Annotated in this window: 80 protein-coding genes and 1 tRNA gene; 38 read left to right on the top strand and 43 right to left on the bottom strand. The window is 42.9% G+C overall.

The annotated features are described in order from the left end of the window. The 4 genes from FQV37_RS09315 to serS all read right to left on the bottom strand — a co-directional run. A partial coding sequence (locus tag FQV37_RS09315) for a hypothetical protein (RefSeq protein ID WP_205962077.1) occupies positions 1-833 on the bottom strand: 833 nt, incomplete at its 3' end. Between the two features lie 215 nt (positions 834-1,048). Further along, positions 1,049-3,046, bottom strand: a complete 1,998-nt coding sequence (gene tkt / locus FQV37_RS09310) for a transketolase (protein ID WP_160022567.1) — start codon at positions 3,044-3,046, stop codon at positions 1,049-1,051. 93 nt (positions 3,047-3,139) lie between these two features. Beyond that, positions 3,140-3,520 carry a hypothetical protein gene (locus FQV37_RS09305; protein ID WP_160022565.1) on the bottom strand — a complete coding sequence of 127 codons (381 nt, stop codon included), beginning with the start codon at positions 3,518-3,520 and terminating at the stop codon, positions 3,140-3,142. Positions 3,521-3,533: 13 nt separating this feature from the next. Further along, entirely contained in the window at positions 3,534-4,820 is a 1,287-nt protein-coding gene (gene serS / locus FQV37_RS09300) for a serine--tRNA ligase (RefSeq protein ID WP_160022563.1), read from the bottom strand. A 498-nt stretch (positions 4,821-5,318) separates the two neighbouring features. Between serS and FQV37_RS09295 the strand changes: the two genes are divergently transcribed. Both FQV37_RS09295 and FQV37_RS09290 read left to right on the top strand, forming a co-directional pair. Continuing rightward, positions 5,319-5,978: a YcxB family protein gene (locus tag FQV37_RS09295; RefSeq protein WP_101206317.1), complete on the top strand. Its 660-nt coding sequence runs from the start codon at positions 5,319-5,321 to the stop codon at positions 5,976-5,978. Between the two features lie 266 nt (positions 5,979-6,244). Then, positions 6,245-6,730: a Dps family protein gene (locus FQV37_RS09290; RefSeq protein WP_160022561.1), complete on the top strand. Its 486-nt coding sequence runs from the start codon at positions 6,245-6,247 to the stop codon at positions 6,728-6,730. A 118-nt stretch (positions 6,731-6,848) separates the two neighbouring features. On the opposite strand, the gene FQV37_RS09285 is transcribed toward FQV37_RS09290, so the two are convergent. From FQV37_RS09285 to FQV37_RS09275, 3 genes are all read right to left on the bottom strand, one after another. Beyond that, on the bottom strand, positions 6,849-7,553 hold the full coding sequence (locus FQV37_RS09285) for a DUF2057 family protein (RefSeq protein WP_160022559.1): 705 nt from the start codon (positions 7,551-7,553) through the stop codon (positions 6,849-6,851). A gap of 87 nt (positions 7,554-7,640) precedes the next feature. Then, a complete protein-coding gene (gene hda / locus FQV37_RS09280; RefSeq protein WP_160022557.1) occupies positions 7,641-8,444 on the bottom strand; it encodes a DnaA regulatory inactivator Hda in 804 nt (267 codons plus the stop codon). Positions 8,445-8,772: 328 nt separating this feature from the next. Continuing rightward, a complete protein-coding gene (locus FQV37_RS09275) occupies positions 8,773-9,879 on the bottom strand; it encodes an AI-2E family transporter (RefSeq protein ID WP_160022555.1) in 1,107 nt (368 codons plus the stop codon). 500 nt (positions 9,880-10,379) lie between these two features. Between FQV37_RS09275 and purM the strand changes: the two genes are divergently transcribed. After that, a complete protein-coding gene (purM, locus tag FQV37_RS09270) occupies positions 10,380-11,441 on the top strand; it encodes a phosphoribosylformylglycinamidine cyclo-ligase (RefSeq protein ID WP_160022553.1) in 1,062 nt (353 codons plus the stop codon). Then, the gene (gene purN, locus FQV37_RS09265) at positions 11,441-12,133 is read left to right on the top strand and encodes a phosphoribosylglycinamide formyltransferase (RefSeq protein ID WP_160022551.1); all 693 of its coding nucleotides are present in this window, start codon (positions 11,441-11,443) and stop codon (positions 12,131-12,133) included. Before purM ends, purN begins: the two co-directional genes overlap by 1 nt. Positions 12,134-12,311: 178 nt before the next feature. On the opposite strand, the gene FQV37_RS09260 is transcribed toward purN, so the two are convergent. Together FQV37_RS09260 and FQV37_RS09255 are read right to left on the bottom strand one after the other, a co-directional pair. Beyond that, entirely contained in the window at positions 12,312-13,685 is a 1,374-nt protein-coding gene (locus FQV37_RS09260; protein WP_102092262.1) for an NAD-dependent succinate-semialdehyde dehydrogenase, read from the bottom strand. A gap of 403 nt (positions 13,686-14,088) precedes the next feature. Then, a complete protein-coding gene (locus FQV37_RS09255) occupies positions 14,089-15,078 on the bottom strand; it encodes a LysR family transcriptional regulator (protein WP_102078583.1) in 990 nt (329 codons plus the stop codon). A gap of 698 nt (positions 15,079-15,776) precedes the next feature. Here FQV37_RS09255 and FQV37_RS09250 point away from each other — a divergent pair. Both FQV37_RS09250 and FQV37_RS09245 read left to right on the top strand, forming a co-directional pair. Further along, positions 15,777-17,363, top strand: a complete 1,587-nt coding sequence (locus FQV37_RS09250) for an isocitrate lyase (protein ID WP_160022549.1) — start codon at positions 15,777-15,779, stop codon at positions 17,361-17,363. A gap of 153 nt (positions 17,364-17,516) precedes the next feature. Next, the gene (locus FQV37_RS09245; protein WP_160022547.1) at positions 17,517-19,103 is read left to right on the top strand and encodes a CYTH and CHAD domain-containing protein; all 1,587 of its coding nucleotides are present in this window, start codon (positions 17,517-17,519) and stop codon (positions 19,101-19,103) included. A gap of 231 nt (positions 19,104-19,334) precedes the next feature. Here FQV37_RS09245 and FQV37_RS09240 read toward each other — a convergent pair whose 3' ends face one another. Beyond that, a complete protein-coding gene (locus tag FQV37_RS09240) occupies positions 19,335-19,850 on the bottom strand; it encodes a L,D-transpeptidase (protein ID WP_160022545.1) in 516 nt (171 codons plus the stop codon). Positions 19,851-19,990: 140 nt separating this feature from the next. Here FQV37_RS09240 and FQV37_RS09235 point away from each other — a divergent pair, with 140 nt between their 5' ends. Beyond that, positions 19,991-21,259, top strand: coding sequence for a hypothetical protein (locus FQV37_RS09235; protein ID WP_160022543.1), 1,269 nt, complete (start codon positions 19,991-19,993; stop codon positions 21,257-21,259). 145 nt (positions 21,260-21,404) lie between these two features. On the opposite strand, the gene FQV37_RS09230 is transcribed toward FQV37_RS09235, so the two are convergent. Next, complete coding sequence (locus FQV37_RS09230) at positions 21,405-22,643, bottom strand: argininosuccinate synthase (RefSeq protein WP_057761167.1); 1,239 nt, start codon at positions 22,641-22,643, stop codon at positions 21,405-21,407. 335 nt (positions 22,644-22,978) lie between these two features. Between FQV37_RS09230 and pyrC the strand changes: the two genes are divergently transcribed. The 4 genes from pyrC (at position 22,979) to FQV37_RS09210 (ending at position 25,605) form a co-directional block, all read left to right on the top strand. Then, a complete protein-coding gene (gene pyrC / locus FQV37_RS09225; RefSeq protein WP_160022541.1) occupies positions 22,979-24,049 on the top strand; it encodes a dihydroorotase in 1,071 nt (356 codons plus the stop codon). 290 nt (positions 24,050-24,339) lie between these two features. Further along, positions 24,340-24,999: a ribonuclease T gene (gene rnt / locus FQV37_RS09220; protein ID WP_102093081.1), complete on the top strand. Its 660-nt coding sequence runs from the start codon at positions 24,340-24,342 to the stop codon at positions 24,997-24,999. Between the two features lie 280 nt (positions 25,000-25,279). Then, complete coding sequence (locus FQV37_RS09215; protein ID WP_134292217.1) at positions 25,280-25,477, top strand: hypothetical protein; 198 nt, start codon at positions 25,280-25,282, stop codon at positions 25,475-25,477. A 52-nt stretch (positions 25,478-25,529) separates the two neighbouring features. Further along, a tRNA-Glu gene (locus FQV37_RS09210) sits at positions 25,530-25,605 on the top strand. 241 nt (positions 25,606-25,846) lie between these two features. Here FQV37_RS09210 and FQV37_RS09205 read toward each other — a convergent pair. From FQV37_RS09205 to FQV37_RS09150, 12 genes are all read right to left on the bottom strand, one after another. Then, positions 25,847-26,455, bottom strand: a complete 609-nt coding sequence (locus FQV37_RS09205) for a BLUF domain-containing protein (RefSeq protein WP_160022539.1) — start codon at positions 26,453-26,455, stop codon at positions 25,847-25,849. A gap of 431 nt (positions 26,456-26,886) precedes the next feature. After that, entirely contained in the window at positions 26,887-27,615 is a 729-nt protein-coding gene (gene ispD, locus FQV37_RS09200) for a 2-C-methyl-D-erythritol 4-phosphate cytidylyltransferase (protein ID WP_240990998.1), read from the bottom strand. A gap of 149 nt (positions 27,616-27,764) precedes the next feature. Then, entirely contained in the window at positions 27,765-28,073 is a 309-nt protein-coding gene (locus tag FQV37_RS09195) for an FtsB family cell division protein (protein WP_057761172.1), read from the bottom strand. Positions 28,074-28,239: 166 nt separating this feature from the next. After that, on the bottom strand, positions 28,240-29,556 hold the full coding sequence (gene eno, locus FQV37_RS09190; protein WP_057761174.1) for a phosphopyruvate hydratase: 1,317 nt from the start codon (positions 29,554-29,556) through the stop codon (positions 28,240-28,242). A gap of 325 nt (positions 29,557-29,881) precedes the next feature. After that, positions 29,882-32,239, bottom strand: a complete 2,358-nt coding sequence (locus tag FQV37_RS09185) for a heavy metal translocating P-type ATPase (RefSeq protein WP_160022535.1) — start codon at positions 32,237-32,239, stop codon at positions 29,882-29,884. A gap of 228 nt (positions 32,240-32,467) precedes the next feature. Continuing rightward, on the bottom strand, positions 32,468-32,692 hold the full coding sequence (locus FQV37_RS09180; RefSeq protein ID WP_160022533.1) for a heavy-metal-associated domain-containing protein: 225 nt from the start codon (positions 32,690-32,692) through the stop codon (positions 32,468-32,470). A 268-nt stretch (positions 32,693-32,960) separates the two neighbouring features. Continuing rightward, positions 32,961-33,218, bottom strand: coding sequence for a heavy-metal-associated domain-containing protein (locus tag FQV37_RS09175; protein ID WP_102092254.1), 258 nt, complete (start codon positions 33,216-33,218; stop codon positions 32,961-32,963). A gap of 27 nt (positions 33,219-33,245) precedes the next feature. After that, positions 33,246-34,121, bottom strand: coding sequence for a 3-deoxy-8-phosphooctulonate synthase (gene kdsA, locus FQV37_RS09170; RefSeq protein ID WP_160022531.1), 876 nt, complete (start codon positions 34,119-34,121; stop codon positions 33,246-33,248). Between the two features lie 215 nt (positions 34,122-34,336). Continuing rightward, positions 34,337-35,971 (bottom strand): CTP synthase, encoded by a 1,635-nt coding sequence (locus FQV37_RS09165; RefSeq protein WP_160022529.1) that lies wholly within the window; start codon positions 35,969-35,971, stop codon positions 34,337-34,339. Positions 35,972-36,201: 230 nt separating this feature from the next. Beyond that, complete coding sequence (locus tag FQV37_RS09160; protein ID WP_205962076.1) at positions 36,202-37,389, bottom strand: porin; 1,188 nt, start codon at positions 37,387-37,389, stop codon at positions 36,202-36,204. Positions 37,390-37,584: 195 nt separating this feature from the next. Continuing rightward, entirely contained in the window at positions 37,585-38,694 is a 1,110-nt protein-coding gene (locus tag FQV37_RS09155) for a porin (protein ID WP_160022525.1), read from the bottom strand. 526 nt (positions 38,695-39,220) lie between these two features. Next, positions 39,221-41,425: a malate synthase G gene (locus FQV37_RS09150; RefSeq protein ID WP_160022523.1), complete on the bottom strand. Its 2,205-nt coding sequence runs from the start codon at positions 41,423-41,425 to the stop codon at positions 39,221-39,223. 695 nt (positions 41,426-42,120) lie between these two features. Between FQV37_RS09150 and FQV37_RS09145 the strand changes: the two genes are divergently transcribed. Continuing rightward, the gene (locus tag FQV37_RS09145; protein WP_051395120.1) at positions 42,121-42,783 is read left to right on the top strand and encodes a MiaE family protein; all 663 of its coding nucleotides are present in this window, start codon (positions 42,121-42,123) and stop codon (positions 42,781-42,783) included. 126 nt (positions 42,784-42,909) lie between these two features. On the opposite strand, the gene FQV37_RS09140 is transcribed toward FQV37_RS09145, so the two are convergent. From FQV37_RS09140 to mtgA, 6 genes are all read right to left on the bottom strand, one after another. Next, positions 42,910-43,116 carry a hypothetical protein gene (locus FQV37_RS09140; protein ID WP_160022521.1) on the bottom strand — a complete coding sequence of 69 codons (207 nt, stop codon included), beginning with the start codon at positions 43,114-43,116 and terminating at the stop codon, positions 42,910-42,912. A gap of 111 nt (positions 43,117-43,227) precedes the next feature. Further along, positions 43,228-43,584, bottom strand: coding sequence for a hypothetical protein (locus tag FQV37_RS09135; protein ID WP_025651341.1), 357 nt, complete (start codon positions 43,582-43,584; stop codon positions 43,228-43,230). Positions 43,585-43,685: 101 nt separating this feature from the next. Next, on the bottom strand, positions 43,686-43,937 hold the full coding sequence (locus FQV37_RS09130) for a hypothetical protein (RefSeq protein ID WP_025651340.1): 252 nt from the start codon (positions 43,935-43,937) through the stop codon (positions 43,686-43,688). Positions 43,938-44,040: 103 nt separating this feature from the next. Further along, the gene (locus FQV37_RS14115; RefSeq protein ID WP_167514313.1) at positions 44,041-44,211 is read right to left on the bottom strand and encodes a hypothetical protein; all 171 of its coding nucleotides are present in this window, start codon (positions 44,209-44,211) and stop codon (positions 44,041-44,043) included. Between the two features lie 400 nt (positions 44,212-44,611). After that, complete coding sequence (gene ppk1 / locus FQV37_RS09125; protein ID WP_240990999.1) at positions 44,612-46,756, bottom strand: polyphosphate kinase 1; 2,145 nt, start codon at positions 46,754-46,756, stop codon at positions 44,612-44,614. Between the two features lie 212 nt (positions 46,757-46,968). Continuing rightward, the gene (mtgA, locus tag FQV37_RS09120) at positions 46,969-47,655 is read right to left on the bottom strand and encodes a monofunctional biosynthetic peptidoglycan transglycosylase (protein WP_160022517.1); all 687 of its coding nucleotides are present in this window, start codon (positions 47,653-47,655) and stop codon (positions 46,969-46,971) included. Between the two features lie 296 nt (positions 47,656-47,951). Here mtgA and FQV37_RS09115 point away from each other — a divergent pair, with 296 nt between their 5' ends. The 6 genes from FQV37_RS09115 to FQV37_RS09090 all read left to right on the top strand — a co-directional run bounded on the left by FQV37_RS09115 (position 47,952) and on the right by FQV37_RS09090 (position 56,274). Next, entirely contained in the window at positions 47,952-48,266 is a 315-nt protein-coding gene (locus FQV37_RS09115; protein WP_160022515.1) for a glutaredoxin family protein, read from the top strand. 500 nt (positions 48,267-48,766) lie between these two features. After that, positions 48,767-50,539, top strand: a complete 1,773-nt coding sequence (locus FQV37_RS09110; protein WP_093071257.1) for an L-lactate permease — start codon at positions 48,767-48,769, stop codon at positions 50,537-50,539. A 91-nt stretch (positions 50,540-50,630) separates the two neighbouring features. Then, positions 50,631-51,818, top strand: a complete 1,188-nt coding sequence (locus FQV37_RS09105; RefSeq protein ID WP_102093059.1) for an alpha-hydroxy acid oxidase — start codon at positions 50,631-50,633, stop codon at positions 51,816-51,818. Positions 51,819-51,924: 106 nt separating this feature from the next. Next, the gene (locus FQV37_RS09100; protein WP_102093058.1) at positions 51,925-52,998 is read left to right on the top strand and encodes a rhomboid family intramembrane serine protease; all 1,074 of its coding nucleotides are present in this window, start codon (positions 51,925-51,927) and stop codon (positions 52,996-52,998) included. A gap of 147 nt (positions 52,999-53,145) precedes the next feature. After that, complete coding sequence (locus FQV37_RS09095) at positions 53,146-53,958, top strand: MipA/OmpV family protein (RefSeq protein WP_160022513.1); 813 nt, start codon at positions 53,146-53,148, stop codon at positions 53,956-53,958. A gap of 186 nt (positions 53,959-54,144) precedes the next feature. Next, entirely contained in the window at positions 54,145-56,274 is a 2,130-nt protein-coding gene (locus tag FQV37_RS09090) for a helix-turn-helix domain-containing protein (RefSeq protein ID WP_160022511.1), read from the top strand. A gap of 94 nt (positions 56,275-56,368) precedes the next feature. Here the strand turns inward: FQV37_RS09090 and fumC are convergent, their stop codons facing one another. After that, the gene (gene fumC, locus FQV37_RS09085; RefSeq protein WP_160022509.1) at positions 56,369-57,772 is read right to left on the bottom strand and encodes a class II fumarate hydratase; all 1,404 of its coding nucleotides are present in this window, start codon (positions 57,770-57,772) and stop codon (positions 56,369-56,371) included. 210 nt (positions 57,773-57,982) lie between these two features. Here fumC and FQV37_RS09080 point away from each other — a divergent pair, with 210 nt between their 5' ends. The 3 genes from FQV37_RS09080 to FQV37_RS09070 all read left to right on the top strand — a co-directional run bounded on the left by FQV37_RS09080 (position 57,983) and on the right by FQV37_RS09070 (position 59,473). After that, positions 57,983-58,648, top strand: coding sequence for a 5-formyltetrahydrofolate cyclo-ligase (locus FQV37_RS09080; protein ID WP_240990997.1), 666 nt, complete (start codon positions 57,983-57,985; stop codon positions 58,646-58,648). After that, positions 58,648-58,899 (top strand): hypothetical protein, encoded by a 252-nt coding sequence (locus FQV37_RS09075; RefSeq protein ID WP_160022505.1) that lies wholly within the window; start codon positions 58,648-58,650, stop codon positions 58,897-58,899. Before FQV37_RS09080 ends, FQV37_RS09075 begins: the two co-directional genes overlap by 1 nt. 157 nt (positions 58,900-59,056) lie before the next feature. Continuing rightward, complete coding sequence (locus tag FQV37_RS09070; protein ID WP_160022503.1) at positions 59,057-59,473, top strand: hypothetical protein; 417 nt, start codon at positions 59,057-59,059, stop codon at positions 59,471-59,473. Positions 59,474-59,591: 118 nt separating this feature from the next. On the opposite strand, the gene FQV37_RS09065 is transcribed toward FQV37_RS09070, so the two are convergent. Beyond that, positions 59,592-60,953, bottom strand: coding sequence for a Na+/H+ antiporter family protein (locus tag FQV37_RS09065; RefSeq protein ID WP_101205176.1), 1,362 nt, complete (start codon positions 60,951-60,953; stop codon positions 59,592-59,594). Positions 60,954-61,387: 434 nt separating this feature from the next. Here FQV37_RS09065 and lon point away from each other — a divergent pair, with 434 nt between their 5' ends. Continuing rightward, on the top strand, positions 61,388-63,991 hold the full coding sequence (gene lon / locus FQV37_RS09060) for an endopeptidase La (protein ID WP_240990996.1): 2,604 nt from the start codon (positions 61,388-61,390) through the stop codon (positions 63,989-63,991). Positions 63,992-64,351: 360 nt separating this feature from the next. Next, positions 64,352-64,909, top strand: a complete 558-nt coding sequence (locus FQV37_RS09055) for a superoxide dismutase family protein (RefSeq protein ID WP_160022501.1) — start codon at positions 64,352-64,354, stop codon at positions 64,907-64,909. 225 nt (positions 64,910-65,134) lie between these two features. On the opposite strand, the gene topA is transcribed toward FQV37_RS09055, so the two are convergent. Together topA and FQV37_RS09045 are read right to left on the bottom strand one after the other, a co-directional pair. Next, positions 65,135-67,801 carry a type I DNA topoisomerase gene (gene topA, locus FQV37_RS09050; protein ID WP_160022499.1) on the bottom strand — a complete coding sequence of 889 codons (2,667 nt, stop codon included), beginning with the start codon at positions 67,799-67,801 and terminating at the stop codon, positions 65,135-65,137. Between the two features lie 283 nt (positions 67,802-68,084). After that, on the bottom strand, positions 68,085-68,681 hold the full coding sequence (locus FQV37_RS09045; protein ID WP_101205178.1) for a hypothetical protein: 597 nt from the start codon (positions 68,679-68,681) through the stop codon (positions 68,085-68,087). 357 nt (positions 68,682-69,038) lie between these two features. On the opposite strand from FQV37_RS09045, the gene FQV37_RS09040 reads away from it, so the two are divergent. Beyond that, positions 69,039-69,578 carry a DUF2799 domain-containing protein gene (locus FQV37_RS09040; protein ID WP_240990995.1) on the top strand — a complete coding sequence of 180 codons (540 nt, stop codon included), beginning with the start codon at positions 69,039-69,041 and terminating at the stop codon, positions 69,576-69,578. Between the two features lie 225 nt (positions 69,579-69,803). Here FQV37_RS09040 and FQV37_RS09035 read toward each other — a convergent pair whose 3' ends face one another. The 3 genes from FQV37_RS09035 to FQV37_RS09025 form a co-directional block, all read right to left on the bottom strand. Then, complete coding sequence (locus FQV37_RS09035) at positions 69,804-70,205, bottom strand: ExbD/TolR family protein (protein ID WP_160022497.1); 402 nt, start codon at positions 70,203-70,205, stop codon at positions 69,804-69,806. Positions 70,206-70,346: 141 nt separating this feature from the next. Further along, entirely contained in the window at positions 70,347-71,036 is a 690-nt protein-coding gene (locus FQV37_RS09030) for a MotA/TolQ/ExbB proton channel family protein (protein WP_160022495.1), read from the bottom strand. 108 nt (positions 71,037-71,144) lie between these two features. Next, positions 71,145-72,104, bottom strand: coding sequence for an energy transducer TonB (locus tag FQV37_RS09025; protein WP_160022493.1), 960 nt, complete (start codon positions 72,102-72,104; stop codon positions 71,145-71,147). Positions 72,105-72,869: 765 nt separating this feature from the next. Here FQV37_RS09025 and FQV37_RS09020 point away from each other — a divergent pair. From FQV37_RS09020 to FQV37_RS09005, 4 genes are all read left to right on the top strand, one after another. After that, entirely contained in the window at positions 72,870-73,922 is a 1,053-nt protein-coding gene (locus FQV37_RS09020) for a siderophore ABC transporter substrate-binding protein (protein WP_160022491.1), read from the top strand. Positions 73,923-74,004: 82 nt separating this feature from the next. Beyond that, the gene (locus FQV37_RS09015) at positions 74,005-75,090 is read left to right on the top strand and encodes an ABC transporter permease (protein WP_413772503.1); all 1,086 of its coding nucleotides are present in this window, start codon (positions 74,005-74,007) and stop codon (positions 75,088-75,090) included. Between the two features lie 96 nt (positions 75,091-75,186). After that, positions 75,187-76,272, top strand: a complete 1,086-nt coding sequence (locus FQV37_RS09010; RefSeq protein ID WP_101211979.1) for an iron chelate uptake ABC transporter family permease subunit — start codon at positions 75,187-75,189, stop codon at positions 76,270-76,272. Positions 76,273-76,349: 77 nt separating this feature from the next. After that, entirely contained in the window at positions 76,350-77,120 is a 771-nt protein-coding gene (locus FQV37_RS09005) for an iron ABC transporter ATP-binding protein (RefSeq protein WP_160022489.1), read from the top strand. Positions 77,121-77,549: 429 nt separating this feature from the next. On the opposite strand, the gene FQV37_RS09000 is transcribed toward FQV37_RS09005, so the two are convergent. The 3 genes from FQV37_RS09000 to FQV37_RS08990 all read right to left on the bottom strand — a co-directional run bounded on the left by FQV37_RS09000 (position 77,550) and on the right by FQV37_RS08990 (position 84,317). Beyond that, the gene (locus FQV37_RS09000; protein WP_240990994.1) at positions 77,550-78,824 is read right to left on the bottom strand and encodes a PepSY-associated TM helix domain-containing protein; all 1,275 of its coding nucleotides are present in this window, start codon (positions 78,822-78,824) and stop codon (positions 77,550-77,552) included. A gap of 220 nt (positions 78,825-79,044) precedes the next feature. Next, positions 79,045-81,342 carry a FepA family TonB-dependent siderophore receptor gene (locus FQV37_RS08995; protein WP_160022485.1) on the bottom strand — a complete coding sequence of 766 codons (2,298 nt, stop codon included), beginning with the start codon at positions 81,340-81,342 and terminating at the stop codon, positions 79,045-79,047. A gap of 887 nt (positions 81,343-82,229) precedes the next feature. Then, complete coding sequence (locus FQV37_RS08990; protein WP_160022483.1) at positions 82,230-84,317, bottom strand: TonB-dependent receptor domain-containing protein; 2,088 nt, start codon at positions 84,315-84,317, stop codon at positions 82,230-82,232. A 498-nt stretch (positions 84,318-84,815) separates the two neighbouring features. Here FQV37_RS08990 and FQV37_RS08985 point away from each other — a divergent pair, with 498 nt between their 5' ends. The 5 genes from FQV37_RS08985 to FQV37_RS08965 all read left to right on the top strand — a co-directional run bounded on the left by FQV37_RS08985 (position 84,816) and on the right by FQV37_RS08965 (position 89,321). Further along, positions 84,816-85,091 carry a Trp family transcriptional regulator gene (locus tag FQV37_RS08985; protein ID WP_114700514.1) on the top strand — a complete coding sequence of 92 codons (276 nt, stop codon included), beginning with the start codon at positions 84,816-84,818 and terminating at the stop codon, positions 85,089-85,091. An 85-nt stretch (positions 85,092-85,176) separates the two neighbouring features. Continuing rightward, positions 85,177-86,595, top strand: coding sequence for an anthranilate synthase component I family protein (locus FQV37_RS08980; RefSeq protein WP_160022481.1), 1,419 nt, complete (start codon positions 85,177-85,179; stop codon positions 86,593-86,595). Between the two features lie 72 nt (positions 86,596-86,667). Further along, on the top strand, positions 86,668-87,315 hold the full coding sequence (locus tag FQV37_RS08975) for an anthranilate synthase component II (protein WP_160022479.1): 648 nt from the start codon (positions 86,668-86,670) through the stop codon (positions 87,313-87,315). Between the two features lie 18 nt (positions 87,316-87,333). Continuing rightward, positions 87,334-88,068 (top strand): lysozyme inhibitor LprI family protein, encoded by a 735-nt coding sequence (locus FQV37_RS08970; RefSeq protein WP_160022477.1) that lies wholly within the window; start codon positions 87,334-87,336, stop codon positions 88,066-88,068. A 299-nt stretch (positions 88,069-88,367) separates the two neighbouring features. After that, positions 88,368-89,321, top strand: a complete 954-nt coding sequence (locus tag FQV37_RS08965; protein WP_160022475.1) for a DMT family transporter — start codon at positions 88,368-88,370, stop codon at positions 89,319-89,321. Between the two features lie 112 nt (positions 89,322-89,433). Here the strand turns inward: FQV37_RS08965 and FQV37_RS08960 are convergent, their stop codons facing one another. The 4 genes from FQV37_RS08960 to FQV37_RS08945 form a co-directional block, all read right to left on the bottom strand. Next, on the bottom strand, positions 89,434-90,177 hold the full coding sequence (locus tag FQV37_RS08960) for an amino acid ABC transporter ATP-binding protein (RefSeq protein WP_160022473.1): 744 nt from the start codon (positions 90,175-90,177) through the stop codon (positions 89,434-89,436). A gap of 241 nt (positions 90,178-90,418) precedes the next feature. Beyond that, positions 90,419-91,162 (bottom strand): amino acid ABC transporter permease, encoded by a 744-nt coding sequence (locus FQV37_RS08955; protein WP_057762590.1) that lies wholly within the window; start codon positions 91,160-91,162, stop codon positions 90,419-90,421. A 14-nt stretch (positions 91,163-91,176) separates the two neighbouring features. Next, on the bottom strand, positions 91,177-92,013 hold the full coding sequence (locus tag FQV37_RS08950) for an amino acid ABC transporter substrate-binding protein (protein WP_057761253.1): 837 nt from the start codon (positions 92,011-92,013) through the stop codon (positions 91,177-91,179). 448 nt (positions 92,014-92,461) lie between these two features. Next, on the bottom strand, positions 92,462-93,235 hold the full coding sequence (locus FQV37_RS08945; protein WP_057762592.1) for a UTRA domain-containing protein: 774 nt from the start codon (positions 93,233-93,235) through the stop codon (positions 92,462-92,464). Positions 93,236-93,576: 341 nt separating this feature from the next. Between FQV37_RS08945 and hutU the strand changes: the two genes are divergently transcribed. The 5 genes from hutU to hutI all read left to right on the top strand — a co-directional run bounded on the left by hutU (position 93,577) and on the right by hutI (position 101,148). Then, a complete protein-coding gene (gene hutU, locus FQV37_RS08940) occupies positions 93,577-95,286 on the top strand; it encodes a urocanate hydratase (RefSeq protein ID WP_160022471.1) in 1,710 nt (569 codons plus the stop codon). 70 nt (positions 95,287-95,356) lie between these two features. After that, the gene (locus tag FQV37_RS08935; RefSeq protein ID WP_205962075.1) at positions 95,357-96,721 is read left to right on the top strand and encodes a YjiH family protein; all 1,365 of its coding nucleotides are present in this window, start codon (positions 95,357-95,359) and stop codon (positions 96,719-96,721) included. 397 nt (positions 96,722-97,118) lie between these two features. Then, on the top strand, positions 97,119-98,681 hold the full coding sequence (hutH, locus tag FQV37_RS08930) for a histidine ammonia-lyase (protein WP_160022469.1): 1,563 nt from the start codon (positions 97,119-97,121) through the stop codon (positions 98,679-98,681). Positions 98,682-98,704: 23 nt separating this feature from the next. Further along, the gene (gene hutG, locus FQV37_RS08925) at positions 98,705-99,760 is read left to right on the top strand and encodes a formimidoylglutamase (protein ID WP_160022467.1); all 1,056 of its coding nucleotides are present in this window, start codon (positions 98,705-98,707) and stop codon (positions 99,758-99,760) included. A 47-nt stretch (positions 99,761-99,807) separates the two neighbouring features. Beyond that, the gene (gene hutI, locus FQV37_RS08920; protein ID WP_160022465.1) at positions 99,808-101,148 is read left to right on the top strand and encodes an imidazolonepropionase; all 1,341 of its coding nucleotides are present in this window, start codon (positions 99,808-99,810) and stop codon (positions 101,146-101,148) included. Positions 101,149-101,493 lie beyond the last annotated feature (345 nt).

The following is a 101,493-nucleotide window of genomic DNA, read 5'->3' as shown; positions in this document are numbered from 1 at the left end:
CTGTCAGGCATCGCTGCCTGACTCAAGTAAATCACTCTCCGATAAAGTCGGGGCGGTTCAGTTATATCTTCAACTCTGTCTATACTACCGTTGTTATATTCATCCGTCTCAATTTTTTCTAACTGATTAGAGCTATTATAAGTATATGTTCTTGTTGAATTATAGAAAAATCTCGAATCACTTGTATCCTTTTCTACTATCTGTTCGATATTACCGTTTGAGTTATATTGATAAGTTACTGTTCTCTCAAAAATACTATCTCCATCAGAATTAGTATTGAACTCAGTTAGCTGACCTTTTTGATCATATACCCATACTTCGATACCATCATTTCGCTTATCGAGACCACGGGTTTGTTCGCGGCGAATTAGGCGATCGTTATTGTCGTAAATAAACTGCGTTGAGGTATTAGCTCGATCAGGATTGCTAGATGACAGGTATTCTTGCTCAACCAGCTGATTTTTGCCATTGAAGTAAAAACTTTCAGTTGCATTTATATAGCCAAAACCGTCTCCTTTATAAGATCTAGTGCTGATGCCAGCAATAGTGGCATCCAAAGGTCTTGCGTCTTTTGCATTCACAACGCCGTCACCATCGATGTCATCGTCGCAGTCATCAGTGATCTCATCTTCGTCTAAGTCAGCCTGCCCTGAATTACTAGCAGTTTTATCTTTGCATGTATCGGTGGGCGTAGGAGTATTAGGCTTAACAATGTCATCATTACTTGCACTTCCAGAGCCACCCCCAGAACCCCCACACGCAACTAACGAGGTAGCAAAAAAAATAGTAAAAAGGGTTAAACCAAGGTTTTTATTTACGCGAGGATGTGGCATATAAGTACTCACTCAAAGGAGCTGTTTAAAGGTTCGTGCTAAGCATCAGACCATGAATATTTGTTACATATCAAAAACTTAAAATAACTTTTTGCTACAAACTGAATTATAGATTCTTATAGTAATTAGTCAACATATTTTCATCTTCCTTCCATAAAAAAAGCCACCAGATTTCTCCGGCAGCTCTTTTTTTAACAACAACTAAGTCAGGTCTATTACACCAAGCTATTTACCGCTTCAACCACAGCGTCAGTCGTGATACCAAACTCTTTATATAGATCGCTAGCTGGGGCAGATTCGCCATAAGTGGTCATACCGATGACTTTACCATCTAGACCAACGAACTTATACCAGTAATCCACATGCGCGGCTTCTACTGCGACGCGAGCACGGATATCGGCAGGCAATACCGCTTCGCGATAGCTATCATCTTGCTCGACGAAAATCTCAGCACATGGCATAGATACCACACGGACGCCAACACCATTTGCGCTCAACGCTTCATACGCTTCCATCGCTAGGCCAACTTCTGAACCAGTGGCGATGATGATGGCTTGTAGCTCACCTTGCTCTTTTGCCAGTACATAACCGCCTTTGGTAATGTTCGCTACTTGCTCGCTATCACGTGCTTGATGTGGCAAACTCTGACGGCTAAAGATCAATGCTGATGGGTTGTTTTCAGACTTGATTGCTTCTACCCAAGCGCTTGCAGATTCAGTCGCATCACACGGACGCCATGTACGTAGATTTGGCGTAGTACGTAAGCTAGTCAATTGCTCAACTGGCTGATGCGTCGGGCCATCTTCACCCAGACCGATAGAGTCATGCGTATAGACATGGATAACGCGCTGCTTCATCAATGCGCCCATGCGTACTGCGTTACGTGCGTATTCCATAAACATCAGGAACGTCGCAACGTAAGGGATAAAGCCGCCATGCAATGCAATACCGTTGGCAATCGCAGTCATACCGAATTCGCGTACACCGTAATAGATATAGTTACCGTCAGCATCTTTTTCGATGCCTTTAGCGCCTTTGAATAGAGTAAGGTTTGAACCAGCTAGGTCGGCTGAACCGCCCAATAGTTCTGGCAATAATGGCTGCAAGCTGTTGATAGCATTTTGACTGGCTTTACGACTAGCAACATCACCACCCGCTTCTTGCGTTTGCTGAATATAGGCCTGTGCTTGACTAGCAAAGTCAGCAGGCAACTCGCCATTTAGGCGGCGTGATAGTTCTGCAGCAAGCTCTGGATAGGCTTTTTTATATGCCTCAAAATCCGCATCCCAGTTCTTTTGCTGTACGTCGCCTTTGGCTTTGGCATCCCACGCTTCATAGATTTCATCATCTAATTCAAATGGCGCATGCTTCCAAGACAATGCATCACGAGTCAAGGCAATTTCATCATCACCAAGTGGAGCACCATGACTGGCGGCTAGACCTTGTTTGTTCGGGCTACCAGCACCGATCGTGGTTTTGCAAATAATTAGACTTGGCTTAGCAGTCTCTGCAATCGCTTGCTCCGTTGCTTGCGTGATTGCATCAGTATCATGGCCGTCGACTTTGATCACTTGCCAGCCGTATGACTCAAAACGAGCTTGCGTATCATCAGTGAACCAGCCTTCGACATTACCATCGATTGAAATACCATTGTCATCATAGAAGAATACCAGTTTGCCAAGCGCCAACGTGCCAGCTAGCGAGCACACTTCATGACTGATACCCTCCATCAAGCAACCATCGCCCAAGAACGCATAAGTATGATGATCGACGACGTTATGACCGTCGCGGTTGAACTGTGCGGCTAGGGTTTTTTCTGCGATCGCAAAACCAACGGCATTAGCAATACCTTGTCCTAGTGGACCAGTCGTCGTTTCTACACCAGGCGTATAACCAAGTTCAGGGTGACCTGGGGTTTTTGAATGCAGCTGACGGAAACCTTTTAGGTCATCAACGCTCACATCATAACCTGATAAATGTAGCAATGAATAAATAAGCATCGAGCCATGACCGTTTGACAGTACAAAGCGATCACGGTTGTGCCAATTAGGATCAGCTGGATTGTGCTTCAAAAATTTGCGCCACAAAACTTCGGCAATATCAGCCATACCCATTGGCGCACCCGGATGTCCAGAGTTGGCTTTTTGAACCGCGTCAAACGACAGTACACGGATGGCATTGGCTAGTTTACGTTCGTTAATTGGGGTGGGCATAGCGTGTCCTAAGATTGAAGGAAAGTTTATTGGATTAAAAAAGGTTGTTGAACTGAATTTGCTTAGATATCTAAATAGGTGGCTCATTATAAACTAAGTAGCAACAATTTTCCCTGTTACTCCTAGTCCACAACTTGATCGGGTCACATAATAAAAAATCAATTGATCATTAACGACTTCAATATAATGCTTCTCAAATTCTTGATAGCAAACATGCTCAAGCCATTTTTCCTCTAAATAATCTGCCATTTGCTGATAGCTTACGTTATTTGCAAATTTGCAGCGTAACGTAAGCATGCAATTCGTCTCATCATGGCGTTCTTGATAAAGAAAATCACAACCAACATTATTTTCCATACAACAGAAAGATACATTGGCATCTATTTCAAATCCTAACAAATCGTCGCCTATACTTTGGCCATAGATGAGAAATTGTGAGTAATTTAGCTCATCAATTATAGACAAAGTATTCATGATGTCATTACTCTCAGATTTCAATGCGCTCAACACCGCCCATGAACGGACGCAGTACTTCTGGAATCGTAATGCTGCCATCAGCGTTTTGATGATTTTCCATCACTGCTAGTAGCGTACGACCAACCGCTAGACCTGAACCATTTAAAGTATGAGCTAAGCTGGTTTGTTTGCCGTCCTTGACACGGGTACCCATACGGCGCGCTTGGAAATCACCACAGTTAGAGCAGCTAGAGATTTCACGATAAGTATCTTGGCTTGGTAACCATACTTCGATGTCATAGGTCTTTTGTGCAGCAAAACCCATATCGCCCGTACATAGTTGTACCGTGCGGTATGGCAACTCAAGCTGCTGCAAGATATATTCGGCCTGCCCTGTCATTGCCTCAAGCAACTCATCAGATTGCTCAGCGGTACCGACATTGACCATTTCAACTTTTTCAAACTGATGCTGACGAATCAAGCCGCGAGTATCACGCCCATGTGAGCCAGCTTCACTGCGGAAACATGGCGTATGCGCGGTGAACTTTAGCGGTAGCTCTTTGATATCCAAACGTTCGCCGCGTACCAAGTTGGTCATTGGCACTTCAGCGGTTGGAATAAGGTAAAAATCCATTTCATCGTTATTCGTGTGATTGCTCAATTTAAATAAATCATCTTCAAACTTAGGCAACTGACCCGTACCTTTCAAGCTATCGCTATTAACGATATAAGGTACATAGGTCTCAAGATAGCCGTACTTCATAGTATGCGTATTCAACATAAATTGAATCAACGCACGATGCAATTGCGCCAATTGTCCTTTAAGCACGTTAAAACGGCTACCAGTCAACTTAGTCGCTGCCTCAAAGTCCAACATACCAAGCGTCTCACCAATATGAGTATGATCTTGAATCTCAAAGTCAAACTCACGCGGCGTGCCCCATTTACGCACTTCTACGTTATCGTCTTCTGACGTACCGACTGGTACATCCGCCGCCGGAATATTCGGAATTTGCAAGGCTGCTTGAGTGATACGCTCTTGTAGCGTACGTAACTCGTCTTCCGCAGCTTTAATCTCACCGCTAACGCTTTGCATCTCAGCCAATAGCTCACTGGCATCTTCACCTGATTTTTTTAGGGCACCTACTTGCTTAGCACCAGCATTACGGCGCGATTGCAACTCTTCGGTTTTGACTTGTAGAGACTTACGCTCGTTTTCAATCGTCTGCCAGAACTCCATATCAAGCTCATAACCACGGGTGGCTAGCTGCTGTTGTAGGTCGCTTAAATCGCCGCGTAAGAGTTTCGGATCAATCATAGTAGTTGCCTGTAACACTAAAGGTGAGTAAAAGGTTTAAAAGTATTATTAATAGGGTAATTGCCTAGCACATCGCTATCACGGTCTTTGTGATAACTGGCTATGACGTTATGTTTTATATCAACATATCTTGTAGTCGCTATAATACCAAGACACGGCAGATTTGACCATGTTTTGGATATCTTTGGCTACTTTTCCCTGTTTTTGGCTGACTCTCACTAGCTTTTGTTCATTATGCTAATCGCTTATAGCAAGTTATTATGTTTTTAATTGCTCACTTTTGCTTTCGTCTAGTCTTAGTAAGCTGAGTATAGAGCGTGAACTACGTCATTAATATGACATCTATCCGTGAACAGTCTTGCTTATATGTTTCATTTAGGAGTACTTTTCGGTAAGATAAGCGCATACCTTTATTCACTTCTAGCCAAGTACAGCATCGCTGCTTCGCTTTGGCAGTTTTAATCCAACGCTTTTAATATAAGTATTTGAGAAACCTTTATGGCCCTGTACCCCTACACGCTCCAACCTGTCGCCTTAAACCTAACTGAGGCTGAATTCCACCAAGCACAGTATGAACTGTTTGCCAGTGCCAGCCCGTCTTTTGGTTTATCAAGCTTTAAGACCAAAGAGTGGATCATCATGGCAGTGGTTGTGGTACTTGCTATTGCAGGACTGATCTTTGTAACAGGCTATTCAACCATTATCTTTTGGTTAATGCTGGTTGGTGTGGTGATTTATTTATTGGCACGTACTTTAGGTTTTAAATGGTACGTAAAAAGAGAGTTTGACAAACAAGTGGCCGACCAAGAGATGCCAGATGAAATGCGCCAGATGAAGTTAGGTGTGCAAAAGCATGGTTTAGTCATGGCGATGCCAAGCAACCAGCCTGATATGATGAAAAACTCGCAAATGCGCGGTATGCAAATGCGTGCAGGCGCGACTCAGCAAGCAGTTATTCCTTGGACCTCTATCAAGAGCTGGGATGAGACTGATGACTATATCTTTATGATGTTTGAACTAAAAGGTCAGCAAGGTAGCCAAATCGTACCAAAACGCTTGCAAGCACAGAAGTTTCCTATCGATACGATACGTCAACATTTACAAGAAGTGGTTCCCGTTAAAGGTTTAAATCCTGAAAACTTGCAGCCACCAGCGTAAATGTAATTAGGTATCTCTATCGTTTAGAAAAACAGTAGAGAGACTTAGCTTTAGTTTTATAAAACCAATCGTAAAATTGTATTTATTAAATTTAACTTATTAATAATAGTTTGCTATTATTATAAGCATCAAAGGAAGAGATAGAGTCTATATTGATAGATACAGATGAAAACTAAAGTATTTTTCTCTGCATTTTAATTCATGAGACCCTTTATTCTTCTTTATTTATTATTGTATAACCACACTCACACTATAAGGACAATACTATGAGTAATTCTAATAATGCTACTAACCAGATCGGTCTAGAAAAAGCAGACATGAGCGAAGTCATCGCCAAGTTAAACAATCTACTATCAACATATCACGTGTTTTATTTAAACGTACGTGGCTATCACTGGAATGTAAAAGGCGAGCATTTCTTTACTTTGCATCCACAATTTGAAGAACTGTATACGTCACTACAATTACAAATTGATGAAATCGCTGAGCGTATCTTAACGTTGGGTGGTACACCACTTCACGCTTACAGCGACTTTACGCAGCATACTAGCATCAGTGAAGACAAAAACGTCAAAGATGGCACAAGCTGTGTCAAAGGTGTGGTCACTGGCTTGCAAGCGTTAATTGCAGAACAGCGTCAAGTATCAGCCCTAGCAGAAGAGAGCGAAGACCAAGGTTCAGCTGACCTAGTTGATGCTTACGTACAAGAGCAAGAAAAACTGGTATGGATGTATAACGCGTTTTTGGGTTAAGAGTCGTTAGTGTTTATTTTGCTTAACCTTACTAATTCTAATAATCATCAAGTTCTAAATAATGAAAAAGCACCTAATTAGGTGCTTTTTTATTGTCTATCTTTTATAGAATATTAATTTATTTTTCGATCCATTGACGCATTTTTTCGCGTTCAGCAGGCGTAGCTTGTAGCCATACTTGCATAAACGTATCTAACGTACTGGTAGAAGTATTTACGCTAGATGCTTGCTTAACAGTGGTCGTGCCAGTATTGACGTTGCTAGTAGTATTTACTACGGGTTGATCTAAAGAGGCAATAGCACGTTGATTCTGTAGCTCTGCATCACCTGCACCGCCGAACACGCCGCCCAATGCCTTACCAATACCTGAGAATATGCCGCCTTGGTTACCGACCATACTTTGCTGACTAGCAATGACCGTATTATTCTGTTGCACAGCGAGTGTTGGCTGCTTGGCATAGTCTTTAGCAGCTTCATATGCTTCTGGTTGATTAGGCATAGTCAAACGATATGTTTGATTGTCGGCCAATTGTGCCGTCACACTGACATTACCTGAACGCAAATAGTCGTGCTGATCACGAGGCAAGTTATATAGACGGTCATACTTAGCAGTAATAGCGTGTTGTCCAGGCTGTAACGTAAATGTTTTCTGCAGCGGCTGAAAAGCGCTCTGCTGAATTTCCTGCCCATTAATAGCAGTGACTTTGATATGGTCATCAACCTGTAGGGTTACTGCTGCCTGTGACAACATAGAGACCGAGGCAGCACCTACCAATAACGTACCTATCGTTAATTTTTTTAGCAAAGAAGCATTCGATTTCATAAGTTATTCCATTAATAGTAAAAGCGAGTTGGACAAAAGATTCGTATTCTAACGGTTATTCATTTTTTGCTGCTAAAAGTCTTACTGCTAGAAATCAAGTGGCATCGTATGTTGGTCTTGATCAGGTGTGTCGTTATCCACTTGTGTCTCTTGAGCGATATCTGCCAGTTCCGCGGCAAGCGTCTGCTCATCGATGGTACGCAAAGCATCACTTATGACTGCTTTTGAGATATTACTGCGACCAAGGTTAGAGAACATTGGTTGAATATAATTAAGTACTTCCATCATCGCACCGATACGATGCGGTCCATCAGTTAGTAAGTGATCAATAATTCGATCGTCAAACTGCCATCCACGCCGACGCAAAATAGACTGTAATAGTGCTTGTCTATCTGCAAAATCATGACCAGTAGGCACTTTAAAGGTTGGTGCTTGTGCCAAACGCGTCATTAAATCTCTTAACTGAAATGGTAAATCATCAGCGGGTTTATTAGCGGCAAACAACAACTGGCGTTGCCCTTCTCGACTACGATTGATCAGGTGAAATAAAGCTTCTTGCCACTGACTGCTTTGCTCAAGCACTTCCAAATCATCAATGGCGATAAGATCAAAGTTTTCTAAAGATGATAGTACGTGGACATCTGTATGAATCAGCTCATTAAGGGACAAACAGATAGCCGATTTGTCCATCTCGACAAATGACTCGCAAATAGCAGACAGCAAATGAGACTTACCTGTAGCAGGGCTACCAAACAGATATAGTTGACCGATCAGGCCGACATGTAACTGCCGTACTGCATCAATAATCGACATCCAACCGGGACCGGCAAAGTCGCTAAGACTTGCATCGTGCTTAATGTCCAGATTGAGACTTAGCTGTGCTTCTGCCATGAATCATCAACTCGTGTTACGTAGTGCAATGGAAAAATATAATAAAAAAGATAGATTGTTTTGAGCTGTATTCATTATTATCAATACTAGCCGATACAACTGTAGTTAATGGCCCTATATCCTTTGCAAAAATAGGTCAGTCACTTTGTCGAAAACAACGTTAGCAAAACTGGTACCAAAACGGTTGATACTATCAACACTGCGCCTATATATAACATATTTACAAAATAACTGACAAGTCTTTTACCCATTAAGCCTTATCAATCATTGCGTTCCTATCTTGATATTACATATCAATCTTTATCTAGTGTATTCAATAATAAGATAATTATCTTTTTTCAAACAGTGCCAGTTGTTTACGACCTTTATAAAAGTCAGTGGTTCGATAATAGCTGTATAAATGGCGGAACAGGACGTTTAAGACAGCGGACACTGGTAAGGCAATAAGCATACCGACAAAGCCTAGTAGACTGGCACCTGCCAATACAGCGAATATGACCCACAATGGCGATAGACCAATCTTATCACCTAACAGCAACGGTTGTAGGATATAACCTTCTGCAGCTTGTCCAATCAAGAACGCACCTACGACCAATGACAAATACGTCCAGTCTAATCCAAACTGAAATAAGCAGGCGATAATAGCTGCGATGAAACCAATGCCGAATCCTAAGTACGGCACAAAACTGGCAATGCCTGCTACCATACCAATGATAAGCCCAAGCTCTAGCCCAATGAGCTGTAACTGTACAGCATAAATAGCGCCTAGCAACACCATCACCAGTAATTGCCCTTTGATAAATGCCATCAATGCCAGATCACATTCCTTAGCTATTTCAGTCACTTTTTGACAGTAAGCACCTGGTATCGCCATCTTCCAGTTATGCAAGCGCTGATCCCAATTAAACAAGAAATAGAAGGTTAGAATAGGTACCAATACAATAAGACCTGCGTTATTGATGAAGTTCATACTTGAGGTCAGTATTTGGCTCATCATGGTGCTAGCATCAGCGAACTTATAGTTCGTTTGCATATAATCGACGAGAGTATCGGAAAATTCTTTCGACTCTAATTGAGGCAGTTTGATACGAGTATTACTATTGAACCACTCTCGTACGACTTGATTGTACCAATTAAATATCTTTGGCAAATAATCCCACGCCGCTTGCAGCTGATGCCATAGTGTCGGTACCAACCACCATAATAATAACGCCATCCCTAAAGTAATTGTCGAGTAGACGATAATAATCGCGACCCAACGCTTGATATATTTTGATAGGCGCTTGACTAGAGGATTAAATAGATAAGCCAGCATAAAGGCAAAAACGAAAGGCACGATGACGGGCATCATTAAATACAAGAGAAACACAGCCACCACTAACGCCACGACAATAAATAAACGCCGAAAAAAAGGATCTATTGGTTGGTTCATCATGGCAAGTAATCCTATAGTTGGACAGGTTTGAAAAAGTAACAGGGAGTCAGTGATAGCGATTTCTAAATGGTATAACTATAGCCATCACGATGTATCATTAGGCGAATTGCTTTCTTTTCTCATTAGTTTTAGCTAGCTAAACTGAGACGTATCAACGTTCCTAAAAAACCTAATTTTTGATAAACTTATGTTTATTAGTTTTTATTCTGTCAATCACATTTGGACTTGTATTAAGGCCATTATTGATAATAAATTTAGCGTTCTATTATCGCAGAGTACAACAAAAAATCAGTCATTTTTTGTTTCTTAACCGCTTATTTGCCACTTAATGCAAATCTTAGTTAAATATTGGTAAGTTGCTTTGCGAGTACGGTCTGTTTTTGGGTATAATGCGCGCACTGTCTTTAAACTTTGCTTTTGAACTTTATAACGCTAATTTTTGCGTGCTCAATTACTTTACCTTCTAATCCCAATTATCTATCCCCAACTGTGAGATGACTATGAGTGACAAGCCTTCTTTAAGCTACAAAGATGCCGGTGTTGATATCGATGCAGGCGATGCTTTGGTTCAGCGAATCAAGTCCGTTGCAAAAGCCACTACTCGTCCTGAAGTCGTGGGTGGACTTGGCGGTTTTGGTGCGTTATGCCGCATCCCAACAGGTTATACCTCACCATTATTGGTTTCTGGCACTGATGGCGTCGGCACCAAACTAAAACTGGCGCTACAGCTGAACCGTCATGACACGATTGGTATTGATTTGGTCGCGATGTGCGTCAATGATCTATTGGTTTGCGGTGCAGAGCCACTATTCTTCTTAGACTACTATGCAACTGGTAAGCTGGATGTTGATGTAGCGGCGACTGTCGTGACTGGTATTGGTGATGGTTGTAAATTAGCTAACTGTGCGCTCATCGGTGGTGAAACTGCTGAAATGCCAGGCATGTATCAAGACGACGATTACGATCTAGCTGGATTCTGTGTAGGCGTAGTTGAAGAAGCAGAGGTCGTCACTGGTGAAAATGTCGCAGAAGGTGATGTACTGATTGCACTTGCCTCAAGTGGCGCGCACTCAAACGGTTACTCATTGGTTCGTAAAGTCATCGAAGTTAGCGGTGTGGATGTTACGAGTAGCGATGAGCAATTAGACGGCCAGCCTATTCAAGACGCTCTAATGGCTCCTACTCGTATCTATGTAAAAGCCATCAAGGCATTACAAGACACGCTTGGTAGCTCAGCCTTACATGCGATGTCACACATCACAGGCGGCGGTCTAACGGATAACTTGCCACGTGTACTACCTGATAACTTAGCTGCTAGCATCGATACCAGCAGCTGGCAGTTTTCAGAGCTATTCACTTGGTTACAAACTCAAGGCAATATTGAACAAAGTGAGATGTACCGTACCTTTAACTGCGGCGTTGGTTTTGTCATCGTCGTTCCTAAAGATAAAGCTGAAGCAACGATCAAGACATTGACTGACGCTGGTGAGAACGCTTGGCAGCTGGGCGAAATGGTCAAGCGCGGCACTGGTGATCAGGCAGATGCGGTGGTGTACCGTTAATGTCAACTGATAACGCAAGCCAGCCTATCAAACCATTGCGTATTGCTGTTCTAGTCTCAGGAAGTGGTAGCAACCTGCAAGTGTTAATCAATGCCATGCAAGCAGGTGCGCTACCGATTGAAATCGTTGGTGTCATTAGTAACCGTGAAGACGCTTATGCGTTGACACGTGCTAAAGATGCCAATATTCCAGTTGCAGTATTGTCACACGTTGCTAGTGGTAAGCGTATGGGCATTAAAACATTTGAAACCCATGCCAATGAGCAGCTAATAGCATGGCAACCCGACTTAATCGTCTTGGCCGGATTTATGCGTGTACTAAGTGGCTCATTTATCGATAATGCACCAGCGTCCATGATTAATCTTCACCCTTCTCTACTTCCGGTTTATAAGGGTTTAGATACTCACAAACGAGTCATACAAGCGGGTGAACGTCGTCACGGTTGTAGTATTCATAAAGTGACAGCGGAGCTTGATGCAGGTCAGGTATTGACTCAAGCAGTATTAAATGTCGATATCAACGACACCGCAGAGAGCTTACAGTCACGGGTTCAGAAGCTTGAACATCAACTACTACCTTGGACGATTTTACTGCTAGCAAAAAATATATTGTCACTTGAAGCAAATAATACATCATCGCAAACGGAGACTTACTTGCCTAAGTTACCTTTGCAATTACTTATAGACGGATAAGAATTCTAGCTTATTAAGCTGCTTTTTATACCACTTTATATAGCTCAATAAAAATCCCAGTTACTCATTACGAGCAACTGGGCTTTTTTATTTGATAACTGTTTATTATTTACTATTTACTATCATGTAAAATCGTAAATAGTTATCTATTCAGCTAATTCTTCTAATTGCTTCACTCTTAGAATACATGAACCGCTTTGATGTTGACAAACTCTTTGATACCGAAGCCGCCATGCTCACGGCCATAGCCTGAGTTTTTCACGCCACCAAATGGCAGTGCAGGATTGGCAAGACCATAACCATTGATATAGACCATACCTGTATCGAATTGCTCACGTGCTAGACGAACGGCTTTCTCTTCATCTTTCGAGAAAATCGCGCCACCTAAACCATAACGACTGTCGTTAGCGATGCGCATTGCGTCATCTTCATCTTTGGCACGAATCAATGAAGCGACAGGGCCAAATAGTTCGTCATCATATGCAGGCTGACCTTTCTCAACATTCTCTAGAATAGTTGCTGGATAGAAGCTACCTTTACCTTCAGGTACCTTACCGCCAACAGCAATCGTTGCACCTTTAGCCACACTTTGCTCTACTTGCTCATGTAGCTGCTCACGCAAATCTGCACGTGCTAATGGACCGATATCTGAGCTGTCATCCATTGGATCACCCGCTTTAGTACCTTCAAATTTCTCAACGATACGCTTACGGAATTCGTCATATACGCTATCGACTACGATAAAGCGTTTGGCTGCTACACAAGTTTCACCGTTATTAATTAAACGTGCTTGAGTACAAGTTTCTACAGCAGTTTCGATATCAGCATCTTCTAATACGATGAATGCATCATTTGAACCTAGCTCTAATACCGCTTTCTTAATCGCCTTAGCTGCTTGTTGTCCAACGATCACGCCTGCTTTGTCACTACCTGTTAGTGTCACGCCACGTACTTTGTCATTGCCAATCAATGCTTCTGACTGGTCATGATCAATGATAATCGTACGGAACAAATCACTTGGCAGTTCAGACTCGTGAAGAATTTTTTCAATTAGTAGACCAGAACCTGTGACGTTAGATGCGTGTTTTAGCAGGACGCTATTACCCGCCATTAGATTTGCGATGGTGTAACGGAATACCTGATACGCTGGGAAGTTCCAAGGCTGCATACCGTAGATGATACCGATAGGTTGGTATGTCACTAGCCCTTTCTTCATGCTTTCGATATCGCGTACATCATCAGCTAAAGAAGCGACGCCATTTTCAGCGGTGTAATCACAGATAGCTTTACAAAGATCAATCTCTTGCATGCTCTGGCTATATAACTTACCGCGCTCTTCAGTCATCAGCTTAGCCAGCTCTTCTTTGTATTCCATCAGCTTATCACCGATAGATTTGATGATACGGCCGCGTTCTTCGTGGCTCACTGTACGCCATTCTAAAAATGCGTTATGTGAGGCATCGACAATCTTGTTGACTTCGTCATTGCTCATATAATTGTAGTTACTGATTTCTTCGCCCGTAGTTGGGTTAATAGTAGTAATGTCTGACATAGTTACTGTCCTTATTATTCAAATTTATATTTGGAATTTATAATCGGGTTTATTGCCACTTGTAGTTATTTTACTGTGACAGTTTTAATTATTAAATTTACGTCGATAGCACAATCTATTGGTAGCTCGTTTTCTATCTGCCGTTATCTTAACAAGCTATTTGATGAAGAGTTTTACAATATATTGTGAAGTGTGTTGAAGATGTTAATAGTGTGACTGACTTATTAAGTAAAGCTAAATTCAACATATTAACTATTAACCCTTAGGACATAAAAGAACCAGCCTAGTGGCTGGTCTAATAACTATATAGAGTGGAAGCTATAGGAAAATATGTTTATTAAAAATTCAGATAATTAGGAATATTCCGCTCTGATAAAAGATAGATTCAACTCACACAAACCAATCAAAATAAATGATTAATAACCGGTATCTCTTGTGGTGGATTTTCTTCTTCAGCGACGACTTGGCGCGCTACATGCATAATTAGCTGACGTAACCAGCGATGGGCTGGATGATGCTGCAACAAAGGAGACCATGCCATCGTAAGCTCAAACTCAGGAATAAAAAACGGCGGATCTTCCATCATAATGCTGTCATTATTCGCCTGCATTCTTGCCACACGCGTGGGCAAAGTCGCTATCAAATCTTTATTTGCTGCAAGCATAGCAGGCATTTGATAGTGTCGAGTAAAGACACTGATTTGACGTTTTTGCCCAAGGCGCTGTAGGGCCTGATCGATAGATCCTAGTCCACCAGATTTCTCTGGATTAACCCCAAAACCCACACCCATACCGGTTTTAGATACCCATACGTGCTGTGCTTTAAGGTAGTTTTTCAGATTAAAACGATTGGCATAAGGACTTTCAGACGACAGTAAACAACTAAATGTATCACGCCATACCAAAACCTGATGAAAGCTTTGTGGTATCTCGTTAAAACGGTTAATCGCTAAATCAACTCGTCCCTGCTCCATATCTCGATAAGAGACGTCTGATGGAGTCAAAAAGTCCAAAATCACATTAGGCGCTTCAGAACGTAGTGCTTTTACTAGCTTAGGTACTAGGGTCGCTTCGGCATAATCCGATGTCATGATACGGAACACACGAGAGGTACTATAAGGGCGGAATTCAGTACGCGGCTCCAACACTTGAGTCAAGTCAGCAAGTATCTCGCGGATACGCGGCTGTAATTCAAGGGCGCGTTCAGTCGGCGTCATACCCTCAGATGAGCGTACCAATAATGGATCATTAAACAGCTTACGCAAACGGCGCAAGATATTACTCATAGCAGGCTGAGTAATCCCAAGCTGCTCGGCTGCGCGAGTGACGTTTTTTTCTCGTAGCAACACATCTAGATGGACTAATAAATTTAAATCAACCCGCTGCAAATTCATATTTGGTTCTCTTGGCTTTTGAATAAACGCCATATTAAGGCTGGCATTTGTAGTGCTGCTACGATGATTTGTGCGCTATAACAGCATAATTTCATTATTTTTTACTAATTTGGTTCTAGTTTTTCCTGATAGATCTGCATTATAACTCATTCAACCTATCGTAAGACCCTGTTATATAAACATTATATCATACAGAAATACCAAAGATAACTATCATAAATTAGATAAATCTTGGTAAGGTGGTTATAGTGAGTTCTATAAAGGATTTGCAGCATGGATAGTGAACTTTGAGTTCATAAGCTGTTTTTATCCGATTAAATATTGTCGCTAAGTAATATATTAATGGTTTTTATCAGTCGTTAAATACGGTTAATTGGCCTCATTATTGTAACATCTCTTGCTACCAATTATGACATCACTGGCTATTAAGTATTCAGATACCTTTTAGATATATAGTGAGAATCGATAAATATTTATAAACCAGCAATTATTTTCAACTGTTGAGTTCAGCAAATTTCTTGTAATAGCCTAGCGGTTTGTTTAGGGTAAATAGAGCTTCAATAGATAAATGATAGACCAAATTTTGAATATTACTTTTTAGTACAAAGATTTTAGTAAAGCGGATTTTAGTAAAACGACATACCCATTATTTTAACAATTAACTTATTTATTTTTACACCCCACCAAGGAGACTATAGATGTCAACTGCATATAAATCAGCGATCGACTTAGTACGTGAATTAAAGCAAAAGCACGGCAACTGGCAGAACATTAGCGAAGTTGATGCTGCACGTATGATGTCACAAAACCGTTTCAAGACGGGTTTGGATATCGCAAAATATACTGCAAAAATCATGCGTCAAGACATGGAAGATTATGACAATGATACGTCTCAGTACACGCAGTCTTTAGGTGCATGGCATGGTTTTGTTGCACAGCAAACTATGTACGCTAAGAAAAAATATTTCGGTACGACTTCTAAAACTTACATCTATCTTTCAGGTTGGATGGTTGCAGCCCTACGCTCTGAGTTTGGTCCACTACCTGACCAATCTATGCACGAAAAAACGTCAGTACCTAAGCTAATCGAAGAAATCTACACGTTCTTACGTCAAGCAGATGCTAAAGTGTTGAACGACTACTTCCGTGAGCTAAACGCTGCTGAAGAAGCTGGCCAAGATACTTCAGCTATCTTAGAAAAAATCGAAAACTTTGATTCACATGTTGTGCCAATCATCGCTGATATCGATGCAGGTTTCGGTAACGAAGAAGCTACTTACCTATTGACTAAGCAAATGATCGAAGCTGGTGCTTGTGCCATTCAGGTTGAAAACCAAGTATCTGATGCTAAGCAATGTGGTCACCAGGCTGGTAAAGTAACTGTACCGCATGAAGACTTCATCTCTAAGCTAAACGCTATCCGTTATGCATTCCTAGAGCTTGGTGTTGAAGACGGTGTTATCGTTGCTCGTACTGACTCTGAAGGCGCATCACTAACGCAAAAAATCCCAGTATCAAATGAGCCAGGCGACCTTGCTTCTAAATACATCGATTTCATCGAAATGGAAGAAGTAACGCTAGAGAATGCTCAAGAAAACGACAGCTTACTTAAGCACAATGGCAAACTAGTACGCCCAGTTCGTCTACCTAACGGTCTATATCAGTTCCGTGAAGAGACTAACATTGACCGTGTTGTACTTGACTGCGTAACTGCTCTAGAAAACGGCGCTGACCTACTATGGATCGAAACACCGACTCCAGACGTAGAACACATCAAAATGATGGTTGACCGTATTAAAGAGCAACAGCCTAAAGCCAAGCTTGTATACAACAACAGCCCATCATTCAACTGGACGCTTAACTTCCGTAAGCAAGTTATCGCTCAGTGGGAAGAAGAAGGCAAAGACGTCTCTGCATACAATAAAGATGACTTGATGAGTGCTGATTACGACGGTACTGAACTTGATGCAGCCGCTGACGTAGCCGCTAAAAACTTCCAACGTGATGCATCACGTGAAGCTGGTGTATTCCATCACTTAATCACGCTACCGACTTACCACACGACTGCTCTTAGCGTTCATGAACTTGCTAAAGGCTACTTCGGTGAAGAAGGCATGCTTGCTTATGCAGCTGGCGTACAGCGTAAAGAAATCCGCGAAGGCATCTCTTGTGTTAAGCACCAAGCAATGGCTGGTTCTGACCTTGGCGATGACCACAAAGAAATCTTCTCAGGCGATAACGCTCTGAAAGCTGGCGGCGGCAAGAACACGATGAACCAGTTCTAATAACCGACAGACTAGCAGTATTTATCAAAAAACCGTTCTACATCATGTAGGGCGGTTTTTTATTGCGGTTTAAATAATCAGAGAATGGTAGACTAATAATAGTTTATCAAAACCATCGATCAGAGCCATCAGTCAGAATTATTAGGAGCTAATATGCAAGAGATAGAGCTGAAGTTTTTGGTACCAGAGTCACGGCTAAAGGGTTTAATGCGTCAAACGCACGTTAAATCCTCACAAGTGACACAACTGGCTGCACATTATTACGATACGCATGACCAACAGCTTGCACAGGCAGGTATCGGTCTGCGTATTCGCAAAGAAGGCGATACATGGGTACAAACCATTAAAGCTGGTGGTGATGGAATTGCTGCACGCTTGGAGCACAATGCTGTACTCGATAATGATCAAGTACAAGCGATGCTCGATAATAATGAGCTGATACCTGATTTGACGATATATGAAGACACTCCAATCGCTGCGGCATTGGCTGATTTTAAACTCAAAAAGTTAGCGAAAAATCTGACACGCCTTTATGTGACTGACGTCGAGCGCACTACGCGGTTGCTAACAGAAAGTAATGAAGATGAAACCGATAACTGTATCGAAATGGCTTATGATCAGGGAGAGATTATTCATGGTACTGATGACTCGCTACGCAAAGCCATTCAAGAGATAGAATTTGAATTGGTGTCAGGAGATTTAGATTTTCTATTTACGACTGCCAAAACATGGTGCAAGCGCTACAAGCTGTGTCTATCTACCGTTACCAAAGCTGAAAACGGCGGTTTACTTATCAATGGACAAAGTTACAGTCCAGCAGTCAACGCAAACCTAGATCAATTGCAAATAGACAAAGACAGCAGTGCACCTGCCTTTATACGTGCGGTCGTACACAATTGCTTATTACAGATACTACCAAACAGCAGTGCTATCGTCGCTGGAAGCATTGATGACGAGCATGTTTTGCAGGTAAGCATTGGTCTTGAGCGCTTGCAGGCTGCGTTAACAGCATTTGATAGCTTTTCTGACGAGATCAATCCTGACTGGCTACCGATACTAAAGCAAACCTCGTCGTTGCTGGACAATTATTACCAACTCACTCATATCAATACCTATATCGAGTCTGAGCTACAGGCACTCGGAGCCCCTGCTGTTGATTGGACGACAGATATCGAGAACATAAAAATCACACCGATCAATACACTGCAAGCCAATGACTTTCAGCTCACCTTGCTAGAGCTGATTGCCTTTACCATGAGTGACCCTAGTATTGAGCCTCAAACGGATAAACTTGCTCTCGATAAGCTAGCAAAAATTCTATCGAAACAATATAACAAGTGCCTCAAAGCAGATAAAGAAACTGATGAAGTAAGCAGTACCGAGATTGTGAGCGATGATGTAAATGTTGATACGGATATCTCTGAGGATAATCAAGACGAAGCGCTACTATGTGATCACATAAAAGCGCTACGCTACATAAGTGAGTTCTCTGCGCCTTTGTTAAGCAAGAAAAAAGCCAAGAAGAAAACCAAGCGTTGGCTAAAACGGCTGATAAAAGCGCACATAGCGCTAGAGCAACGCAATGATGACAATCAATATCAACAGTTCTATGCCCTAAAATCAGCGAAGGATACCAATGCCCTATATGGTGCAGGTTGGTTTGCTGCCATGCTCACGGATGACCCAAGTTATATCGAAACACGTTTGGCCAAATTTAAAGACAGCTCAACATTTTGGTAAAACGTATTACTCGATAAAGATACATTGCTTAGTAAATTAGTAAAAAGGACAGCTTTTATCAATAAAGCTGTCCTTTTTTATAGATAAACCATTTTATTTTTCGCTTTGATCTTATCGTTCAATATTCATACCTTTCACTACCATCCTTAGCCGTCATCGGATTTTTGGCTCAAATACCGATAAGTAAATATGCTATAGAAATATAGAAATAATAAGCACGATTAATCTTAGTTAATCTACAATGATCATTACTGGCATACCCTCTTCGACTTGCTCAAATAATTCCACGATATCTGTATTACGCATACGGATACAGCCATGTGATAGCGGAATACTCATTGGTTCAGTATCTGGTGTGCCGTGAATATAGATATAGCGCTCATAAGTATCGCAACCACCTTGGCTATTGCTACCTTTGTTTAACCCTTCTTCAAGACCGCTTAACCAAAGAATACGGCTCAATATCCAGTCACGCTTGGGATGTAGCTCACCAAGATTTGTATCGTATATCTCACCTGTCGGTACACGCCCGACAAATACCGCATTCATAGGCTCGCTACCACCTATTTTTTGTTCAATGATATGCCTACCGAGCGGTGTGCAACCACTATCCTGCTGACTACCAATACCATTCTTTGCAGTGGAGACTACGTATCTCGCAACCTCAGTTTGCTGCTGGTACATCGTCAATGTTTGCTCAGCGATATTAATCACGAGTTGTTTATCAAGCGTCTTATTATTGGTCATAAATGCTTCCGACTATCAGTCATTCATCAGATTACTATCAAGGTTATTAGTAAAATGATTGAAAATTTCTATTATCAAGGGATTGTATCAAGACATTTGGCACCGTAATATAGGGGCACACTTTTTGATGCTAGCAGATTATGACGACTATTTCACCGACACGTGTGTCGATGTATGATTTTTTATATCATGATACCCAGCCTATGCTGTCACTTTTGGCCGATGCGGCACAGCTCTCTCTACCGCAAGCTCGCTTAGGGATGGATGCCAGTCTACAAGCCATCGTAAGTGCATTGCTCGCCTATCAGCAGCGTCATCAGGGACAAGCAGTCAGCAAAAAGCTGTTTGGTCGTGGTGCTGTCAAAGAGTTACGACAGTATAACTCAATGAACTTTGCCACCATTAGCGCCACACTCTACCATCGTCACGATGCAGCAGATGCTGTATTTAGCGATAATGCCCGTGTCATAAAGGCAAGCGAACATATCGCTGAGAAGATTGATGCAACGACGCAGCAGGCTCAAACTCTACTCACCTCATTGTGCGTGATTGTACTGCGTGAATTGGCTATCCTGACAGAATACAGTCAACTAGACAGTGATGAGATCAATAAATGGTTTGCACTACAACCACAGTTTTTATCAACGGCCCGATTTAGCCCAGAGCATACGCACACCTTATCTGCTGAGACAGAAAGCAATAGTGACCTGCCCGAATCAACTACTGAAGCTGTTGAAGCGATAGAGAACAACTCAGAGAATAATGCGGAGCGTACGTTATTAAATGTTGAGCGGCTATCAAGCACTCCACCTCCTTTTGATCCTTACTGGTATAAGCTGACTGGATTTAAACCTGAAGACTATGAACCTGTGCAAGACATGCAAATGGCAACAGGTAATTATCTAAAAGCCATTGGGCGCTCACCTGACAATCTACAGCAGGGTCGTCACAACGATATGCTGGTATTTACGGAGATGCATGCCGTTGCCTTACCACATCAACGTTGGCTGCTTCAATTAGCCAAAATCTCAGATATCTATCTCAGTCGAAATCGACTGCGCGTTAACTCTGAACCAGCCAATCCGCCTAAACCGCCTTTAGTAAGTTTGGGACTAATCGGCGGCAATAATGACAATACACCGACCACCACTAGTGAAAAGCCCATCGAGTATGAAGCTTCTACACCGCTATGGAAAAATCCTGTCATTCTTATCATCATACTTGTCGTTGGTGTGCTTGGTGCACTCGCTACCTTAAAGTACCAATCGCAAAAATCTGACGGTGCGATCCTGGCAACTGAAGAAGTATTAGAACAAGACGCTATTGATGAACGCCAACAGCAAGATGTGGCCATTGTAATGGTAGACGAAGATGAATCTGGTGTTGCAGAGACAGAAAAAGCTGAGTAAAAAGCTTTACTATTAAGACAGCTATTCTAAAAGTGATGGTTTTAGCAATCATTTATTAGCCATAAAAAAAGAGACCCTATCAATATAGAGTCTCTTTTTTGTTGTGCGATCTAAGTTACGAATTGACTATCAGTAGCCCAAAAACTTACTTAGATAAATCACGACCACGGCTAGCTTCGATAGCTAAACGTAGGCCATTTAGACGGATAAAGCCTTCTGCGTCTTTTTGGTCATAAGCACCCGCATCATCTTCGAAAGTAGCGATTTTTTCATCAAATAATGAATCGTCAGATTTACGGCCGACGACGCTCACGCTACCTTTATACAGTTTTACACGTACAGTACCGTTGACGTATTCTTGTGACTTGTCAATCAATGCTTGTAGCATCATACGTTCAGGGCTGAACCAATAGCCATTGTAGATGATTTTTGCATAGCGTGGCATTAGCTCATCTTTTAGATGGGCAGCTTCACGATCAAGCGTTAACGACTCAATACCTCGATGCGCTTTTAACATAATAGTACCCGCTGGCGTCTCATAGCAACCACGTGACTTCATGCCTACGTAACGGTTTTCAACGATATCTAAACGGCCGATACCGTGTTTGCCACCGATTTCGTTCAGCTTAATCATGACTTCATAAGGCTTAAGTGCTTCACCATCGATAGCAACGATGTCGCCTTTTTCGTATTCTAGTTCTAGATATTGCGCTTCATCAGGTGCTTCTTCTGGGCTGACAGACCAGCGCCACATGTCATCTTCTGCTTCAGTATACGGTTCTTCTAGAACACCGCCTTCATAAGAGATGTGCAGTAAATTCGCATCCATTGAGTAAGGAGATTTTTTCTTATTGCCCGCATAATCAATGGCGATATCATGCTCTTCAGCATATTTCATCAAACTTTCACGGCTTGATAGATCCCACTCGCGCCAAGGAGCAATAGTTACTACGTCTGGTGACAAAGCAACAGCACCTAGCTCAAAACGAACTTGGTCATTGCCTTTACCAGTCGCACCATGGCTGATGGCATCGGCGTTATGCTCTTTAGCAATCTCAACCAAGCGCTTGGCAATCAATGGACGAGCAATAGACGTACCTAGCAAGTACTCACCTTCGTAAATGGCGTTAGCACGGAACATAGGGAATACATAATCACGAGCGAACTCTTCGCGCAAATCTTCGATATGGATATGCTTGATACCCATTGCTTGAGCTTTGGCTCGTGCTGGCTCAACTTCTTCGCCTTGACCGATATCAGCGGTAAAGGTGATTACTTCCGCATCATAAGTTTCTTGTAGCCATTTGGCGATGATTGAGGTATCAAGACCACCTGAATAAGCCAAGACGATTTTATTAATATTTTTTGGATCAAGTTGAGCCATGAAGAACTCCCATTATGAAATATAGTTTTAGAAAAGGCGACGATCAAATCGAAAGCAAGTCGAACGATAATTACCTGCTCAGTGTACATCATATTTACTATGGGCAAAAGTCTAACTGCCATAAGGCGTGCGCTTTTGACTTAAATTCTAGTCAACCTCATTTTTGCCACTAGAATTTAAACATCATTTAATGACAGGATACTAACCTTAGCTCGATGAATTATGTACAGATATCTAGCCTTATATTTAGTCAAGTAGGCAAATCTGTTATGATAGACCCACAGTATCACTCCCTTTTGTTTCCTTTATTTGACGATATAGAGCGCTTTGACACTATGACTGATTCGATTAGAGAATTGACCATCCTTCAGCCAGATGACTGGCACATTCATTTGCGTGACGATCTCGCTTTGAGCACGACCGTACCGCATGCAGCAAGCAGCTTTAACCGTGTCATCTGTATGCCAAACCTGGTGCCTCCAGTCAAAAATGCACAAGAGGCTATTGCCTACCGCGCACGTATCATGGAGCAATTAGCAGCAAGTGATTTAAGTCTTGAGCGCAAGTCAGCTTTCGATCCGCGTATGACTCTATACTTAACGGATAACACCACTGCCCAAGATATTGAGTTGGCAGCGCAGTCAGGTATCGTACAAGCTGTCAAACTCTATCCTGCTGGAGCAACTACCAACTCCGCAGACGGTGTCACCAATATTAATGCTTGCGTCGATGTGTTTGAAGCATTAGAAAAGCACAACTTACCACTACTGATACATGGCGAAGTCACCCAAGACCACGTAGATATTTTTGATCGCGAAAAGCGTTTCTTAGACGAAGTGTTGGCTCAGATTATCGTCAAATTCCCTACACTAAAAATCGTGGTAGAACACATCACTACCAGTGATGCGGCAGATTTTGTATTGTCACAAGGTAACCATGTTGCTGCGACTATTACGCCGCAGCACTTGATGTTCAACCGCAATCATTTATTGGTTGGTGGCATCAAACCGCACTTTTATTGCCTACCTATTTTAAAGCGTGAGAGCCATCAAAAAGTGCTATTAGATGTGGCCACTAGTGGTAATCCAAAGTTCTTCTTAGGCACTGACTCTGCACCACATGCGACAGACAAAAAAGAAGCCGCTTGTGGTTGTGCAGGTTGCTATAGTGCAGCCACGGCGCTGCCTTTATATGCGACCGCCTTTGATAGTGTTGGAAAAATAGATAAGTTAGAAGGCTTTGCCAGTCGTTTTGGCGCTCAGTTCTACGGCTTGCCTCTAAATGAAAGCACTGTCACGCTTGTCAACACGCCTATGCAAGTACCAACTGACTATCCTTATTTTGATGGCGCATCAGTGACTCCCCTAATGGCAGGTGAGACGCTACCTTGGTCAATCAAAGTTTAATACCCACCAAGCTTAGCATTCAAAAGTAACCTATTATTTTATCTTATGATATTAATGGTGCCTTTGTACTGGAGTTATTTGTACTAGAGGTGCAATTAGTATCATAGGATGCTTATTTCTTATTCAATATATTAGTACGACTGATAAAAGCGATTTAACTTTATATGACCAATCAAAACATAGCGACCTTGCCTGACGAAGACTTATCAAACCCTAAATCTGCTAGTCTTGATGCGACTCTAAGCAATTCCCCGAAAGATGCAGCTTCAGAGACAGATGAGCAAGCGCCTATGGCCTTAAAAGACCGTTTTCGTAAGTTCTTGCCTGTCGTCGTCGATGTGGAAACAGCAGGCTTCAACGCCCAGACCGATGCCCTGTTAGAAATTGCCTGTATTCCCGTCTTACTGAATGAGCAAGGTGTATTTTATCCAGGTGAAGCTTTTAACGCTCATATCGAGCCTTTTGAAGGCGCAAATTTAGAGCCAAGTGCGCTTGCATTTACGGGTATTGACCCTAAAAATCCAATGCGCAAAGCCATTGCTGAAGATGAAAAAACAGCATTGCGCCGCATCTTTAAAGGGTTAAAAGACGTACGCCGTGATGAAGAATGCCGTCAATGTGTCTTAATTGGACACAATGCCCATTTTGACTTGGCTTTTTTGAATGCAGCTGTGCTACGAACCAATAGCAAAAACCACAATCCATTTCATAACTTTTCAGTATTCGATACCGTTACCTTATCAGCATTAGCCTTTGGTCAAACGGTCCTAGCACGCGCTTGTAAGGCAGCAGGGTTAGAGTTCGATGGTAAGAATGCTCACTCAGCTCTGTATGACACTCAAAAGACTGCTGAGCTATTCTGTCATATACTGAATAGCTATCCCATGTTGGCCAATGCGCTACACAATGAAGACGCGAAAGAAGAGTCAACTGATAGCGACAGTCAATAAGTCACATATCCTATATTGCCAATCATACATAATAGTGCTATTTGTAATACTTGATGACTTTGACATCTTGATTTGGCAATCAATAGGGATATGATTGATATCATAATAAATAGACGGAACTATTTATTGATTACAGACATAGTTGTTCTATTCGATATGAATAACGGTCTGATGATAAAATATCACTCTTAAGCGATGTAGTTATATCCTATAGATGGTTCAAGTTGCTCACACTGTCTTGATAGCAAGCACTATCAAGATTAATAGGAGGGACTTTATTATGGATCCACAGCTCAAGTTATGGGGCACCATTCTCGGCTATATGCTGCTTGCATTGACGATTAGCGCCTGTACTTCTTTATGGATTCGCTATCATTTAAAGCGAAATGACCTACATCCTCGTCGCGCAATTAAAAAAAGATATTTAATTTTAAAAAGACGTAGAAAAAGGCTTGACAGGAAGCGCCGTCGCTATTAAAATACGCACCACTTCAGCATAAATGGTGAAAGCAGTTGAAGTGTTGTTACTAGTCCCCATCGTCTAGAGGCCTAGGACACCGCCCTTTCACGGCGGTAACGGGGGTTCGAATCCCCCTGGGGACGCCACTATTTGGCGTCACTTGTTAGCCCTATTGCTTAGCATTAGATTAGACTAGCAAGCGTACCACCAAAAACCCAGTTCATAATTTATTATGAACTGGGTTTTTTTATGTCTCTCATTAAAAGCCAACTTATTCTTTTAAATGAAAAAGGCCAGCATCAATTGAATGCTGGCTTTTTCTATTTGATTGTCTTATTAATTATAAATATAGCTTGGCTCAATGGGAACTTTATTCATATCTATCGATTACAGCAGTAACCATAGCAACGTAGCCACTATCATCAATCCCAATATCGTCTGGATTAAAAAGAACGCCTGATGCTGCTCTACAACCTTACTTAAAGTGACCCCTAGCGTACTATATTTGACAGGTGGCGTATCGACGTTACCTGTTCTCGTTTGCTCTTCATAGTAGCCCTGCAATATGTCTAAGAACTTCTGCCACTCATTAGAACCCCACTCATACGGCTTAAATGGCATTAACTTTTTAAGCTCAGGCTCTTTAGTCATCCAACGCTCAAGGGTAATCGAACGTAATGACCAACTGGCAAAACGACGTTTGGTAATTTCAGAAAAGTCTAAAATCTTTAATTCTTTATGTCGATCATCTACCAACAAACGATTTTTTAGATTGGTTAGTGCCTGCTCTGAGCCTTCGACACACTGTAAAAAGTAGCCATTGCCATAGCAAAGAATACCCGTGACATTATCTATTTGATTGCGTTCAACCGCGGTCTCTGAGATATCATTAAGCGTACTAGGACTTGAAAGACCAGTAGAGGTAATCCGGCTTATATATACAAGCTGGCAGAGATCTGGCGTTACTGGATTTGTTGAATCGTTGATTGTTGACAATCAGCTTCTCCCTATTATCAGGTAAATGTCGCTAAAACAATCATACTAACTTCAGAAAAAATATAGAGACAACATAACTAAGTGTAATGAATCGGTCTGATATATTATTGATTTTATAAGTTTTTATATTAATTGTATTAAGTTAGTTACATCATAGGTTAGTTTGGTCATTAAAGCAACCTATTACTGAACATAGGCCCGCTCAGACACAAAAAACATATGTAACAACCATATTATATTCCAAAGTAGATTATATGTATTCTCGGTATAGGTTTTAGTAATAGATTATTTTTGAATTCATTGATTTTTAAGAATAGTATAGAAAATTTTAACGAGGATATAGTGATTACTGAAGCCATAATGCTTATCATTGCCACCATTAAGTATAAAAGGAGTAAAACTGATGCTCGTTAGCGGAAGTAGGATTGAGGCTAAGACTGAAGCGCCATAATCGCTGTTAACAGTACCGCATCATCAGGATAGGTCAATTTGATATTTTGGCGACTACCAGAGACTAAGCGTATTGGAAAACCTAGTTGTTCAAAAGCACTGGCTTCATCTGTGATACTTAGCTGATGCTCAAACACATAATTTAGGACTTTTTTCAATTGACCTAAGCGAAAAACTTGCGGGGTTTGTGCTTGCCACATGTTGCTACGATCCATGGTAGATTTGGTATAAGAATGTGGACGACTCTCTTCTGCGGAGATAGCTGGCTGATAGGAAGCTTTTAACGTATCGGCCACTGGTGTCGCTAAGATAGCGCCGTAAGGCTCCAGCATCGCTGCTTCAATCACTTGATCGATATCTACATTCGGTACAGCGGGACGTGCCGCATCGTGAATAAGCACCAAATCTGAATCATCAGCACCTGTCTGACTAATTGCTTCAACGCCTGCTTGTACTGACTGCCAACGCTCTGCTCCGCCGACTGCATAGTGTACACGAAGGGCAAACTCTAATTGTTGAGCCGTGCTGTCATCGGCTGATATGACCAATAGACACCTATCGATGTAATCACTACAAGCAAGTCGTGCCACGCTATGCTGCAACAGCGTCTGACCTTCTAGCATTGTATATTGTTTGGCGATAGACGCACCAAAACGGCTGCCGCGACCAGCTGCAACGATCATGGCATGTATATTAGGGATTGTATTCATAGTAGTGTACTCATGGTTTAAGCCCATGACAGTATATGTAGAGAGGATCAAAGCAGGCATTAAGTATGACGAATGGTGTCAGATAACAACATTATGATGCTGCATCATGAAAATTAATTCATGTCGTAAAAATTAGTGTATATACAAAGCTAATAGTTGCTGTGCGTGGTTGGTGCGGTGGATACTTGGACAAAAGTCTCATTGGGTTTGATTAAACCTAAATCTAAGCGAGCATGCTCTTCTACGGCCTCAAGTCCTGTTTTTAAATCTTGAACATCGGTGCGTAGTAAGTTGTTTGCTGCAACTTGATTGTCATTCAAGCGTTGTTGCTCTTCAATTTGAGCCGTCAACTTATTATGTTCAAAGCGGCCATTTTCACCCAACCAATACTGATATTGCAGTCCTAAAAGCACTGCAACGGCTAAAGCAAGTAGTATAAATTGGCTAAAATATTTCATAAGGTGATAACGCCAAACGGTATAAAAGAGGATAGTAAATTTTAAGCTGATTAGGCGATATAAAAATGATTATATATCGCCCAAGTATTGACTTCAGCTGATGAGTCTAGGCTTTTTAACGTATATTACTTAACGTATATTATACGCCAAAGAGCCAGTCAAACTCTTAGCCACGTAGACCGATAAATTCTTCACGGCCACGATAGCTTGCGCGTACTTGCTGCTCGATACGTAGCAATTGATTGTACTTCGCTACGCGGTCTGAACGGCATAGTGAGCCGGTTTTGATTTGACCAGCAGCGGTACCAACAGCCAAGTCTGCAATGGTGCTGTCTTCCGTTTCACCTGAACGATGTGAAATGATAGTTGCATAGCCATTTTTCTTAGCCATATAAATCGCATCTAGCGTTTCTGACAAGGTGCCAATTTGATTAAATTTAATCAAAATTGCATTGGCAATGTGTTTATCGATACCTTCTTGCAAGATTGCAGGATTGGTTACGAACAAATCATCCCCAACCAATTGGACTTTATCGCCAATTTGTTCGGTCAGATACTTCCAACCATCCCAATCTGACTCATCAAGACCATCTTCGATAGAGATAATAGGATACTGACGTGCCAGCCCAACTAGGTAATCTGAGAACCCTTGGCTATCAAAGGCTTTATTACCTTCACCTGCCAAAACGTATTGACCGTTTTTGTAAAATTCACTAGCCGCACAATCTAGCGCAAGATGAATATCTTCACCAGCTTTGTAGCCAACTTGCTCAATCGCCTGCATGATAACCGTGATAGCTTCTTCGTTGCTACGTAGGTTCGGTGCAAAACCACCTTCATCACCAACGGCAGTGTTTAGACCTTGTGATTTCAATACTGACTTTAAGCTATGGAAAATCTCTGTACCAGCACGTAGCGCTTCTGAGAAGCTTGTGAAGCCCACAGGCTCAATCATAAACTCTTGGATATCAACTGTGTTGTCCGCGTGCTCACCGCCGTTCAAGATGTTCATCATCGGTACAGGCATGGTCAACGACGTTTGATTACGTAGATTAGCGATGTATTGATGTAATGGCAGATTCTGTGATTTGGCTGCGGCTTTTGCAGTCGCAAGTGACACCGCAAGCATGGCATTGGCGCCCAAGCTTTCTTTGTTTTCTGTACCATCTAGCGCAATCATGGCATCATCAATAGCCTGTTGCTCAGTCACATCTTTGTCAATCAAGGCACTGCGGATTTGACTGTTGACATTAGAAACGGCTTTTTTGACGCCTTTACCCATAAAGCGGGTCTTGTCGCCATCACGTAGCTCAAGCGCTTCACGTGAGCCTGTTGATGCGCCACTTGGAGCAGCAGCACGGCCGACGGTACCGTCAGCTAAAATAACATCAGCTTCGATAGTTGGGTTGCCGCGCGAGTCTAAAATTTCACGAGCGCGAATGTCTTTAATTGCGGTGACGTTGTTGGTTTCTTCAGCGTACATAATGTCTGTTAATTCCTTTGGTCATGCCAAGTTTGTGAGATAAATAACGGCAGCTAGCATACAAAAAAGATAAAGCAAAATATCATATAGCCAATATATCTAGAATCCCTTCAAGCCTTTCTGCCATATGACTATATTTGCATATGAAGGAAAGCTTATTGAACAGATTAACGGTTGGCTATCGTGCTTGGCATCATAGCATATATTTTGCCAAACTTCCCTTATCTTACACTGACTTGCGGTCATAAATATCATCATAGATAGGGATATCTCAAATACTTGTTTGGTCTGCGTTGATGAAAAATCAGCGCTAATACAGCAATTATTATTTCACCAAACGCGTTTCATTGGTGTGCGGGGCAGATACCGTATTATCTAGCTCAACCTCTGTTTTAAAACGTGTCAATCGTAGCGCATTCATCAAAACTGAGATAGAACTAAGTGCCATAGCTGCCGCCGCAATCATCGGATTCAAAAATCCAAACGCAGCAAGTGGAATCCCAAGACAGTTATAAATAAAGGCAAAGAACAAATTTTGCTTGATATTGCGTAGCGTTGCTTGAGCGATTTTTTGCGCGGCATCGATATGCATGAGCGACTCACCCATGAGACGTGCAGAGGCACTATGCTGAGCGACATCAGTTCCCTCAAACATCGCAAAACTGGCATCGGCAGTAGCCATCGCTGGTGCATCGTTGACGCCGTCTCCTGCCATCGCTACCTTATGACCAGCAGTTTGCAATAGTGCAATTTGACTGGCCTTATCACGCGGGCTCATCTTGCCATAAGCCTTATCAATACCCAACTGTCCTGCTACATGATCGACGACGGACTGCTTATCACCACTCATCAGAATCACATTAATACCCGCACCTTGTAGTGCAGCGATTGCTTGCGGCGTATCTGCCTTTAAGTCATCAGCTAGGGCAAACGCGCCTAATGGCTCATCATTGATACTAATCGCAACAGTGCTCGCAATTTGCCATACTTTTGGCATGAATCTTGGCAACGTCAAGTTCGCAAACTCTGCCGTACCCACTTTTATCAGCCCAAGACCTTCGATATTTGCTTGTATACCAGCGCCTTTTATCACACTGATGTCAGTCACATCAAATAGATTTAATTGACGGTCTTTAGCCGTATTGACGAGAGCCGTTGCTAATGGATGACTGGCGTGCGCTTCGACACTGGCCGCAATCTGCAATACATCGTCCACAGCAAGTGATTTATCCACCATGACATGATCGACGATAGTAGGTTTGCCAATAGTCAATGTACCTGTTTTATCGAGTACTACCGTATCTATATTACCTGCTGCCTCAAGACTTTGCGCATCCTTGAACCACACACCATGACGCGCAGCAACGCCCATACCCGCCATAATTGCCGCTGGCGTGGCCAAACCAAGTGCACAAGGACAAGCAATGACCAATACCGATACTGCGTGCATTAAAGCAGTATCAACCATACCTGTTAGCCACCATGTGACCCCAAAAGTAACCAACGCAATCGTTACCACTACAGGGACAAAAATAGCCGTTACTCGATCCGCGAGACGCGCTAGATTGGCTTTTGAGCCTTGTGCATCACTCAACGCTTGTACCATATCGCCGAGTTTCGTGTCGCTACCCTTTGCACTGACACGATACAGTAGACTGCCATTCTCTACCAAGGCACCTGCCAGCAATCCATCACCTTGTTCTTTTTTGAGGGCTACCGACTCACCAGTTAAATGACTCTCCACGCACCAACCGCTGCCTTCTATGACGGTACCATCTGTAGCGACGCGGCTGCCTTGCTTTGCACGTAGGACGTCATCTACTTGCACATCAGATAACGCAATATTATGAAATTCACCATTTGGCTGCTGCTGCTCTACTTCATCAGGTGTCAATGACAATAATAAATCAATACTGTTTAGGCTGTGCTTCTTGGTACGTTCCTCAAGATATTTACCTGTACGCACAAAGGCAATGACCATCACCCCTGCTTCAAAATATACGGCTGGGCTGTTACTAGCACCGTGTCCACCCAAATACCCACTTTGCAACAAGCTGTTTAAAGTACCATCGCCGTGCGTGAGCCATAGATACGTAGAATATGCCCATATCGTCACTGTACCGATGACCACCAGTACATCCATATTGGCAAGGCCACCTTTTATAGATGCCCATGCACTCTTATAAAACGGTAGCGCTAAACCAAACTGTACTACAGTCGCTAAAATAAATTGCACCCAGACTGGCGGCATCCACGCCATACCAAAACCCGTCAACATACCTGCCATACCCACCAAAAATGGCACCAAACAAACCCATAATCCGATCAAACGCCATGGGTATTGAGTGGCGGTATCTTCGTCAGTCTGAGCAAATAAGCTATCGGCTTCCTGCACATTAGCCACAAAGCCTGTTTTATTTACCCACTCCGTCAACTGTTCAGGCGTCGTCTGGGTTGGATCATAATCAACATTGGCGGTCTCGCCAGCAAAACTCACACTTACCTCGTACACCGAAGGCTTTTTGTTAAGTACTTTCTCGATTCTCGAGGCGCAGGCCTGACAAGTCATGCCATCAATCGCCAATTGCAAATGCGCGCGTTGCGGTGTCAGTGGCGTGTTGGACTCAACATCAGTTTCGACATCATAAGACTCATCTTTGGTAGTACGGGTGGTATCGTTCATAAATAAAACTCGTCATGGTGCCTATAAATTTGTAGAAACCACGATAAAATATCAGTGGGTGGGCAAAAAATTCAAATAAAGCAATTGGGTTATATTGTATTCAGTATGAGTATTTTAGACAAAGTAGCAATGTATCAATGCTAAATACTCATAATCGTTAACCATTAAAAAACCAGCTATCATGCCAGTAATAACATGGTAGCTGGTTTTGTAGATAGATGACGACATTTATGAATTAGCGACAGTCGCCTCAAATCCAGCCTCATCAATGGCCGAAGCAATCGCTTCTGCACTGGTTTTGCTATCATCAAAGGTGACCGTCGCTAGGTTATCAGCTAGGTCAACAGTAATAGTCTCTAATCCATCAATATCGGCTGTTGCCGTATGTACGCTTGCTACGCATCCGCCACAGGTCATACCATCAATTTTAATAATACGTGTTTGATCTGCCATATTGGGCTCCTTATTTTTATTAGTAATGAGCAACTCTAATAGTGATTCTGTTAATAATAACTTTGATATTTTTTAAGTTATCAAAGTAAGAGCAACTATCAAAGCTACATTAAATAAGCATAAGCCCTATTATCCTCGACAACAAGGCCGTTTGGTTGTTGCTTTATTAACGAGATGCTATTAACGAGATGTTATTAACGAGGCAGCAACTTATTAATAAAAACGTAAAAGAGCGCATCAACAAATTTATAGCAATAGCTATTTGTAATTATAAATCGTTATGGTGCGGGTTCTGCGGTGAGTCAATCGGAAATGGCTGAGTCACATAGTCCACCATACTAATCGCTGCTGTTAAGGCATGGATACTAGTATCTGTATCATCATAGCTTACTGTTGCGACATTATGCTTGGGATCCAAATTAATAGCCGTCACGCCTGAGATATTCTTAAGCGCGGTCATTACGCTATCTAAGCCTTCTGCATCATCGATATTTTCGATGCTTACTTGTGCCATTTGAATTGCCATTGTATAGCCCTCTTATTACGTACCGTATCAATGAGTATCCAATACTTCAAAACCTTTGACCAAATCATCAATTTGCTTAAGCTGACGTAAGAACGGCTCTAGTTGGCTCATACGCAGCGCACATGGACCATCACATTTTGCAGTTTCTGGGTTTGGATGCGCTTCTAAAAATAACCCTGCCAATCCTGTAGCCATACCTGCACGGGCAAGCGTTGTAATCTGCTCACGACGTCCACCAGCACTATCACTACGTGCACCTGGCTGTTGTAAGCTATGCGTCACATCAAAGAATACCGGTATATCCATCTGCTTCATGGTATCAAAACCAAGCATATCCACGACCAGATTATTATAGCCAAAAGCACTACCACGCTCACAAAGTATCAATTTATCATTACCACCTTCTAGGCACTTATTAACGATATGACGCATCTCATGAGGGGCCAAAAACTGCGCCTTTTTGATATTAATAATGGCATCTGTTTTTGCCATCGCATGCACTAAATCTGTCTGACGCGACAAAAATGCAGGTAGCTGAATAATGTCAGCCACTTCAGCGATTGGTGCTGCTTGATGTGGTTCATGTACATCAGTGATAATCGGTACTTGGAATTTTTCTTTGATCTGACCTAGCCAATCGATACCCTGCTCTAAACCGGGCCCACGATACGAATGCAGACTTGAGCGATTGGCTTTATCAAAGCTGGCTTTAAAAACATAGCCGATACCCAAGCGCTGGCAAATATCAACATACTGCTCAGCAATCTCAAATGCCAATTCTTTAGACTCTAAAACATTCATACCACCGAACAATACAAACGGCTGGTCGTTACCAATGTTAATCGTATCGTTGTTAGGAGTGTTGAGCGTGATATGTGATTGTGCGGTCAATAAGTTTTCCATGAAGCCATTACCTCTTATTTTGTTATTAATATCTCTGTCCCATATTGTAACCGATAGGCTGATTAAAAAAAGTATGCAAGCGTAATTAGACGTCATTAATGAGGATGTTGACTCGGTAATAACAACAAACGGCCTGAGTTAAGCAAAAAAAAGACCAATCCGAAGATCAGTCTTTTTTATAATAAACGCTTTCAATATACATTACATTCTGAGAGTTATTTTGCTTCGCTATGGTTCTTCGCGGCTTTTACAAAGCTGTTAAACAGTGGATGACCACCACGTGGCGAGCTGGTAAATTCAGGGTGGAACTGTACCGCGATAAACCATGGATGCTCGCTAATCTCAACTGACTCGACCAAATGCTGCTTGGCAGAATAACCCGATATCGTCATGCCTGCTTGCTCTAACGGCTCGATATAACGATTGTTCATCTCGTAACGATGGCGATGACGCTCAGTGATATTGCTAGCGCCATAGATTTGGCTCAGCTTGCTACCAGCGACCAGCTCAGCTTGCTGTGCGCCTAAACGCATGGTGCCGCCAAGATCTGAATCATCACTGCGAATCTGTAGCTCACCGCGCTCATCTAGCCACTCAGTGATGAGACCAATGATTGGCTCAGCCGTTTTGCGATCAAATTCAGAAGAGTTGGCATCGATATTCATCACATTACGCGCGTATTCGATGACGGCCAACTGCATACCTAGACAAATACCTAAATATGGCACATTGTTTTCGCGAGCATAAGTAATTGCTTTCATTTTACCCATAGTACCGCGCTCACCAAAGCCGCCTGGCACCAAGATAGCATCGGCATTATTAAGCTGCGCCAACAAGCTATCGTCATCCTCTAAACGTTCGGCATCGATATAATCAATCTTCACATCTGCCTTGTGAGTGATACCCGCGTGCAATAATGCTTCATTAATCGATTTATAAGCATCAGGCAGCTCGACATATTTGCCGACCATTGCCACGGTAACAGTGGATTCAGGATTGAGCTGGGCTTCAACGACTTTGTCCCAATCGCTCAAATCCGCTTCAGGGACGTCAAGACCAAAACGCTCACAGATGAGATCGTCAAGATCTTGCTCATGTAGGGTGCGCGGGATTTGATAGATGCTTTGGGCATCTTCACACATGATGACTGCGCGCTCTTCGACATTGGTAAACAGCGCAATCTTGCGGCGATTGTCTTGTGAGATATGGTGGTCAGAGCGGCAGATTAAGATATCTGGCTGCAGACCGATAGAACGTAGCTCTTTTACTGAATGCTGAGTAGGTTTGGTTTTGGTTTCACCTGCACTGGCAATATAAGGCACTAGTGTTAAATGCATCAGCATGGCGCGATTGCGTCCAAGCTCTACTTGCATTTGGCGTACCGCTTCCATAAAAGGAAGTGACTCGATATCACCGACCGTACCGCCAATCTCGATAATGGCGATATCATAGCCTTCGCCACTGGCAAGAATTTTACTTTTGATTTCATCAGTGATATGCGGAATCACCTGTACCGTACCACCCAAATATTCACCGCGGCGCTCTTTATTCAAAACGTTTTGATAGATACGACCACTGGTGAAGTTGTTGCTCTTACTCATCTTAGAGTGGCGTAAGAAGCGCTCATAATAGCCCAAGTCCAAATCGGTCTCAGCGCCATCTTCGGTGACGAACACTTCGCCATGCTGGAACGGACTCATCGTACCTGGATCGACGTTGATATACGGATCCATTTTGGTCATCGTCACGCTCACGCCACGTGCTTCAAGGACTGCGGCAAGAGAGGCTGCGGTAATACCTTTTCCTAGTGAGGACACTACCCCACCGGTCACAAATATAAACTTGGTCATAGTACTCTGTCGGTAATTGGTAAAGAAGGATTTTACTAAAAATACGCTACAAAATATAGGGCAAAAGCGCAAACTCTTTAAAACACTCAGTTTTTAACGCTTAATTGTCATAAGTGCGTAATCATCGTAAATACGTAGCTATTATAACCCACTGCGGCTTTAAAAAGGTCACAACAAAAAAACTCACCCCGAAGGATGAGTTTTTTATAATACGTTTTCTAATGTTTAGATTAGAATTTGTATTCAATACCCGTACCTACAATCAAGTCATCTTTGTTATTGTCACGGCTGATTTGCCCTGCATAAATATGACCCGTGGTCGCTTTATTGAATGCATATTCTCCACCAACTGCGATTTCATTTACATCAGCATCTTTTACGCCTTTTTCGTCAGTGGTATTAACATACTGTGCTTTAACTGCCCAAGGTGTTGCACCAACTTTATATTTACCACTAATTAGCCAAGATTTTTCATCTTCACTGGCTTTGTTAACGCGGTTGTTGTTAACGATGCTATAATTATCGTAGTATTGGCTTTGTTGGTATAGAGCACCTAAAGTTAAGCCCGAAACCATATTCATTTTGCCCATATCTAAACCAGCAACCAAACGCCACGTATTATCAATCACGCCAGTATTTACATTGTTAGCACCCATGTCTTTGTCATAAGCACCGGCTAGATAAACACCATTTTTGTCATAGGCTAATAAAGCAGAATAACCGTTATCTTTTACTTTTCTATCACGATAGACTGCAGGCTTCGCACCAGATGCTGCGGAAACGAGAATATCACCGTCGGCATCAGTTTCTGATAATGCGGTAGCTGCCATAAAACTCACTGGCATACCGACAATAACAGGTGATTGATAGGCCACCATATTGTTAGCACGGTATTCACCTGAAACACCCGCATTTTTAATATCAAATAAGCTATCATTAAACACGTCAACTTTGTTTTGTGCAAGTTTCAATGGGGTATCATGGCGTCCCGCTAGTACAGTACCTAAAGTGTTGTGGGCTAAGCCTACATAAGTATTACGTGATCTAAACTGTTGGCTATCGTCATCAACATCAATACCATATTCCAATTGATAGACTAATTTAGTGGTGTCAGTTAAATCGTCGTCACCTTTAAAACCGATACGTGATGCATTAGAGTTAAGTTTAAATGTATCTTCATCTGTCTTGTTAGCTGCATCGTAGTCTGTACTAACATAATCTAAGGTTAAAAATGCTTTACCATATACAGTTGGCGCAGCATGGGCAGCAGAAACTGAAAGTGCAGCGACGGCTGTGGCTAAAAGTAATTTTTTCAAAGGATATCTCCACTTTACGATTTGAGTGATAAATGGTCTAAGATCATTAGATATATAATGGCAAGGTCCTATACCTTCGAAACCATATATATAGCGAGCCATAAGAACTGCTTAGACATAACTTTACCAAGCAAATATTACAGTAAGATGAAAAAACCAAAGTTTACACAAATGTTATTATTAATTTTACGGATTCTGTTATTTAAGACACGCTGTTGTTCAAGACACAGTATTGATTACAAAACAAAAAAACCCACCCCGAAGGATGAGTTTTTTATTTAGATTCTAATGGTTAGATTAGAATAAGTACTCTAGACCACCACCGATAGCGAGTACATCAATATCACCACGTAAGTCGATTTCATTAACATTGCCGTCTTCGTCTCTCGAACCAAAACGACCATTGTTTAATTCCGCTGAATTTAGACCAGCATAGGCATGAGCGATCATATTATTTTTAAACGCATATTTGCCACCTACAACGACTTGATTTGAGTCATTATTCTCAAGACCACTGATATTGTCGGTTTTGTCATACTGAATATAAACAGAGGCTGGACGGGCAAAATTCGAAAGACCCATTTCAGCACTCACCACTAAACCGTCCTCTGTTGCAGTAGTAGTACCGGCATAGTCAGCTTCTTGATATAGAACGCCTAACTTTACAGGAGCTGCGATATATTTACCTAAATCGACGCTAGCACTGCCACGGATAATATCACCACTAACACTCATGTCTTGCTCATAAGCAATACCAGCGGTAATGCCTGTACCTGGATCAAACATCAATGAGGCACCATAGCCTGCGTCACGATCACTCTCAGATATAAAGTCTTCATCAGCACCATACATCAGCGCAAGCGCTAATGGTAGGTCATTGTATTTAGGCGCTTTCCAAACGATTGAATTATTGATACGGTTACCAACGGTCGGGGTCAAAATATTAGCAAAGCTGTCGTTGTTGTTCAGAGTACTAGAGCCAAGATTATCCCAATAACCTTCATTAACTGATACGTTATTGATATAGTCAATGACTGTGTAGTTACGACCAAAGCGGAATTCACCGAAGTCTTTATTTTTTAAACCTAAATAAGTATCACGACTTTTGAAGCCAATGTTATCGCTACCACTATCATCAACTTTAACGCCGTACTCTAATTGGTAAATTACGTCAGTGTTGGCCGTTATCGCTTCAGAGCCTCTGAAGCCTAAACGTGAAAGATTAGAATTAACTTGTAATGAACCGTTGTCTTCATTAATTCTGTTATTATTATCCATATTCTGACCATCAATTTCAGCATTAACGTAATCAGTAGTAACGAATACTTTACCATAAACGGTAGGTGCTGCCTGTGCTGCAGATACAGATAGGGCTGCGATTGCTGTCGCTAAAAGTAGTTTTTTCATGGGGTATCTCCACTTTACAATTGTAGTAATGAGCAAGCTATTATTAGCTGGCGCCCATAATGGTATCGTCACAAATCCTCAAAGATATAATGTGTAACTGGCTACCGAGATTAGTCAGAAACAAGTGTGGCGAATTTCTATTACAGTTAAGATAAAAAACCATGACACACATGACTGGGATTAAACAACGCAACTGCCATGTAAACGTTGGTCTTTATTGCTCCGTGCGTAACATCCGTTACCAAACTCATACTTCGAATACAAGCATAACAACTTTGACATAATTTGCAACATATTTTTAAGTCTTTGATGACGAAAAATCCTTAAACCCATATTTAATCTAAGGTTTAACGATTATTTAGATAAAAACAAAAAAATACCCCTACTCGCCATTGGCAAATAGGGGTAACTTTTATAAATAAATAAAAGAAATATATTGCTTTAAATATGCTTGAGTAATACTAAGTATTGAAGGACTACTTAACCATGGATAAGTAGCCCTAAAATGGCTTTTATAAATAAGGAATTAGCAATGCGTATTGGCTTTTAAGTCTAAACGCGCTTGATGCAATAATGGCTCAGTGTAGCCGCTTGGCTGCTCACGACCTTTAAAGACCAAATCGCAGGCAGCTTTAAAGGCGTAAGAATTATCGAAGTTATCTGCCATTGATTGATAGTCATCATCGCCTGCATTTTGCTCATCGACGACCTTGGCCATGCGTTTCATCGTATCCATCACTTGCTGCTCACTAACCACGCCATGATGCAACCAGTTAGCAATATGTTGGCTTGAGATACGCAAAGTAGCACGATCTTCCATGAGACCGACATCATTGATATCAGGCACCTTGGAGCAACCAACGCCTTGATTTACCCAGCGTACGACATAACCCAAGATACCTTGAGCATTGTTTTCAAGCTCCTGCTGAATCTCTTCTTCTGACCAGTTGGTATCTTTAGCCAATGGAATCGTCAGGATATCGTCTAAGCTTGCACGCTCCCGCGATTTTAGCTTCTCTTGTACCTCAGACACATCGACCTCATGGTAATGCATGCTATGCAGAGTAGCTCCAGTTGGTGATGGAACCCATGCAGTAGTCGCACCAGACTTTGGATGAGCGGCTTTAGTCTCCATCATCTCCTTCATTTCATCTGGCTTCGCCCACATACCTTTACCAATCTGAGCCACACCCTGTAGGCCAGTCTCCAGACCGATATCAACGTTCCACTGCTCGTAGGCTGGCTGCCATGCTTGTGACTTCATATCACCTTTAGGGACAAAAGGCCCAGCGTTCATACTGGTATGCATCTCATCACCCGTGCGATCTAAGAAGCCGGTATTGATAAAGATGACGCGCTCTTTTGCTTGGCGAATGGCTTCTTTTAAGTTGACCGTCATGCGACGTTCTTCGTCCATGATGCCGATTTTTAGAGTATTGCGCTCTAGACCCAATAGATCTTCTGAAGCGTTGAACAAATCATTGGCCATTTTGACCTCTTCAGGGCCATGCATTTTTGGCTTAACGATATACATCGAACCTTTGCGTGAGTTCGATAGCGCAGTTTTACCTTTCAAATCATTTAAAGACAATAGCGGCGTGATTAAGCCATCCATCAGACCTTCAAAGATTTGCTCTTGCCCATTACCCAAGTCGACCAAGATGGCTGGGTTTTGCATCAAGTGACCAACGTTACGAATCAATAGTAGTGAACGGCCTGGCAGGATAAGCGTGCTGCCATCTGGTCTGATATATTCACGGTCTGGGTTTTGTTTACGCGTACGGGTCTTGCCACCTTTTTCAAAGGTTTCTTGCAAGTCACCATTCATTAGACCAAGCCAGTTACGATACACTTCTACTTTTTCTTCTGCATCGACAGCAGCGATTGAATCTTCGCAATCTTGAATTGCCGTAATCGCTGATTCTAATAGTACATCTTTAATACTTGCTGGATCATCTTTGCCCACTGGATGATTGCCATCGATTTGAATCTCAGCATGCAGGCCGTTATTCTTGAGCAAAATACCAGTAGGCTGCTCTGCTTCACCGACGAAACCAACAAATTTCGCGGCGTCTTTTAGCTCAGTGCTATTATCACCTTGGACAATTTCAAGTTTGCCATCGACCACTTTAAAGCCGGTCACATCGTTATATGACCCTGATGCTAAGGCAAAATGTTCGTCTAGAAATGCTTTGGCATAAGCAACAACAGCAGCACCGCGCGTTGGGTTATAACCACCTGTTGCTTGTTGGCCATTTTCGTCACTGATGACGTCAGTACCATATAATGCATCATATAAACTGCCCCAACGTGCGTTGGTGGCGTTCAATGCGTAGCGAGCATTACGGACTGGTACGACCAGCTGTGGACCTGCAATATGGGCAATCTCGTCATCGACGTTTTGAGTACTGACTTTGAAATCATCACCTTCTGGTAACAGATAGCCAATTTCTTGCAAGAATGTTTTATACACGGGGTAATCAATTTCGCCATCTTTGGCAGGGTTGTCCAGATGCCATTGGTCAATCTGCGCTTGAATCTTGTCACGAGTTTCTAGCAGCGCTTTGTTACGCGGGGTAAACTCTTTAATGACCTTTTCAAAACCTGACCAATAGCTGTCTGAATCAACACCGACTTTCGGCAGCACTTCGTTTTCAATAAAGTCATACAATTGCTGGTCGATGGCAAGAATGCCTTTTTGAATACGATTGGCGTTAGAAGACTGGCTCATATTGTTATCCTTATCTGTTCGTGAGGTGTGTTAATGCTAAGTTGCTACAATAACGGTGTGAAAATATGTGCTCTTGGAGCATTTATCCCTAGTTTGCTTTGCGGTGAATAAATAGCAAACATGACAATGCGAACTGTTGGTGGTGATTGAGCATCTATTAATGTAATAACTGTTTAAGACTGAATTTGTCTGATGCAGCGTCTGTGATTTTGGGATTGTCTGTAAGCAGAGCTGTCTATAATTCTTAGGTTTTAATACAGGATTGGCACTTGATATAATGCCTATCGCCCGCTACTAAGTAATGATCAATAGTAAGACAAAATGCCTGAAAAGCAAAATCTCATCCTACTATCAAATAATAAAATAAACAAGGAAACGTCATTCACCAAGTAAATACTTAGGCTGTATAATAATGATACTCTATAAGCCACCTACTCTAGAGGCTTTAATCAATACTTTAGAGTTAGACCATTATACGTGCAGTATAAACTGTAAGTAATCATTACAGCATTCATTTATGCTTAACGGTTATCTATTTAACTTTTAATATTTGATTAAGAGATGTTGAACCCTCGACTATGGCAAAGACTATGAATAATGAAGATATGAAAATCAATAACAGTAATGACAAGGCTGTGAGCGACAGCCATACAGAAGAATATAAGATAGAAAAAGACGGTCTAACAGAGGAAAGTATGGAACCAGACAGTATCGATATCGCACAGCTGCGCACCCCTATTAAGGTCGACTTATCTGCTGTCTATGATTTTCTGGGAGCGCGAACCACACAGGCTTGGGTGGAGGCTGCCAGCGCTGATGTGCCTTTAATCATCCAAGATCATGCCAATTGCGAAAAGAAAGCGGCCGGTACAGCGATGAATCTACTATTCCGCTATGAGTTTTCTTACGACTTACAGCGAAAATTGGCGCAGTTAATACGTGAGGAGATGCTGCACTATGAGCAAGTCCTAGGCATTATGAATGAGCGCGAGCAAGAGTGGGGATATCTGAGTGCGGGGCGTTATGCCAAAGGGTTGCTCAAGCATAAACGTACGCATGAGCCAGCAGCAATGGTTGATGTATTAATCATCGGGGCGTTTATCGAAGCGCGCTCTTGTGAGCGCTTTGCCGCGCTTGCTGAAGTCATCGATGATGAACGCTTAGCCAAGTACTACCGTTATCTATTAAAATCAGAGAGTCGCCATTTTGAGGATTATTTGGCACTGGCACAATCGCTATCTGACGACAATATCGATGAGCGTGTCGCATTCTTTAAAGAAGTAGAAGCAGAGTTGATATCCAGTCCTGACACTGAACTGCGTTTTCACAGTGGTACACCTGCTGAGCGCTTCAGCTGATAGCTTCTGTCAAATAAGCGCTATGCAAAGATACTCATATCGTATCCATAAAAAAGCCAACACTAGCGTCTTAAACCATGCCTAGCGTTAGCTTTTTTATTTGTCTGTACAGAATATAATGCTCAGTTATGACTGTTTCTTATCTTCCATAAGTGGACTGTCATACTGCTTGGTATTTTTTGCGACATTATGCGGATCATGATCATCAGTCTCTTGCTCTGCAGCGGCTGGATTTGCCTTTTGTAATGCATCATCAGGGACGATACCATTATTATCATCTGCATCTTTGAGCTGATGGTTATCATGGTTAACTGTATCATTAGACTTATTCATAACCGATCCTTATTATAATAACTGTCTTCCACATCGAGCATTCGATAACTTGACGATACTCATATTAATAATGCTCAGATTAATAATATTCAGAAATATCTTGCTAAGAAATCAGTCTTTTTCATCTGGATTTAAGACACGAGTTTGAGCGTTATCAACGTTGGCATATCGATTCATATCCGTAATACCTTCACTTTTTGGCGCTTCACTGCCCACGGTATCTTCGTTAATATTGTCATCAAACGGACTGCTGCCCTGTTGATCACGGCGATCAGGCTGACGTGCAGGATTGTCATCGTCATTCACGTGCTCTGAGTCCACTACCTCTTCTTCGAAAGTGTCAGTACCTTTATTATGATTGGTATGGTTTTCAATATCAGTGTGCTGATTGGCTAAATTTTTACTCACTTCTTGAGGATTAGCACCGTCAATAGGGGTTCTGCTTAACGCGGGATCTTGAGGTTCCATGGTTATGTCCTTAATTGTTGTTTTAATTGGCTAACCAGTATCTATTGTCAGCACTTTATTTTTGATGATATACCCAGACTACATAAGTAGGTACACAATTATTAAATATTATTATTTTTACTCAAATCATGAGCATTGAGATCTGCCACGTTTTTCCCACCTGCTGGTAAGTTCTCTTCTTTACGTGGGTCGGAATATATCTCGTCTGTTTCCTGTGAGTCCTGCTCTGGTCCATCGATATCAGGTTCGTGTTTACGGCCTTCATAGCTGTCTGGCGCATTGTCCGGGTGTAAGGCTGCTGGATCACGAACAGCTACCGCTTCTTCATGATTTGGCTTGGTATTATCTGGCATAGCGTGTCCCTCGCGTTTATGATGTTAATTGTTCATTTGACCTGATCGTTGATATTGTTGTTGCTATTGATATCTTTGCTATCAATATCGCTCAAACGGCTCCTTACTTATCTGTCCGTAACTCTTCATCAATAAAAGAGGTTTGCTCTTCTTCACTCAGTTTTTCGGGAGTATCAACATTTTTGTCATCGTTTAGATTTTTTTCGATTTGTTGATTATCGGCCTGCTCTGCTGCTTTTTTGATGTCTGAAGTATCGTTGTTAGTATTACTCATGGTGCAATTCCTATTATTATTGTTTAGTGAACCAATAGTCCTCTATGACACAGATTTATAAACTTGGATACTATCCTAGAAGAGTAAATCGACTGGTTTAATTTTCAATTGAACTTATTTTTGCCATAGCATAGGACTGACATTAATTATAAGTAAGTCAAGCAATAGCACACCAGTGTACTGCCGTATCAATATGTGAATAAATGTGAGGTTACCAGACAGTTTGTAACTTATTTTCGCCACAAAAAAACCAAGCATCGGTGATTACCAACGCTTGGTTCAGTGGATAGTTAAGATTGTCGTAAAGCAAACCCCATCGCTGAAAGGCCATCAATATGGTTACATTGAATAACCAACCACGAACTACAGCATCCAAGCCGTTTATGATTAAAGGTCTTGCCTATACTGGCTCGCCAACGTGATTGATTACCCGTAATAAATGGTCTTGAGCAATATGCGGCGCTTCGTCAGCAGCTGGTTGGATTTGCTGCCAAATACCATCGCCATTAAGCGCCCAAGCTTGGACATTGTCTTGCAGATAGTTAAGTAGCCCATCTTGATATATCTGTTTAAACAGTTTTTTATCTTCGATCGGAAAGGCGACTTCGACGCGATGGAAGAGGTTACGATCCATCCAGTCAGCACTGCCGCAATACAAGCGCTCATCACCATCATTATAAAAGTAATAAATGCGTGTGTGCTCTAAAAAGCGCCCAATAACCGAGCGTACAGTGATGTTTTCAGACAAGCCTTTGACTTGGGGGCGCAGACAACACATGGAGCGCAAAATTAATTCTATTTTGACACCTGCCTGCGAGGCATCGTATAGCTTATCGATCAGGCGACGTTCCGTCAACGCATTAACTTTGATAATAATATGCGCGCGCTTGCCAGCCTTGGCATGGGCAATTTCATCATCGATAAAGCTCATTAACTTTTCGTGCAAGGTAAATGGCGCGTGCAACAGTTTTTTTAGATTGGCAGGCTTGCCCATACCCGTCAGTTCTTGGAAAATTTTGTGCACGTCTTCTGAGATGTCAGGGTCAGCGCTGAACAAGCCGTAGTCGGTATAGACTTTGGCATTGGCCGCATGATAATTGCCGGTGCCTAAATGCACATAACGGCGAATGCGATCGTCTTCGCGGCGCACGATAAGCATCAGCTTGGCATGGGTCTTGTAGCCGACAATCCCATAGACCACTACTGCCCCAGCCTCTTGTAAAAAATTGGCGACGGCGATATTGGACGCTTCATCAAAACGGGCGCGTAGTTCGATGACAGCCGTGACTTCTTTGCCATTACGAGCCGCAGCAGCCAGTGCCTTGACGATCTCTGAATTGGTGCCTGAGCGGTACAATGTCTGCTTAATCGCCAATACTTTGGGATCGCTCGCCGCTTCCCAAAGCAGATTGATAATCGGTGAAAACGCATGAAAAGGATGATGTACCAAGACATCACCTTTGCGCATGGCAGAAAATATACTGGTACTTTTATCAAGCTTGTCCAGCTCGCGGCGAAAGGGCTTGGGCACGATATGGGTAAAAGGCTGATAACGCAGCTTGGGTATGTTAAAGTCGAACAGCAAGCGCGTCAGGTTCACAGGGCCATTGACGCGGTACAGCTGATTGTCATGTAGCTCAAACTCATTAAGCAGGTAATCACTAATCGGTGTTGGGCAATCAGTCGTCACCTCGAGCCGCACTTTGTCACCAAAGCGGCGATTTTCAAGCTCGCCTTCTAGCGCCTTGGCAATATCATCGACATCATCGGCCAAGTCCAAGTCTGCGTTGCGCGTGAGTCGGAACTGATGGCAACCGGTGACATTCATGCCGGGGAACAGCTCGCCGATATGCTCATGAATGACAGCCGATAGCATGACATGATGCTCTTTGCCACCGGTCAGCTCGTCTGGCAGACGAATCACGCGCGGCAGACTGCGCGGCGCTGGGACAATCGCCAGATTAATATCGCGACCAAAGGCATCTTTGCCTTCTAAAGTGGCGATAAAATTGAGGCTCTTATTAACCAATCTTGGAAACGGATGCGCCGGATCGATACTTATAGGGGTCAGCACTGGTGAGACTTGCTCAGTAAAATAGCGTTTCATCCATGCCGATTGCTCAGCATTCAGCTCGTCACGTTTTAGATAACGAATGTCTTCCTTGGCAAGCGCTGGCAAGATGTCTTCGTTCAAAATACGATATTGCTTATCAATCGCCTCATGGGTGACGGCGGATAACTCTGCCAACACTTCGCTTGGGCGCATGCCATGCGGACTACTGACCACATCACCGAGGTTTAACTTTTGCATAATGCCAGCGACACGAATCTCAAAGAACTCGTCTATATTTGATGAAAAAATAATCAAGAAAAATAAGCGTTCAAGCAATGGGTGACGTGAACTAGATGCCTGCGCTAATACTCGCAGATGAAACTGTAATAAAGACAAATCTCGATTGATATAACTGCTGGGTGAATAGCTGCCGTCTTCTGAGCGTTGCCAGTCGATGTCGGTCAGATCATTATAGTTACTGCTTACGCTCATATTTTTATTAACGTTTTCGTTGCCATCTTCACTCACACTATTAACGTCGATCATCTCGTTCATATCACCGCTGTTCTGATTATCATTTATCTCTACCACGTTACTACTCCTTTTGCGTTATCGATACGCCGTCGTCTTTATACTATCGTCTTAAAGGTTATTAACTATTATTCTTTCCCGTTATTCTTGTTGTTAAGGCTTCTTTTAAAAGATTAAGACGCTTGCGGTAATACCGCATTTTTCATGCGTTTTTTGATAATACGTTGCTTGTTGCGCAAGCCTCTGTCACCTTGATTGTCTTCGTAATACTTCGGATTGGTAAGCATCCCAATGAGGAGCGCTGATTCGTCTCGGTTCAGATTGGCCGCAGATTTATCAAAATAATGATGCGCGGCGGCATCGATACCATAGATACCGTTACCAAATTCTGCCACATTAAGATAAGCGGTCAAGATACGCTGCTTGTTCCACAGCGTTTCTATCATGACAGTAATGACAGCCTCTTCCGCTTTACGGACATAGGAGCGATGTGAGGTGAGGAACAAGTTCTTTGCCAATTGCTGAGTAATCGTTGAGCCACCAGCAGACATTTTGCCTGTCTCTTCATTTTTCTTTTGCGCCGCTTTGATACCTTTAAAGTCAAAACCACTGTGCTGACTAAACGTCGAGTCTTCACTCACAATCGCTGCTTGCTTGGCAGATTTGGCAATCGCATCATATTCAGCCCATGTCTGAGTGACTGTGCCGCCCGTTAGGCGATGCGTCAACATAAACATACTGTTGTTAATTGGCTGTGTTTTCCAAATTAATAGTAGCCCAACAACCAATATATGGAATGCGACAACCAATAGCATAATTGCCAATAACAGACGTTTGATAAATGTGCCAAAACTTGCCATGCGCGGTATCCGAGTGGTTAAAAAAGTAATAAGATAAGATAGATACTCTATCAATGACTATGAGACATAACCAAGAATCAATGATTGTAAACGGGCTATTTATAGCCAATCATTAACTGTTGAGCATTAGTCATTAATAACGATCAATAGCAGGTCATCTTACCTAATCTCACAATCGCTGTCATTATTTACCCCACTTCTTTATGATGTAATGGCCGTTAAAGTATTTTATGTTTTAAATAAGCGCGTGCTGAGCATCAGCGCTTTGCAATCAGTATGAAGATAAGAGACTACCCATGCATGATGATAATATAGAAGTATTACGAGCGCGTGTTATTGCAGCAAATCCAAGCCTAAACACTGCTGAAAATAACAATCAATGGTGGCTACTGGGCACCTCGGGCTGCCATTTATGTGACATCGCCGAGCAAATAATTATTCAGTTTCAGGCGGTACAACCGATTAGCTACCAAAATGTCGATATTGCAGACTTTGATGAGGCGCTGATGATGGAATTTTCCACAGCTATTCCTGTGATTTTGACGCCATCCAAACGATTAAACTATCCGTTTTCGGTGATAGATTTGCAGCAGCTGTTAGCTCACAACTAACGGCACTTTGTTTTGATGTTATAGAGCTTTTAAATTTCTTATATTAGAATATCTACCGCTAATTTTAGCTAGTATGGTATTTCAATATTTGCTAGACTACTTTTATATTCTGTTTGGTAAACTGATTATACTAATGCTAATGATTTACTGATCAATAATCTCAACTCTCTAACCTTGCACTCTGTTAAATCATATACATACAATTCTCAGCGAAAGCACCTAAGAGCAACTATTAGGGCGTGTTTAACACGCCTTAATAAATATAGTTAGCTGAATGTAAAACTGTTATGGATTTAAACGCGCTACTGGTATAAATTTTACTTGCGTGCTGCGTTCCCAGAGGCTGCGCAAAATTCATCCCAGTAGCGCTATGACATTTTTAGAGTGTATCGACTAGTGTATCGACTATAGTAATAACTTAGTATGACTTTAAAACCAGTAAAAAATAAGCTGGTATACACAACAATAAGGACTGTTAATAACAATAAGGACTGTTAATTATGTACACTTTCTTAGCCTTAGCGCCAATTCTCGTTGTATTCATACTACTCATAGTTATGCGCCTGCCAGCTAAGATATCTATGAGTATTGCCTATTTGGTGACAGCTCTGCTAGCCTTTTTCATTTGGCACGCTAGTGGTGCTCAGGTAGCGGCTGCTACTGTTAATGGGATTATTGTGGCACTTACTATTTTATTCATTGTATTCGCAGCTATTTTACTGCTGAATACGCTGAAAGAAAGCGGCGCTCTTGTCGCCATACGTAAGGGCTTTATGGATATTTCACCTGATAGGCGCGTCCAAGCGATCATTGTGGCATGGTTGTTCTGCTCTTTAGTAGAAGGTTCATCAGGATTCGGAACACCATCTGCAGTGGGTGCTCCGCTGTTGTTGGCTTTAGGCTTTCCAGCGATGGCATCGGTCATGGTTATTCTTATCATTCAATCTACACCCGTATCATTCGGTGCAGTTGGTACGCCTCTACTACTTGGCGTTTGGTCTGGTATTACTGATAAACAAGATTTAGCACAGTCCATTGCCCCTACTACTGCCGAAAATTATTTATTACAGATTACAGCTAACGTAGGCCTTGTACATGCGCTTATTGGGTTTTTGATACCTTTAATTTTAAGTGCTTTTTTGACAAGGTTCTTTGGTGAAAAACGCTCCTTCATAGAAGGGCTTAAAGTATGGCCATTTGCCATTTTTGCAGGTCTTTGCTTTACTATTCCTTATTTTTTGGTTGCTAAATTTCTAGGGCCTGAGTTCCCTTCACTCATTGGCGGTTTCATTGGGTTGTTAATTGTACTTCCCGCTGCTAAGCGTGGTTTTTTGATGCCTAAAGATACTTTTGATTTTGCCCCTCGCGCAAAATGGGACAAAGACTGGCTGGGTACTTTAGACGAGGTAAAATATGATGATTCAGCAACCCCAAAGTTCTCTTTAATTCGTGCATTTTCGCCCTATTTCATTGTGATTGCCTTATTGGTCATAACTCGAGTGATTGCACCACTCAAAGCTTTTCTGGTAGGGGATTTAACAACCATTAGCCTTACTAATCTTTTTGGTACAACAATCTCTAGTAAGATACAGCTCGCCTATTCTCCTGGTAGCATTCTAATTATTACTTCTTTATTATGTATTTTACTGTTCAAAATGAATAGCCAAGCGGTAAAGCGCAGTTGGAGTAACTCGGCAAAGACCATGGTTGCTGCCGCACCAGCTTTGCTATTCTCGGTGCCTATGGTACAAGTATTCATTAATTCAGGCTCAGCCGCTGAAGTCGCTACTGCGCTACCGGCTATGCCAATATTACTGGCTGAAAGTGCTGCCGATGCTTTTCAAAATGCGTGGCCGCTAGTGTCTCCATGGATTGGGGCAATGGGTGCTTTCATCGCCGGTTCAAATACTATTAGCAATATGATGTTTTCATATTTTCAATGGTCAACAGCCAATCAGATCGGACTCAATAGCGACCTTGCAGCACAAGTAATAGCCTTGCAAGCTGTGGGTGGTGCGGCTGGTAACATGATTTCGGTGCATAATGTGGTAGCTGCTTGCGCAGTAGTCGGCTTGGTGGATAAAGAAGGCTATGTGATTCGCAAAACACTGCTAGCGATGATTTATTATGTCGTGCAAGCAGGTTTGATCGGTATGGCTATCATCTTCGGTCAAATATGGTGGTGGGCTTTAGCCGTTCTCTGGCCCATAACATTCTTTGGACTGATGTCTTTTTGTGGCAAATTTTCCCGTAGAAAACTGAATGGACGATAATCAGGCAAGCTGACGCTATTAAACTAGATCTAGTAGCGTTAGGTTAAGGTTGCCTTCTAGTTAAAACATAACAGCAATAAGAGATAAACCTATGAAAGACTTAACTAAAATCACCGAAATCGAAGATCTGCGCCGCGTTGCTGAGCGTAAAGTGCCGCGTATGTTCTATGACTATGTCGATTCAGGCTCGTGGACTGAGACCACCTATCGTAATAACGAGACTGACTTTGACCGTATCAAGCTGCGCCAGCGAGTATTGGTCGATATGGATAACCGCAGTCTGGCAACGAGTATGATCGGTGAGCCAGTCAAGATGCCTGTAGCCATCGCCCCAACGGGGTTTACCGGCATGATGTGGGCAGATGGTGAGATACATGCCGCACGCGCCGCTGAAAAATTCGGCGTGCCCTTTTCACTATCGACCATGAGCATTTGCTCTATCGAAGATGTCGCCACTCATACTAGTAAGCCGTTTTGGTTTCAGCTGTACGTGATGCGCGATCAAGACTTTATGGCCAATCTGATTCGCCGTGCCAAAGAGGCCAATTGCTCAGCACTTATCTTGACCGCCGACTTACAAGTGCTTGGACAACGTCACAAAGATATCAAAAATGGTCTATCCGCACCGCCTAAGCCAACACTAAGCAATATGATCAACCTCATGACCAAGCCGCAATGGTGTATGAATATGCTGGGCACCAAACGTCGCACGTTTGGTAATATCGTCGGTCATGCACAAAATGTTGAGGATCTGTCATCACTCTCTGCTTGGACGGCAGAGCAATTCGATCCGCGTCTGAGCTGGGACGATGTGGCGCGTATCAAAGACATGTGGGGCGGTAAACTTATCATAAAAGGTATCATGGAGCCTGAAGATGCTATTATGGCGGCTCGCAGTGGCGCGGATGCCCTAGTCGTCTCAAACCATGGCGGTCGTCAATTGGATGGCGCGTTATCTTCTATCTCTGCCCTCTCTGACATCGTACAGGCAGTACAAGCCGAAAACAGCGATATCGAGGTATGGCTAGACAGTGGCGTTCGCTCTGGTCAAGATGTACTAAAGGCTATCGCATTAGGCGCAAAAGGCACGATGATCGGTCGCGCTTTTCTCTACGGATTGGGAGCGTATGGTGAAGACGGGGTGCGCCGCGCGCTTGAGATTATCTATAAAGAGTGTGATATATCTATGGCATTCTGTGGTCATACCGATATCAATACTGTCACGGATAATATCTTGGTAAAAGGCACGTATGAAAACCTCAAAGTGGGTCGTTTTTAGAGCGGCTGATTGTAGAACAATCAACGTTTAAAACTGGCTATACATAACATAATTTGCTCATACCCTTTATACTGTCTCTATAACATTTTGATGACAGTTAGCCTTTATGACCATTCAACAATTATTAAAAACAGCGCCCGTCACTACCCTGCTATTAGCCTGCTTTATTGGGCTATTTGTCATGCAGATAGTCACTGGCGTCGATGCCAATAACCCGTCAACTGAAGCGTTAGTTAAATGGGGTGCCAACGCCTTACCCTTAACGATGATGGATGACCCATGGCGCTTGGCCAGTAGTGCGTTTTTGCACATTGGTCTCATGCATCTACTATTTAATGGCTTTGCCATGTATTTTTTTGGGCAGATTGCCGAGCCGATGTTTGGCTCAGCCAAGTTTTTGGCATTGTTTTTGTTGGCAGCCATCGGTGGCAACTTGCTCAATAACTATGTCACATGGCAAAGTATCATAGAAGGAACAGGACAGCCCGGCCTATCAGCGGGAGCTTCTGGTGGTATCATGGGTATCGGTGCGGCGTTACTGATCGCTGCCCTGTTTAAAATATCGGTCAATGGCATGGTGCTTAACCTCAAAAGCCTGATATTTATTATGGGCATCAACCTCGTCTATGGGTTTGCCGTACCGGGTATCGATAATGCTGGTCATATCGGCGGCGCGATCACAGGGCTTGTTATTGCCTTAGCTTTTGCGATTGGTTACCGTCAGCGTCTCGCGGTCGCTATGCAAAATGTCGCATCTGAGCAAGCGCAGCGTCTCCAGCCTTATCAAACCAACTATTCATACAGCGCTCACGACACCCCATCATATAACAGTCATTATAGTGGACAGTATAAAGACCAACACGATAACCAAAGCCGTTATGATGCTACTCCTCTCGATCAATCACCTCACTTTGCTGCCAATTCAACTGAGCAAGATACTGCGGTTGCAAACAATGAAACGAATACATCAGACATATATGCCGATAGCGTTAATACTATCAATTCACCGTTAAACAATGGCACTGTTCATAATAGTATTGAACCCGAAGCACTTAAAAAACCTTCCGTTATTTGGCAGCTATTACCATGGCTTGCGATGCTACTTATTAGCATTGGTTTTGTCTGGTGGTGGCAAGATATTCACCAGCAATTACTACAAGTACTAAAAGCCATTGAGTAAATGCTCATACTTATCTATCATTGCTATATAGCTCCCAAAAACAGCATACTGACCAACATCACTGATTCCTTTTATTGCTTACTCTTTTGAACACGTTTTGCTTACTCGCACCACTCAGTTATTTATACTCACTTACGAGATCCAATTATGTTAAAACTTGCAGCGCTACCTAATATCTCTACACGCACTATGTTTAGCGCGTTTACCGCTACTGCACTATTTAGTGTGGCTAGCCTGTCTAACGCCGCACTTTTTAATGACAACTTGCCGACTGACAAAGATGCTGAGCTTAGCGTTGGGGTCAATGTCATGGCGGTCAAATCCGCCTATGATCTCGAAGACAGCACTGAAGTGCGTGTGTTACCGGGCGTGTTTTATGACAATAATAGGATCTATGCGCGCGGTGCTCAAGCGGGTGCGTACTTGATCAATGATGGTGTCAATCAGCTCTCTGCTTACGCGCAGCTCGCAGGGAATTCGTTTGATCCTGATGATGCTAATGGTGCCCTGCAAGGTCTCGATGAGCGCAAACTATCCGCAGAAGCAGGTATAAGCTACCAGCGTCGCACGCCTATCGGTGCGTTTCGTGGTCAGTTTGCGACCGATGTGTTGGACGAAAGTGGCGGTAATACTGGTCGCTTAACTTACCTTGCCAAGATCACGAGAAACAAGCTGACGGTCTATCCAAGCATCGGCTTTGAGTATCATGATGCGGCCTACAATGAATACTACTATGGCGTCAGTGAAGAAGAGTCAGCAGAAACAGGCGTTGCCGCTTATAAATCTAACTCGAGCTTGAATCCGTATGTCAGCGTTAGTGCCAACTACGACTTTAATGATAAATGGGCAGGATTTGCCAATCAAAGCGTGAGCTATGTACCCAATGAGCAATATGATAGCCCAATGGTAGACTCACGTACTGAAGCGTCGACCACGCTTGGTTTGCTTTATAAGTTCTAAGGGTACAAAAAACCTTATAGTAATCAATTAATCAGATAACGCCGTTTAAAATAGGCTTCTGTGTTTAAAAGCGTATCCTGGTTTAAATAAAGAAAATATCATGAATTATATCTTTGATAATTTATGATATTTTTTTATAAAAGTATCATAGATACATTTATATAAACATAAAATGAGAGACAAGACATGGAATATTCAGAGAAGCAACTGAACGGATTCTTTGAATCAGTTGAATCATTAAAAAAATACAGAAGAGCAGATCTAATAGATGAAAATGGTAGAGATCTATTGAAGGAGCTATATACAGACTTACTACCAAATGACTATATCCTAAAGAAATCATTGAAGGAAAACACTACATTTTTAATTGGTAGAAAAGGAACTGGGAAATCTACAATATTTCTAAGGATAGAACAAGAGCTTCGTGAGAAAAAAGGATATCTACCTTGTTATCTAGATGTTAAAACAATTTATGAGTCCTCTCAAACAAAACTGACAAGAATAAAAGGTGTGGATAGTCTTTTACCTTCAGATATTCTTGAGAAATATCTTATTGAAAGATCTTTTATACAAACCATACTTTCAAAAATAATTGATGAAATATCAAATAAATTTGACTCATTATTTGATAAATTACTAAGAGTTCTAGGTGTTGCAAAAGTAGAATCTATACAAGAAAGGCTTCTTGAACTAAAAAGTAGTATTGAAGACAATAATCATCTTGAAAAAATAGAAATACCTGTGCTGCAGACTTACTCCAGACATAACAAAGGTATGAACGAAAGAATTAAGGAAAGCAACTTATCAAGCAAACTTGAATTGAACTCAAGCTTAGAAAAAACTAAAATATCTGGTGGAATTAAAGCAGATGTTGGAATGGATATTAAAAAAAGCGATAAAATTGCTTTAGAAAACGAAGATTCTTTTTCAAGTGTTTTTTTACAGGTTTTTCAGATCAAAGAAGTTATAACTGGAATAAAAGAAGCTTTAGCTATCTTGGATATTCGGCACTTATATATATTACTAGACGATTTTTCTGAAATAGAAGATGAATCTATTATTACATTTGTTGATGTAATATTAGCTCCACTAAACAACTGGTCCGAAGAGTTTATCAAATTTAAGGTTGCTGCTTATCCTAATAGAATTTATTATGGGAAAATTGATCCTGGAAAAATTGATACAATTAATCTTGATTTTTATAATTTATATTCTGAATTTGATAGAGATAAAATGGAGTCTAATGCAATTGAATTTACCAATAGGATCCTAACTAAAAGATTTGAGAAATTCACAGGTCATGGTCTGGAAGTATTTTTTGAAACATCAAAAACATCTATTGAAGAGTATTTTGAAATCCTATTCAATGCCTCTATGAACGTGCCTAGAATTTTAGGATATATATTATCCTATTGTTATCAGAGTAGAGTAATATACAATAATAAAATTAATAAAAGTGACATAGAGTCTGCCGCACAAAAATACTACGATGATAAAATTAGTTCCTTTTTTGAAACAACGACACATTCACTTTTATCTTTAGACGAGAAGATATCAGCATTACAGCTTAAAGATATATTGAATGTATTTATTCGAAGAGCTAAAGATATAAAAAGAAGAATAACAACGCAGGAATTAAAAGGCTCTATCTACTTAGTTAATAATCCATATAGTAGTCATTTTCATTTCGATCCTCGTTATGAAGAATTTCTTAAAACATTGGAACTTAACTTCTTTATCACTAAATACAATGATTTAAGTGACAAAGATGGTACTCCCGTTTCCATTTATTCGCTCAATTTTGGGTTGTGCAAAAAGGAGAGTATTTATTGGGGCAAACCTAAAGGAACTAAATATAGAAAATATTTCATTGAAAGACCTTTTAACTATAATAAAATTATTTCGGAATTTTTATCTAATGCGAAAAGGATTGTGTGCTCAAATATTGATTGTAAAAAACAATTTGATGTGGAGGACATTAAGTTTTTAGAGTTCAACAATTATAAATGTAACGCTTGTCAGTCAGATGTTCTGATTGAAACTATTTCAGACAACGCTATAGAATTAATTAATAGAATTGATAATAGCAAAATGCTACCGTTTCCTGAAGTTAGAATATTGAAAGAACTTCAAACTTCTGAGAATGAAATGTATGCTAGGGAACTAGCTCAGGAAGTTGATTATTCAGGTCAGCTAATTGGTTGGCGTGCCAAAAAACTTGATGAAAATCACCAATTAGTACAAAGAGTAAAAGAATCGGGTAAGCCATATAAATATAAATTGACTCAGAAAGGCAATGATTTTTTTATTGATTAAAAAGCAGTAAGAAACACTGAGTTTGTTACAACCAAAAAAAAGACCTTGCCACATGACAAGGTCTTTTTACTATTCTAAAAAACTATTAGATAGCTTACTTAGGATGTACCATATCAGCAGGAATGACCCACTCATCAAACTGCGCTTCAGTTAATAGCTCTAGCTCAACCGCTACTTGCTTCAACGTCTTGTTTTCTTTATATGCCGTCTTAGCGATCTTCGCCGCATTTTCATAACCAACATGACGGTTTAATGACGTCACTAGCATCAATGAGTTATGCAAGAAGTCATCAATTTTGTCTTTTACTGGCTCGATACCGACGGCGCAGTTTTCATTGAAGCTGTTGCACGCATCGCCAAGCAGCTTGATAGATTGCAATAAGTTAAAGGCGATAACTGGCTTGTATACGTTTAGCTCAAAGTTACCTGATGCGCCAGCCATGCTGATCGTCGTGTCGTTACCCATGACCTGAGCGACAACCATCGTCATTGCTTCTGACTGCGTTGGGTTTACTTTACCCGGCATGATAGAAGAGCCTGGCTCATTTTCAGGAATCGTCAACTCACCCAAACCACAACGAGGACCTGATGCTAACCAACGTACGTCGTTAGCGATTTTGTTTAAGCTAGCTGCTAGAGTTTTGAGTGCGCCTGACGCAAATACTTCAGCATCACGAGCAGCTAATGCTTCAAATTTGTTTGGTGACGTAACGAATGGCAAGCCAGTCAAAGTCGCTAGTTGCTCAGCTGATTTTACCGCATAGTCAGGATGGGCGTTTAGACCAGTACCAACCGCAGTGCCGCCTAGTGGCAATTCATATAGACCTTGTAGCGCGTTGTCGATACGAGTCAATGCATGGTCAAGTTGGCTCACATAGCCGCTGAACTCTTGGCCTAGGGTCAATGGCGTGGCGTCTTGCAAATGCGTACGACCGATTTTTACGATGCTATCGAATTCTTTTGCTTTTTTATCAAGGGTATCGCGTAGTGCTTTTACCGCTGGAATCAATAAGCTGTTGATCTGACGCGCAGCAGCCACACGAATCGCCGTTGGGAAGCTGTCGTTGGTAGACTGTGCATGGTTTACATGGTCATTTGGGTGAATTGGCGTGTAGCTGCCACGCTCAGAACCCGCGATTTCGTTAGCACGGTTGGCAAGCACTTCGTTCATGTTCATGTTTGACTGTGTGCCAGAACCTGTCTGCCATACGACCAATGGGAACTGATCAACCAGACCACCATTGATGATTTCGTCAGCGGCTTGTACGATAAGATCACGCTTGTCGTCTTCGATACGCTCTAGGCTTGCATTAGTAATCGCAGCGGCTTTTTTGACCAGTGCCATCGCTTCAATCATCGGACGCGGCAATGTCTCGCCACCGATTTTGAAGTTTTCGCGGCTACGCTGGGTTTGTGCACCCCAATAGGCATCAGCTGGGACTTCTACGTTACCCATGGTGTCTTTTTCGGTACGAGTTGCCTGATTCTGTGTCGACATAACTACCCTCTTTGATGGTTTGTTGTTTTATGACTGCTCTAAAAAATGCAACATCTGCTGCACATAAAGGAGAATACGATATAAAGTGGCGTTATGATAGCATGACTAGGACGTGTTGAATATTCACAAATAGCCTTGAGCGATGCCTAAAAACGAATGTCTAAAAACGCCTGTCACCACCAATCTGATACTTCATTGGATAAGATACCTATGCACTCTAAAACTATGCCCACTGAGCCAAAAACTTTTAACTCACAAGAGCCCACACTAAGTAACCCGCCTAGACGACACTTTACTCGCCAACGCCGTCAGTTGAGCGATGGAGAACGTAGACAACTTGCTCAGTCTGCAAGCTTACATTTGACCAAACTACAGCAGCGATTGCCTACACATGTACGCATTGGGCTTTATTATGATGGCTTTGGTGAGCTACCTACTCAGCTAATATTAGACTGGTGTCAACGCTTAGGCTATTTTCCTTACTTACCAGTCGTCGGCTCACTTGGCCGTACTAGCAATGGTAATGATGATAAACGATTGCGCTTTGTGCCTGTCTATCATTCAAAACTGGTCAATGTCCCCACTCGCATTCATCACTTAGGTATGAAACAAAACCACAGCCGCGCTCTGCTATGCGCGTCAGAACTAGACGTGATTATTTGTCCACTGGTGGCGGTAGACCTAAACGGCAACCGTATGGGTATGGGTGGCGGGTTCTATGATACGACCCTTGGGAAAAGTTATCGGTCGGGCGCTAAAAAGCCATTAAAGATAGGCTGGTGCTATGATTTTCAAATAGTTGAACAATTAGCACATCAGCCGTGGGATGTGCCATTAGATGGCTTAATCACACCAAGCGGCATAAGGTGGTTTTAATGAAAGACGATAAACAAGCGATGGACATTAACTCTAGCGCTGCTGATTCCAGTGCAGACAGTGTGGATGAATATTTACAGACGTTAGGCAATGAAGACGCTAGAGAGATACGTTACTACAGTCAAGAGCAGCCGTTTAGCTCTGAGGAGATGACACAGCTAGTCAATGAAGAGCATCTAAATAAACTATTGGCGCAAAGCGATGCGTTTTTGAGTAGTTTAAGCGGTGAGATAAAAGATTTTGATGAATAACACATATATAACTGATAGAGCACAATTTGAAGAAACGCGGTTATAGAGTGGTTTGATTTGATCGACGCTTGCTTTTCATTGCCAAACTATTGTTTCTACATGGCCTATAAACTATACTTATCGCAAATAATTATCATTACAGTATAGGTCGTTGATCGTGGACAAAGTAAAAAAAGAGTTTATGTCGCCCGCTTCGCTACAAGTTTGTTTTTATCTGTTCGTGCTATTACTCTTAGCCACGCCTGCGGCTTATATTTATGATTACAACGGCTTTAATTTTGCTGAACTAAGAACCTTTTTGCTAGCGCTTGCAGCATTTTATACCTTCGCGCTTAGCGCCCATATTGAAATACGTCATATAAAGCCCTCTAGCAGCACATCTTTTCTACGTTTTTTGGTTCCTATATCTCAATGCTTTTCTTTTATTCTGCTGTCTTTGTTTGCGTTGACTATTGTTGAATACATCAATGGCGATTTGAGACTAGATCGTGTTTATGACCCTTTCATTACGCTGTTTTTCGTATACCTGTTGCGCAAAAATATAGAAAGTATAAAGCAAGATATCGGTACTTAAGATAACCGTCTAATTTAATTATTCTAACAGTCCTATAACTAATGCAAAAAAAGACGCTTACCGATAAGCGTCTTTTTTGTTGGGTACTTGGATTGATTTAAAGGGCTGACCAAATCACCTACAACACCATCGCCGCAATCCAACCAAATGCGAGTAGCGGAATATTATAATGTAAGAATGTCGGTATCACACTGTCTTTAATATGATCATGTTGACCATCGATATTTAGACCAGAGGTTGGCCCCAATGTCGAATCTGACGCAGGCGAACCCGCATCACCTAGCGCACCAGCCGTACCGATAATCGCCACGGTCGCGAGTGGTGAAAACCCTAAAGAGATACATAGCGGTACATAAATCGCGGCCAAAATAGGAATGGTCGAAAATGAAGAACCGATACCCATGGTCACAATCAAACCAATCAATAGCATGATAAATGCCGCCATCGCTTTATTACCAGCGAATAGTGACGCTGCTCCATCGACCAATGGCTGAATCTGCTCAGTCGCTTTCATTACTTCAGCAAAGCCTTGCGCGGTAATCATAATAAAGCCAATCATCGCCATCAGTTTGATACCGTCATTAAAGACGCCGTCAGCATCACGCCACTTCACCACGCCGGTGGCCATAAACACACCGAAGCCAAACATTGAGCCAAGTAGTAGCGAATCAGTATATAACTGCACCACAAAAGCAGTCACGATAGCTGCCAGTGCAACCAGTGTCTTTAGCTTGCTTTGCGACTGTGCACCAGCGGCAGTTTTGCTTAATGCATCACCTTCTACTACAGCATCATGTGCTTGCTGATCTATTGCAATCTGTTGATATGCGCGTGGCTTACGGTAGCTGATAAATACGGCAACCAGCAAACCAATTAGCATGCCTAACGCAGGAATCGCCATGGCTTGCACCACAGAAATATTGGCGACATCAATGCCCGCTTCACCCACGTTTTTTAGCATAATCTGATTGAGATAGATATCACCAAAGCCATAAGGAATAAACATATAGGTGGTGACCAGTCCAAACGTAATCAGACAAGCAATCAGGCGTCTATCAATCTGCATGCGATTGAATGCTAACAATAGTGGCGGTACCAGTAGCGGAATAAAGGCAATATGAATAGGGATTAAGTTTTGGCTAAAGCAGCTCATGGTAATGAGGCCTGCAAACAGCATGTACTTAATCATGCCACTCGTGCCAGCAGCATCAATACGCTTGATGACCGCGCCTGCCAACGATTGCGGCAAGCCCGAATGAGCAATCGCTACCGCAAACGCCCCAAGCAGTGCATACGACAGCGCAATCTCTGCGCCATTACGGATGCCTTCTTGAAAAGCATTGAGCGTATCAGTAATGCCGAGACCGGCTAGCAGTCCACCTGCCAGCGCGCCGATTAATAAACTGAGCACCACGTGCACTCGCGAAAGTGACAGTCCTAGCATAATAATAACTGCTAGCAATACCGCATTGATGGCCATGTGTTGCCCCTTGTTCTTTATACTTTGGTCGTATTGAGACCTATGAATATTGAAACTAATGAATATCGCCCTGTTGTCTAAAACGTCTCAATATGAGAGCCTATTTTAGACGCGCGCCAGTTTACCTTATTTTGCTTATAAAGCCTACGCATAGAACCGATTAAACATCATCACGGGTAGCCAAATATCACCTATACATCTAAACCCTCTTCTATAATTTCTAACTATTTTTATCACTCATATACCAGTCACACTATTGACGACACATCGTTACCCACATTAATTGCATTAATAACTGGACGCTCAGATAACTATTTAACAAAGATAAGCAGACGACTTCACCAATCAGCCTTGCAATTTTTTTCGTGAGCACCATTTATCTAAACATGAACCACGAACTTGACTTTACAAGTCTGGGGAACGAGGAAAAACATATGAGTGAACATAATATTGATAAAGACAACATCGACATCGATGTATCATCTGCCCTTAACACTGACACGACGTCTGATGCAAATACTGACACTGACGCTAACATCAGTGCTGATGCGAACAATGAGACAGAAAGCGCATCTACGGATGCGTTAAATGCCTCATCCAACACTGTCAAAGACAATGAAGATGAAAGCTATCTGCCACTGCTAGCATTACGCGACGTTGTCGTCTATCCACATATGCAGATTGCATTGTTTGTGGGACGCGCACCATCGGTGAAAGCGGTTGAGTTGGCACAATCTGAGTATGGCAACAAAGTACTGGTCGTCGCGCAAAAAGACTCACTGACCGAAGATATTGACCAAGATAACTTGTATCAGTACGGTACGGTGTGCCGCATCGTCAGCACCATGCCACATGACAGCGATGAGAACTGCATTAAAGTATTGATCGAAGGTCAATACCGCGCTCGTGTTGACAATATAGAAGGTCATGATGATTTATTAATGGCGAGATTTGAACGTGCCGACCTCGATGTCAGCATGGATGAGAGCCAACAGAAAAATACCATTCAAGCGTTAACCACATTATTCGAAAGCTATGCAGATGCGCGACTTCGCAATGCACGTGAGCTGACTCGTGTGGCTAAGCGTATCGACGACTTGCTTGAGTTGGTTTATTTCATCTCAACTCGTGTGTCGATGGACCTTGATATCAAACAGTCTTTCCTAGAAGAAGACGATATCAAAACGCATATCAATACTTTGACTGAATATCTAGTCAAGCAAAGTGCTGAGCAAAATATCGAACAAGATATCCAAGATGCTGTCCGTCAGCAAATGGAAGACAATCAGCGCGAATACTTCTTGAATGAAAAGATGAAAGCCATCAAAAATGAGCTGTCAGATATGAATGACGGCGCGTTCGATGGTGAAGATGATGTGGCTGAGCTAGAGCAGCGCTTAGAAGATGCTGACTTGCCAGAAGACGTGCGCAAAAAAGCTGAGCAAGAGTTCAAAAAGCTCAAAATGATGCCACCTGCGTCAAGTGAATCATCAGTGGTACGCAACTATATTGAATGGATTTTGGACACGCCGTGGAATGCGACGACCAAAGTCTCGATCAATTTAGACAAAGCCAAAACAGTATTAGACGAAGATCATTATGGTCTACAAGATGTAAAAGACCGCATCTTAGAGTACCTCGCCGTGCAATCACGCGTGAAGAAACTTCGTGGTCCGATTCTATGTCTCGTCGGTCCTCCAGGTGTCGGTAAAACCTCGTTGGGTGAATCTATCGCCCGTGCCACGGGTCGTAAGTTTGTACGTATGGCGCTTGGCGGCGTACGTGATGAAGCAGAGATTCGTGGTCATCGCCGTACCTATATCGGTGCGATGCCAGGTAAAATCGTTCAGTCTCTTGCAAAAGTAGAAGTCAAAAACCCGCTGTTTTTATTGGATGAAATCGATAAGATGGCGCAAGACTTCCGCGGTGATCCAGCATCAGCGTTGCTTGAAGTATTGGATCCATCACAGAACGATACGTTCAACGACCATTATTTAGATATGGACTTAGATTTGTCACAAGTGATGTTTATCTGTACTGCCAACAGCATGGATATTCCGCCTGCGCTGCTTGACCGTATGGAAGTCATTCGTCTGCCGGGTTATACCGAAGAAGAAAAGGTCAATATCGCACAGAAATACCTAGTGCCAAAAGCGATTAAGCAAAACGGTCTCAAAGAAGGCGAAATTCAGATTGTTGAAGCCGCATTGCACAGCATCGTGCGTAGTTATACGCGTGAAGCAGGTGTGCGTAACCTTGAACGTGAAGTGAATAAGATCTGCCGCAAAGTGGTTCGCGGTTCGGTTGAAACTCATGGTGCGCGCGCTCCGAAAAAAGCAGAACGTCAGCTAGTGACAGTCGATGACAAGAACATCGATGACTATCTAGGTGTACATCAGTATGACTACGGTCTGGCTGAAGAAAAACCTGAGATTGGTCGTATTACTGGTCTTGCATGGACTCAAGTCGGTGGTGAACTACTGACTATCGAAGCGGTCGGCATGAAAGGTAAAGGCGAGCTTAGCTTTACTGGTTCATTAGGCGATGTGATGAAAGAGTCGATTCGCGCAGCCATGAGCGTGGTTCGTGCTCGCGGAGATAGCTTAGGCATTGATTACGAGACGTTTAAAACAACAGACGTTCATGTCCATATGCCAGAAGGTGCCACGCCAAAAGATGGCCCATCTGCTGGTGGTGCACTGACGACCGCGCTCGTCTCTGCATTGACAGGTATCGCTATCCGTCCAGATATTGCGATGACAGGTGAGATTACTTTACGCGGTAAGATCCTACGTATCGGCGGTCTCAAAGAGAAGTTGCTGGCGGCACATCGTGGCGGTATCAAGCACGTCTTGATTCCAGCGACCAATGAGCGTGATCTGGCTGATATCCCTGATAACGTGAAAGAAGGCCTAACCATTCAGCCAGTCGCGACGATTGAAGAAATCTTAAAGGTTGCTTTGGTCAGTATGCCAACGCCAATCAAACCTGCCAAAGTGACCGTTGATAAAACCTCTGGTAAAGCACTGCACAATTAATTGAACCTTTATTAAACTCGTCCTATAGATTAAGAAGCCGCTCATCACTATGGTGAGCGGCTTTTTTATACCTGTTTGTTATTCATTTGCTTGCAGTTCATAGCCTTCTTAGTAGGTTTCTCACGCATTTAAAGCCATTTAATTTTGAAAATCATTTATCTTAGTTCGTTTTTCAAACCCATACGTTACTTACATTTATTAACTGATTGTTGCGCATTTGATGAATAACTATAGAGTTAGCTTGGCTATACTGACTCCGATGTTAACGAATATTGACACCGATTTTATAGAACGATAACGATAGATATTCGTGACTTTAATGAAGATTAAAAATAACAACTCAAACAATTGGAGATAATAATGAATAAGACATTACTTGTAAGTACCCTATTATGCGGTTCAGCGTTAGCAATGACTGGTTGCCAAACCGTAGAAAGTCAAATGCAAACGGGTAATCCTTTAGCACAGCCGACTCTAAAATCAACCATACAAACAGTAGATGGTGAGAAGAAAGAAGTTGGTCAAGTTTTCTTACGTCCAGTCGATGGCGGCGTCCAAGTTTATGGTAAACTTACTAACCTACAGCCAGGTAGAACTGTCTCATTACATATCCACGAAACAGGCAGCTGTGACGTTATGGGTAAAGCAGCAGGCGGTCACTTCAACCCAGACAACAAGCCACACTCTAATCCAGATGATATGAATGGTCATGCTGGTGACTTACCAAACTTAACTGCCAATGAAGACGGTGTTGCTACTATTAACTATGTGAACAAGAAAATCGCAGCGACTGAAGCAGGCAAATACAGCGTAAATCGTTTGGCCTTTATCGTACATGCTGGCGTTGACGACTATACCAGTCAACCTTCAGGTAATGCAGGCGATCGTATCGGTTGCGGTATCATTGTAAAAAACTAATGCTGTCCAAACCTATGAACTTAAGCTAGGTTTGCAAACGTAGAAATAGCTTAAAACAAATATTATAAGCACAAAAAAACCCTCTTAAATTATAAGAGGGTTTTTTATTGGAAGTAACTATTAGGTTTGTTGAAGCCAATACAAGAAAGACAAATGTAAATTGTACCTATAGTACATTAAATGAGTCTGACGCTATAAAAGCACTATATTGGATTTACCTAATAATTACTCCTCTACCCATTCACCTTTACGCCAGTACACACCCCAACGTGTGGCCTTACCGTTTTTCTCAGAGCCGATATACTGCTCTTTTTTCTTACGTGACCAGCGCAATATGGTTGGGTTGCCTTCAGGATCCTCATCTGGTCCTGCAAACAGATACTGGAACTTATCTTCCATTTTATCTTTGATTTCTCGTAGCTCAGCCAGCTTCGGCGGACGTGTCTCACGCACTTTTGGAAACTTAGACGCGGCTAAGAACATCCCAGCTGCCCCTTCACGCAAAATGAAATAATCATCATGCTTGGTCGACTTTAACTCTGGCAGATGGATTGGATCCATACGCGGCGGCGCTGCTTCGCCTGTTTTTAGTACTTTGCGCGTGTTATCACAGTTCTGGCAAGCAAAGTACGGACCAAAGCGTCCTGTTTTAAGCTCCATCTGCCCATCGCACTTATTACAGTCAATGGTTGGTGCATCTGAGCCAGGAACTTCAAACTTACCTTCTTCTAGGATATAACCATCGCAATCAGGGTTGTTACCGCAAATGTGTAGTTTGAGGCCACCGTCCACGATGTAACCATTCATCGCCGTGCCACATTTCGGACAGCGTTTTTTCTCCATCAAATCTTTAACTTCTGCCGCTTCGTCATCACCTTCCGCATCATCTAGATTGGCAAATGCTTCGACTGGCATTAGATTTCTGGTACCTTTACAGCGCTCTTTTGGTGGCAAGTTATAGCCCGTACAGCCCAAGAATACACCTGTTGACCCTGTGCGCAGCTGCATTGGACGATCACAGATATCACAATGGACATCTGGCACGTCAGTCGGATCGTTTGGACGCATACCGTCTTTTTCTTTGGCACGCTCTAGAGTGGTTTTAAACTCACCATAGAAATTATCAAGCACATCTTTCCAATCTTGATCACCTTCTGCCACATGATCGAGCTTGTCCTCTAACGCAGCAGTGAAGGTGTAATCCATTAAATCTGGGAAGCTAGCCGTCAATCTATCGGTGACGATATCACCCATTTTTTCGGCAAACAGACGCTTATTCTCAAGCTTCACATAACCACGATCTTGAATAGTCGAGATAATTGAGGCATACGTCGATGGACGACCGATGCCTTTTTTCTCAAGCTCTTTTACTAGGCTGGCTTCAGTATAGCGAGGCGCAGGCTTAGTAAAGTGCTGACTCGGATCGAGCTTATCTAGGTTTAACTTATCGCCTTTTTTGACATCAGGCAGTAAGGTGTCGTCAGTCTTGGCTGGTGGCATGACTCTTGTATAGCCATCAAACACCATGGTACGGCCACGGGCTTTTAACTCGATATCATCTGCGCCTACAAACAGGTTCACTGATAGATATTTGGCAGGTAACATCTGACACGCCACAAACTGACGCCAGATTAGCTCGTATAGACGTATCGCATCACGCTCAACACCTTTGAGCTGTGTTGACTTCATATTGACATTAGAAGGACGAATCGCTTCATGCGCCTCTTGTGCACCTTGCTTGTTACCATAGAAGTTTGGTTTCTCTGGCACGTATTTTGCGCCATAGCTGTCTTCGATATGACCACGGACAGCAGCAAGCGCATCACCTGATAAGAACGTCGAATCGGTACGCATATAAGTAATATGACCCGCTTCATATAGACGCTGCGCTAAGATCATGGTTTTCTTAACAGAGAATCCTAAGCGCGTGCTAGCAGCCTGTTGCAAGGTCGAAGTAATAAACGGTGCGCTTGGACGTGATTGCGTTGGTTTCTCTTCACGCTCTTTGACGATAAAGTCGCTTGCTTTGAGCACTTCTAGAACTTTATCGGTCTGCTCTTTATTACCAAGCTTTAAGGTTTTTCCACCTTGTTTGGTCGCCTCTAAACGTATACCGATTTGCTCAGCGTCTGAGGTTTTTTTGGCTTTACCATTAGCAATGTGCGTATCCGCATGGATTTGCCAGTACTCTTCTGGAATGAACGCGCGAATTTCATGCTCACGCTCAACGACCAAGCGCATAGCGACTGACTGTACACGACCTGCCGACAGCCCTCGGGCTATTTTTTGCCATAATAGTGGCGATACCATAAAGCCGACAACACGGTCCAAGAACCGACGCGCTTGCTGCGCGTTCACGCGGTCAATGTCTAATTTCGAAGGCTGCTTAAACGCACTTTGAATAGCTGACTTGGTAATCTCGTTAAAGACCACACGTTGATACTTACTATCAGGGCCACCGATGACTTCTTTTAGATGCCAAGCAATTGCTTCCCCTTCTCTATCCATATCCGTTGCTAGATAGATTTTGTCAGCGTCTTTGGCCAATGCTTTAAGCTCTTTAATGACTTTGGTTTTGTTTGGCAGTACTTCATAGACTGCCGCCCAATCATGCTCTGGATCTACACCCATGCGGCGTACCAGTGCTTGCTGCGCTTTCTCTTCTTTGGTCAGACTGTCATCTTTTTTAGCGGTTGTTGCTTTCTTTGCGCTTTTGCTCGCACTGACCGGCAAATCACGGACGTGACCGATACTTGAGCGTACGATAAAGTCATCACCAAGGTATTTATTAATCGTTTTTGCCTTGGCTGGCGATTCTACAATCACCAAAGACTTACCCTTTGGGCTGTCCGCAGCTGGTGCTGGACTTTTTTTGGTTGTGGTTTTTGCCATGTTTGACGACACCATAATATAAGTAAATTAAAAGTAAGGTTAAATTCAGCAGCACGGCAATTTATGGAAGCTAATACTCATGGTTTGACCATGGTTCAGCTATTTATAGTAATAATCGCTGCTGATAAAAAAGGTTATAAAACAAATAATAACCATAAAATAAAGATATAGTTATAAAGACGTTACACTGCTAAGCGTTAAACTGTCAACTTTAAATAATTTGAATATGACAAACCGCTTGCATATTGCCCTTTAATGGAGACGAAAAAACGCTTTACTAGGTTTATGCTTGTTTTTGCATCTGTAGCGCCCACTTCTCAAGGTTTTCTTTGAGCACTAATAAGTCCGCTTCGATCCGTTTTTGATGATACGTAGGATTAGATGCTGGACGTACATAAGCAATATCTTCCCAATAAATAATAATGCTATTTGCCTTGGTCAATAGACCTTTAACAAACGGCTCGATACTTACTGGTAGCTCTAACGGCACTTGATCCAAGCTAAAATCAGTTTTTTTGACTACTGGATTATTGCTGATTTGACTAGAACGAATCGCACTGGGAATAGTAAGCGTTTTATCATCTGTACTGGTATCAACAAAACTGCTGTCTGGTCGCCACTGTCCATCAATCACTTGATAACGAGTATGCGGCAGTTTAGTGTCTTCAAATATCAGGCAGTACTGTCCAAGCATACCGCGGCCATACTCATTATCACGACCTTTGATCCAATCAGGGCACGAAACAAGTTTTGGATTGAGCTGTAAACGACGCGCGGTCATACGCAGCTTATCCAAACGCTGATCGATACCGTTCGGTTTGAGCGCCATCATACTCCCTAATACGAATAGTACAATGATAACGCCAATCAATGTTCCCATGATGGTCTGGCCTTTTGACTAAATGAAAAAGATACTAATAGAGATATAGGTAAATATCGCTAATGAACCGTTATTTATACATAGTACATATAGATTTGCGATTAGCAGGATAATAAACAACGATATATAAGGGCTTATAATGAGCACGAACCATTAAAAATCAAGCGTTGTCGTCCAATCGCGGTACAACAGGTGCTTTTAAAGCATATGACAATTTAGCAAGTTACGCTATTAAATCAATTATTTAGCGTATATAAACTTACCGAGCACAGTACGCTATAAAAACCAGATACGAAAAGTGGTCAGCGCAAAAAAGTGCTATGATAAACCATAATTTTAAACGCGCGCAGGTTTATTATGAATTATCTTATTGAGTCAAACTCATCGGGCGCTTATCACGCTCGCAAGCTGATGAGTAGAGTCATTAGCAAAACAGGCATGAGTCTATCGCTACTTGGCGCGGTCGTACTGACATTATCAGGCTGTGCCACGACTCAGAGCCTAACGCCGCAGCAATGTCAAAGCAGTAACTGGCAAGAAGTTGGCTACGCTGATGGCTCGCAAGGGCGTTCAGGTGCCTACTTCGGTCACTATACCAATAGCTGCGCTAGTATAGGCGGTGCTAGTCCTAACCGTATCCAATGGGAGCAAGGCCGTCAACAGGGTCTCAAAAACTACTGTACCGAGCTAAATGCTTATAAACTCGGTCGCGAAGGCTATGACTGGCAACCTGTCTGTCCGTTAGAAGGTATTGAGAAGTTAGAAGAAGCTTACTCTCAAGGGCGCTACTACTATATCCGTCAGCGCGATCTCGACTACTTACGCTCACCTTACCCATTTGACTACAGACATGCAGGTTTCGGTTACGGCTATCGTCCATTTGGCTATGGCTGGTAAAAAAAGAAAACCTCACTAACGACTTAATTTGAGGTTTAAGTCGTCACTGAGGTCGGAGAAAATTTTATTATTTTAATTGTTTTTATTATAGCGGTGCTGGTTGTCTTACTGGTCGGGCTATTGATTTATCTAGCCAGTTTTCTAATATAAAGTCAGAGCTACTAACACTAACTCACAGTGCTTAAACTATTCATTGCTTAAGTTATTCAATGTCTAGCTACTAAGCTACTCATTCACAAAGGCGATTTTGGTCAGTCCAGCATTACTTGCCGCTGCCAAGACTTGAGCGACCGTATCGTACTTACCTTCTTTATCTGCACGTAACTGTACCGCTGGATTCTTACCAGTCGCGCCTTGTTGCTGCAAGCGTGTCTCCAACTCTTCCATGCTGATTGGATCACTATCCCAGAATATCCCCGCATCTTCATCAATACTGACTTGAATCGCTTCTGGCGGCGTTTCATTGAGCGCGGCACTGGTCTCTGGCAAATCTAAAGGCACCGTCGGATTCAACACGGTCGCTGTCAATAAAAATATAATCATCAATACCAGCATGATATCGATAAGCGGAATAAGGTTCATCTCATCCATGCTTCGTACGTCATCATCACCCAATTGAAATGCCATAGTTACTCTCAATGCTTTTGGTTATTTTCACACAGCCAAGCCGCTTTTTGACGGTTTTTCGACTTGTGGTTTGAGCCTTTATAGACTTATCACTTACAGACCTAGCCTTTACAGAATCAGTATCTGTAGAATTAATACTATCTATAGCTGCTTTGGCACAGAATTACTGTAGTTATTGGTATGCTGAGTCTCGCTCGTCGTTGAACGACTGCTTGTTGCAGCGTGCACTTGTGAGGCGCTAGCATGATTGCTCGCAGTTACCTTAGTAGTATCCACAAGACCCGTTGATTGCGCCAATAAATCATGCGCTCTGTCGTTGGCTTGATACATTATGCGGCGATTGATACGTACTGCAAGGTTGTAAAACACCACGGCTGGAATCGCTACTGCAATACCAAGACCTGTCATAATCAGTGCTTCACCGACTGGCCCTGCAACTTGCCCCAATCCTGCCTGACCACTCACACCGATGTTGTGCAAGGCATGGAAAATACCCCATACCGTACCAAACAAGCCAATGAACGGTGCAATTGCTGCCGTCGTGCCAAGAATTGGCAGACCGCGCTCACTAGCAAAACGATAGCGACCGATATGCTTGAGCAAAGTCTGCTCAGTCACCAAACGGCATGTGGCAGCATCAGCACCAGCCAAGTCAGACTGCCTGGCTTGTAATTGCTGACTCAAATCATCTGCTACATTGGTCGCCAGTTTGCGACTTTGCAATACGCGGACGATACCTGTCACCCAAGAGAGAATAGATAATGCAAGCAACAAAAAGAACAACGTTTTTGTCACCATGTCGCTGATCTGCCAGTATTGCATAAAGTCCATGTCAGACTCCTTAATGTGTAATGCCATTACATGATACTGAGGTAAATACCATGTTTAGTTTTATAATGAAAAATGATTAATAAATACGTTGTTATAAAGTATGAGCTATCAAGGAACCGCGTAACTGATCGGTAGGGTCACATCACCTACCACGGGTACGCCATTCTTAGTAAAGGGTTTGAATTTGCCAGATCGCACTTGACGTCTGGCTTCTTTGTCTAGTAGCGGATTACCTGATGATTGAGCAACGCGCACGTTATCGATACCGCCTTGCTTGTTGACTCGCAATACCAAGACAACGTTAAGCGTATCACCAGAACGGGCTCTACGTGCGGCGCGCTCAGGGAAACTAAAGTTTGGCGCAGATGCCCAGTTGGCTGAGCTGGCAGTAAAGCTCACAGGCTCATTACTCTGTGCTAAAGCAGCTGCTGCTTCTGCCTCAGCTCTTGCTTGTGCAGCGGCGGCCTCTGCGGCAGCCTTCGCCTGAACGGCAGCTTTGGCATCGGCGACTCTTTTGGCTTCTTGCTCTGCCCTAGCTTGTGCCTCTTGCTCAGACTTTTTGGCTTGTCGCTCTGATTCAGCTTGGGCAGCTGCTTGACGTTGTGCTTCAGCTGCTGAGTTATCAACCTTTGGTTTCGGTAGCGGCTCTTTTGAGGCTACTTTTTGACTGGTATCAGGACGAGGCTTTTCTGACGCTATCACAGGCGTCACTTTCGGCTCTACATTTTTTACAACAGGCTCTTTTGGTTTTACTGGTGTCTCTGTTGGTTGTTTAACCGGTTCTTTAGGCTTTGGTTCAGGTTGCGGCGCTGGCTGAACTTGCACCTCAGGCTGTACTTCTTTTTTGGCTGTGACTGTTTGTTTTTCTACTTCAGTTGAAACCGTTTTTGCCGGTAATGACACAAACTTTATCTCAAGCGGTGACATCTCTTTTTTTGGCTCAGGTTTGAGTTCAGGCGTTTTTATTGCCACTAGTGCAATTGCGGCAAGCACGTGGAGTCCTAGTACTGCAACAATAGCTAGCAATAACGACTTAAGTGGTGGCGCGTCTAAATCCGTTGAACTCATAACAGCCTAATGTTTATTACTCAGAGTAGAATGGCGTAGATAATAATGCAAACGATAATTATTATCAATAATAATTTACAATATTCTCTCTATTTAATACATCCCTGACACGTGACATTGCTTAGTAGTTTTTCCTATCGCTTCGCTCACTTCTATGAACGTTACCTACTTTTATACTTCACTACTATGAACCTTATCTTTACATCAAATGATACGTTGCGTTTAGGGCGTGTTGAACATTCGCAAATAGGCACTGCTGATCGCTAAAATTGTTCCAGACAAGGCACAAAGCGACGATAATGCAGATGCCTTAGCGAGATTTGTAACGCAGTATGGGGCAATTTTAGCATCAGACCCAACGATAAAAGCAGGGGACAGAACTCTTTTTTGCCGCTTCACCGTTAAAAATAAGCGCTTAGAATGACTAAACTTATTATTTTTAACATCGAATCGCCTAAAAAATAGTCGCTGTCAGTGCCATGGTCGAATGTTCAACACGCCCTAATATAACAAGTACTGTTAATAAAAACCATTATCATTTATATTGATAATGAGTCTCAACTACTTTATTATAACGTTTGTCCTGTCTACCCAAACTATTTTTATAAAAACTATTCGTATAAAAAGTTAGTAATTGGTACTAAGTAGACTATTTATTTTATGCTTTTTATCTCAAGCATCGTTCAGACTTAATATTTTTAGCATCATTCATCTGCAATTATTTTAGACAATTGCTTAAACATTTTTTGATAGACCGAGTTCATTATGCCGACACCCTTATTATCTAGCAGATCTACCGCCTCTTTTTTCAAACGTCCATTATTGACTGCTGCCATGACAGCGTTATTAGCTACGGTAGTGGCAGGATGTAGCTCGCCTGAATCCAATGACTCTGAGCCAGCAGACGCCAAAACTGAAAACCCAACGGCTGATGAATCACAGAACGTTGCTAATAACGACGCTGTATCTGCTGAGAAAATCATGGTCAATACTGTAAAAGGTGATGTTGAGCTGGCTATGAACCCATCGCCACTTGTCGTCTATGACATGACGTTGATGCAAGACTTGGCCGCGCTAGATGTGGCGGTCGATGGTATGCCTGGTGGTCTATTACTAAAGAATCTACACTCAGAGACGCAACCTGATCCAAAATCGGTAGGTACTGTGTTTGAGCCAGATCTTGAAGCGTTGAATGCAATGCAGCCGCAAGCTATTTTGGTCGGTTCACGCATGGCAGAAAAATACGACGAGCTGTCAAGTATCGCGCCAACATTGGACATGAGTATTGATACAGCTAACATTTACGAATCAAGCAAGCAGCGCATGCATGATCTAGGTGCGCTGTTTGGTAAAAGCGATCAAGCCGCTAAGCTACAACAGAACATCGATGGACTCATCACTGAGACCAAAAGTCTAACAAAAGAAAATAAAGGCTCTGGCCTAGTCGTGATGGTCAATGGCAATAAAATGTCAGCCTATGGTGACAAGTCTCGCTATGGTTTTATCCACACTGTGTTAGGTGTACCAATGGCGGATGACAAAATTGCCGATGCGCCTCATGGTCAGCCGATATCGTTTGAATATATCCAAAAAGCCAATCCAGATTGGTTATTTGTCATCGACCGTAGTGCTGCAATTGGTGAAGACGGTATTGGTGCCAAGGCCGTATTAGACAATCCACTAGTTGCTCAAAGCAACGCATGGAGCAAGCAGCAAGTGGTTTATTTGAGCCCAGACTCTTACTTAGCATTTGGCGGTTACTACCAGTGGATGCAGGATCTAACGACGATCAAAGATGCTTTTACTAACGCTAAATAACGTCGTTGCTTATAAAAAATATTATTGCTCAAGTAGGTAATTATTACCGTTAACCCTGCTCATTTTTAAGCCAGTAGAGATTATGTCGTTATTTTCACACCGTACTCATGCTAGGCTCAAATCCAGTACTGCTCCATCAGCGTCAAGCTGGCAAAGCGGTACTGGCAATGCGTTACATCGACGTACTGTCATACCACCGTGGTTCATCAATACAGCAAGCCTCATTCTTATGGGGCTTTTGGTGTTATTGAGCTTATCTATTGGTGTGGCTGACTTTTCGTGGTCAGGTATCTTGCAGAGCCTGCTGACTCAGAGTGCCAACTCCGATAGCTCATTGTTATTGGTTAGCCGTATACCGCGTACTATCGCCATTATTTTGACTGGTATTGCGATGGCAGTGGCTGGGATGATTATCCAAGTAGTACTAAAAAACCGCTTTGTAGAGCCATCTATGGTCGGTGCGACTCAGAGCGCTGCACTTGGTTTACTGGTAGTCAGTCTGCTGTTCCCTGCCAGTGCGCTCATTGTCAAAATGGGCGTGGCAACCATTGCTGCCGTTTTTGGCATGATGCTATTTATGCTGCTCATTCACCGTATTCCGCCTACTGATTTTTTGATGATTCCACTGATTGGCATTGTCTTTGGCGGCATTATTGAAGCAGTCACTACCTTTATCGCCTATCAAACCGAGTCGCTACAGATGCTGAGTGTTTGGCAGTTTGGAGATTTCTCGGGCGTATTGGCAGGGCGCTATGAGCTGTTGTGGCTCACGGGTGGACTGTGTGTGCTGGCTTATATTATTGCCGACAAGCTGACCATCGTTGGTTTGGGTGACAATATCGCCTTGAACTTGGGTATCAGTAAGCGTCAGGTCACTTGGATTGGCGTGGGTATGGTAGCCATGATGAGCGCTGTCGTGGTCGTGACTGTGGGCATGATTCCTTTTATTGGGCTGGTTGTGCCAAACATTGTGAGCCGCCTAATGGGAGATAAGTTGCGTCGCAGCTTGCCAGCAGTTGCCCTACTTGGTGCTTCAGCGGTGTTGCTGTGCGATATTATCGGGCGCTCTATTCGCTATCCATTTGAAGTGCCGGTCGCCACTATTTTTGGTGTGGTTGGTACGGTGCTGTTTTTATGGCTGTTATTACGTGCGCCAGCTGAGCAGTAGCACCATGTTCACTAACTATGTATTAATTTTCAACACTCGCTTACCGTCGTTCATTTTTTGCCTTATTAGATAAGCTTGGCACCATAGGATTTTTGTATGTTCTCATCAACTAAGCTTACTTCCACCAAGACTGATGCTACCAGAACCAGCACAGCGGTAAATAATTCATCTTCAGCAGATGGTCAGTATTCAGCCGCTGCACAAGGTCATTTGGCAAAGCTTTGGGCATGGATAGCTGCCCATCCAAAATCCATAGCAGCTATTATTCTACTTATCTCGATGACCTTGTTTATGACACTCAATGTCAATGGCTATTGGGACTTTGCACTACCATTACGCGGCAAAAAACTGTTGGCACTAATGGTGGTTGGCTATGCGATTGGCGTGTCGACGCTACTGTTTCAGACGTTGACTCACAATCCAATTCTAACGCCCTCCCTACTTGGGTTTGACTCACTCTATGTTCTGTTGCAGAGCTTACTGGTTTTCTTTTTAGGTGCGATTAGCTTTACCAGTCTCGATCCTATTGCCAAGTTCACGTTAGAGATTGTCCTGATGTTTGGGGCATCTTTATTATTATTTAAGTTATTATTTTCTAAAAGCAGTCAGGATCTGACACGGCTAATATTGGTGGGCGTTATCTTTGGCGTGTTGTTTCGCAGCTTATCAGCACTCATTGCACGGTTGATTAACCCTGATGATTTTGTGGTCGTACAGTCTGCCAGCTACGCGCAGTTCAATACGGTCAACCCTCAGCTACTAGGTATCAGCTTATTTATCTGTGCCATCACTGCGATATTTGTGTGGCGCTGGCGTTATCAATGCGATGTGTTGATGCTCGGACAAGCACAAGCCGTCAACCTTGGTATCAACTATCAACGTTTAGCATTTGGTCTATTAACTGTCATCGCTGTACTGGTTGCCACGGCTACCGCTCTGGTCGGTCCAGTGACCTTCTTTGGTCTATTGGTTTGCGCATTGACCAATCGTATCGCACGACATATGTATCACACCGAGCGGCTGATATTGGTCAGTTTGGTCGCTATGATTTGCTTAGTGCTGGGTCAGACTATCTTTGAGCAAGTGCTAGATATGGCAGGCGTGTTGTCCGTCGTGATAGAGCTAGCAGGTGGATTGATGTTCTTAGCATTGATATTTATGTCTCAGCGTCGTTCTTTATGATTACTTAGCTAACGTTGTTTATTTAGCTGATCCTGTTGATAGAGAAAACCCTAAGACTTTTTTAAATAAGACTGACTATGATTAAACTAAATAATATCTCTCACCATATTGGTAAACAACAAATTCTGCATGACATTACGTTGTCCCTCCCAACGGCGCAGGTGATTGCTTTGATTGGGCCTAATGGCGCTGGGAAGTCTACGTTGTTTTCTGTCATGGCTCGCTTGCAGCCGCTACAATCTGGGCAGGTGAGCTTCGCTGTAGATAATGAAGAGCGTGATATTGTCAGCTGTCAGGCGCGCACACTGGCCAAAACTGTCGCTATGCTCGGACAAGACAATCATGTGCAAGGACGTCTGCGCGTACATGAGCTACTGATGTTTGGGCGTTACCCTTATCATCAAGGGCAACCGACCGCTGACGATCAGCAAAAAGTACAGGAAATCCTCGAACGCTTTGAGCTTGAGCCACTTGCCGAGCGCTTCTTGTCAACGCTATCAGGTGGACAGCGTCAGCGCGTGCTGATCGCTATGATTGTCTGCCAGGATACACCCTATCTATTGCTCGATGAGCCACTAAATAACCTAGACATGTATCATGCTGGTCGACTCATGCGTGAGCTACGCCAGCTTAGCCACAATCAGCAAAAAACCGTGGTAATCGTCCTGCATGATATCAACCAAGCGGCACAGTTTGCAGATACAGTAGTTACGATGAAAGCAGGAGAAGTGACCGCTATAGGTTGCCCTGCTGATGTTATTACTAAAGAGACGATGAAAGATTTATACAACGTCGATGTCACTGTCCTAAGTCATCAGGGTCGTCCAGTGATTGTTGATACGGTTTAAATAAAGAACTTCGCAAATAATAAAAGAAATTATAGATGTATAGAGCGCTATTAAATAATCGATGGATAAACTACAAGAACTTATCTCTACTAGTTTTAGTAATTAGCTTTTGCTTATTCATTTTTAATGCTTTAAATAAGGAGATATCAAATACCTTTTTTTGGTTAGGAATCACTTTATATGCTTTAAGATTGGTGGTTATTCCTATGGATTTTACTCAAGACATCTCTTCAGTAGATTACACAAAGAACTATGATGAAAATAATAGTTGGCATAGATGGGTCATGATAGGTGAAACGTTTGCTTTCTTCATTTTTACTGTCTCGATAGCATACACAATATTCTTGCAATTAAATTTATAACTAGGGCATGCTTTTGATTCAACAGATAGCTATCTAAATAAAAACATACCCTAGAAATATCACTATATTACCTACCCTTTTGCGATGCTTTAAGTCGCTGCTGTCGACCTTTCCACCACAGATAGACGCCCGTCCCTGATAATACCGCCACCGCCAAACCTACCAATGCTAAAAATATTTGATACAGTAAGTGGCCGATGCCATGGCTAATATGCCCCATATGTAAGGTCGATAGCCATTGATCGGCTTTGCTGCCAAATGATGAACTTTGATAGCCAAAATTTACACGCTCGATGCTACCAGTCCTTGCATTGACGGTAATAGACGAAGCGCCGCCTTTTTTACCAATGTCCTTATCTGTCTTAAAGCGCAGCTGCCATTGACCCTCGTCCTCAATCCAACGTATGCCTAAAAACTCTTGTACTAGCATACCCTTGCTTTGGGCAGCAGTGTTTGCCTGCTCACTTAAATAAGCAATGCTATTGGCTTTATTGACCACATCAACAGACTCGACATCGACAACCTCATTGTTTACAGCCTCAACCCTAGTCCCTGTTTCTGCACCAGAAGCCTGTTCTGCTTTTTCTGATGGCTTTCTTGAGTTCTCCTGTCTTTCACCCCTTTCCTCGAGTGCTACGACAGCGTGCATCACAGGTTGATAGACCTCTCTTAGGTTAAAACCAACACTTGACCACGCGATGACAAATAAAATTCCCCAAAGCCATAATCCAAAGGCATGGTGTAGATCATAATTCAATTTAAACATATTACTTTTGGTACGAATTTTCCACGCTGGTAACCAGCGTTTAAAAAAGGAGGCACGTTTTTTAGGCGAGGTTTGGTTCTGTGCTTTTTTCTTGATCGCCCTAGGAAATGTTAAGTAAAAGCCAATAAAGCAATTAATCGTCCACACGAGCGCGACAATCCCTAGTAGCAATTTTCCAATATCACCCAGTAATAAATCGCGATGTAACCAAAACACTTTCCACATGGTGTTGTGCCATGCCCACTCATCTCTATCACGAGTACCAATAATATCGCCAGTATAAGGGTGGACGTAAACTTGTTGAAACGGTGCTTTTGGTTGGTTTTGAGCGGCTTTTCCTCGTGCTCTATCTACCGAAAATACGGCTGATCTCTCTGCTGCTATCGAAGTTGGCATGCTAGAAAAAGCATATTGTGGATACGCACTGATGACCTTATCATGAAGCTCAGCAATAGGCAGATGTGATGCGTTTTGTTTCTCGACCTGAGCCAGTTTATGGTTGAAGATATCATCTAGCTCGTCATGAAATGCCAATAATGTGCCAGTAATACCAGTAATAATTAAAAAAGCTGCCATGGCAAGCCCAGTATAACGGTGAATCCAAAGACAGCTATAGCGAAAATTAAATGACATAAATAAATCTGCTGTTATATTGTGATAGTAAGTTATTGAATTATTAAAAATATTTACGGGGACATGGGCTTATTTTAAAAATGAAAACCTGCCCTAACAACGCAAAAGGTCTAAGCAAATAGCTCAGACCTTTTTCTAACTTAACAAACCCTGTGTCTACCTCCTAAAAATCAACGCTAACGTCGAACACATAAGTACGACCAGGTTCATTGAACGTACGTGCACCTGCGTTCGTAGCGGTACCCTCACGATAAACACCCTCATCAAACAAGTTTTTGATACCAGCTCCAACAGTAATCGCTTTTGTCAAATCATAGCGAGTGCTCACGTTGGCAATGGCATACGGTTCGCGATCAAGCAACGGGTCACCACTATCTTCTCCAGTCGTAACTGAAATCGTAGGGGCTTCAATCGTGCCGTAGTAGCTCACATCAAAGTCGGCATTCCAGCGAGGCGTAATATCCCAATCCACACCCGTGTTTACAGTGAACTTAGGAATGAGTGATAATGGCTCGCCATTGTCTTTTCGCTCTGAGCGGATGTTACTGGTGATATTGGTAGACCACGAAACCTTGTCAGTGACTGGTACTTGTACAAAACCTTCTAAACCTTCGACAATTGCTTCACCTTGATTGTCCCATTGAAAGATAGAACGATTTGTCGCTGTATCTACCGCCACACGATCCGTACCAGCGCCAATGCGGTTATCATAGGCATTATGGTAATAAGTCAAGCCTGCATTCAGTCCAGTACCATCATCATAAGTAAAGGTGATCTCTTTATTCCAAGATGTCTCATTTTCTAGGTCAGGGTTCCCTAATACGTGGCAACCTCTTTCATCAAGAGGTACCCAAGATGGACAACCATTGCCACCAGTATAGTAAATATAGTTTGGATCAAGCTGATATAATGAAGGGGCTTTAAACGCACGACTGACGCCGCCTTTCACTGACCAATCAGGACTAAAGTGCCAAGTAGTATTGATACTAGGCGACCAGTTACTGCCAGCTTCACTATGATAGTCAAAACGTAAGCCTGGCGTGACATACCAATCAGGCGTGATCTCATAGTTATCTTCTAAATAAGCACCGACGAGGTAGGCATCTGAAGTTGGATCGCGCTTGTCAGGATCGGTCTCTACATCACCAAACTCAAAACCATCTTCAAATGTCATATCAGATACCACAGGGTTATCCAGCTTTTCACCGCGGAACTCTGCACCAGCAGTCAAGGTATGACGATCAAAGTAAATATCCCATTCTGACTTGGCATTTAGCGTATCGTAAGTCGCCTCTGTCCATTCAAAATCCTCGCCGTCGTCAGGTATGACAATCTGTCCTTCGCCACCACCCGCACTACCTTCACCCAAACGCTCATTAACTGTCCGAGTATACTCAATGAAACTGTTACTACTAGCGTCATCATACTCACCGCGATGTGTGATCGCCGCGCCATAGCGTTGCATTTTGCTCGTTGTTTCACCTTCTAACTCATCTATCAACGTTTCATTCACGGTTTGGAACAATGAATCACCCGCCCAGCGGTTTTCTTGACGGCTATAATTCACTTCAAAACCGACCGTATTCATCGCATCCATCGCGTATTCAAACACTTGGCGCACATCGATATTTTCGACACCTTCAGTACCTGCTGCTACTGAGTCATCTAGCGCTTCTGCTGCATTAATAGAAGGGTCATCAGCTTCACTATCATGATATCCAAGGGTCGTACGAGAGGACAGTTTATCCGTCAATGCACCTGCCATATTGATATTGGTACGCCAGCTACTGCCTTCTAGATCGCTCTCTGGTGCCTCATAGTGACCACTGATAGAAAACTCTGGCTCAGTCGGGCTCTTAGTAATGATATTTACCACGCCGCCCATACTACCAGAGCCATAACGGGCTGCTGCTGGACCACGCAATACTTCGATGCTTTCGATAGCACCTGGTGGTACCCACTGCGAGTCACCACGCGTGTCTTGCTCACTCCCACGACTAGGTCGTGAGGAATTGCGAGAAGTGACAGGACGACCGTCGATTAAGATAAGTGTATTGTTTGGCCCCATACCACGCAAATCAATTTGACGTTGGTTACCACGCTGACCTGACGTCGATGAACCCGACAAATTCACACCTGGCATCTTACGTACAATCTCTGAAATATCATTAGAAACTGATGCTTTTTCGATGGCTTCTTCACTAATAATAGACAGCCCTGCTGCTTGTTCTAGCTCGTCCCTTGCTGCCCGCACCACAATTGTATCCAATGTAGCTGTAGGCACAGCTTCTTGGTCGGTCGCCCCTTGCACAGCTACCTCATCACCCTCGGCAGCAAAAGCGGTACTACTAAGAATAGAAGTCACAGCGATACTTAGTAAAAGCTTACCAGTCACGACGCGTTGAAGTTTTTTTGGAGAAGTGATGACTGAGAAATCAGAGCAACCTGATTGGTTTGACATAAGTAATATTCCTTGAAGCGCACAATTTCGTTAATACCTGTTTATCTCATCGTCAGTGAATGGTTTTAGCCACTTTTTATGCAATGCTTCGGATGCATTCTCGGTGCAAGTACACATAAATAAACGTCTAAAATTGACATACGATTGTCGGATAGACGTGTCCGTAAATATATATGTTATAAAAACATGACTAAAATATCGCCAAGAGGCTTAGCTATTGAGAGTAAACGAATAAGGGTATGTACTGAGTAGGGTTAAAAGTTTGATGACGCTGTAACTGTCATTAGTCAACGAATTAAATATTTAGTTTAAAAAGTCTCTATAAATGGAATAGAGCAAAGGGTCATTAACTGTTCTGTAATGAACGAAACACACTTTAGCAAGATACATATAAGAATGCAAACATTAATGATAATAATTATCATTAATGTTTGCATTCTTATATGTGGTTCAGTTAACGGTTTAATGGATGCTCAATATATTTATAGAAATGCCTGTTAGTTTCAGTTGTATAAGCGCTACACTGTCAAACCTTATCGATATTTCCAATATGATAATTCGGCCAGTTAAAAACATTATGCGTCAGCTTCAGAATTTCGACGTTTGATTACTCTATGCCCGTATTCATTCACAATCATTTCCTGATAATTTGAAAGATATAAATGAGCTTCGATGATAGCTCGCTGTTGTTTAGAGTATTGGCGTAGTACTCGCATACGATTTAACTCATATGCTATTTATACGGTAGCTTCACCTTCTACCAAACGAGCAACTTAACATCTACTCTTAGATAAATCGCACTCTCAAAAATCTCGTAAAAAAAGCCAGCTCCCGTATAAGACAGCTGACTTTATAAGTACGATTAGACTGAAATTCGATAAGCTAGATTAGAACTGATAAGTCAAAGACGTTTTGATATTACGTCCCATTTCAAAATCAGTATAGTCATCATCAATAGAGTTACGTGACGCATGGCTTGCATAAGTCTCATCAAAGATGTTGTATACACCTAGTGTGGCTTTTAAACCTTCAATTTGAGTTGGCGTATAAGTCATAAAGATATCGTGTACGTCATAGCCTGGTTTTTCGTTGTCATCACCAGCGGTATTTGGTGTCACATCGGCCACATAAGTACTGCGCCAGCCAAGCTCAGTAGTATTGGTTGGAGCGTAACCTAAGTTGACCATGTACTTGTCGCCAGACTCAGATCCACTACCACTGACAGAAGAGATATTGTAACCCGTATCTTCGCCTTTGCTACGTGCACGAGCATAGCTTAGCCCCATGTTGAAGTTATCTGCTCGATAGTCGGCCGATAGCTCTACACCTTTGATTTTGAAATCTTCATCATTATTAATGACACCTTGGCAGGCTTCAGGGGCAGCACTTGTACCTAGTTGCCCAGTGGTACAATTCATGCCAGTTCTACTACCACCTGCACGTACAAACTCAATATAGTTTTCGATATTGGTTTCAAAGTACTTAGCACTCAGCTTTAAAGAGTCGTCAGCCATGGTCAAACCACGCAGCGTTGTCGCAATACCGACTTCTGCATTGTCACCTTCTTCTGCTTTTAGTTCATTGTTCACATAGGTATCAACACCGTCGGAATTAAAAATCGTTTGGCTAAGATCTGGACCATTAAATAACTGAGTATAGCTTGCAAATAGTTGGGTGCGCGGTGCAATTTCATAGCTAGCAGCCAATGCGCCAACGACATTGTCGTAAGTCTTGCCAGCAGATACATACTCTGGAGACTCATAACGGTCATAACGGACGCCTGGCGTTAAGCTAAGCTTACCCATTTGCCACTGGTCTTCTAGATATACAGACGTATTGGTTGCTTCATCGGTGCTCGCATTACCAAAGTCGCGTGTCATCTCAGATTCTTTTTTGTAATGCTCAACTCCAGCGATGAACTTATGAACCCCTGGCACACCATTGATGATACTGCTATCGATGATACTGGTGTTTTGTACTTTTGCGCCTGTGGTTTGGACTTCTGCATCAAACTCAAACCCAGGTTCGCCATCAGAGTTACGCAAAATCTGCGTGCTAGTCTGATATACATTAGCGTCTACATTAACCAATTGGTTGGCAGGGTTGTAAGCATAGTCAAGCGCATAGGTATCACGTTTGACTTCCTGCGGGATGATTGGGTTCCAGCCGCCAGCAGGAAAATCTGGACGTAATGGGAACTTGCCTTTGTTTTCGGTACGGCTAAAGCTAGCACCTACATGATGATCACTACCGACATAAGCACCCGCTTTTAATAGGATGTTTTCGCCTTCGCTGTTTTCCGTTTGGATTTTACGGCCTTTACCGTCTTCACCAGCGTCCGCGTTGCGTTTGCCATAATAAGCCAGTAAATCAATATTTTCTGTTGGCGCACCATACACAGTGGCTGAAGTTAGCAGTTCATCATTGTTGCTAGCATAACCTGTATGCAGCTTAGCACCTACCTTTTGACCTGGCTTGAGTAAATCTGCCGCGTCGACTGTCTCAAAAGCAACCGCGCCGCCGATAGCATCATTGCCTAGCGTCACTGAGTTATTACCGACTGATACCTCTGCTTGTTTTAGCAGATCTGGATCAATAGTGACATCACCCATATGGTAGAACAACGCGCCTTCTTGACGTGCGCCATCAATCGTTACTTTTAGGTTGGTATCATCAAGACCACGTACACGAATACGTTGGTTGACCGATGAGGTACCGCCCACGCTTACCCCTGGCACAACGTCCAGAAAATCGCTCAAATGGCTGGCTTGTGCAGCTGGGGTGTAGTCATCTATGTAGACAGAGTCTTCTTGTACAGCGTCACGTACTGAGCTATTTGCTGTTACAGTGATAGTCTGCAATGTTGTGTTTGGCATATCTGCTGCCGTTGCGGCACTGGCAGCTTGCGTCCACAATACAGCGGCGACACCGATAGACAATACTGTCAATTGACTAGATAACTTTACTTCGCACATAACACATTTACTCACTTTGTTTACTGTCAGAAATTAGAATTTTTAGAATTATTTTTAAAGGCTATCGTCAAACAACCTTTAAAATAGTGCCCACCAGAAGATTAAATACATTAAAACACTTAACTCATCGTGCGAATAACATGATTAATGTTAATGATAATAATTAGCGTTTAAATAATGAGAGGCATAATAACTAAGTATTAACAATTTGGCAATAATTAATATTATACATTCTCAATTCTAGTGCTTAGTATGCCAAGGAAACACAGCAACGCTTGGTACCAACTATAAATATGCTATCAAATATGACAATGACTACGAGTTGAATCTGTATAAACAAGGCTTAAAAATCATCACTTCTACAGCAGCCTGCTATTAACTCAACTTATCACTTGTATTTCTTGTACTACTGTACTAGAATACTGAAACAAGATGGTTCTCAGCGAAAAATCGCTCAACAAGCGACCTATCTATTTTCTTTGGCTAAGATGACCTATTATGACTACCGATCCTTATCAGAGCTTAGTGAAACATTTGACCAACTGTACTGATAGCGCAGATATCGAAAAGCTGCTCAGTGCCTTGCTGACCGATAAAGAACAGCATGACATCGCCAATCGTATTCGCATTTTTGACTTGCTAGATCGTGGCATCACTCAGCGTGATATCTCTGAGCAATTAGGTGTTGGTATCGCCACTGTCTCTCGCGGTGCCAAGGCCAAGCAAAGCCATGATGTCAGCGCGTTACTAGCCACACATAGAGACTGCTCTTAACCCTTTGAACGTTACTATCTAGCTTTTTACTGACAACTCTCACACTTATTAATCAACACATATTTGAACCATTTCGGACTTTGTTATGACCTCTAGTACTCGCACACAGACCAAACCTGCTCCTATCGATATCCCGAGCAAACCACAACGTATCAAACTGACGCAAGATATCGATTTTTTTGCATTATTCAAACGTATCGAAAGCGCGTTTGATACCTGCTATTTGCTCGAATCATTGGGCGAAGACAGCCATATCTCGCGCCATCATGCGATCGGCTTTGACCCTGTGACGACTATCGCCGCATTAGATCGCAAAACGCTTGCGATTACCGATAATAAAACTGCTGAGGTAAGTCATTATCAAACCGACAATCCTTATCAGCTATTGCGTGATATAACACCGCAGCATGTCATCGCTCGCGATCAAAGCGGTGGTCTGGTCGGGTATTTGGGTTATGACTGCGTGAACTTCTTTGAACCTAGCCTCAATACAAAAGCCAGCGAAGACTTTGAACCCTTTAAATTTGGCGTGTATCTAGATGGATTGACCCTAGATAAGATGACTGGGGAGATTTTCTACTTTTATTACCCAACTGCTCAACAAGAAAACCGTATCGAGCAAATCAAAGCCCTACTCGATGAGCCAACGCCTAGCTATGAAGCGCCTAAAGTTGAATTTTTAGGTGATGGTATGAGCCAAGAAGAGCATGCCAATGTCGTCATGCAAGTCAAAGAAGACATCATCGCTGGGCGTATTTTTCAGTGTGAAGTAGGCTTTAAATCTAAATATCGTATTGCCGGTGACAAAATGCCGATTTATGAAAAGTTGCGTGCCGTCAATCCATCGCCGCATATGTATTTTATGAAATTTGCGCAACAGTGCATCATTGGTGCCTCGCCTGAGCTGCTATTCCGCTTGCGTCAAGGTGAAATGGAAACCTATCCGCTCGCAGGAACGGCTAAACGCGGCGCCGATGTAATAGAGGACCGTAAGCTTGCCCGCGCCTTACTCAACGATGACAAAGAAATTGCCGAGCACAATATGCTGGTCGATTTGCATCGCAATGATATTGGCCGTGTGGCACGTTTTGGTACAGTAAAAGTACGTAGCCTGATGGATATCAAGCGCTTCTCTCACGTGCAGCATATTTCTTCTGAAATCGTTGGTATCCTGCATCCTAACGAAGATATGTTTAGTGCGCTTGCCAGCAACTTCCCTGCTGGTACGCTATCAGGCGCACCTAAAGTAGAAGCCATTAAAGTCATTAATGAGCTAGAGCCAGATGGTCGCGGTGCTTATGGCGGTGCATTAGGCTCGTTCAATTTCAATGGTGATTGTATCTTTGCCATTCCTATTCGCAGTCTGTTTATCAATGGCGAGTCTGCCTACGCCCAAACTTGTGGCGGTAACGTTTACGACTCAAACCCAGCTGATGAGTACTTAGAGATTCAGCGTAAACTGTCGGCGATGAAAGTCGTGTTAGATAGCTTTATGCAATCATAATTGCTACTAGAAGTACTGCATAAATTGACCATATTTTACCTAGCACTATTTTTACAAAAGAGTTTATAACCCATGAATGTTTTAATTATTGATAACTACGACTCGTTTACCTTTAATCTCTACCAATACGTGGGTGAGATTTTACAAACCTTAGACAGTGATAAAGAGGCCAGCGTCATCGTTAAACGCAATAACGAAATCACCCTAGCAGATGTGCAAGCGATGAATCTTGATAGAATTATCATTTCACCTGGCCCTGGCTCCCCTGACGATCCCGCGTACTTTGGTATCTGTAGCGAGGTCATTGAAACACTAGGCAAAACTGTGCCGCTATTAGGCGTTTGCTTGGGTATGCAAGGCATTGCGCATGTGTTCGGTGGTGATGTGGTACGTGCCAGTGTGCCGATGCATGGCAAAATCTCATCGATTCGTCATGATGGTAAGGGCATTTATCAGGGCTTGCCGCAAGAGCTTGAAATCATGCGCTATCATTCACTGGTGGTAAAAGCCGATACGATCCCAAGCTGCCTGACGATCACCTCAGTCGTCGCCAATGACGAGCGAGCGACATTAAGCTTTGATGAGTCTGCGCTGACGGGCGATGAGATTATGGGACTGGCGCACAAAGACTATCCGATTCAAGGCGTACAATTTCACCCTGAATCTTTTGCCACTGAAGGCGCTAAGCGGTTGCTGAGTAACTTCTTGCTACAGGTATAAACCTATATGTCCGTCTCCATGTCTGCCTCAAGCCTAAATACTTCCAGCTTACTCAGACATACTGCGTTGCTCTCAAGCTTAATGCTAATGACCTCTGTCAGCTCGGCTGTAGCACCTGTACAGGCAAACTTTTCAATGGGCATGGACATCCAAGGTCAACGTCTTAACCTTTATGAGAGCTGTGCAGAAGGAAGCGTCACTTGCAACAATATGCTGCTAGTCGCTCCCGATTTAGAACGGCTATTACAGACAACACCAGAACCTAGTAAGTCGCCCTATGCTATCAAATACTACTCTGCGCAAACCAAGCATAGCTTATGTAAAGATGGCGTGACCCCGTGTCGATTTCAGGGTTATACTTTTGAAGGCGAAGATTTTGACGGGTTTATAGATACCTCGAACCATGAGATATCTATAAGAAGTAAATGGACAGTCGATACCTATAGTGCCACCTACAAAGAAAACGAGACTTATCTGCCATTAGCATCACAAGCTGCTCTGATTGATCAGATATATAACACGTCTGATAAAGCATTAAATGAAAGCTACAGAGTAATGCGAAATGAAGTCAGACGCCTGTACGGTGAAGATATGACGGCTGATCTTAAAAAAGAGCAGACTCAGTGGATAAAACAGCGCTCAAAAAATTGCGGAGCCGATACGGATCATCTGCCGAGAACCCAAGTGGAAAAAGTGTGCTTTATTCAGCAAAACACTCTCCGAGAACAAACATTCTTTTTATGGATTGATTAACAGAGACTATAGAAATAAAAAAGTGATGCGAACACAAATATGATATGAGCCAATTATTCGATATTGTTTAGGTTATTTAGCAAACGCTAGCCATTTTTTAGCCATTTGAATAACTATTGATTGAGTTTGGCACACGACCTAGTAGCCACTTATTATCTTTTAGTGATAGACTCAAAAGAATAAACAAAAGACAGCCTTTAATCAGGTTGTCTTTTCTTATTTCAGTATTGCTTGGAGAGATTGTATTAATAGCAATCTTACAACATCTTGTGTCACTTAGATCGTAAGAAGAAAACAGTATGGCAAACATCGACAACGGAATGACGACCCATTCGCATCAATCATGGCTAGGCACCATTCAAATCATCACGGCTGCTATCTGCTGGGGTACGTTGGGTATATTCTCGACTTACCTAAACCAAATTGGATTTAGTGGTTGGCAAGTAACCATATTACGAATTGTCACGGCGGCCTTTATCATTTTAGCCATGCTACCAACACTGTGGCCACACCTTATCAAATTACAGCCAAAACAGTGGCTTGGTTTGGCGATGCAGTCGTTGATAGGTGTCCTTGGTATGTCGGTCTGCTATTTTTTTGCGGTAAGCTACGTTGGTGCCGGCCCTGCCGTTGCCTTACTCTATACCGCACCCGTATTTAGCTTATTGTTCTCAAAATTCTTACTGAGTGAGTCCATTACTCGCAAATCAGTGTTACTGGCATTGATGGCGGTGTTTGGCGTAGGCTTAACCATGTTAGGTGAGCAAGCAAAAGTTAACTGGGGGATTTTACTCGGTCTATCAGCAGGGATGTGTTATTCGTTATATGGCGTATTGGGCAAGCGCGCCATGCATTACGCTCACCCTGCCCCTTTGGTATTTTTTACCTCTATTATCATTAGTGCTGGCGTACTACTGCTCTTGCCTGAGACCTATAACACTTATGAGCAGCTATTAGATCTGCCCTTAATGACTTGGGGCTATGTTTTGGGATTGTCACTGCTGGGAACCGTCGTGCCATTTGGGCTATATATGAAAGCATTGGAAAAGCTGCCCGCCACTCGTGCATCGGTATTTACGATTTTTGAGCCATTGACTGCGATTGCGCTCGCGATGCTATTACTGCATCAATCTTTGTCTTGGATTCAGTATTTGGGCGTGGCACTTATCTTGCTAGCAGCTTTATTAAATGCTGTGTTAAATGGTACCGCCACTCGCGTACCTCGCTGGTTAAAACAACGACAAAGGGCATAGTTTACTGTCTGTCCATTTGAGATACGTCCCATTTATTTCGATAAGAAAAGCCCCAACCATAGCATCATGATTGGGGTTTCTTTTTTTATTACTTACGCACAAACAAACGTTTTTACTGCTCAATACGTTGTAAAAATGCCTGCGTACGAGGGTGTTTTGAGTCTTCAAATAGCTGCTTAGCACTGCCTTCTTCGACCACATGACCGTCTTCGATCAGTACAACATGATCGGCAACGTCACGAGCAAAGTTGATTTCGTGAGTCACTACGACCATCGTCCAACCTTCAGAGGCGAGCTGCTTCATCGTCTCAAGCACATCCTGTACCAGCTCTGGGTCAAGTGCAGAGGTTGGCTCATCAAACAGTAACAGCGACGGCTCAATAGCAAGTGCACGGGCAATACCAATACGCTGCTGCTGACCACCAGATAGCTGGAATGGATAGAGATCCGCTTTGTCCGACAGTCCAACTTTCTCTAGTAATACCAGTGCCTGCTCACGGGCTTGTACTTTGCTCTGCCCTTGTACCACTGTAGGCCCAAGCATCAAGTTTTCAATGGCTGTCTTATGTGGAAACAAGTTATAAGACTGAAACACCATACCTGACTTACGCTGTAAAGCTAGTAGCGTTTTTTTGCTTGGTTTAGTGGCAAAGTCGACGCTCAAGCTATCGTCATCAAAAGCAATCACACCTTGATCAGGAATCTCTAGCGCATTTAAACAACGCAAAAAGGTGGTTTTACCCGATCCTGAAGGTCCTAATATTACGACCACTTTGCCTTTATTGATGGTCAAGTCGATGCCTTTTAGCACCTGATTGCCACCGAAGGCTTTATGAATATTAGTGACTTTGATCATAAAAATTCCTGTTGGGCTAGGGCGTGTCATCAATTAGCCTATTCAATCATTTAGCGGTCTTAAAATGGCTAAATCTTGTCAAATATCGTCAAAAATATTATGAATATACCTATATTCTCTGCAATTTTTTCCTCATTTGACTACTATTTATCTCATTTTAAGCCTAGCTATCTAAATGATGACACACCCTAGTCTATATTTGCGAGTGTCTATTGAGCCATAACTTATTTTACTACGTAGCTTATTTTGCCACATATCGATCAAGGCGCGTTTCAAGCTTGCCTTGGATGAAGGTCAAGAACAGACAGATACCCCAGTAGATAATTGCCGCTTCTGTATAGACCAGCATAAACTCATAGTTACGAGCTGTGATAATCTGCGCTTGTTTGAATAGCTCAGTGACCAGTACCAGTGAGGCAAGTGAGGTATCTTTTACCAGACTGATAAAGGTATTGGACAACGGCGGCACCGATACTCTAAGCGCCTGCGGTAAAATCACATGACGAAAAGTCTGTAGATACGTCAAACCAACCGTCGAGCCTGCTTCCCACTGCCCTTTTGGTATTGACAAAATCGAAGCACGCACTGTCTCCGATGCATAAGCACCGATGTTCAATGAGAATGCGATAATCGCTGAGGGAAAGGGATCAAGCTTCACCCCGACACTTGGCAGACCATAGAAAATAATAAACAGCTGAACCAGCATCGGTGTACCGCGAATGGCGGACACATAGACACGAGCGAGCCGATAAATGATTTCATGGAACCAAGTGGCACGCGGAATGATACGAATCAATGCCACTGTCAGTGCAATGGCCATACCAATCGCAAATGAGATCAATGCCAGCGGTATCGAATAATAGATACCGCCTTTGAGCATTGGCCAAAACGACGAGATGACAATCTGCGCTCGATCAGGACTCATAAATGGCAATACTGCCAATAAGTCCGCGAACCATGATGTAGACATTACAGAAGCTGACATGATAGAAACTGACATTATTTTTGTTGACTTATATCAGCACCAAAGAACTGTTCGCTAAGCTTAGTTAGCGTGCCTTCAGCCGCCAATTCAGCCATCGCTTCATCCAGTTTCGCTACGACTTCATCATCACCTTTGATAAGCACTAGGCCTGAACCACGTAACTCACTAGCAGGTGCAGTCAGTTTAATCTCAAGATCAGAATCTGGGAACTTTTTTAGATAATCCAATACCGCTAGATTGTCATTCATCGTAAAGTCAGCGCGATCCTGCTTCACTAATTGAATCGCTTGCGCCATACCATCGACAGGAACGATCTCTGCACCATAACGCTCTGCAAGCTCACCATAGTTACTGCTAAGTGATTGCGCCGTACGTAGGCCTTTTAAACCTTCCCACGAGCTATAACGGTTGTCATCAGTAGGTGCCAATACAACCGCACCTGACCAGCTATAAGCCATTGCTTTGTCATACTTTGCTTTACGCTCAGGCGTGGTCAAACTAACTTGGTTAGCCACCATATCAAAACGTTTTGAATCCAAACCAGCCAACATCGCATCCCATTGAGTTTCTTTAAACTCAACGTCTACGCCTAGTTTATCCGCGACTGCACGCGTTACTTCAACATCATAACCCGTTAGTTTGCCGCTCTCATCATGATACGTGAACGGAGGATAAGTACCCTCTGTACCGACGTTGATGGTGCCGCCGTTGTTGATACGTTGTAGCAAATCAGAACCGCCTGTTGCAGCGCTGTCAGTTGCACTGGTATCGGCTTCGTTGGTAGTAGATTGACCACAAGCGGCAAGGAACATAGTGCTGGCGGCAAGGGCTAAAAGAGTACGACGTTTCATAAGACGTCCTTATAAGAGTGAATGAATAAAGTAAAAACACATAATGCTAATAAGACACACAGCACTAATAAAATATACGGTGCTAATAAATAGGACAAGCCGACACAGAAGAACAATATAAGCTCCTCTATGATATTCGGCTTTGGTTGCCCGATTTGAGGCTATTTGGGCTATTTTTCAATACTGTTTCTATATTATATTTTAATTTTTAACGATTGTTCAAATATTCTGGCGAGTTTAATTAACGCCAATTGCTATCTTATTAAATAACAGTTTATGGATATAGTATCTCACTTTAGACAGAAAAAACGTACACAATCAGTGAGCATACGTAAGCTATAGTCAGTTCAATATCATCTCGATACAAAGAAACCGAGTGCAAGTTATACATTAGTATGCTTAGCGAGGATGAAGATGTAGCGGATTTATATAGGCTTGACTATATCTGCTATAACTCGCCTGAGAACTGATAGCGATCACCCGCATGCCACATCTTTACAAAGGTAACGACTTGGCCAGCCGAATAGGTCTGCCGACGCAACACAAGCGTTGGTGACTGCGGCGCAATTTGCAAAAACTCAGCAATCTCATCAGGGGCTGCCAATGCTCGGATGGTATAGCTTCCACTCTCTAGAGGACTTTTGGCAATCAAGTAATCACTGGTATTGACTACACTAAAATCCTGATCGATAAACTTCGGTACTTTTTTGGCATCGACCCAGCGTTCTTCAAACTGTATGGGCTGACCATCGGCAAAGTGAATGATTTTTACTTCATACAAGACAGCTTCATCACTAGCATCTGTCTGAGCAATCGCGTTTACAGACGTAGCCCCTTCATCAATTATAGCCCCTTCATCAATACCAAACTTACGACGCAGCTCATTATCGAGCATATCAGCCGTAATAGCACGCTTACTCACGACCTGTGCTTCATAATCACGATTGGCAGACTTTAAATCCTCAGCGATGTTGCGTACCTCAACAAAGGTATGATTGAACTGCTGCTGCGCGACAAACGTGCCCGACCCTTGTCGACGCTCTAACACCCGCTCCTCGCTCAGCTCTTTTAGCGCACGGTTGACTGTCATCCTTGACACACCAAACTCTTCAGCCAATGCCATTTCTGTCGAAATCGCGTTGCCCGCTTGCCACTTACCAGAATGAATATTGTCTAGTATGGCGTTTTTTATGCGTTGATACGCCGGAATCGTTTTTGTCATATCCGCCTTTGACCGTCAGTTTTGCTAATAGGAATGATCACATAATATCACGAGACCATCGCGCAAGCCTTAGTCAAAATTTCTGAGCATTCAGTATTGACTAGGGCGCTTTTCAACTCACTCGATGTTATCTAAATCGGCTAATTGAATAACAAAAACAACCAGCTCACGAAAAAAAACCTTGCATGAAAAAAGTATCTTTGATAATTTGTATATACAACTTTACGACAGTATCGATAATCTAGCCAATTTAGCAAGCAGTTAAGTGCACTCTTAGACTGATCGTAAACCACTCACTTTAATTGCCCAATCGACTTAAAAGATTTCACAAGGATTTGACCATGACTACTGATAGCAATAGCAACAAACCTACTCGACGCGATGAGAGCCGTAATATTGCTGCGCCTACTGGCTCCACGCTACATTGCAAAAGCTGGCTAACTGAAGCCCCTTATCGCATGCTGCAAAACAACCTGCATCCTGATGTAGCAGAAAACCCAAAAAGCCTAGTCGTGTATGGTGGTATCGGACGCGCAGCCCGTAACTGGGAAAGCTACGATCAAATCTTAGAGTCATTAAAAGAGTTAGAAGATGATGAGACGTTGCTAGTACAGTCTGGTAAGCCAGTCGGCGTGTTTCAAACACACGAAAACGCACCACGCGTATTGATTGCTAACTCCAACCTTGTGCCGCGTTGGGCAACGTGGGAGCACTTCAACGAGTTGGATCGCAAAGACCTGTTTATGTACGGTCAGATGACTGCAGGTAGCTGGATTTATATCGGTACACAAGGCATCGTCCAAGGCACGTATGAGACTTTTGTGGAAGCGGGTCGTCAGCATTATGATGGTAGCTGGGCGGGTCGTTGGATTTTGACCGCTGGTCTGGGCGGTATGGGCGGCGCGCAGCCACTAGCCGCAACTTTTGCGGGTGCGACTTCGTTAAACATCGAGTGTCAGCAGTCTAGTATCGATTTCCGTTTGCGTACGGGTTATGTTGATAAACAAGCAGATAACCTTGACCATGCTTATGAGTTAATCAAACAACATACGGACGCTGGTGAAGCCGTCTCTATCGCCCTACTTGGCAATGCCGCAGATATCTTGCCTGAGATGGTCAAGCGTGCTAACGCTGGCGGTATGAAGCCTGATTTGGTCACCGATCAAACCTCAGCGCATGACTTAATCAATGGCTATCTACCAAGCGGCTGGACGGTAGAGGAATGGAAAGCCGCCCAAGAAGATCCAGAGCAACATGCAGCACTGACCAAAGCCGCTGCTCAATCTTGTGCGGTACATGTACAAGCGATTTTAGACTTGCAAGCGATGGACATTCCAGCGACTGATTACGGTAATAACATCCGTCAGGTCGCTTTTGATGAAGGGGTCAAAGATGCCTTTAACTTCCCAGGTTTTGTCCCTGCGTATATTCGTCCGCTATTTTGCCAAGGTAAAGGCCCATTCCGCTGGGTAGCGTTATCAGGTGATCCAGAAGATATCTATAAGACTGATCAAAAGATTAAAGAGCTATTCCCTGAAAACAAACACATTCATCATTGGTTAGATATGGCAAAGGAACGTATTCAGTTCCAAGGCTTGCCTGCTCGTATCTGCTGGCTAGGTCTTGGTGAGCGTGACAAAGCAGGTTTGGCATTTAATGAAATGGTCAAAAACGGTGAACTAAAAGGTCCAATCGTCATTGGTCGTGACCATTTGGACACGGGCTCTGTCGCCAGTCCAAACCGCGAAACAGAGAGTATGAAAGATGGCTCAGATGCGGTATCTGATTGGGCATTATTGAATGGCATGCTCAACGTAGCAGGCGGCGCGACGTGGGTGTCGCTACATCATGGCGGCGGTGTCGGCATGGGATACTCGCAGCACTCAGGCATGGTCATTGTCGCGGATGGTACTGACGCCGCAGCCAAAAGACTGTCACGCGTATTAGTCAACGATTGCGGTTCAGGCGTTATGCGTCATGCCGATGCAGGTTATGAGCTGGCGATTAAAACAGCAAAAGAATATGGTCTAAATTTGCCAATGATCAAATAGTTTGTTCCTTGTCCTTATACGCTGTAGCTAGGTATAAGGACATAATCGGCGTCTTATCAAGGAGGATAATATGATTGAGCAAAATACGATATCTAGTCTGAACGATGAAAGTACAACGACATCATCGAAAAAACTACTATCAACCCCTATTGCATTAATACAGCTGATCGTATTCAGTGCGATCGGTTTGGTGATGTTTTTTGTGCCGTTTACCATTGGTGAAAAAAGCACGATTTTGTTCGATCATGGCGCAACCTATCTGGTCACTCAGCAGCACACCTTATCTGTGACATTATTGTTTTTACTCATACTCTATGGTGTGAGTAAGCCATTTATCGACGGCTCATGGCGTAAAAATATCACTCATATGATTATGACTGCTTTTAAAATCATGGGTCTGATACTAGCAGTGATGTATGTGGCTGACGTAGCGCCTGCCTTTATGATGGAAAAGGACATGCTGCCGTTTCTATTTGAAAAATTGGCCTTACCAGTCGGTATGATTGTACCGATTGGGGCGTTGATATTGGCATTCTTGGTTGGTTTTGGCTTACTAGAAATGGTTGGTGTGCTCATGCAGCCAATTATGAAACCTATTTGGAAAACCCCAGGTTCATCAGCGATTGATGCCGTTGCTTCCTTTGTTGGTAGCTACTCTATTGGTTTGCTCATCACCAATCGCGTGTATTTACAAAAGCAATATTCAGCGCGTGAAGCCATTATCATTGCGACTGGGTTTTCGACCGTATCAGCGGCATTTATGGTCATTGTTGCCAAAACGCTTGGATTGATGGAGTTTTGGAATGTGTTCTTTTGGTCTACGCTAGTGATTACCTTTATTGTCACTGCGATTACCGCTCGTATTCCACCTATCAATCTCTTTGATGATAGCGTTGAACGTCCAGCTTTAGACCATAAACGTGGTACACGGCTAGCAGCTGCATTTGATTTAGGCTTGTCCACTTCGCGCCGTGCCACTGACCTCAAACAAATCTTATGGTCTAATTTTCGCGACGGTCTAACGATGGCCGCTGCTATCGTGCCGTCTATCATCGCTGTCGGCTTAACAGGATTGCTATTAGCAAAATATACGCCAGTTTTCGATGCCTTGGGCTTGCTTCTTTATCCCTTTACATGGCTTGGCGGCCTACCAGAACCGCTTGTCGCTGCCAAAGGAATGTCAGCGGGATTGGCTGAGATGTTCTTGCCAGCATTACTACTAAGTGAGGCAGATATTCTGACACGCTATGTGGCAGGGGTAATTTCCATTAGCAGTGTGCTGTTCTTCTCAGCCATGATTCCATGTGTGCTTGCGACCGAGATTCCTATCTCTGTTGGCAAAATGGTCATCATTTGGTTCGAGCGCGTGGTACTCAGTATTTTATTGGCTGCAGCATTCGGACAACTGGCCATGTACTTCAACTGGATTGGCTAAAAAATTCAAACCCGATAATAGCTATTTCGTTGATTAAAAACCTTTCAACAACTTCATTTTAATAAAGATACTAGGGCGTGTCCTCAATTCAAACGAGTGTGCTCTAAATGGGCTAAAAACAGCTAAATTTTGCCAAACATCGTCAAATAGTTGGTCAATATCTCGATATTATCTGCACTATTTTCCTTGTTTGACGGCAATTTATCTCATTTTTATCACCATTTTTAAAATGAGGACACGCCCTAAACAAAAATAATATAACCCATATAGTCGATTCAATTTAAAAGTAGTACAAGGCAACCGAGTGTAGATGTATATGTGATACTTCAAGCGAGATTAACGCTGTAATACTTTATAGTGGAATGACTATATGACTTACAATACTAGGACTACCTATATGAACAATATCAAACAACTAACCCTACACCCTCGCCAGCTTAGCTTTAAAATGCTACGTGATATCTACGAGCAGCCTGTCATATTGACATTGCCTGAGAGTGCTTATGCCGCAATAGATGCCTCACACGAAGATGTACGAACCATCATTGCACGAGACAAAAGCGCTTATGGCATCAATACTGGTTTTGGCTTACTTGCCAAGACACGTATCAGTGATGACCAGCTTGAGCTGCTACAGCGTAACCTGATCGTTTCTCACTCGGTAGGTACGGGTGACGCGCTACCAGATGGCGTAGTACGACTGATTATGGTGATGAAAGTCGCCAGCCTAGCACAAGGCGTTTCTGGTGTACGCCGCGAGGTAGTTGATAGTTTACTTGGTTTGATCAACAGTCAAATCACGCCAAACATTCCGGCAAAAGGCTCAGTTGGTGCCTCTGGTGACTTAGCCCCACTATCACATATGACACTAGCCATGATGGGCGAAGGTCACGTCTATGTCGATGGCAAAAAAGTCCTTGCTGCTGACGCCCTAGCACAGCATGGACTTGAGCCAATTACACTGGCAGCCAAAGAAGGCCTTGCACTCATCAACGGTACACAAGTATCAACAGCACTAGCATTACGTGGTTATTTCTTAGCGCGTGATTTACTTGAGACAGCAACCATCGTCGGCTCACTGTCGATTGATGCGGCCAAAGGCTCAGACTCACCATTTGATGCCCGTATTCATGAAGTACGTGGTCATCATGGTCAGATAGAGATCGCCAAAGCGCATCGTCAACTGATCAAAGGCAGTGCTATCCGCGCCTCGCACGATGGCGAGCAAGATGATCGCGTACAAGACCCTTACTGCCTACGCTGTCAGCCGCAGGTCATGGGTGCCTGTCTTGATATCATCAACCAAGCAGGAAAAACGCTACTTATCGAATCCAATGCCGTGACAGACAATCCGCTTATCTTTAATAACGAAGATGGTCCTGTCGCCATATCAGGTGGTAACTTCCATGCTGAGCCTGTGGCTTTTGCCGCGGATATTTTAGCCTTGGCAATCGCTGAGATTGGTTCTATGTCTGAGCGACGTATGGCTTTACTGATCGATGCAACCTTATCAGGTGGCTTACCGCCATTCTTGGTTGATAATGCTGGAGTCAACTCAGGCTTTATGATTGCTCATGTGACCGCCGCAGCACTGGCGTCAGAAAACAAATCTATCGCCCATCCTGGTAGCGTTGATAGTATCCCGACTTCTGCTAACCAAGAAGACCATGTGTCTATGGCGACCTATTGCGCACGACGCCTATACGAAATGGCACAAAACACTGCCACCATTATTGGTATTGAACTTCTGGCTGCTGGTCAAGGCATCGACTTCCATCACGGACTAGATACGTCAGAGCCTTTGACAATCGCGCATCAAAAACTACGTGAGCAAGTGACTTTTTATGATAAAGATCGCTACCTCGCCCCTGATATCGAAGCAGCTAAACAGCTGGTATTAGACGGTACGCTTGCTGAACATTGGCAAGAACTACGCAGCGATTGGTACGAGTCTAAATAAAGATCAATAAGCGGAGAGCAGCGATGACAATAGCGAGAACAGCAGCAACGACTACAAGTATTAGCCATACACCTGCTGATATGAACCAGTGGACAGGACGTGCAGAGCCATTTGAAACTACGCGTGCCCGCTATTGGTATCAGCTTGCTCAGCCTTATGAGGCTCAAAATATTGGGCTAATTGGTTTTGCATGTGATCAAGGCGTCAGACGCAATCAAGGCCGCGTAGGTGCTAGAGCTGCCCCGCCATTGATTCGTCGAGCTTTTGCTACGCTGCCAGTCATCGCTGATTTGCAACAACGTTTTGATGGTCAATTATCAACCTTATTGGGTGATGCTGGCGACATTCATTGTCACGACGATGATGATTTTGTCGACAGTTCTCTTGAGCAAGCGCAGATCAAATATGCCGATGCAGTGAGTACTATTATTAAGCAAAGCGGATTACCTATCGGGCTTGGTGGCGGTCATGCCATTGCTTATGGTAGCTTTCTGGGATTATGGCAGGCATTAGAAAATACAAGCGAAGCAACTATCAGCACAAGCACAGCGCCTACTATTGGGATTATTAATTTCGATGCTCATCTTGATATTCGTCAGTCTGATGTAGCGACCTCTGGTACACCGTTTCGCCAAATTGCCGAGCACCTTGACGCACACGATCAGCCTTTTCACTATTGCTGTATCGGTGTCAGCCGATTTTCTAATACGGCGGCGCTTTTCGATCGTGCCGAGCAATTGGGCGTACAGGTCATTAGTGATGAAGACTGTCATTATCAGCCTTGGGATACACTTGCTGAGCGGGTCAAAAGCTTTGTAGATCAGGTCGATATCATATATCTAACCATCGATATGGACTGCTTTCCTGCCAGTGTTGTGCCAGGTGTGAGCGCCCCAGCTGCTTACGGCATTGAACTAGGTTTCGTTGAACGTATGGTCAAAACCATCATGGCATCAGGCAAAGTAAAAATGGCAGACATTGCTGAGATTAACCCTGCTTTTGACGTTGATAGTCGTAGCTGCAAAGTTGCTGCGCGCTTACTAGCCACTATTATAGAGCAGCACTTACTTAGCGCTTAGATCTTGCCAACAAAGATCACCGACTTCACAAAAATCAGGAGCATATTATGAATGAATCAAAGAATTCTGTATTGAAAAGCCCTACAGAACAGACGCTCGACAAATCTACTACGACATCTTTTGATCACGTTATTATTAATGCCAATATCGCCACCTTTTCAGCGCAATATGGGTTTGATATTTATGCTGATAATCAAGCTGATAGTAACCCATATGGTCAGTTGCATCACGCTGCCATCGGTATTAAAAACAGCAAAATTGCTTGGATTGGTACACAGGATCAGATCACTGCTCATTTGCCTAAATATCAAACTAGCCAAATCACAGACGCCGATGGTAAATGGCTAACCCCAGGGCTTATCGATTGTCATACGCACATTGTCTATGGCGGCAACCGTAGCAATGAGTTCGAAGCACGTTTGCAAGGTGTCAGTTATCAAGACATTGCTGCACAAGGCGGCGGTATTGTCGCGACGGTCAGTGCTACCCGCGCTGCCAGTATTGAAGCGCTATTTGCACAAAGTGAAAAACGCTTAGTCGCGCTGATGAAAGAAGGTGTCACCAGTATTGAAATCAAGTCTGGTTATGGCTTGGACTTGGACACTGAGCGTAAAATGCTCACGGTCGCTCGCCAACTGGGCGAAAAATATGACATTCATGTGAGCACCACTTATCTAGCAGCACATGCCTTGCCACCTGAGTACAAATCTCACGAGCAGGACCTTGCGGACGACTATATTGATCAAGTTTGCGAGTGGCTGCCGATTCTACATGCAGAAGGCTTGGTTGATGCGGTGGATGGTTTTTGTGAAAACATTGCGTTTAGTAGCGATCAGATTAGACGCGTTTTTGAGGTTGCACGCTCCTTAGACCTGCCGGTCAAACTACACGCTGAGCAATTATCTGATATTGGTGGTAGCGCTTTAGTTGCCGAATACAAAGGGCTATCTAGCGACCATCTAGAGCACCTATCAGAAACTGACATAGTCAAGATGGCCGCCAGCGATACGGTTGCGGTGATATTGCCGGGTGCATTTTATACTTTACGTGATACCAAGCTGCCACCGATTGAGGCACTGCGCAAGCATCAAGTTCCTATGGCGATTTCAACCGATTGTAACCCTGGTACCTCACCTTTGACATCGCTGTTGTTGGCAATGAATATGGGCTGTACGCTGTTTTACCTCACGCCTGAAGAAGTATTGGCAGGATCAACCGTTTATGCAGCCAAGGCTTTGGGTCTATCTAATAAAGGCAAAATAGAAGTGGGCTGTGATGCTGATTTAGCACTATGGGATATCGCTCGTCCTGCTGACTTGGCCTATCAGATGGGGCTAAATCCCATCCAAGGCATCATGGTTCAAGGACAATGGCGCGACACAATATAATCAATCTACCTTTGTTTATCTCAATTAAAAAGCCCCAACCATTCAATGATTGGGGCTTTGCTATTTGTCCATATTAACCAACTACTAGGGCGTGTCTTCAATTCACTCGATAGTCATCTAAATGGCCTAAAAATGGCTAAATCTTGCCAAACATCGTCAAATAGCTGGTTAATATCCCGATATTATCTGCGCTATTTTTCTTGTTTGACGGCAATTTATCTCATTTTTATCACCATTTTTGAAATGAAGACACGCCCTAGAGCATGTTCAACCCTTAGAAGTAAAACTAGGGTGTGTTGACATATATAGAATAATTGATAATCATAGTGTTATGACTAGATTAAC

It is taken from the genome of Psychrobacter nivimaris, from assembly GCF_009812035.1.
GTDB classification, from domain to species: Bacteria; Pseudomonadota; Gammaproteobacteria; order Pseudomonadales; family Moraxellaceae; genus Psychrobacter; species Psychrobacter nivimaris.
The sequence above is the reverse complement of the archived record's forward strand: the minus strand, read 5'-3'. Positions and strand labels throughout refer to the sequence as shown.

Excerpts from the sequence above, each read along its gene's own strand:
- FQV37_RS09180 (WP_160022533.1), bottom strand. The coding sequence starts at position 32,692 with ATGGCAGATCAAACACGTATTATTAAAATTGATGGTATGACCTGTGGC.
- FQV37_RS09015 (WP_413772503.1), top strand. The coding sequence starts at position 74,005 with ATGTCGTTATTTTCACACCGTACTCATGCTAGGCTCAAATCCAGTACT.
- FQV37_RS09130 (WP_025651340.1), bottom strand. The coding sequence starts at position 43,937 with ATGCCAGATAATACCAAGCCAAATCATGAAGAAGCGGTAGCTGTTCGT.
- tkt (WP_160022567.1), bottom strand. The coding sequence starts at position 3,046 with ATGCCCACCCCAATTAACGAACGTAAACTAGCCAATGCCATCCGTGTA.
- FQV37_RS08935 (WP_205962075.1), top strand. The coding sequence starts at position 95,357 with ATGATTGAGCAAAATACGATATCTAGTCTGAACGATGAAAGTACAACG.
- eno (WP_057761174.1), bottom strand. The coding sequence starts at position 29,556 with ATGTACGCTGAAGAAACCAACAACGTCACCGCAATTAAAGACATTCGC.
- ppk1 (WP_240990999.1), bottom strand. The coding sequence starts at position 46,756 with ATGAGCGTAAGCAGTAACTATAATGATCTGACCGACATCGACTGGCAA.
- hutH (WP_160022469.1), top strand. The coding sequence starts at position 97,119 with ATGAACAATATCAAACAACTAACCCTACACCCTCGCCAGCTTAGCTTT.
- FQV37_RS09045 (WP_101205178.1), bottom strand. The coding sequence starts at position 68,681 with ATGGGAACATTGATTGGCGTTATCATTGTACTATTCGTATTAGGGAGT.
- FQV37_RS09140 (WP_160022521.1), bottom strand. The coding sequence starts at position 43,116 with ATGAATAAGTCTAATGATACAGTTAACCATGATAACCATCAGCTCAAA.
- FQV37_RS09020 (WP_160022491.1), top strand. The coding sequence starts at position 72,870 with ATGCCGACACCCTTATTATCTAGCAGATCTACCGCCTCTTTTTTCAAA.
- FQV37_RS09275 (WP_160022555.1), bottom strand. The coding sequence starts at position 9,879 with ATGATGAACCAACCAATAGATCCTTTTTTTCGGCGTTTATTTATTGTC.
- FQV37_RS09150 (WP_160022523.1), bottom strand. The coding sequence starts at position 41,425 with ATGAGCCAGTCTTCTAACGCCAATCGTATTCAAAAAGGCATTCTTGCC.
- FQV37_RS09305 (WP_160022565.1), bottom strand. The coding sequence starts at position 3,520 with ATGAATACTTTGTCTATAATTGATGAGCTAAATTACTCACAATTTCTC.
- mtgA (WP_160022517.1), bottom strand. The coding sequence starts at position 47,655 with ATGGCAAGTTTTGGCACATTTATCAAACGTCTGTTATTGGCAATTATG.
- FQV37_RS09040 (WP_240990995.1), top strand. The coding sequence starts at position 69,039 with ATGAATTATCTTATTGAGTCAAACTCATCGGGCGCTTATCACGCTCGC.
- FQV37_RS09295 (WP_101206317.1), top strand. The coding sequence starts at position 5,319 with ATGGCCCTGTACCCCTACACGCTCCAACCTGTCGCCTTAAACCTAACT.
- topA (WP_160022499.1), bottom strand. The coding sequence starts at position 67,801 with ATGGCAAAAACCACAACCAAAAAAAGTCCAGCACCAGCTGCGGACAGC.
- FQV37_RS09285 (WP_160022559.1), bottom strand. The coding sequence starts at position 7,553 with ATGAAATCGAATGCTTCTTTGCTAAAAAAATTAACGATAGGTACGTTA.
- ispD (WP_240990998.1), bottom strand. The coding sequence starts at position 27,615 with ATGAATACAATCCCTAATATACATGCCATGATCGTTGCAGCTGGTCGC.
- hutG (WP_160022467.1), top strand. The coding sequence starts at position 98,705 with ATGACAATAGCGAGAACAGCAGCAACGACTACAAGTATTAGCCATACA.
- FQV37_RS09065 (WP_101205176.1), bottom strand. The coding sequence starts at position 60,953 with ATGGCCATCAATGCGGTATTGCTAGCAGTTATTATTATGCTAGGACTG.
- FQV37_RS09135 (WP_025651341.1), bottom strand. The coding sequence starts at position 43,584 with ATGGAACCTCAAGATCCCGCGTTAAGCAGAACCCCTATTGACGGTGCT.
- FQV37_RS09000 (WP_240990994.1), bottom strand. The coding sequence starts at position 78,824 with ATGGCAGCTTTTTTAATTATTACTGGTATTACTGGCACATTATTGGCA.
- FQV37_RS09115 (WP_160022515.1), top strand. The coding sequence starts at position 47,952 with ATGCATGATGATAATATAGAAGTATTACGAGCGCGTGTTATTGCAGCA.
- FQV37_RS09095 (WP_160022513.1), top strand. The coding sequence starts at position 53,146 with ATGTTAAAACTTGCAGCGCTACCTAATATCTCTACACGCACTATGTTT.
- FQV37_RS09155 (WP_160022525.1), bottom strand. The coding sequence starts at position 38,694 with ATGAAAAAACTACTTTTAGCGACAGCAATCGCAGCCCTATCTGTATCT.
- fumC (WP_160022509.1), bottom strand. The coding sequence starts at position 57,772 with ATGTCGACACAGAATCAGGCAACTCGTACCGAAAAAGACACCATGGGT.
- FQV37_RS09290 (WP_160022561.1), top strand. The coding sequence starts at position 6,245 with ATGAGTAATTCTAATAATGCTACTAACCAGATCGGTCTAGAAAAAGCA.
- purN (WP_160022551.1), top strand. The coding sequence starts at position 11,441 with ATGTCAACTGATAACGCAAGCCAGCCTATCAAACCATTGCGTATTGCT.
- hutU (WP_160022471.1), top strand. The coding sequence starts at position 93,577 with ATGACTACTGATAGCAATAGCAACAAACCTACTCGACGCGATGAGAGC.
- FQV37_RS09055 (WP_160022501.1), top strand. The coding sequence starts at position 64,352 with ATGAATAAGACATTACTTGTAAGTACCCTATTATGCGGTTCAGCGTTA.
- FQV37_RS09025 (WP_160022493.1), bottom strand. The coding sequence starts at position 72,104 with ATGAGTTCAACGGATTTAGACGCGCCACCACTTAAGTCGTTATTGCTA.
- FQV37_RS09230 (WP_057761167.1), bottom strand. The coding sequence starts at position 22,643 with ATGGCTCAACTTGATCCAAAAAATATTAATAAAATCGTCTTGGCTTAT.
- FQV37_RS09105 (WP_102093059.1), top strand. The coding sequence starts at position 50,631 with ATGAAAGACTTAACTAAAATCACCGAAATCGAAGATCTGCGCCGCGTT.
- FQV37_RS08965 (WP_160022475.1), top strand. The coding sequence starts at position 88,368 with ATGGCAAACATCGACAACGGAATGACGACCCATTCGCATCAATCATGG.
- FQV37_RS09195 (WP_057761172.1), bottom strand. The coding sequence starts at position 28,073 with ATGAAATATTTTAGCCAATTTATACTACTTGCTTTAGCCGTTGCAGTG.
- FQV37_RS09250 (WP_160022549.1), top strand. The coding sequence starts at position 15,777 with ATGTCAACTGCATATAAATCAGCGATCGACTTAGTACGTGAATTAAAG.
- FQV37_RS08960 (WP_160022473.1), bottom strand. The coding sequence starts at position 90,177 with ATGATCAAAGTCACTAATATTCATAAAGCCTTCGGTGGCAATCAGGTG.
- FQV37_RS09075 (WP_160022505.1), top strand. The coding sequence starts at position 58,648 with ATGAAAGACGATAAACAAGCGATGGACATTAACTCTAGCGCTGCTGAT.
- FQV37_RS09185 (WP_160022535.1), bottom strand. The coding sequence starts at position 32,239 with ATGAACGATACCACCCGTACTACCAAAGATGAGTCTTATGATGTCGAA.
- FQV37_RS09160 (WP_205962076.1), bottom strand. The coding sequence starts at position 37,389 with ATGGCTCGCTATATATATGGTTTCGAAGGTATAGGACCTTGCCATTAT.
- pyrC (WP_160022541.1), top strand. The coding sequence starts at position 22,979 with ATGACTGATTCGATTAGAGAATTGACCATCCTTCAGCCAGATGACTGG.
- FQV37_RS09010 (WP_101211979.1), top strand. The coding sequence starts at position 75,187 with ATGTTCTCATCAACTAAGCTTACTTCCACCAAGACTGATGCTACCAGA.
- serS (WP_160022563.1), bottom strand. The coding sequence starts at position 4,820 with ATGATTGATCCGAAACTCTTACGCGGCGATTTAAGCGACCTACAACAG.
- lon (WP_240990996.1), top strand. The coding sequence starts at position 61,388 with ATGAGTGAACATAATATTGATAAAGACAACATCGACATCGATGTATCA.
- FQV37_RS09240 (WP_160022545.1), bottom strand. The coding sequence starts at position 19,850 with ATGACCAATAATAAGACGCTTGATAAACAACTCGTGATTAATATCGCT.
- purM (WP_160022553.1), top strand. The coding sequence starts at position 10,380 with ATGAGTGACAAGCCTTCTTTAAGCTACAAAGATGCCGGTGTTGATATC.
- FQV37_RS09080 (WP_240990997.1), top strand. The coding sequence starts at position 57,983 with ATGCACTCTAAAACTATGCCCACTGAGCCAAAAACTTTTAACTCACAA.
- rnt (WP_102093081.1), top strand. The coding sequence starts at position 24,340 with ATGGCCTTAAAAGACCGTTTTCGTAAGTTCTTGCCTGTCGTCGTCGAT.
- kdsA (WP_160022531.1), bottom strand. The coding sequence starts at position 34,121 with ATGGAAAACTTATTGACCGCACAATCACATATCACGCTCAACACTCCT.
- FQV37_RS09145 (WP_051395120.1), top strand. The coding sequence starts at position 42,121 with ATGGAACCAGACAGTATCGATATCGCACAGCTGCGCACCCCTATTAAG.
- FQV37_RS14115 (WP_167514313.1), bottom strand. The coding sequence starts at position 44,211 with ATGAGTAATACTAACAACGATACTTCAGACATCAAAAAAGCAGCAGAG.
- FQV37_RS08985 (WP_114700514.1), top strand. The coding sequence starts at position 84,816 with ATGACTACCGATCCTTATCAGAGCTTAGTGAAACATTTGACCAACTGT.
- FQV37_RS09100 (WP_102093058.1), top strand. The coding sequence starts at position 51,925 with ATGACCATTCAACAATTATTAAAAACAGCGCCCGTCACTACCCTGCTA.
- FQV37_RS09235 (WP_160022543.1), top strand. The coding sequence starts at position 19,991 with ATGACGACTATTTCACCGACACGTGTGTCGATGTATGATTTTTTATAT.
- FQV37_RS08945 (WP_057762592.1), bottom strand. The coding sequence starts at position 93,235 with ATGACAAAAACGATTCCGGCGTATCAACGCATAAAAAACGCCATACTA.
- FQV37_RS09245 (WP_160022547.1), top strand. The coding sequence starts at position 17,517 with ATGCAAGAGATAGAGCTGAAGTTTTTGGTACCAGAGTCACGGCTAAAG.
- FQV37_RS09035 (WP_160022497.1), bottom strand. The coding sequence starts at position 70,205 with ATGGCATTTCAATTGGGTGATGATGACGTACGAAGCATGGATGAGATG.
- FQV37_RS09175 (WP_102092254.1), bottom strand. The coding sequence starts at position 33,218 with ATGGCAATTCAAATGGCACAAGTAAGCATCGAAAATATCGATGATGCA.
- FQV37_RS08995 (WP_160022485.1), bottom strand. The coding sequence starts at position 81,342 with ATGTCAAACCAATCAGGTTGCTCTGATTTCTCAGTCATCACTTCTCCA.
- FQV37_RS09260 (WP_102092262.1), bottom strand. The coding sequence starts at position 13,685 with ATGTCAGACATTACTACTATTAACCCAACTACGGGCGAAGAAATCAGT.
- FQV37_RS09030 (WP_160022495.1), bottom strand. The coding sequence starts at position 71,036 with ATGGACTTTATGCAATACTGGCAGATCAGCGACATGGTGACAAAAACG.
- hda (WP_160022557.1), bottom strand. The coding sequence starts at position 8,444 with ATGGCAGAAGCACAGCTAAGTCTCAATCTGGACATTAAGCACGATGCA.
- FQV37_RS08950 (WP_057761253.1), bottom strand. The coding sequence starts at position 92,013 with ATGAAACGTCGTACTCTTTTAGCCCTTGCCGCCAGCACTATGTTCCTT.
- FQV37_RS09215 (WP_134292217.1), top strand. The coding sequence starts at position 25,280 with ATGGATCCACAGCTCAAGTTATGGGGCACCATTCTCGGCTATATGCTG.
- FQV37_RS09255 (WP_102078583.1), bottom strand. The coding sequence starts at position 15,078 with ATGAATTTGCAGCGGGTTGATTTAAATTTATTAGTCCATCTAGATGTG.
- FQV37_RS09090 (WP_160022511.1), top strand. The coding sequence starts at position 54,145 with ATGGAATATTCAGAGAAGCAACTGAACGGATTCTTTGAATCAGTTGAA.
- FQV37_RS08975 (WP_160022479.1), top strand. The coding sequence starts at position 86,668 with ATGAATGTTTTAATTATTGATAACTACGACTCGTTTACCTTTAATCTC.
- FQV37_RS09165 (WP_160022529.1), bottom strand. The coding sequence starts at position 35,971 with ATGACCAAGTTTATATTTGTGACCGGTGGGGTAGTGTCCTCACTAGGA.
- hutI (WP_160022465.1), top strand. The coding sequence starts at position 99,808 with ATGAATGAATCAAAGAATTCTGTATTGAAAAGCCCTACAGAACAGACG.
- FQV37_RS08955 (WP_057762590.1), bottom strand. The coding sequence starts at position 91,162 with ATGTCAGCTTCTGTAATGTCTACATCATGGTTCGCGGACTTATTGGCA.
- FQV37_RS08990 (WP_160022483.1), bottom strand. The coding sequence starts at position 84,317 with ATGTGCGAAGTAAAGTTATCTAGTCAATTGACAGTATTGTCTATCGGT.
- FQV37_RS09005 (WP_160022489.1), top strand. The coding sequence starts at position 76,350 with ATGATTAAACTAAATAATATCTCTCACCATATTGGTAAACAACAAATT.
- FQV37_RS08980 (WP_160022481.1), top strand. The coding sequence starts at position 85,177 with ATGACCTCTAGTACTCGCACACAGACCAAACCTGCTCCTATCGATATC.
- FQV37_RS09110 (WP_093071257.1), top strand. The coding sequence starts at position 48,767 with ATGTACACTTTCTTAGCCTTAGCGCCAATTCTCGTTGTATTCATACTA.
- FQV37_RS08970 (WP_160022477.1), top strand. The coding sequence starts at position 87,334 with ATGTCTGCCTCAAGCCTAAATACTTCCAGCTTACTCAGACATACTGCG.